The 112853-nt window shown below is 63.1% G+C and carries 98 protein-coding genes and 5 tRNA genes (1 of these 103 running past the window's edge); 65 read left to right on the top strand and 38 right to left on the bottom strand.

All coding sequences use genetic code 11. The features are described from left to right. The first annotated feature begins 5 nt into the window (after positions 1 to 5). The 17 genes from WMW70_RS07770 (at position 6) to WMW70_RS07690 (ending at position 16846) form a co-directional block, all read left to right on the top strand. The gene (locus WMW70_RS07770; RefSeq protein ID WP_341436932.1) at positions 6 to 935 is read left to right on the top strand and encodes a lipid A biosynthesis lauroyl acyltransferase; all 930 of its coding nucleotides are present in this window, start codon (positions 6 to 8) and stop codon (positions 933 to 935) included. 107 nt (positions 936 to 1042) lie between these two features. Next, positions 1043 to 2242, top strand: coding sequence for a patatin-like phospholipase family protein (locus WMW70_RS07765; protein WP_341436931.1), 1200 nt, complete (start codon positions 1043 to 1045; stop codon positions 2240 to 2242). A gap of 522 nt (positions 2243 to 2764) precedes the next feature. Next, positions 2765 to 3985, top strand: coding sequence for an aspartate aminotransferase family protein (locus tag WMW70_RS07760; protein ID WP_341436930.1), 1221 nt, complete (start codon positions 2765 to 2767; stop codon positions 3983 to 3985). Positions 3986 to 4160: 175 nt separating this feature from the next. Further along, positions 4161 to 5177, top strand: a complete 1017-nt coding sequence (gene aruF / locus WMW70_RS07755; protein WP_341436929.1) for an arginine/ornithine succinyltransferase subunit alpha — start codon at positions 4161 to 4163, stop codon at positions 5175 to 5177. A gap of 11 nt (positions 5178 to 5188) precedes the next feature. After that, a complete protein-coding gene (astA, locus tag WMW70_RS07750; protein ID WP_341436928.1) occupies positions 5189 to 6205 on the top strand; it encodes an arginine N-succinyltransferase in 1017 nt (338 codons plus the stop codon). A 94-nt stretch (positions 6206 to 6299) separates the two neighbouring features. Beyond that, positions 6300 to 7763, top strand: a complete 1464-nt coding sequence (astD, locus tag WMW70_RS07745) for a succinylglutamate-semialdehyde dehydrogenase (protein ID WP_341436927.1) — start codon at positions 6300 to 6302, stop codon at positions 7761 to 7763. Then, on the top strand, positions 7760 to 9127 hold the full coding sequence (gene astB, locus WMW70_RS07740; protein ID WP_341436926.1) for an N-succinylarginine dihydrolase: 1368 nt from the start codon (positions 7760 to 7762) through the stop codon (positions 9125 to 9127). The genes astD and astB overlap by 4 nt, the downstream gene beginning before the upstream one ends. A 76-nt stretch (positions 9128 to 9203) precedes the next feature. Then, on the top strand, positions 9204 to 9488 hold the full coding sequence (locus WMW70_RS07735; protein WP_341436925.1) for a topoisomerase II: 285 nt from the start codon (positions 9204 to 9206) through the stop codon (positions 9486 to 9488). Positions 9489 to 9498: 10 nt separating this feature from the next. Further along, complete coding sequence (gene astE / locus WMW70_RS07730; RefSeq protein WP_341436924.1) at positions 9499 to 10509, top strand: succinylglutamate desuccinylase; 1011 nt, start codon at positions 9499 to 9501, stop codon at positions 10507 to 10509. A 175-nt stretch (positions 10510 to 10684) separates the two neighbouring features. Further along, on the top strand, positions 10685 to 11686 hold the full coding sequence (gene ltaE, locus WMW70_RS07725; protein WP_341436923.1) for a low-specificity L-threonine aldolase: 1002 nt from the start codon (positions 10685 to 10687) through the stop codon (positions 11684 to 11686). A 172-nt stretch (positions 11687 to 11858) separates the two neighbouring features. Beyond that, the gene (gene alaS, locus WMW70_RS07720; protein ID WP_341436922.1) at positions 11859 to 14483 is read left to right on the top strand and encodes an alanine--tRNA ligase; all 2625 of its coding nucleotides are present in this window, start codon (positions 11859 to 11861) and stop codon (positions 14481 to 14483) included. Positions 14484 to 14598: 115 nt separating this feature from the next. Then, positions 14599 to 15837: an aspartate kinase gene (locus WMW70_RS07715; RefSeq protein WP_325504707.1), complete on the top strand. Its 1239-nt coding sequence runs from the start codon at positions 14599 to 14601 to the stop codon at positions 15835 to 15837. A 186-nt stretch (positions 15838 to 16023) separates the two neighbouring features. After that, positions 16024 to 16209, top strand: a complete 186-nt coding sequence (csrA, locus tag WMW70_RS07710) for a carbon storage regulator CsrA (protein WP_025165378.1) — start codon at positions 16024 to 16026, stop codon at positions 16207 to 16209. 62 nt (positions 16210 to 16271) lie between these two features. Next, positions 16272 to 16362 (top strand) — tRNA-Ser (locus tag WMW70_RS07705). 109 nt (positions 16363 to 16471) lie between these two features. After that, positions 16472 to 16548, top strand: a tRNA-Arg gene (locus WMW70_RS07700). A 72-nt stretch (positions 16549 to 16620) separates the two neighbouring features. Beyond that, positions 16621 to 16697: transfer RNA gene (locus WMW70_RS07695), tRNA-Arg, on the top strand. Between the two features lie 72 nt (positions 16698 to 16769). Continuing rightward, positions 16770 to 16846, top strand: a tRNA-Arg gene (locus WMW70_RS07690). A gap of 85 nt (positions 16847 to 16931) precedes the next feature. On the opposite strand, the gene WMW70_RS07685 is transcribed toward WMW70_RS07690, so the two are convergent. Next, positions 16932 to 17429: a DUF4124 domain-containing protein gene (locus tag WMW70_RS07685; protein ID WP_341436921.1), complete on the bottom strand. Its 498-nt coding sequence runs from the start codon at positions 17427 to 17429 to the stop codon at positions 16932 to 16934. Between the two features lie 324 nt (positions 17430 to 17753). On the opposite strand from WMW70_RS07685, the gene mgtE reads away from it, so the two are divergent. The 4 genes from mgtE (at position 17754) to WMW70_RS07665 (ending at position 22581) form a co-directional block, all read left to right on the top strand. Beyond that, positions 17754 to 19196 (top strand): magnesium transporter, encoded by a 1443-nt coding sequence (mgtE, locus tag WMW70_RS07680; RefSeq protein ID WP_341436920.1) that lies wholly within the window; start codon positions 17754 to 17756, stop codon positions 19194 to 19196. Positions 19197 to 19373: 177 nt separating this feature from the next. Next, entirely contained in the window at positions 19374 to 19625 is a 252-nt protein-coding gene (locus WMW70_RS07675; RefSeq protein ID WP_341436919.1) for an OadG family transporter subunit, read from the top strand. 25 nt (positions 19626 to 19650) lie between these two features. Continuing rightward, positions 19651 to 21432 (top strand): sodium-extruding oxaloacetate decarboxylase subunit alpha, encoded by a 1782-nt coding sequence (gene oadA, locus WMW70_RS07670; protein ID WP_341436918.1) that lies wholly within the window; start codon positions 19651 to 19653, stop codon positions 21430 to 21432. A 12-nt stretch (positions 21433 to 21444) separates the two neighbouring features. Next, a complete protein-coding gene (locus tag WMW70_RS07665; protein ID WP_341436917.1) occupies positions 21445 to 22581 on the top strand; it encodes a sodium ion-translocating decarboxylase subunit beta in 1137 nt (378 codons plus the stop codon). 232 nt (positions 22582 to 22813) lie between these two features. On the opposite strand, the gene WMW70_RS07660 is transcribed toward WMW70_RS07665, so the two are convergent. After that, positions 22814 to 23131: an Arc family DNA-binding protein gene (locus WMW70_RS07660; RefSeq protein WP_325504695.1), complete on the bottom strand. Its 318-nt coding sequence runs from the start codon at positions 23129 to 23131 to the stop codon at positions 22814 to 22816. A gap of 388 nt (positions 23132 to 23519) precedes the next feature. On the opposite strand from WMW70_RS07660, the gene phnC reads away from it, so the two are divergent. The 14 genes from phnC to WMW70_RS07590 all read left to right on the top strand — a co-directional run bounded on the left by phnC (position 23520) and on the right by WMW70_RS07590 (position 35658). Continuing rightward, positions 23520 to 24356 carry a phosphonate ABC transporter ATP-binding protein gene (gene phnC / locus WMW70_RS07655; protein ID WP_341436916.1) on the top strand — a complete coding sequence of 279 codons (837 nt, stop codon included), beginning with the start codon at positions 23520 to 23522 and terminating at the stop codon, positions 24354 to 24356. Positions 24357 to 24411: 55 nt separating this feature from the next. Then, a complete protein-coding gene (gene phnD, locus WMW70_RS07650; protein WP_341436915.1) occupies positions 24412 to 25416 on the top strand; it encodes a phosphonate ABC transporter substrate-binding protein in 1005 nt (334 codons plus the stop codon). Between the two features lie 66 nt (positions 25417 to 25482). Then, a complete protein-coding gene (gene phnE / locus WMW70_RS07645; RefSeq protein WP_341436914.1) occupies positions 25483 to 26277 on the top strand; it encodes a phosphonate ABC transporter, permease protein PhnE in 795 nt (264 codons plus the stop codon). A gap of 36 nt (positions 26278 to 26313) precedes the next feature. Beyond that, the gene (gene phnF, locus WMW70_RS07640) at positions 26314 to 27018 is read left to right on the top strand and encodes a phosphonate metabolism transcriptional regulator PhnF (RefSeq protein WP_341436913.1); all 705 of its coding nucleotides are present in this window, start codon (positions 26314 to 26316) and stop codon (positions 27016 to 27018) included. 28 nt (positions 27019 to 27046) lie between these two features. Next, the gene (phnG, locus tag WMW70_RS07635) at positions 27047 to 27493 is read left to right on the top strand and encodes a phosphonate C-P lyase system protein PhnG (protein ID WP_445942120.1); all 447 of its coding nucleotides are present in this window, start codon (positions 27047 to 27049) and stop codon (positions 27491 to 27493) included. Beyond that, positions 27493 to 28104: a phosphonate C-P lyase system protein PhnH gene (phnH, locus tag WMW70_RS07630; RefSeq protein WP_341436911.1), complete on the top strand. Its 612-nt coding sequence runs from the start codon at positions 27493 to 27495 to the stop codon at positions 28102 to 28104. Before phnG ends, phnH begins: the two co-directional genes overlap by 1 nt. Further along, positions 28104 to 29195, top strand: coding sequence for a carbon-phosphorus lyase complex subunit PhnI (locus WMW70_RS07625; RefSeq protein WP_341436910.1), 1092 nt, complete (start codon positions 28104 to 28106; stop codon positions 29193 to 29195). Before phnH ends, WMW70_RS07625 begins: the two co-directional genes overlap by 1 nt. Then, the gene (locus tag WMW70_RS07620) at positions 29192 to 30070 is read left to right on the top strand and encodes an alpha-D-ribose 1-methylphosphonate 5-phosphate C-P-lyase PhnJ (protein ID WP_341436909.1); all 879 of its coding nucleotides are present in this window, start codon (positions 29192 to 29194) and stop codon (positions 30068 to 30070) included. Before WMW70_RS07625 ends, WMW70_RS07620 begins: the two co-directional genes overlap by 4 nt. Continuing rightward, positions 30067 to 30876, top strand: a complete 810-nt coding sequence (phnK, locus tag WMW70_RS07615) for a phosphonate C-P lyase system protein PhnK (protein WP_341436908.1) — start codon at positions 30067 to 30069, stop codon at positions 30874 to 30876. Before WMW70_RS07620 ends, phnK begins: the two co-directional genes overlap by 4 nt. A 132-nt stretch (positions 30877 to 31008) precedes the next feature. Next, complete coding sequence (gene phnL / locus WMW70_RS07610) at positions 31009 to 31722, top strand: phosphonate C-P lyase system protein PhnL (protein ID WP_341436907.1); 714 nt, start codon at positions 31009 to 31011, stop codon at positions 31720 to 31722. Next, positions 31712 to 32857 carry an alpha-D-ribose 1-methylphosphonate 5-triphosphate diphosphatase gene (locus tag WMW70_RS07605; RefSeq protein WP_341436906.1) on the top strand — a complete coding sequence of 382 codons (1146 nt, stop codon included), beginning with the start codon at positions 31712 to 31714 and terminating at the stop codon, positions 32855 to 32857. The genes phnL and WMW70_RS07605 overlap by 11 nt, the downstream gene beginning before the upstream one ends. After that, positions 32857 to 33462 carry a phosphonate metabolism protein/1,5-bisphosphokinase (PRPP-forming) PhnN gene (gene phnN / locus WMW70_RS07600; RefSeq protein WP_341436905.1) on the top strand — a complete coding sequence of 202 codons (606 nt, stop codon included), beginning with the start codon at positions 32857 to 32859 and terminating at the stop codon, positions 33460 to 33462. Before WMW70_RS07605 ends, phnN begins: the two co-directional genes overlap by 1 nt. Continuing rightward, positions 33453 to 34202 carry a phosphonate metabolism protein PhnP gene (phnP, locus tag WMW70_RS07595; protein WP_341436904.1) on the top strand — a complete coding sequence of 250 codons (750 nt, stop codon included), beginning with the start codon at positions 33453 to 33455 and terminating at the stop codon, positions 34200 to 34202. Before phnN ends, phnP begins: the two co-directional genes overlap by 10 nt. Before the next feature lie 196 nt (positions 34203 to 34398). Beyond that, positions 34399 to 35658 (top strand): MFS transporter, encoded by a 1260-nt coding sequence (locus tag WMW70_RS07590; RefSeq protein ID WP_341436903.1) that lies wholly within the window; start codon positions 34399 to 34401, stop codon positions 35656 to 35658. A 122-nt stretch (positions 35659 to 35780) separates the two neighbouring features. On the opposite strand, the gene WMW70_RS07585 is transcribed toward WMW70_RS07590, so the two are convergent. Beyond that, positions 35781 to 36248 (bottom strand): Lrp/AsnC family transcriptional regulator, encoded by a 468-nt coding sequence (locus tag WMW70_RS07585; protein ID WP_341436902.1) that lies wholly within the window; start codon positions 36246 to 36248, stop codon positions 35781 to 35783. A gap of 201 nt (positions 36249 to 36449) precedes the next feature. Between WMW70_RS07585 and WMW70_RS07580 the strand changes: the two genes are divergently transcribed. From WMW70_RS07580 to WMW70_RS07570, 3 genes are all read left to right on the top strand, one after another. Further along, positions 36450 to 39917 carry an indolepyruvate ferredoxin oxidoreductase family protein gene (locus WMW70_RS07580; RefSeq protein ID WP_341436901.1) on the top strand — a complete coding sequence of 1156 codons (3468 nt, stop codon included), beginning with the start codon at positions 36450 to 36452 and terminating at the stop codon, positions 39915 to 39917. Between the two features lie 80 nt (positions 39918 to 39997). After that, complete coding sequence (locus tag WMW70_RS07575) at positions 39998 to 41056, top strand: Glu/Leu/Phe/Val dehydrogenase dimerization domain-containing protein (protein ID WP_341436900.1); 1059 nt, start codon at positions 39998 to 40000, stop codon at positions 41054 to 41056. 48 nt (positions 41057 to 41104) lie between these two features. After that, entirely contained in the window at positions 41105 to 42502 is a 1398-nt protein-coding gene (locus WMW70_RS07570) for a sodium-dependent transporter (RefSeq protein ID WP_341436899.1), read from the top strand. Between the two features lie 138 nt (positions 42503 to 42640). On the opposite strand, the gene WMW70_RS07565 is transcribed toward WMW70_RS07570, so the two are convergent. After that, positions 42641 to 43114: a GNAT family N-acetyltransferase gene (locus tag WMW70_RS07565; protein WP_341436898.1), complete on the bottom strand. Its 474-nt coding sequence runs from the start codon at positions 43112 to 43114 to the stop codon at positions 42641 to 42643. A gap of 122 nt (positions 43115 to 43236) precedes the next feature. Here WMW70_RS07565 and WMW70_RS07560 point away from each other — a divergent pair. After that, positions 43237 to 43311: transfer RNA gene (locus WMW70_RS07560), tRNA-Arg, on the top strand. Positions 43312 to 43406: 95 nt separating this feature from the next. Here the strand turns inward: WMW70_RS07560 and sstT are convergent. Then, positions 43407 to 44630, bottom strand: coding sequence for a serine/threonine transporter SstT (sstT, locus tag WMW70_RS07555; RefSeq protein WP_341436897.1), 1224 nt, complete (start codon positions 44628 to 44630; stop codon positions 43407 to 43409). 281 nt (positions 44631 to 44911) lie between these two features. On the opposite strand from sstT, the gene WMW70_RS07550 reads away from it, so the two are divergent. Beyond that, positions 44912 to 45559: a YceH family protein gene (locus WMW70_RS07550; RefSeq protein WP_341436896.1), complete on the top strand. Its 648-nt coding sequence runs from the start codon at positions 44912 to 44914 to the stop codon at positions 45557 to 45559. A 67-nt stretch (positions 45560 to 45626) separates the two neighbouring features. Here the strand turns inward: WMW70_RS07550 and WMW70_RS07545 are convergent, their stop codons facing one another. Next, positions 45627 to 45980 (bottom strand): phage infection protein, encoded by a 354-nt coding sequence (locus WMW70_RS07545; protein WP_341436895.1) that lies wholly within the window; start codon positions 45978 to 45980, stop codon positions 45627 to 45629. 433 nt (positions 45981 to 46413) lie between these two features. On the opposite strand from WMW70_RS07545, the gene WMW70_RS07540 reads away from it, so the two are divergent. The 4 genes from WMW70_RS07540 to WMW70_RS07525 all read left to right on the top strand — a co-directional run bounded on the left by WMW70_RS07540 (position 46414) and on the right by WMW70_RS07525 (position 50365). Further along, positions 46414 to 47655 (top strand): glutamine synthetase family protein, encoded by a 1242-nt coding sequence (locus WMW70_RS07540; RefSeq protein WP_341437049.1) that lies wholly within the window; start codon positions 46414 to 46416, stop codon positions 47653 to 47655. Positions 47656 to 47748: 93 nt separating this feature from the next. Further along, positions 47749 to 49068 carry an MFS transporter gene (locus WMW70_RS07535; protein ID WP_341436894.1) on the top strand — a complete coding sequence of 440 codons (1320 nt, stop codon included), beginning with the start codon at positions 47749 to 47751 and terminating at the stop codon, positions 49066 to 49068. Beyond that, on the top strand, positions 49065 to 49757 hold the full coding sequence (locus WMW70_RS07530; protein WP_341436893.1) for a TIGR04283 family arsenosugar biosynthesis glycosyltransferase: 693 nt from the start codon (positions 49065 to 49067) through the stop codon (positions 49755 to 49757). Before WMW70_RS07535 ends, WMW70_RS07530 begins: the two co-directional genes overlap by 4 nt. Continuing rightward, positions 49754 to 50365, top strand: coding sequence for a TIGR04282 family arsenosugar biosynthesis glycosyltransferase (locus tag WMW70_RS07525; protein WP_341436892.1), 612 nt, complete (start codon positions 49754 to 49756; stop codon positions 50363 to 50365). Before WMW70_RS07530 ends, WMW70_RS07525 begins: the two co-directional genes overlap by 4 nt. 66 nt (positions 50366 to 50431) lie before the next feature. Here WMW70_RS07525 and WMW70_RS07520 read toward each other — a convergent pair whose 3' ends face one another. From WMW70_RS07520 to flgA, 4 genes are all read right to left on the bottom strand, one after another. Continuing rightward, positions 50432 to 51181, bottom strand: a complete 750-nt coding sequence (locus WMW70_RS07520; RefSeq protein WP_341436891.1) for a flagellar brake protein — start codon at positions 51179 to 51181, stop codon at positions 50432 to 50434. Between the two features lie 81 nt (positions 51182 to 51262). Further along, on the bottom strand, positions 51263 to 51730 hold the full coding sequence (locus WMW70_RS07515; RefSeq protein WP_341436890.1) for a flagella synthesis protein FlgN: 468 nt from the start codon (positions 51728 to 51730) through the stop codon (positions 51263 to 51265). An 89-nt stretch (positions 51731 to 51819) separates the two neighbouring features. Next, entirely contained in the window at positions 51820 to 52161 is a 342-nt protein-coding gene (gene flgM, locus WMW70_RS07510) for a flagellar biosynthesis anti-sigma factor FlgM (RefSeq protein WP_341436889.1), read from the bottom strand. A gap of 142 nt (positions 52162 to 52303) precedes the next feature. Then, on the bottom strand, positions 52304 to 53062 hold the full coding sequence (gene flgA / locus WMW70_RS07505; protein ID WP_341436888.1) for a flagellar basal body P-ring formation chaperone FlgA: 759 nt from the start codon (positions 53060 to 53062) through the stop codon (positions 52304 to 52306). A 73-nt stretch (positions 53063 to 53135) separates the two neighbouring features. Between flgA and WMW70_RS07500 the strand changes: the two genes are divergently transcribed. Continuing rightward, on the top strand, positions 53136 to 54068 hold the full coding sequence (locus WMW70_RS07500; RefSeq protein WP_341436887.1) for a chemotaxis protein CheV: 933 nt from the start codon (positions 53136 to 53138) through the stop codon (positions 54066 to 54068). Positions 54069 to 54112: 44 nt separating this feature from the next. Continuing rightward, complete coding sequence (gene cheR, locus WMW70_RS07495; RefSeq protein WP_341437048.1) at positions 54113 to 54940, top strand: protein-glutamate O-methyltransferase CheR; 828 nt, start codon at positions 54113 to 54115, stop codon at positions 54938 to 54940. A gap of 245 nt (positions 54941 to 55185) precedes the next feature. Here cheR and WMW70_RS07490 read toward each other — a convergent pair whose 3' ends face one another. Beyond that, on the bottom strand, positions 55186 to 58266 hold the full coding sequence (locus WMW70_RS07490) for a transglycosylase domain-containing protein (protein ID WP_445942119.1): 3081 nt from the start codon (positions 58264 to 58266) through the stop codon (positions 55186 to 55188). 186 nt (positions 58267 to 58452) lie between these two features. Here WMW70_RS07490 and WMW70_RS07485 point away from each other — a divergent pair, with 186 nt between their 5' ends. Continuing rightward, on the top strand, positions 58453 to 59139 hold the full coding sequence (locus tag WMW70_RS07485; RefSeq protein ID WP_341436885.1) for a class I SAM-dependent methyltransferase: 687 nt from the start codon (positions 58453 to 58455) through the stop codon (positions 59137 to 59139). A 17-nt stretch (positions 59140 to 59156) separates the two neighbouring features. On the opposite strand, the gene WMW70_RS07480 is transcribed toward WMW70_RS07485, so the two are convergent. From WMW70_RS07480 to WMW70_RS07460, 5 genes are all read right to left on the bottom strand, one after another. Next, positions 59157 to 59486 (bottom strand): DHCW motif cupin fold protein, encoded by a 330-nt coding sequence (locus WMW70_RS07480; protein ID WP_341436884.1) that lies wholly within the window; start codon positions 59484 to 59486, stop codon positions 59157 to 59159. A 25-nt stretch (positions 59487 to 59511) separates the two neighbouring features. Then, entirely contained in the window at positions 59512 to 60252 is a 741-nt protein-coding gene (locus tag WMW70_RS07475; protein WP_341436883.1) for a glutathione S-transferase family protein, read from the bottom strand. Between the two features lie 125 nt (positions 60253 to 60377). After that, a complete protein-coding gene (locus WMW70_RS07470) occupies positions 60378 to 63524 on the bottom strand; it encodes an efflux RND transporter permease subunit (protein WP_341436882.1) in 3147 nt (1048 codons plus the stop codon). Position 63525: 1 nt separating this feature from the next. Continuing rightward, the gene (locus WMW70_RS07465; protein WP_341436881.1) at positions 63526 to 64608 is read right to left on the bottom strand and encodes an efflux RND transporter periplasmic adaptor subunit; all 1083 of its coding nucleotides are present in this window, start codon (positions 64606 to 64608) and stop codon (positions 63526 to 63528) included. Between the two features lie 6 nt (positions 64609 to 64614). After that, positions 64615 to 65271, bottom strand: coding sequence for a TetR/AcrR family transcriptional regulator (locus tag WMW70_RS07460; RefSeq protein WP_341436880.1), 657 nt, complete (start codon positions 65269 to 65271; stop codon positions 64615 to 64617). A gap of 240 nt (positions 65272 to 65511) precedes the next feature. Between WMW70_RS07460 and WMW70_RS07455 the strand changes: the two genes are divergently transcribed. From WMW70_RS07455 to WMW70_RS07440, 4 genes are all read left to right on the top strand, one after another. Then, on the top strand, positions 65512 to 65841 hold the full coding sequence (locus tag WMW70_RS07455) for a hypothetical protein (protein WP_341436879.1): 330 nt from the start codon (positions 65512 to 65514) through the stop codon (positions 65839 to 65841). A 92-nt stretch (positions 65842 to 65933) separates the two neighbouring features. After that, entirely contained in the window at positions 65934 to 67184 is a 1251-nt protein-coding gene (locus WMW70_RS07450) for a TolC family protein (protein WP_341436878.1), read from the top strand. Next, positions 67181 to 68731, top strand: coding sequence for an efflux RND transporter periplasmic adaptor subunit (locus WMW70_RS07445; protein ID WP_341436877.1), 1551 nt, complete (start codon positions 67181 to 67183; stop codon positions 68729 to 68731). The genes WMW70_RS07450 and WMW70_RS07445 overlap by 4 nt, the downstream gene beginning before the upstream one ends. Beyond that, positions 68728 to 71922: an efflux RND transporter permease subunit gene (locus WMW70_RS07440; protein WP_341436876.1), complete on the top strand. Its 3195-nt coding sequence runs from the start codon at positions 68728 to 68730 to the stop codon at positions 71920 to 71922. The genes WMW70_RS07445 and WMW70_RS07440 overlap by 4 nt, the downstream gene beginning before the upstream one ends. A 361-nt stretch (positions 71923 to 72283) precedes the next feature. On the opposite strand, the gene WMW70_RS07435 is transcribed toward WMW70_RS07440, so the two are convergent. Both WMW70_RS07435 and WMW70_RS07430 read right to left on the bottom strand, forming a co-directional pair. Beyond that, positions 72284 to 72835 (bottom strand): DUF2231 domain-containing protein, encoded by a 552-nt coding sequence (locus WMW70_RS07435; RefSeq protein ID WP_341436875.1) that lies wholly within the window; start codon positions 72833 to 72835, stop codon positions 72284 to 72286. Next, positions 72832 to 74265, bottom strand: coding sequence for an ethylbenzene dehydrogenase-related protein (locus WMW70_RS07430; RefSeq protein ID WP_341436874.1), 1434 nt, complete (start codon positions 74263 to 74265; stop codon positions 72832 to 72834). The genes WMW70_RS07435 and WMW70_RS07430 overlap by 4 nt, the downstream gene beginning before the upstream one ends. 150 nt (positions 74266 to 74415) lie before the next feature. On the opposite strand from WMW70_RS07430, the gene WMW70_RS07425 reads away from it, so the two are divergent. Then, positions 74416 to 75300: a prenyltransferase gene (locus tag WMW70_RS07425; protein ID WP_341436873.1), complete on the top strand. Its 885-nt coding sequence runs from the start codon at positions 74416 to 74418 to the stop codon at positions 75298 to 75300. A gap of 126 nt (positions 75301 to 75426) precedes the next feature. Here WMW70_RS07425 and WMW70_RS07420 read toward each other — a convergent pair whose 3' ends face one another. From WMW70_RS07420 to metR, 5 genes are all read right to left on the bottom strand, one after another. Beyond that, the gene (locus WMW70_RS07420; protein WP_341436872.1) at positions 75427 to 75792 is read right to left on the bottom strand and encodes a cation transporter; all 366 of its coding nucleotides are present in this window, start codon (positions 75790 to 75792) and stop codon (positions 75427 to 75429) included. A gap of 341 nt (positions 75793 to 76133) precedes the next feature. Then, positions 76134 to 76580, bottom strand: coding sequence for a hypothetical protein (locus WMW70_RS07415; RefSeq protein ID WP_341436871.1), 447 nt, complete (start codon positions 76578 to 76580; stop codon positions 76134 to 76136). 20 nt (positions 76581 to 76600) lie between these two features. Next, positions 76601 to 78883: a heavy metal translocating P-type ATPase gene (locus tag WMW70_RS07410; RefSeq protein WP_341436870.1), complete on the bottom strand. Its 2283-nt coding sequence runs from the start codon at positions 78881 to 78883 to the stop codon at positions 76601 to 76603. Positions 78884 to 79046: 163 nt separating this feature from the next. Then, positions 79047 to 79433 carry a hypothetical protein gene (locus WMW70_RS07405; protein WP_341436869.1) on the bottom strand — a complete coding sequence of 129 codons (387 nt, stop codon included), beginning with the start codon at positions 79431 to 79433 and terminating at the stop codon, positions 79047 to 79049. Between the two features lie 202 nt (positions 79434 to 79635). Further along, entirely contained in the window at positions 79636 to 80553 is a 918-nt protein-coding gene (metR, locus tag WMW70_RS07400; RefSeq protein WP_341436868.1) for a transcriptional regulator MetR, read from the bottom strand. A 194-nt stretch (positions 80554 to 80747) separates the two neighbouring features. Between metR and metE the strand changes: the two genes are divergently transcribed. Further along, positions 80748 to 83054 carry a 5-methyltetrahydropteroyltriglutamate--homocysteine S-methyltransferase gene (gene metE / locus WMW70_RS07395; protein ID WP_341436867.1) on the top strand — a complete coding sequence of 769 codons (2307 nt, stop codon included), beginning with the start codon at positions 80748 to 80750 and terminating at the stop codon, positions 83052 to 83054. Between the two features lie 195 nt (positions 83055 to 83249). After that, positions 83250 to 84269: an alpha/beta fold hydrolase gene (locus tag WMW70_RS07390; RefSeq protein WP_341436866.1), complete on the top strand. Its 1020-nt coding sequence runs from the start codon at positions 83250 to 83252 to the stop codon at positions 84267 to 84269. 821 nt (positions 84270 to 85090) lie between these two features. On the opposite strand, the gene WMW70_RS07385 is transcribed toward WMW70_RS07390, so the two are convergent. From WMW70_RS07385 to WMW70_RS07365, 5 genes are all read right to left on the bottom strand, one after another. Further along, positions 85091 to 87841 (bottom strand): autotransporter family protein, encoded by a 2751-nt coding sequence (locus WMW70_RS07385; RefSeq protein ID WP_341436865.1) that lies wholly within the window; start codon positions 87839 to 87841, stop codon positions 85091 to 85093. A gap of 290 nt (positions 87842 to 88131) precedes the next feature. Further along, positions 88132 to 88638, bottom strand: a complete 507-nt coding sequence (locus WMW70_RS07380) for a DUF1993 domain-containing protein (RefSeq protein ID WP_341436864.1) — start codon at positions 88636 to 88638, stop codon at positions 88132 to 88134. 157 nt (positions 88639 to 88795) lie between these two features. After that, on the bottom strand, positions 88796 to 89266 hold the full coding sequence (locus WMW70_RS07375) for a MaoC family dehydratase (protein WP_325504586.1): 471 nt from the start codon (positions 89264 to 89266) through the stop codon (positions 88796 to 88798). Continuing rightward, complete coding sequence (locus WMW70_RS07370; protein ID WP_341436863.1) at positions 89263 to 90228, bottom strand: alpha/beta hydrolase; 966 nt, start codon at positions 90226 to 90228, stop codon at positions 89263 to 89265. The genes WMW70_RS07375 and WMW70_RS07370 overlap by 4 nt, the downstream gene beginning before the upstream one ends. Positions 90229 to 90432: 204 nt before the next feature. Further along, on the bottom strand, positions 90433 to 91158 hold the full coding sequence (locus WMW70_RS07365) for a substrate-binding periplasmic protein (RefSeq protein ID WP_341436862.1): 726 nt from the start codon (positions 91156 to 91158) through the stop codon (positions 90433 to 90435). Positions 91159 to 91345: 187 nt separating this feature from the next. Between WMW70_RS07365 and fadD2 the strand changes: the two genes are divergently transcribed. Then, entirely contained in the window at positions 91346 to 93034 is a 1689-nt protein-coding gene (gene fadD2, locus WMW70_RS07360) for a long-chain-fatty-acid--CoA ligase FadD2 (protein WP_341436861.1), read from the top strand. 217 nt (positions 93035 to 93251) lie between these two features. After that, positions 93252 to 94940, top strand: coding sequence for a long-chain-fatty-acid--CoA ligase FadD1 (gene fadD1, locus WMW70_RS07355; RefSeq protein WP_341436860.1), 1689 nt, complete (start codon positions 93252 to 93254; stop codon positions 94938 to 94940). Positions 94941 to 95038: 98 nt separating this feature from the next. Here fadD1 and WMW70_RS07350 read toward each other — a convergent pair whose 3' ends face one another. From WMW70_RS07350 to dapE, 3 genes are read right to left on the bottom strand one after another with little or no spacing between them, the layout of a single operon-like run. Then, positions 95039 to 95410: a hypothetical protein gene (locus WMW70_RS07350; protein ID WP_341437047.1), complete on the bottom strand. Its 372-nt coding sequence runs from the start codon at positions 95408 to 95410 to the stop codon at positions 95039 to 95041. Between the two features lie 2 nt (positions 95411 to 95412). Then, on the bottom strand, positions 95413 to 96219 hold the full coding sequence (locus WMW70_RS07345; protein WP_341436859.1) for a putative RNA methyltransferase: 807 nt from the start codon (positions 96217 to 96219) through the stop codon (positions 95413 to 95415). Further along, positions 96216 to 97370, bottom strand: coding sequence for a succinyl-diaminopimelate desuccinylase (gene dapE / locus WMW70_RS07340; RefSeq protein WP_341436858.1), 1155 nt, complete (start codon positions 97368 to 97370; stop codon positions 96216 to 96218). Before dapE ends, WMW70_RS07345 begins: the two co-directional genes overlap by 4 nt. A 200-nt stretch (positions 97371 to 97570) precedes the next feature. On the opposite strand from dapE, the gene tcdA reads away from it, so the two are divergent. Together tcdA and WMW70_RS07330 are read left to right on the top strand one after the other, a co-directional pair. Beyond that, positions 97571 to 98392 (top strand): tRNA cyclic N6-threonylcarbamoyladenosine(37) synthase TcdA, encoded by an 822-nt coding sequence (tcdA, locus tag WMW70_RS07335; protein ID WP_341436857.1) that lies wholly within the window; start codon positions 97571 to 97573, stop codon positions 98390 to 98392. A gap of 131 nt (positions 98393 to 98523) precedes the next feature. Then, a complete protein-coding gene (locus WMW70_RS07330) occupies positions 98524 to 99270 on the top strand; it encodes a substrate-binding periplasmic protein (protein WP_341436856.1) in 747 nt (248 codons plus the stop codon). On the opposite strand, the gene WMW70_RS07325 is transcribed toward WMW70_RS07330, so the two are convergent. From WMW70_RS07325 to map, 7 genes are all read right to left on the bottom strand, one after another. Then, entirely contained in the window at positions 99249 to 99680 is a 432-nt protein-coding gene (locus tag WMW70_RS07325; protein ID WP_341436855.1) for a SufE family protein, read from the bottom strand. The genes WMW70_RS07330 and WMW70_RS07325 overlap by 22 nt on opposite strands. Continuing rightward, positions 99677 to 100882 carry an aminotransferase class V-fold PLP-dependent enzyme gene (locus tag WMW70_RS07320; protein ID WP_341436854.1) on the bottom strand — a complete coding sequence of 402 codons (1206 nt, stop codon included), beginning with the start codon at positions 100880 to 100882 and terminating at the stop codon, positions 99677 to 99679. The genes WMW70_RS07325 and WMW70_RS07320 overlap by 4 nt, the downstream gene beginning before the upstream one ends. A gap of 174 nt (positions 100883 to 101056) precedes the next feature. Then, a complete protein-coding gene (dapD, locus tag WMW70_RS07315) occupies positions 101057 to 102091 on the bottom strand; it encodes a 2,3,4,5-tetrahydropyridine-2,6-dicarboxylate N-succinyltransferase (RefSeq protein WP_341436853.1) in 1035 nt (344 codons plus the stop codon). Between the two features lie 35 nt (positions 102092 to 102126). Next, positions 102127 to 102474, bottom strand: a complete 348-nt coding sequence (locus tag WMW70_RS07310; protein ID WP_341436852.1) for an ArsC family reductase — start codon at positions 102472 to 102474, stop codon at positions 102127 to 102129. Positions 102475 to 102476: 2 nt separating this feature from the next. Further along, positions 102477 to 103673, bottom strand: a complete 1197-nt coding sequence (gene dapC, locus WMW70_RS07305) for a succinyldiaminopimelate transaminase (RefSeq protein WP_341436851.1) — start codon at positions 103671 to 103673, stop codon at positions 102477 to 102479. A gap of 73 nt (positions 103674 to 103746) precedes the next feature. Continuing rightward, positions 103747 to 106449 (bottom strand): [protein-PII] uridylyltransferase, encoded by a 2703-nt coding sequence (locus WMW70_RS07300; RefSeq protein WP_341436850.1) that lies wholly within the window; start codon positions 106447 to 106449, stop codon positions 103747 to 103749. Positions 106450 to 106488: 39 nt separating this feature from the next. Further along, entirely contained in the window at positions 106489 to 107271 is a 783-nt protein-coding gene (map, locus tag WMW70_RS07295; RefSeq protein ID WP_341436849.1) for a type I methionyl aminopeptidase, read from the bottom strand. A 275-nt stretch (positions 107272 to 107546) separates the two neighbouring features. Here map and rpsB point away from each other — a divergent pair, with 275 nt between their 5' ends. From rpsB to ispC, 7 genes are all read left to right on the top strand, one after another. Next, positions 107547 to 108290 carry a 30S ribosomal protein S2 gene (gene rpsB, locus WMW70_RS07290; RefSeq protein WP_275961183.1) on the top strand — a complete coding sequence of 248 codons (744 nt, stop codon included), beginning with the start codon at positions 107547 to 107549 and terminating at the stop codon, positions 108288 to 108290. A 183-nt stretch (positions 108291 to 108473) separates the two neighbouring features. Continuing rightward, positions 108474 to 109343 carry a translation elongation factor Ts gene (gene tsf, locus WMW70_RS07285; RefSeq protein ID WP_341436848.1) on the top strand — a complete coding sequence of 290 codons (870 nt, stop codon included), beginning with the start codon at positions 108474 to 108476 and terminating at the stop codon, positions 109341 to 109343. A gap of 190 nt (positions 109344 to 109533) precedes the next feature. Then, positions 109534 to 110277, top strand: a complete 744-nt coding sequence (gene pyrH / locus WMW70_RS07280) for a UMP kinase (protein ID WP_325504551.1) — start codon at positions 109534 to 109536, stop codon at positions 110275 to 110277. Beyond that, entirely contained in the window at positions 110274 to 110831 is a 558-nt protein-coding gene (gene frr / locus WMW70_RS07275) for a ribosome recycling factor (RefSeq protein WP_325504549.1), read from the top strand. The genes pyrH and frr overlap by 4 nt, the downstream gene beginning before the upstream one ends. Positions 110832 to 110847: 16 nt before the next feature. After that, positions 110848 to 111603 (top strand): polyprenyl diphosphate synthase, encoded by a 756-nt coding sequence (gene uppS, locus WMW70_RS07270; RefSeq protein ID WP_341436847.1) that lies wholly within the window; start codon positions 110848 to 110850, stop codon positions 111601 to 111603. Continuing rightward, positions 111603 to 112418 (top strand): phosphatidate cytidylyltransferase, encoded by an 816-nt coding sequence (locus WMW70_RS07265; RefSeq protein WP_341436846.1) that lies wholly within the window; start codon positions 111603 to 111605, stop codon positions 112416 to 112418. Before uppS ends, WMW70_RS07265 begins: the two co-directional genes overlap by 1 nt. Further along, a protein-coding gene (gene ispC / locus WMW70_RS07260) for a 1-deoxy-D-xylulose-5-phosphate reductoisomerase (RefSeq protein WP_341436845.1) crosses the window boundary here: on the top strand, positions 112415 to 112853 show its 5' end (the start). Its footprint extends 761 nt past the window's final position; the window shows 439 of its 1200 coding nt (coding positions 1-439); the start codon lies at positions 112415 to 112417; the stop codon falls past the right edge of the window. Before WMW70_RS07265 ends, ispC begins: the two co-directional genes overlap by 4 nt.

The raw sequence follows: 112853 nt of genomic DNA, 5'->3' as shown, positions 1-112853 counted from the left end.
TGTTTATGGAACGTCCGGTTTTTCATGCTGCGTTTTTGCATCCGCGTTTCTGGCTGTTATGGCTGGGGCTGGGCCTGCTGTGGTTGATCGCCCAGCTGCCTTATAAGGTGCTGCTGGGGCTGGGGCGTGGCCTGGGGGCGCTGATGTACCGCCTGGCCAGCTCACGGCGCAAGATTGCTGCACGCAACCTGCAGCTGTGTTTTCCGCAGATGCCGGCGGCCGAGCGCAAGGCCCTGCTCAAGGAAAACTTCGCGTCCACCGGCATCACCTTCTTCGAGATGGCCATTGCCTGGTGGTGGCCGGCCGCTCGTCTGGCGCGCCTGGGCACCATCGAAGGGCTGGAGCATCTGCGCCAGGCCGAGGCCGATGGCCAGGGCGTGATCCTGATGGCGCTGCATTTCACCACCCTGGAGATGGGCGGCGGCCTGCTCGGCCTGCAACAGGATATGTATGGCATGTACCGGCCGCACAAGAACCCGCTGTTCGACTATATCCAGCGCCGTGGCCGCGAGCAGCGCCTGCTTGGGGTGATTGGCCGCGACGATGTGCGCGGCATGCTCAAGCTGCTGCGCGCAGGTGGGGTGGTCTGGTATGCCCCGGATCAGGATTACGGCGCGCAGCGCAGCGTGTTTGTGCCGCTGTTCGGCGTGCCGGCGGCCACCGTCACCGCCACCAGCAAGTTCGCCCGCATGGGCCGAGCCCGGGTGATTCCCTTTACCCAGCAGCGCCTGCCCGGCGGCCAGGGCTATCGCCTGACCATTCATCCGCCGCTGGCCGACTTCCCTGGCGAGAGCGAGGAGGCCGACTGCGTGCGGGTCAACCAGTGGATCGAGCAGGCGATCACCGCCTGCCCCGAGCAGTACCTGTGGGCGCACCGCCGCTTCAAGACCCGTCCGCCCGGCGAGAAGAAACTCTACAAGAAGCGGCCGGCCTGAGTTCGTACGCCTGAACCCGGTCCGCCGCGGGCGCGTCGGTCCTGTCCGGTCGCGTTTCTTCCACGCGGAGTCGCTCCTATACTGGCCATAAACCTTCGGAAAAGCCTATGTCGCAGTTCGCCCCTTCCAGCCAGCCGGTGACCGGGCTGATCCTTTCCGGTGGTGGCGCGCGTGCGGCTTATCAGGTGGGGGTGCTGGCGGCCATTGCCGATCTGCTGCCCGATGCGGCGCACAATCCCTTTCCGGTTATCGTCGGCACCTCGGCCGGGGCCATCAATGCGGTGGGCCTGGCCTGCGGGGCGCTGCATTTCACCGAGGCGGTGCGCCGCCTGACGGCTGTCTGGCAGGGTTTTCATACCCATCAGGTGTACCGCAGCGACTGGCCGGGGGTGCTGCACCAGGCCAGTCGTTTTATCGGCCATAGTCTGCTCGGGCTGGGGGGCGATATCCCGGTGGCGCTGCTCGACAGCTCGCCGCTGGCCGAACTGCTGCGCCGCGAACTGGATTTCACCGGAATCGCCGCCGCCGTGCGTCAGCGTCAGCTGCGCGCCGTGGCGGTGACTGCCTTCGGTTATGAAAGTGGTCAGGCGGTGACCTTCTACCAGGGCCGCGCCACCATCGATCCCTGGTTCCGCCACCGCCGGGTCGGCGTGCCAACCCGCCTGGGCCTGGAGCACCTGCTGGCCAGCGCCTCGATCCCGCTGATCTTTCCGCCGGTGAAGATCAACCGCGAATACTTCGGCGATGGGGCGGTACGTCAGCCGGCCCCGATCAGTCCCGCGCTGCACCTGGGGGCGACTCGGGTGCTGGTGGTGGGGGTCAGTGGCAATCCCGCAGAAAATGCCAGCCGCGACGTGCCGCGGCCGCAACATGTGCGCCCACCGAGCCTGGCGCAGATCGGGGGGCATATGCTCAACAGCACCTTTATCGACAGCCTGGAAAGCGATATCGAGCTGCTCGAACGCCTCAACCTGATGAGTCGGCTGATTCCCCCCGAGCTGCATCCCCGCGGCCTGGGCCTCAAGCCTGTAGACGTACTGGTGATTGCGCCGAGCCGGCCGCTGGACGTGATCGCCGCGCGCCATCGCCGCGAGCTGCCCAGGGTTCTGCGCCTGTTCCTGCGCGGGCCGGGGGCGACTCGGGCCAGTGGCGCGGGGGTGCTCAGCTACCTGCTGTTCGAGCCGGGCTACTGCAACGAGCTGATCGAGCTGGGCTATCAGGACGCCATGGCGCAGCAGGGTGAGTTGATCGAATTCCTTAGCCTGAGCAGCCCGCCGGTACCGACCGTGGTGCCGGTACCCGCCTGAAAAATAGCCGGGAGCCAATTTTTAACGTCGCGCAGCGATGGCCCGAAGGGTGGCTCCACGGATGGCAGGCCATAAAAAATGGCTGGGAGTCATTTTTAACGTCGCGCAGCGACGGCCGGAAGGGTGGCTCCACGGATGGCAGGCCATAAAAAATGGCCGGGAGCCAATTTTTAACGTCGCGCAGCGACGGCCCGAAGGGTGGCTCGACGGATGGCAGGCCATAAAAAATGGCCGGGAGTCATTTTTAACGTCGCGCAGCGACGGCCCGAAGGGTGGCCGCCATGGATGGCAGGCCATAAAAATCCTTTTCCGCACCCTGGATAAATCCGCGCCAAGCGGGCCGGCTGCATTTAAACTGCGCCTTCCCGACGCTTTCTGTCGCATATCTGAAAGCGCCGGTTTTCCTCGGGTTGGCGCTATAAGAAGTTGTCGCATGGCGGCAATGCCAAGCCCGGATCAATCCCTACAATCCTTCACATCGCCTGCTAGCCAATGCAGGTGTTCCTTGTCAGGAGAGCCCAGATGTCCGTTCAGCACGACCCGGTGCAACGCGCCGATTTCGACCAGGTGATGGTGCCCAACTATGCCCCCGCCGGCTTTATTCCGGTGCGCGGAGCCGGTTCGCGAGTCTGGGACCAGAGCGGTCGCGAGCTGATCGATTTCGCTGGCGGCATCGCGGTCAACGTCCTGGGTCACTGTCATCCGGCGCTGGTCGGGGCCCTGACCGAGCAGGCCAATCAGCTGTGGCACGTGTCCAACGTGTTTACCAACGAGCCGGCCCTGCGCCTGGCGCACAAGCTGGTCGACGCCACCTTTGCCGAGCGTGCGTTCTTCTGCAACTCGGGAGCGGAAGCCAACGAGGCGGCGTTCAAGCTGGCCCGGCGCGTGGCTTTCGATAAATACGGCGAGGACAAGTACGAGATCATCGCGGCGACCAACAGCTTCCACGGGCGCACCCTGTTTACCGTCAGCGTCGGCGGCCAGCCGAAGTATTCCGATGGTTTCGGGCCGAAGATTCAGGGCATCAGCCACATTCCCTATAACGATATCGAGGCGCTGCGGGCCGCGGTATCGGACAAGACCTGCGCCGTGGTGCTGGAGCCGATTCAGGGCGAAGGCGGCGTGCTGCCGGCGGACCTGGCCTACCTGCAGGCCGCCCGCGAGCTGTGCGACAAGCACAACGCCCTGCTGGTGTTCGACGAGGTGCAGAGCGGCATGGGCCGTAGTGGCTCGCTGTTCGCCTATATGCATTACGGCGTCACCCCGGACATCCTCTCCAGCGCCAAGAGCCTTGGCGGCGGTTTCCCGATTGGCGCGATGCTGACCACCAGTGAGCTGGCCAAGCACCTGGCCGTCGGCACCCACGGCACCACCTACGGCGGCAACCCGCTGGCCTGTGCGGTGGCCGAGGCGGTGATCGACACCATCAACACCCCTGAAGTGCTGGCGGGCGTGAAGGCCAAGCATCAGCGTTTCAAGACCAAGCTGGAGCAGATTGGCCAGCAGTACGGCGTGTTCAGCCAAGTACGCGGCCTCGGCCTGCTGATCGGCGCGGTGCTCAGCGATGCCTGGAAGGGCAAGGCCAAGGCGATTCTCGATGCCGCCGCCCTCGAAGGGTTGATGGTGCTGCAGGCCGGTCCGGACGTGGTGCGTTTCGCCCCGAGCCTGGTGGTGGACGATGCCGATATCGATGAAGGTCTGGCGCGACTCGAACGCGCCGTGGCCAAGCTGACTCAAGCCTGAGTCGCCGGCCTGGGATGACCCGCTGCGGGCCTGCCAGGCCGGACATGCTCGAGCCACGGAGGGCTTGAGTCGAATCCAGGGAAGACTCTCTCTGTGTGTGCTGCGGCCCTGTCCGCAGCGTTTTCCAGGTGGTGCGCAGGTGCCGCCTGGAGCTTTTTTCGAAAGGAGTGACACCATGCTGGTGATGCGCCCCGCGCAAATGGCCGACCTCGCTGAAGTGCAGCGTCTGGCCGCGGATAGCCCGGTTGGTGTGACTTCGCTGCCGGATGATGCCGACCGTCTGCGCGAAAAGATCGCGGCCTCGGAGGCCTCGTTTTCTGCCGAGGTCAGTTTCAATGGCGAAGAGAGCTACTTCTTCGTCCTCGAAGACAGCGAGAGCGGGCGGCTGGTCGGCTGTTCCGGCATCGTCGCCTCGGCCGGCTATTCCGAGCCGTTCTACAGTTTTCGCAACGAAACCTTCGTGCACAACTCCCGCGAGCTGAAGATTCACAACAAGATCCACGTGCTCTCGCTCTGCCACGACCTGACCGGCAACAGCCTGCTGACCAGCTTCTATGTCGACCGGTCGCTGGTGGACACCGCCTGGTCCGAGCTGAATTCGCGCGGTCGTCTGCTGTTTCTGGCCAATCACCCGGAGCGTTTCGCCGATGCCCTGGTGGTGGAAATCGTCGGGCACAGCGATGAGGCCGGCGACTCGCCGTTCTGGGATGCGGTGGGGCGCAACTTCTTCGACATGAACTACACCGAGGCCGAGCGCATCTGTGGTTTGAAGAGCCGCACCTTTCTCGCCGAGCTGATGCCGCATTACCCCATCTATGTGCCGCTGCTGCCGGACGATGCCCAGGAGGCCATGGGTCAGGTGCATCCGCGGGCGCAGATCAGCTTCGACATCCTGATGCGTGAGGGGTTCGAGACCGACCACTACATCGACATCTTCGATGGCGGCCCGACCTTGCATGCGCGCACCTCGGGCATCCGCTCCATCGCCCAGAGCCGTGTGGTGCCGGTGCGCATCGGTGAACCGGTGAAGGGCGGTCGACCCTACCTGGTCAGCAACGGCCAGTTGCAGGATTTTCGCGCCATAGTCGCGGACCTCGACTGGGTGCCGGGCAAGCCGGTGACCCTGAGTTTTGCAGCCGCCGAAGCCTTGGGCGTCGGCGAAGGCGTCAGCGTACGCCTGGTGGCGGTTTAAGGAGTGAGTGCATGATCGTTCGTCCCGTATGTAGCGCCGATCTTCCGGCCTTGCTCGACCTGGCACGCAGCACCGGTGCCGGCCTGACCACCCTGCCGGCCAACGAGGCGCGCCTGGCGCACCGGGTGGCCTGGGCGGAAAAAACCTTTCAGGGCCTAGCCGAACGTGCCGATGCCGACTACCTGTTCGTGCTCGAGAACGATGCCGGCGAAGTGGTCGGCATCTCTGCGGTGGCCGGGGCCGTGGGCCTGCGCGAGCCCTGGTACAACTACCGGGTCGGTCTGACCGTCAGCGCCTCCAAGGAGCTGAATATCCATCGGCAGATTCCCACCCTGTTTATGGCCAACGACCTGACCGGCAACTCCGAGCTGTGTTCGCTGTTCCTGCGTGCCGATCACCGCAGCGGGCTCAACGGCCGTTTGCTGTCCAAGGCGCGCCTGCTGTTTATCGCCGAGTTCCGCGAGCAGTTTGGCGACAAGGTGATCGCCGAGATGCGCGGCATGTCCGACGACAACGGCCGTTCGCCATTCTGGGAAAGTCTCGGCCGGCACTTCTTCAAGATGGAATTCAGCCAGGCCGACTACCTCACCGGCGTCGGCAACAAGGCCTTTATCGCCGAGCTGATGCCCAAGTTTCCGCTCTATACCTGCTTTCTCTCCGAGGATGCACGCAACATCATCGGCCGCGTCCATCCCGACACCGAGCCGGCCCTGGCCATGCTCAAGGGCGAGGGTTTCAGCTACCAGGGCTATGTCGATATCTTCGACGCCGGCCCGGCCATCGAGGCGGAAACCGCGAAGATCCGCGCCGTGCGCGATAGTCAGGCGCTGATCCTGGCCATTGGCACCCCCGGCGATGACGCCACCGCCTACCTGATCCACAACCGCAAGCGCGAAGGCTGCCGCATCACCGCCGCGCCGGCGCGTCTGGCCGCTGGAAGCCTGGTGGTCGATGCGCAGACCGCCAAGCGCCTGCGGCTGTCGGCAGGCGACCAGGTGCGCGCCGTGCCGCTGTCCGCCCGCGGCTGATTCTGAGCCTGGCGCGACCTCGACGCGCGCCTCGCCTGTAGTACCTGCCCGGTGCCTGACCGGGCCCACACCTTGCTGGGAGTGATAAAACAAGATGAGCACTCATTACATCGCCGGTGCCTGGCATGCAGGCCTGGGCGAACCGCTGCAATCGCTGAACCCGGTGAGCCAGGCGGTGATCTGGCACGGCCAGGCTGCCAGCGCCGCGCAGGTCGAGGCCGCCGTGCAGGCCGCCCGCGCCGCCTTCCCGGCCTGGGCCTCGCGTTCGCTGGATGAGCGCATCGCCGTGCTCGAACAGTTTGCCGCCCGCCTGAAAAGCCAGGGCGAGGCACTGGCCCACTGCATCGGCGAGGAAACCGGCAAGCCGCTGTGGGAAACCGCCACCGAAGTCGCCAGCATGGCGGCCAAGATCGCCATCTCCATCCAGAGCTACCGTGAGCGCACCGGCGAGAAGAGCGGCCCCCTGGCCGACGCCACCGCCGTGCTGCGGCACAAGCCCCATGGCGTGGTGGCGGTGTTCGGTCCCTACAACTTCCCCGGGCACCTGCCCAACGGCCATATCGTGCCGGCGCTGCTGGCGGGCAACTGTGTGGTGTTCAAGCCCAGCGAGCTGACCCCGAAAGTCGCCGAGCTGACCGTCAAGTGCTGGATCGACGCCGGTCTGCCGGAGGGTGTGCTCAACCTGGTGCAGGGCGCGCGGGAAACCGGCGTGGCCCTGGCCGCCAATCCAGGTATCGACGGCCTGTTCTTCACCGGCTCGAGCCGCACCGGCAACCTGCTGCATAACCAGTTCGCCGGTCGCCCGGAGAAGATCCTGGCCCTGGAGATGGGCGGCAACAACCCGCTGATCGTCGATCAGGTCGAGGATATCGACGCCGCGGTCTACACCATCGTCCAGTCGGCCTTTATCAGCGCCGGTCAGCGTTGCACCTGCGCCCGTCGCCTGCTGGTGCCTCAGGGCGCGTGGGGCGATGCCCTGCTGGCGCGCCTGGTGCAGGTGGCCGGGCAGATCCGCGTCGGTCGCTTCGATGAACAGCCCGCGCCCTTTATGGGCTCGGTGATTTCCCTGGCCGCGGCCCAGCAGCTGATCCAGGCCCAGGCCCAGCTGCTGGCCCAGGGAGCCAGCGCATTGCTGACGATGACCCAGCCAGAAGCCGATGCGGCCCTGCTTACCCCGGGCATTATCGACGTGAGCGCTATTGCCAATCGCCCCGACGAGGAATTCTTCGGTCCGCTGCTGCAGGTGATTCGCTACGCCGATTTCGCTGAGGCCATCGCCGAGGCCAACAACACCCAGTACGGCCTGGCCGCCGGCCTGCTGTCCGACTCCAGGGCGCGCTATGACGAGTTCTGGCTGCAAAGCCGCGCCGGCATCGTCAACTGGAACAAGCAACTGACCGGTGCCGCCAGCAGCGCGCCGTTCGGTGGCGTGGGGGCCTCCGGCAACCATCGCGCCAGTGCCTATTACGCGGCGGATTACTGCGCCTACCCGGTGGCCTCGCTGGAAGTCGAAAGCCTGAGCCTGCCTGCCACCCTGACTCCCGGAGTAAGCCTGTGAGCCACGCATCCAACGCGACTGCATTTGAAGTGAATTTCGATGGCCTGGTCGGGCCAACGCATAACTACGGCGGGCTGTCCTACGGCAACGTGGCCTCGCAGAGCAACAGCCAGGTGGCGTCCAATCCGAAAGAGGCGGCCAAGCAGGGCCTGGCCAAGATGAAGGCGCTGATGGACATGGGCTTCAAGCAGGGCGTACTGGCCCCGCAGGAGCGCCCCAATGTCGCCGTGCTGCGCAGCCTGGGCTTTACCGGTAGCGACGCCCAGGTGATCCAGAAAGCAGCGAAAGAGGCCATGCCGCTGCTGGTGGCCAGCTGTTCGGCCTCCAGCATGTGGACCGCCAACGCCTGCACCGTCAGCCCCAGCGCCGATACGGCTGATGGCCGCGTGCACTTCACCGCCGCCAACCTCAACTGCAAGTTCCACCGCTCCATCGAACACCCGACCACCAGCCGCGTGCTGAGGGCGATGTTCGCCAGCGAGCAGCACTTCGCCCACCACGCCGCGCTGCCGGCGGTGGCCCAGTTCGGCGACGAGGGGGCAGCCAACCACACGCGCTTCTGCAAGGGCTATGGCGATGCCGGCGTGGAGTTCTTCGTATTCGGTCGTAGCGCCTTCGACAGCCGCTTCCCGCAGCCGGCCCGCTACCCGGCGCGGCAGACCCTGGAGGCTTCGCAGGCGGTGGCCCGTCTGCACGGCCTGAGCGAGGAGGGCGTGGTCTACGCCCAGCAGACGCCGGACGTGATCGACCAGGGCGTATTCCATAACGACGTGATCGCCGTGGGTAACGGCGAGGTGCTGTTCTATCACCAGGACGCCTTCCTCGATACCGACAAGGTGCTGGCCGAACTGAGTGCCAAGCTCGCCCGTCGCGGCGGCAACTTCCAGGCCGTGTGCGTACCGCGCGAAGCGGTCACGGTGGAGGATGCGGTGCGCTCCTACCTGTTCAACAGCCAGCTGCTGAGCCGCGCCGATGGCGGCATGCTGCTGATCGTGCCGGAAGAGTGTCGCAACAACAGCAATGTGTGGAACTACCTGCAGCAACTCACTAGTGGCAGCGGGCCGATCCGCGAGGTCAAGGTCTTCGACCTCAAGCAGAGCATGCAGAACGGCGGCGGCCCGGCCTGCCTGCGCCTGCGCGTGGCGCTCAAGGAGCAGGAGCTGGCGGCGGTCAATCAGGGCGTGATCATGACCCCGACCCTGCACGACAGCCTGAACCTCTGGGTCGACAAGCATTACCGCGATCGCCTGAGCGAAAACGACCTGGCTGATCCACAATTGCTAAACGAATGCCGCACGGCCTTGGACGAACTGACCCAGATCCTTAAACTGGGCGCGGTTTATCCCTTCCAATTAGCTGAGTAGGGTGGATCACGCTTTATCGATCCACCGGTGGATGTGAAAACGCCATCCACCCTACGTCCAAACCTGTGGAGATTTTATGAGCGACGCCCTGCAACTGATCCTCGAAGACACCGACGGCACCCAGCTGGAAACCTCCTGCACGCGCTTTGCCGTGATCTGGCAGGGCCAGGAAATCTGGTTTCAGCAGGTTGGCAACAACCAGCTGATGATCGGTGTGGATGTGGAGGAGGGCGCTAGCGAATACGCCAACCTGCTGCTGCGCCCACTGGCCACCAACCTGGTCAGTCTGGAGCTGGAAATGGAAGCGGCCGAACTCACTGATGACGAGCACGTGCACGGTCCCGACTGCAACCACGACTGAGGTAACTCCTATGCTTGCCCTCGGCAAACTGCTTGAAATGACCCTGGCCGGCCATGAGCCGGCAGCGAAAATTCAGCTGACACCCGAGGGTACGCGCCTGCGCTGGCTGGCCGAGGGCGCATTGGAAGTGACGCCGCCGGTGGCCGGCGACAATGGCCAGGACCTGCTGCTCTCCGCCGGTATCCATGGCAATGAAACCGCCCCCATCGAGTTGCTCGACCGCCTGTTGCGCGCAATTGCCCGCAACGAGTTGAAGCCGCGGGCACGCATTCTCTTTCTGTTCGGCAACCCCGAGGCCATGCGCCGCGGCGAGCGTTATGTCGAACATGACATCAACCGCCTGTTCAACGGCCGCCACGATCAGTACACCGGCCCAGAGGCCCTGCGTGCCTGCGATCTGGAACATCTGGCCGCTACCTTTTTCAGCAAGCCAGAGCGCACCCGCCTGCATTACGACCTGCACACCGCCATTCGCGCGTCGAAGATCGAGCAGTTCGCCCTCTATCCCTATCAGGAAGGCCGGCCGCGCAGCCAGCGTGAATTGGCGCGCCTGAGTGCGGCGGGGATTGAAGCAGTGCTGCTGCACAACAAGAGCTCGATCACCTTCAGTGCCTACACCTATGCGCAGCTGGGGGCCGAGGCCTTCACCCTGGAACTGGGCAAGGCGCGTCCCTTCGGGCAGAACGAACTGGTCAACCTGGATCTACTGGAGCAGCACCTGCAGGCGCTGATCGAAGGGCGCGAGCCCGAGGCCGCCGGCGATTGCCTGGGCGATCTCAAGCTGTTCGCCGTGGCCCGCGAAGTGATCAAGCACAGCGACGCCTTCAAGCTGCACCTGCCGGCTGATATCGAAAATTTCAGCGAATTGCCGGTCGGCTACCTGCTCGCCGAGGACCTGGCCGACACCCGCTGGGTGGTGAATGAGGCCGGTGCACGGATCATCTTCCCCAACCCCAAGGTGAAGAACGGCTTGCGTGCCGGCATTCTGATCGTGCCGGCTGAGAATGTGCCGCTGGCTTGAGCCCGTAGGGTGGATGGCGCTTTATCCATCCACCAATTGATGCACGCCAGGTGGATGATAAAGGCGTCATCCACCCTACGTAGCTGTCCTGCGCTTTATCGCCTGATCTGTACCTTGTTCGCTTATCCGCGGCGCTTTAGCATCGGTCTTTTCGCAATGTGAAGGAAAACCCGCCATGGCCGTTATCGATCTGCGCAGCGACACCGTCACCCAGCCCACTGCGGGCATGCGCGAGGCCATGCTGACCGCCGAACTGGGTGATGACGTGTATGGCGAAGACCCCACGGTCAACCGCCTGGAGCAGCACCTGGCCTTTGAGCTGGGGTTTGCCAGCGCCTTGTTCGTGCCCACCGGCACCATGAGTAACCTGCTCGGGCTGATGGCCCATTGCGCGCGCGGCGACGAATATATTGTCGGCCAGCAGGCCCATACCTATAAATACGAAGGTGGCGGCGCGGCGGTGCTCGGTTCGATCCAGCCGCAACCGATCGAGGGCGAAGCCGATGGCTCGCTGGATTTGAATAAAGTCGAAGCGGCGATCAAACAGGACGACTTCCACTTCGCCCGCACCCGCCTGCTGGCGTTGGAAAACACCATGCAGGGCAAGGTGTTGCCGCTGGACTACCTGGCCGCCGCCCGTGCGCTGACCCTCAAGCATGGCCTGGCCCTGCATCTGGACGGCGCGCGCCTGTACAACGCTGCGGTCAAGCTGAATGTGCCGGCCCGGCAGATTACTCAGCATTTCGATTCGGTCTCGGTGTGCCTGTCCAAGGGCCTTGGCGCGCCGGTGGGCTCGGTGCTGTGCGGCGGCAGCGAGCTGATCGGCAAGGCGCGGCGGCTACGCAAGATGGTCGGCGGCGGTATGCGCCAGGCCGGCGTGCTGGCCGCCGCCGGGCTGTATGCCCTGGAGCATCAGGTGGCGCGCCTGGCCGACGACCACGCCAATGCCGAACGGCTGGCGGCTGGCTTGCACGAGCTGGGTTATCAGGTCGAGCCGGTGCAGACCAATATGGTCTATGTGCAGGTCGGCGAACGCGCCAGTGCCTTGAAAGCCTTCTGCGCCGAACGCGCAATCAAACTGACAGCCGCGCCGCGCATACGCATGGTTACCCATATGGATGTCAGTGCCGAGGATGTCGAGCAGGTGATTCAGGCGTTTGCCGCCTTCCGGCGCTAGGTGAGGCTCCTGCATGTTGTGGGCCAGGCTGCTTGAATAAACCGCGCTACAACGCCCGTGCGCTGCCATAGCTCCCGTCTATCAATAAAGGCACTAGCCCCCGAGCCCAGGCCCGATATAATGCGGCCCTTTGCCGGCTTTGCCGTGGCCGCCTGTTTCCGTGGATGATCCTATGAAAAGCGCAGAAATCCGTGAAGCTTTCCTCAGCTTCTTCGAAGAGAAGGGGCACACCCGTGTCGCTTCCAGCTCCCTGATTCCGGGCAATGACCCGACGCTGCTGTTCACCAACGCCGGGATGAACCAGTTCAAGGACTGCTTCCTCGGCCTGGAAAAGCGCGCCTACACCCGTGCCGCCACCAGCCAGAAATGCGTGCGCGCCGGCGGCAAGCACAACGACCTGGAAAACGTCGGCTACACCGCACGTCACCACACCTTCTTCGAAATGCTGGGTAACTTCAGCTTCGGCGACTATTTCAAGCGCGATGCCATCCACTTCGCCTGGGAGTTTCTTACCGGCGACAACTGGCTGAAGCTGCCCAAGGAAAAGCTCTGGGTTACCGTCTACGCGACGGATGACGAAGCCTACGACATCTGGACCAAGGAAGTCGGTGTGCCGGCCGAGCGGATGATCCGTATTGGCGACAACAAGGGCGCGCCTTACGCCTCCGACAACTTCTGGACCATGGGCGACACAGGCCCGTGCGGCCCCTGCACCGAGATCTTCTTCGATCACGGCGAGCATATCTGGGGTGGTCCGCCCGGCTCGCCAGAAGAAGACGGCGACCGCTATATCGAAATCTGGAACAACGTCTTTATGCAGTTCAATCGGACTGCCGATGGCGTGCTGCACCCGCTGCCGGCACCGAGCGTGGACACAGGTATGGGCCTGGAGCGCATCAGTGCGGTGTTGCAGCACGTCAATTCGAACTATGAGATCGATCTGTTCCAGAGCCTGCTGGACGCCGCGGCCAAGGCCATCGGCTGCGCCAACGAGGCTCAGGCTTCGCTGAAAGTGGTGGCTGACCATATCCGCTCCTGCGGCTTCCTGATCGCCGACGGCGTAACCCCGTCCAATGAAGGCCGTGGCTACGTGCTGCGCCGCATCATCCGCCGCGCCTGCCGTCACGGTAACAAGCTGGGGGCCAAGGGCAGCTTCTTTTATAAGATCGTTGCCGCCCTGGTCGCCGAGATGGGCGAAGCCTTCCCCGAGCTGAAGCAGCAGCAGGCGCATATCGAGCGCGTGCTGAAAACCGAAGAAGAGCAGTTCGCCAAGACCCTCGAGCAGGGTCTGAAGATCCTCGAACAGGATCTGGCCGAGCTTAAAGGCACGGTGATTCCGGGCGACGTGATCTTCAAGTTGTACGACACCTTCGGCTTCCCTATGGACCTCACCGGCGATATCGCCCGTGAGCGCGAGCTGACCCTGGATGAAGAAGGCTTCGAGCGCGAAATGCAGGCCCAGCGCGAGCGCGCCCGTTCCGCCAGTGCCTTCGGCATGGATTACAACGCCCTGGTCAAGGTCGACAGCGACACCGCGTTCCTCGGTTACCAGGGCACCAGCGGCAGCGGCAAGATCATCGCGCTGTTCGCCGCTGGCCAGGCCGTGGACAGCCTGAAAGAAGGCGAGGAGGGCGTTGTGGTTCTCGACCAGACGCCGTTCTACGCCGAATCCGGCGGCCAGGTCGGCGACTGCGGTTTCCTTGAAGGGGCAGGCGTGCGTTTCGATGTGCGCGACACCACCAAGGCTGGCGGTGCCTTCCTGCATCACGGGGTTGTGGCCAAGGGCGGCTTGAGCGTTGGGGCTTCGGTCAAGGCCGAGGTCGACGCCGGTGTGCGTCAGGCCACTGCGCTGAACCATTCGGCCACCCATTTGCTGCACGCCGCGCTGCGCCAGGTAGTGGGTGAGCACGTGACCCAGAAGGGCTCGCTGGTCGACAGCCAGCGTCTGCGCTTCGACTTCAGCCACTTCGAAGCCATCACCCCGGCGCAGCTGAAAGAGCTGGAGACCATCGTCAACCGCGAAGTGCGCGCCAACACTGAAGTTGAAACGCTGGAAACCGATATCGAAACCGCCAAGGCCAAGGGTGCCATGGCGCTGTTCGGTGAGAAGTACGGCGATCAGGTACGCGTACTGAGCATGGGCGGCGACTTCTCCGTCGAGCTGTGCGGCGGCACCCACGTCAAGCGTACCGGCGATATCGGTCTGTTCAAGATCACCAGCGAAGGTGGTGTGGCCGCTGGCGTGCGCCGTATCGAAGCGGTTACCGGTGCTGCGGCTTTCGCCTACCTGAATGGTGCGGAAGAGCAGTTGAAAGAAGCTGCTGCGCTGGTCAAGGGCAGTCGCGACAACCTGCTGGACAAGCTTGCCGGGGTGCTGGAGCGCAACCGTCAGCTGGAAAAGGAGCTGGAGCAGCTCAAGGCCAAGGCCGCCAGCGCGGCAGGCAATGACCTGGCCGGCTCGGCCGTCGAGGTCAAAGGCATCAAGGTGCTCAGTGCGCGTCTCGACGGCCTGGACGGCAAGGCGCTGCTGGCCATGGTCGATCAGTTGAAGAACAAGCTCGGCAGCGCGGTGATCCTGCTCGGCGGTGTGCAGGACGACAAGGTCGTGCTGGTGGCCGGCGTGACTCAGGATCTGACCGCCAAGCTGAAAGCCGGCGAGCTGATGAAGCAGGCGGCTGCGGCGGTCGGCGGCAAGGGCGGCGGTCGTCCGGATATGGCTCAGGGCGGCGGCACCGATGCCGGCGCGCTGGACGGTGCTTTGGCGCTGGCCACGAGCTTCGTCGAACAGGGGCTGTAAGCATCGCGACTGGCCGAGGGGCGCATGGCGAGGTGGCATTACGCCCGGCGGTCCTTGGCAGTCAATCGAGTTGTATGTTTAATGGGCGCCCTTCACGGGCTGAGGCGGCTTTGAAATGGCTTTGATCGTACAGAAATTTGGCGGCACCTCCGTCGGCACTGTTGAACGTATTCAGCAGGTCGCCGCGAAGGTGAAGAAATTCCGCGAAAACGGCGATGACATTGTGGTCGTGGTGTCCGCCATGAGTGGCGAAACCAACCGCCTGATCGAACTGGCCAAGCAGGTCAGCGATGGTCAGCCGGTGCCGCGCGAGCTGGATGTCATGGTGTCCACCGGCGAGCAGGTGACCATTGCCCTGCTGGCCATGGCGCTGATCAAGCTGGATGTGCCAGCGGTGTCCTACACCGGCAATCAGGTGCGCATCCTCACCGACAGTGCGCACAACAAGGCGCGCATCCTGCAGATCGATGACCAGAAGCTGCGTGCCGACCTCAAGGCCGGTCGTGTCGTAGTGGTCGCCGGTTTCCAGGGCGTCGACGAGCACGGCAATATCACCACCCTCGGCCGTGGCGGTTCCGACACCACGGGCGTGGCCCTGGCGGCGGCGCTGAAGGCCGACGAATGCCAGATCTACACCGATGTCGATGGCGTCTACACCACCGACCCGCGTGTGGTGCCCCAGGCTCAGCGTCTGGAAAAGATCACCTTCGAAGAAATGCTGGAAATGGCCAGCCTGGGCTCCAAGGTGCTGCAAATCCGTTCGGTGGAGTTCGCCGGCAAGTACAACGTCCCGCTGCGCGTGTTGCACAGCTTTCAGGAGGGTCCGGGCACCCTCATTACCCTTGATGAAGAGGAATCCATGGAACAGCCGATCATCTCCGGCATCGCCTTCAATCGCGACGAAGCCAAGCTGACTATCCGTGGCGTGCCGGACATCCCGGGCGTGGCGTTCAAGATTCTCGGCCCCGTCAGTGCCGCCAATATCGAAGTGGACATGATCGTGCAGAACGTTTCGCACGATAACACCACCGATTTCACCTTCACCGTGCACCGTAACGACTACAACGCTGCCCTGGCCGTGCTGGAAAATACCGCGCGCGAGCTGGGTGCCCGCGAAGTGATCGGCGACGTGAAAATCGCCAAGGTCTCCATCGTTGGTGTCGGCATGCGCTCCCATGCTGGGGTTGCCAGCCGCATGTTCGAGGCCCTGGCCAAGGAAAACATCAATATCCAGATGATCTCCACCTCGGAGATCAAAGTATCCGTGGTCATCGAAGAGAAATATCTGGAGTTGGCGGTGCGCGCCCTGCACACTGCTTTCGAACTGGATGCCCCGGCCCGTCAGGGCGATTGAGGCATTACCCGAAAGGCGCGGTTCAACCCGCGCCTTTTTGCTTTTTGGTTGGCATGGGTGGAAGCTTTCTTTCTGCCTACACTAGTCAATACTTAGGTTAAGGCTGGGTCTACTGGACGCAGCTGCAACCCTTTTATTTTTTGCAGACTGTTGCTGTCCTGAACTGTTATCCGTAAGGAGAAAGGAATGCTGATTCTGACTCGCCGGGTCGGAGAGACCCTGATGGTGGGTGACGAAGTCACTGTCACCGTGTTGGGCGTTAAAGGTAATCAGGTGCGCATTGGCGTTAACGCGCCGAAGGAGGTTGCCGTGCACCGTGAGGAAATTTACCAGCGCATCCAGAAAGAGAAAGGCGAAGAACCAAGCCACTAATTTTTATCGAAATTTTGGCTTTGCAAACGGGGCAAAGATGAGTATCATGCGCCCCGTGTTGCGGAGAGGTGGCCGAGTGGCCGAAGGCGCTCCCCTGCTAAGGGAGTACATCTCAAAAGGGTGTCGGGGGTTCGAATCCCCCCTTCTCCGCCATTATTTAGTGTTGTAAGGTTTTACCGGTGTGAGAGAGCGGTAGCGGCTGAAAAGCCTATCGCCACGATCACAAACGGTGGTTTAAGGCCTTGCAGTACGCGGGTTACATGCACTCATAGCTCAGCTGGATAGAGTACTCGGCTACGAACCGAGCGGTCGGAGGTTCGAATCCTCCTGAGTGCACCAACTTGGAATGGCTTGCAGCGATGCAAGCCATTTTGTTTCAGCCAGCGGTGATCTGGTTAAAAAGCGCCATCTGCACTCATAGCTCAGCTGGATAGAGTACTCGGCTACGAACCGAGCGGTCGGAGGTTCGAATCCTCCTGAGTGCACCAACTTGGAATGGCTTGCAGCGATGCAGGCCATTTTGTTTCAGCCAGCGGTGATCTGGTTAAAAAGCGCCATCTGCACTCATAGCTCAGCTGGATAGAGTACTCGGCTACGAACCGAGCGGTCGGAGGTTCGAATCCTCCTGAGTGCACCATACAAAAAAGGGCCTGCAGCGATGCAGGCCCTTTTTCTTTGTCTGGCGTTTATCCGTGGTTGCTCAGGTGTCAGGCAGCGCCCTGCTAGCGCTTGCCCTTGACGCAGCCAGCGGCGTCGAAGCTGACCTGGCGGTTATTGCCCTGGTTGTCGCGGTAGAGGTAGCGGGTCTGGCCGTTATGCTGGGTGATCCTGTCGGGCTTGCCCAGGCTGCTTTCCACGTCGCTGCGGCTCATGCCGCTGGTTATCCGCTGGCGGATAATCGCCGTGCGGCGCTCGCTGCTGGTCATTTGGTTGCCGCAGCCATCGTCTCGGCTACCCACCACTGTCACCTCGCGCGTATCCCTTTTTGCTGACTTATGCTTGGTCTTGGCTTTGGCTGGTTTGGCCAGGGGGACGGCCTTGCCCTTGCCTGGCGTCGGGTTGTGGGCTTCCTGGCGGTATTGCACCTGCCCGGCGGTGCAGCCTTGCAGGGTATAGGTGATATGGCCGCTGGCGTCTTCGCAGCGAAATACGCTGGAAGCCAGCAGTGGGGTAGGGCAGAGCAGAATGGCGCAGACAGCTGCGCAGCGCAGTCCATGCATGGGGCGTCCTCCTTGACGTCTACCTGTGCAACCTTAGTCGATGCTTTTGCATCCGCCAGTGGTGCCCTGTCTGCGTGCCGGTGCGTCGCAGTTGCAGAGTTGCAAAAAACATTCAGGTTTGCCTCGCAAGCGTTTGTTCTGGCCCTGCTTTTGTCGCATGCAAGGCGCTGGCGCGGTGTTATCATTTGCCCCGTCAGCCCCGCCGGGGCTTGTGGGACACCACCATGGACTTACCCAGTAGTTACTCTGAATCTCGATTGTGCAATCACGTGTTGACTGATTGACCCCCTTTGGCGTGCGCCGCCGCTGGGGGTGGAGCGCGCCATGACTGAAGTAGAAGCGAAAAAACCGCAGGAAAGCCTGCAGGACCGCCTGGCCCAGGTGGTCGAACTGCTGCATCGGCACAAAGTGGTCGAAGACCTGACCCATCGTCAGGAAGGCCAGCACCAGGATCGGGTGGAGAGCCTGGTGCATCGGCAGAACCTCGCGGAGCTGCAGCGCAGGCTCGACGAGCTGCACTCCGCCGACGTTGCCCATATTCTCGAAGCCTTGCCGCTCAATGATCGTCTGACCGTCTGGCAGCTGGTCAAGGTCGAGCGCGACGGCGATATCCTTCTCGAAGTGTCCGATGCGGTGCGCGAAACCCTGCTCGCCGACATGGACGACCACGAGATTCTCGCCGCCGCCAAGGACATGGATGCCGACGAGCTGGCCGACCTCGCCTCCGAGCTGCCGCGCGATGTCGTGCATGAGCTGATGGAATCCCTCGACGCTCAGCAGCGCGAGCGGGTGCGTTCGGCCTTGTCCTATGAAGAGGACCAGGTCGGCGCGCTGATGGACTTCGAGATGGTCACCATCCGCGAAGATGTCAGCCTGGAAGTGGTGCTGCGCTACCTGCGCCGCCTCAAGGAGCTGCCCGGGCACACCGACAAGCTGTTTGTGGTGGATTACGACGGCGTGCTCAAGGGCGTGCTGCCGGTCAAGCGCCTGCTGGTCAATGACCCGGAGCGCCTGGTCAGCGAGGTCATGGCTACCGATCCGGTGAGTTTTCACCCGGACGAGGACGCCTACGACGCCGCTCAGGCCTTCGAACGTTACGACCTGATCTCCACGCCGGTGGTGGACAAGAACGGCAAGCTGATCGGCCGTTTGACCATTGACGAAATGGTCGACCTGATCCGCGAGGAAAGCGAAAACGAAGTCCTCAATATGGCCGGTCTGCGCGAGGAGGAGGATATCTTCGCCTCGGTGTGGAAATCCCTGCGCAACCGCTGGGCCTGGTTGGCGATCAATTTGGTCACCGCCTTTATGGCCTCGCGGGTGATTGGCCTGTTCGAAGGCTCTATCGAGAAGCTGGTAGCCCTGGCCGCCCTGATGCCAATTGTCGCAGGCATCGGCGGCAATTCGGGCAATCAGACCATCACCATGATCGTGCGCGCCATGGCCCTGGATCAGGTCAGCACCGGCAACACCTCGCGGCTGATTCGCAAGGAGCTGGGGGTGGGTCTGGTCAACGGCGTCGTCTGGGGTGGCGTGATCGGCGTGGTGGCCTATCTGCTCTATGACAGCTGGTCCCTGGGCGTGGTGATGACTGCGGCCATGACCCTCAACCTGCTGCTGGCGGCCATGATGGGCGTGCTGATTCCCATGACGCTGGTGCGTATGGGGCGAGATCCGGCGCTGGGGGCCAGCGTGATGATTACTGCGGTGACCGACAGTGGCGGCTTCTTTATCTTTCTGGGACTGGCCAGTCTGTTTCTGCTCTAGGGGTTCCCAATGGAGTGGATGACGCTTTTTCGTCAGAAAATGTCCCATTAGCCCGTCTTGGATTTGCTTCAAACGCTCGTTTCAAGCTAAGGTTCGCCAGCTTTGTCCGGGGTCCGGCCCCGGGCGCTCCTATCAATAATGAATGCAGCTGAAGTGCTGCTGGCAAAGGGAGCCAAGATGACCCCCAGTGAACTCCTGCTCGAGGGTGTCGAGCTCATGCTTTTCGGCCTGGGCTTCGTATTTCTCTTTCTGGTCCTGCTGGTTCTGGTGATCCGTGTAATGTCACGGTTGATCGAGCTGTTTGCCTCGAAAGCACCCGTACCCGCTGCGCTGCCACCGGTTACCCGGCATGCTGTCGAAGAGCCGAGCGCCGAGCTGTTAGCCGCCATCCAATCCGCTATTAATCAGCACCGCGCTCGTCGCGGTTGAGTCAGGTTCGAAAGGGAGCATCTGTATGACTGCCGTTAAACAAGCACTCGGAATTACCGATGTGGTGCTGCGCGACGCCCACCAGTCGATCCTGGCCACGCGTGTGCGCCTGGAAGACATGTTGCCAATCGCGCCCAAGCTCGATCAGGTCGGCTTCTGGTCGGTCGAGTCCTGGGGTGGCGCGACCTTTGACGCCTGCATTCGCTACCTGGGTGAAGATCCCTGGCATCGTATCCGCGAGCTGAAGAAGGCCATGCCCAACACCCGTCAGCAGATGCTGCTGCGCGGACAGAACCTGCTGGGTTACCGCCACTACGCCGATGACGTGGTGGAAAAATTCGTCGAGCGTGCGGCCTTTAATGGCGTCGATGTGTTCCGCGTATTCGACGCGATGAACGATCCGCGCAACCTGCAGACCGCCCTCAAGGCCGTCAAGCAGCTGGGCAAGCATGCCCAGGGCACCATTTCCTACACCACCAGTCCGGTGCATACCCTGGAAATGTGGGTCGATCTGGCCAAGCAGATCGAAGACATGGGGGCCGACTCGGTGGCCATCAAGGACATGGCTGGCATTCTCAACCCTTACACCGCGTTCGAACTGGTGACGCGCCTGAAGGCGACCCTGTCGATCCCGATCCATATGCAATGCCATGCCACGGCCGGGCTGTCGACTGCGGCCATCGTCAAGGCGGTGGAAGCCGGCATCGACAACGTCGATACCGCGATTTCCTCGCTGTCGATGACCTACGGTCATTCGCCAACCGAGTCCGTGGTGGCCATCTTCCAGGGTTCCGAGCGCGATACCGGTCTGGATCTGCTGCTGCTGGAAGAAATCGCCGCCTACTTCCGTGAAGTACGAAAGAAGTACGCCAAGTTCGAAGGCAACCTCAAGGGTGTCGACTCGCGCATTCTGGTCGCCCAGGTGCCGGGCGGCATGCTGACCAATATGGAAGGCCAGCTGAAAGAGCAGGGTGCCCAGGACAAGTTCGATGAAGTGCTGGCAGAGATCCCGCGGGTACGCGAAGACCTCGGTTTTATCCCGCTGGTGACCCCGACCTCGCAGATCGTTGGCACCCAGGCGGTGATCAACGTGCTGACCGGTGAGCGCTACAAGTCGATCACCAAGGAAACTGCCGGCATCTTGAAGGGTGAATATGGCGCAGCGCCGGCACCGTTCAATAAAGAGCTGCAGGCGCGCGTACTGGATGGCGCTGAAGCCGTTACCTGTCGTCCGGCCGATCTGCTCGAAGCCGAAATGGACAAGCTGACCGCCGAACTCAAGGGCATTGCCAAAGAGAAGGGCATCAAGCTGGCCGCCGATGAAATCGACGACGTGCTGACCTACGCCCTGTTCCCGCAGATCGGTCTGAAGTTCCTGGAAAACCGCGGTAACCCGGAGGCCTTCGAACCGGCTCCGACCGGCAAGGAACAACCTGCCCGCGAAGCCGGCAAGCCTGAGGTCTATACCGTTGAAGTCAACGGCAAGTCCTTTGTCGTGCAGGTCAACGAGGGTGGTGATATCGACGGCATCAAGCCAGTGGGTGGCGCATCCGCGTCGGCCGCAGGCGCTGTTGCGGCCGCGCCAGTGGGCGGCGGCGAGCCTCAGGCTGCGCCGCTGGCCGGCAATATCTTCAAGGTACTGGTGCAGCCGGGCCAGGTCGTCGAGGAAGGTCACCTGCTGATCATCCTCGAGGCGATGAAGATGGAAACCGAGATCCGTGCGTTCAAGGCTGGCACCATCGGTGCGGTCAACGTCAAGGTCGGTGATGCGGTGGCAGTGGGCGACAGCCTGCTGACCATCGGTTAAGGGAGCGCGGTAATGGATAAGCTCCTCAAGCTTTGGCAGAGCACCGGCCTGTACCATGTCGAGCCGGGCCAGCTGTTTATGATGGCGGTGTGCATCCTGCTGATCTATCTGGCGATCAAGAAGGGCTTCGAGCCTCTGCTGCTGTTGCCGATTGGTTTTGGCGGTTTGCTGGCCAACATCCCGGTGGCCAATATGGCCGTGGGTTCGGGCTTTCTGCACATGATCTACGAGGTGGGCCTGCCCACCAGTATCTTCCCGCTGCTGATCTTCCTTGGTGTCGGGGCCATGACCGACTTCGGACCGATGCTGGCCAACCCCAAGACCCTGCTCCTGGGTGCGGCGGCGCAGTTCGGCATCTTCGGCACTTTGCTGGGTGCGCTGGCGTTGACCTCCCTGGGTATCCCGGGTCTGGAGTTCACCCTCAAGGAAGCCGCCTCCATTGCCATTATCGGCGGTGCCGATGGCCCCACCTCGATCTTTGTGACCTCCAAGCTGGCCCCCCATCTGCTCGGTCCGATTGCCGTGGCGGCTTATGCCTATATGGCGCTGGTACCCCTGATTCAGCCGCCGATCATGCGTGCGCTGACCACCAAGGAAGAGCGCGCCATTGTGATGCAGCAACTGCGTCCGGTGGGGCAGACCGAGAAGATCATCTTTCCGATCGTGCTGTGTGTGTTGATCGGTATGCTGCTGCCCGATGCCGCGCCGCTGGTGGGCATGTTCGCCCTTGGCAACCTGCTGCGTGAAAGCGGTGTGGTCGAGCGTCTGGCCGATACCTCGCGCAATGCGCTGATCAACATCGTCACCATCTTCCTCGGCCTGACCGTGGGTTCCAAGCTGTCGGCGGACTCTTTCCTGCAGCTGAAAACCCTGGGTATCCTCACGCTGGGCATGCTGGCGTTCTGCGCCGGTACTGCCGCGGGTGTGCTGATGGCCAAGCTGATGAATATGTTCAGTGATAACAAGGTCAATCCTTTGATCGGCTCGGCCGGCGTCTCTGCGGTGCCGATGGCGGCGCGGGTGTCGAACAAGGTGGGCCTGGAAGCCAATCCGCAGAACTTCCTGTTGATGCACGCCATGGGGCCCAACGTGGCCGGTGTGATCGGCTCGGCGGTGGCGGCCGGGGTGCTGCTCAACTTCGTTGGTTGATAGGGTTGATGTTAAAAAGCCGCCTCACTGAGGCGGTTTTTTTATGTCTCGATTTCAGGAGAGGGGACGGCGCGCGCGGCCAAGCTTGGGGTGTGAATCTATCGGGGTCTATCACCGCTGAATAACAGAGGCTCGCGAAATAGGCATAGGAAAGCCGCCCAGTGGGCGGCTTCGAGCAAATCGCAGATGCACCAAAACCGGCCCCAGCGGCCGGTTTTGGTGCGGCCTGAGATCAGGCTTCTTCGTTGGCCATTTCGACATCGTGAGCAATCAATGCCACCAGGGCATTTTGCTGACGACGCGACAGCTGACGAAAGCGCTGCAGCAGCTCGCGTTCATGCAACGACAGTTCTGGGCTGTCGAGGCGCATATTGAGGTCATCACCGAGAGAGCCTTCCTGAAGCATGCTTTGCTCAAGGCGAGCAATGATCTCCGAGTTCATGCTGCGGTGATGGTTGCGTGCGACATCTGCGATACGCTCGCGCATGCCGTCGGGCAGGCGAACAACGAATTTGTCAGCGGTACGGCTGGAATAGAGTGCTGGTTTCATAGGGCGCGTACATTAAACCGGTTAGTTTAGGAAAGCGATACTGGCGATAAGCTATGGAATAGTCACCGGTTTGACCACTCATAGCACTAACCGTTCCGCCAGAACGCTATTCAACATTATGACCCTATAGTCAGTAGGGCATTAAATTGACGCCAATTGCGTGGCGCAATTGTGGCTGTAGTGCAGGCTTTTTGCCAGCACCGACTATCAGAAATGCGCCTTATTCGGCAAAAAGCAAGGATTTCTGGCTGAGCGCGAGAAAAAATTAAAGCAATGGTCACCTAAGTGTCACGGCCCATTAATCGGCCTGACACAGGATTTGCCTACCTTGGTCTACACCAGCAGGCGGCTTCACGCTGCGGTGTAACCCTTAATAAGGAGGCATTCCATGAGCGCAGTGATCCGGGTCGAGAGCCTGAACAAGACGTTCGGCCGCAAGCAAGCGCTGTTTGATCTGGCGCTGTCCGTTGAACCCGGTGAAATGGTGGCGCTGATCGGAGCCTCGGGTTCCGGCAAGTCGACCTTGCTGCGTCATGTTGCCGGCCTGGCCTGTTGCGATCGCAATGGCGGTGGCAGCATTCAGGTGCTGGGTCGTGAGGTGCAGGCCGCTGGCCGGCTGAATGGCGAAGTCCGTCGCCTGCGCGCCGACATCGGCTACATCTTCCAGCAGTTCAATCTGGTCGGCCGTCTCAGCGTGCTGCAGAACGTGCTGCTCGGCTGCCTGGGGCGCATGCCGCGCTGGCGAGGCAGCTTCGGCCTGTTCAATGCCGAAGAAAAGCAGCGTGCGCTACAGGCATTGGCCCGTGTCGGTCTGGCTGATCTGGCCCAGCAGCGCGCCTCGACGCTTTCCGGTGGCCAGCAGCAGCGTGTGGCGATTGCCCGCGCCCTCTGCCAGCGCGCCAAGGTGATTCTGGCCGACGAGCCGATTGCCTCGCTGGACCCCGAGTCCGCGCGCAAGGTCATGCAGATTCTTGCCGACATCAACCGCGAAGACGGCACCACCGTGGTGGTCACCCTGCATCAAGTTGATTACGCCATGCGCTATTGCCAGCGCGCCGTGGCGTTGAAAGCGGGGCGTATTCATTACGACGGCGCGGCCGCTGAGTTGCATCCCAACTTCCTTAACGATCTCTATGGTGCCGAGCTCCTAATCGAGCCGCAAGCCGAAGAGAAGCCACGCCGTGCGCGCAAGGCAAAAGTCCCGCTGGCTCTGGCCAAGGCCTGAGTTGCTACCTGTTATGCCAATCCCTGTCTGTCCATCTGTACTAGGAGTGCTTTGCATGTTCAAACGTATCAGTCGCGTTCTCGCCGCTTCCACGCTGCTGGCCGGTTCGGTTCTGGGTGTCGCCCAGGCCGCTGAGCAGGAAATCAATTTCGGCATCATCTCCACCGAGTCGTCGCAGAATCTCAAGACCGTGTGGGACCCCTTCCTGGCGGACATGGGCAAGCAGACTGGCTTCAAGATCAACGCCTTCTTCGCGCCTGACTATGCCGGGATCATCCAGGGCATGCGCTTCGACAAGGTCGATGTGGCCTGGTACGGCAACAAATCTGCGATGGAAGCAGTAGACCGCGCCGGTGGTGAAGTTTTCGCCCAGACCGTAGCGTTTGATGGCTCCCAGGGTTACTACAGCCTGATGGTCGCGCATAAGGACAGCCCGATCAATTCGATCGAAGACATGCTGAAAAACGCCAAGACCCTGACTTTCGCCAACGGTGACCCGAACTCCACCTCGGGTTATCTGGTGCCGGGCTATTACGTGTTCGCCCAGAACAATGTCGACGCCAACAAGATCTTCAAGCGCGCGCTCAACGGCAGCCATGAAGTCAACGCCCTGTCGGTGGCCAGCAAGCAGGTCGATGTCGGCACCTTCAACAGCGAAACCATGGCACGTTTGCAGATCACCTCACCGGACAAGGCCGCACAGTTGAAAGTGATCTGGACTTCGCCGCTGATCCCATCCGACCCGATGGTGTGGCGCAAGAACCTGGATGCAGCCACCAAGGCCAAGCTGCGCGAATTCTTTATGACCTACGGTGACAAGCCGGCTGAGCTGAAAGTCCTCGAAGCGTTGCAGTGGGCCAAATTCAAGGCCTCCGATGACGACCAACTGCTGCCGATCCGCCAGCTGGAGCTGTTCAAGCAGCGCAGCGAAGTGGCCAACAACGACAAACTCAAGGCAGACGACAAGGCCGCCAAGCTCAAGGCGCTGGATGCCGAGCTGGCCAAGCTGGAAAAACGCATGGCTGAAATCGCCAAGCAAAGTCCTGCCAGCGCAGGTTAAGCGCTGCTCCCTGCCCGGCACACCCGCCGGGCAGGCTTTTTCTGTCGCTTGCTTCGAGATGTTGTTATGACCACTTTGACCACCACTTCCACCTCCGATCTGACCGCCAAGCGTTCCTGGTCGCAGCTGATCGGCTGGGGGCTGTTCTTCGTTGTGTTGGCCTGGTCCTGGCAGGGCGCGGAGATGAATCCGCTGGCGCTGATCCGCGACTCCAGCAACATGGCGACCTTTGCCGCGGACTTCTTTCCGCCGGATTTCAGCAACTGGGAGCTGTACCTCAAGGAGATGATCGTCACCGTACAGATCGGCCTGTGGGGCACGGTGCTGGCGATCGTTCTGGCTATCCCGCTGGGCATTCTCTGCTCTGAAAACATCGTGCCCTGGTGGGTCTACCAGCCGATCCGTCGGGTGATGGACGCCTGCCGTTCGATCAACGAAATGGTCTTCGCCATGCTCTTCGTGGTGGCCGTCGGCCTGGGGCCGTTCGCCGGGGTGCTGGCGCTGTTTATTGGCACCACTGGGGTGCTGGCCAAGCTCTTTGCCGAGGCGGTCGAGGCTATCGATCCAGGCCCGGTGGAAGGGGTGCGCGCCACCGGAGCCAGCGCGCTGCAGGAGATCATCTATGGGGTGATTCCGCAGGTGCTGCCGCTGTGGATTTCCTACTCACTGTACCGCTTCGAATCCAACGTGCGCTCGGCCACCGTGGTCGGCATGGTTGGGGCGGGCGGTATCGGGGTGATTCTCTGGGAAGCGATTCGCGGCTTCCAGTTCGCCCAGACCTGCGCCCTGCTGATCGTGATCATCCTGGTGGTGAGCGTGCTGGACATCATCTCGCAGCGCCTGCGCAAGCAATTTATCTGACGGAGATCGGGCATCTGCGGATGCCCTTTATTAGCCATGCACTTGTCTAGACAACCCGAGCCGCTGTACCGCGAACTGGCCGCCGTGCTGCGCGATGAGCTGCAGCGCATGAGCCCCGGCGACTACCTACCGGCCGAGGTGCAGCTGGCGGCGCGTTTTGCGGTCAACCGCCACACCTTGCGCCGGGCGGTGGATGAGCTGGTGCTGGAAGGCCGCCTGCTGCGTCAGCAGGGCAAGGGCACGCGGGTGCTGGCCAAGCCGTTGATCTACCCGATGCAGGCCGGCAGCGCCTACAGCGACTCGCTTTCGGCGCTCGGCCATAAGGTCGAGGCGCAATTGCTGGAGAGTCGCCTGCGCCCAGCCGGTTGCGAGGAGCGCGAGTACCTCCAGCTGGCCAGTGGTGCGCAGTTGCTGGAGCTCTGCACCCTGCGCCTGATCGAGGGCCAGCCGGTCAGCCTGATCCGCCACGCCTTCAGCAGCGAACATCGCGAGCTGCTCGCCGACTACCAGGGCGGCTCGCTGCGCCAGTACCTCAGTCAGCGCGGTCTGCCGCTGACCCGCACCTTCAGTTTGATCGGCGCGCGCCTGCCCAGCCGTGACGAGGCCGCACGCTTGTTGATGCCCCGCCACGCGCCGCTGCTCAGCGTACAGACCCTTTCCCGCGATCTGGCCGGACGGCCGGTGGAGCTGTCGTTATCGACCAGCCGCGCCGACCGCTTCCAGTACCAGCTCGCCCTTTGATGGAGGCTTGTTGATGAACCGCAACCTGCTGCACAGCAACCCGCACATCGCCCCCCGTCAACGCTGGATGGGCGTGCTTGCCCGCGCCGGCGGTCAGCTGGCGACCTATGAGTCGGCGTTGAGGGAGGCCGAATACCGCCTGATTCGCGCTCCGGAAATCGGCATGGCCCTGGTGCGCGGGCGCATGGGCGGCACCGGCAGTCCGTTCAACCTCGGCGAGATGAGCGTGACCCGCTGCGTGGTGCGCCTAGCCGATGGCCGCACCGGTTACAGCTATGTGGCTGGCCGCGACAAGCAGCATGCCGAACTGGCCGCTCTGGCCGACGCGCATTTGCAGGGTGCCGAGCAGTCGCATTGGCTGAGCCGACTGATCGAACCCCTGGAGGCAGCGCAACAGGCCCAACAGGCGGCCAAGGCCGCCGAAACCGCAACCACCCAGGTGGAATTCTTCACCCTGGTCAGAGGAGAAGACTGATGAACGCGGCGAATAGCTCGCAATGGCTGCAACCGGCCTTCAACGACCCGGTGCTGGACGCCCAGACCAGCTTCCGCAGCGCCCTCAAAGCGTTGGCCGAGCCAGGTCTCGCGCAACCGCTGAACCGCGCCCTGGCCCTGGAAAACCTCCATCCAGCGACCTATGCCCTGTGCCTGGCGTTTCTCGATGGCGACACGCCGCTGTGGCTGGCACCGCGTTTCGACACCCCGGCGATCCGCGCCAACCTGGCGTTCCACTGCGGTTGCCCGATTATCGCCGAACGCGAGCTGGCGCTGTTTGCCCTGCTCGATGACAGCGAGCTGGGCGATCTGTCGGCCTTCGACAATGGCAGCGAACGCTACCCGGACCAGTCCTGCACCCTGCTGATCCAGCTCGATGCCCTCAGCACTGGCGCAGCCCTGCGCTGGCGCGGGCCGGGGATCAAGGATGTGCGTTGTGTCGAACTGCCGCTGCCGGCGGCGTTCTGGCAGCAGCGCCAGGCGCGCAGTGCCTTTCCCCGTGGCCTGGATGCCTTCTTCGCCGCTGGCGATCAGGTGATCGGTCTGCCGCGCAGCACCCGGGTGCTGGTCAATGCCGAGGAGGCTGCCTGATGTATGTAGCCGTCAAAGGTGGCGAGCGGGCCATCGACAATGCCCATTTGCTGCTGGCCAAAAAGCGCCGTGGCGATACCGCTATCCCTGAACTCAGCGTCGATCAGGTGCGTGAGCAGATGCCGCTGGCCGTGGCGCGGGTTATGAGCGAAGGCTCGCTGTACGACCCACAACTGGCGGCCCTGGCGATCAAGCAGGCAGCCGGCGACCTGATGGAAGCGATCTTCCTGCTGCGCGCCTACCGCACCACGCTGCCGCGCTTCGGTGCCAGCGCCGCGCTGGATACCACGCAGATGCAGCTGACTCGGCGTATCTCGGCCACCTTCAAGGACCTGCCCGGCGGCCAGTTGCTCGGCCCGACTTTCGATTACAGCCATCGCCTGCTGGATTTCGCCTTGCTGGCCGAAGGCGAACAACCGGGGCCGCAGATCGACCCCCAGGCTGAACTGTCGCCGTGCCCACGGGTGCTGGACTTTCTCGCCGAGGAAGGGCTGATGACCCGCGAGGTGGATGACGGTGCGGCGGTGCCGGACATCACCCGCGAGCCGCTGGATTTCCCCGCCAGCCGCGCCCAGCGTCTGCAGGCTCTGGCCCGTGGTGATGAAGGCTTCTTGCTGGCTCTAGGTTATTCGACCCAGCGCGGCTACGGGCGTAACCACCCCTTTGCTGGGGAGATACGCATCGGTGAGGTCGAGGTTTGGCTGGAACCGGAAGAGCTCGGCTTTGCCGTGCCGCTGGGCGATATCGAGGTGACCGAGTGCGAGATGGTCAACCAGTTTGTCGGCGATAGCCCTGAGCAGGCGCAATTTACCCGGGGTTACGGCCTGGCCTTCGGCTATGCCGAGCGCAAGGCCATGGGCATGGCCCTGGTCGACCGCTCGCTGCGCGTGGCCGAGTACGCCGAGGAAGTGCAGGGCCCGGCGCAGCAGGAAGAGTTCGTGCTGATGCACTGCGACAACGTCGAGGCCGCCGGCTTCGTCTCGCACCTGAAATTGCCGCACTACGTCGACTTCCAATCCGAGCTGGAGCTGATCCGCAAACTGCGCAAGCAGGCTAGCGAGCAGCCAGTCGCCGAGGAGCAACGCGCATGAATGCCCAAAGCCAGATCACCCGTGCTCCGGAAGCCGGTTATAACTTTGCCTATCTGGACGAACAAACTAAAAGAATGATCCGCCGTGGTCTGCTCAAGGCCGTGGCGATTCCCGGCTATCAGGTGCCCTTCGGTGGTCGCGAAATGCCGCTGCCCTATGGCTGGGGCACCGGTGGCATGCAGCTTACCGCGGCGATTCTCGGTGCCGAGGATGTGCTCAAGGTGATCGACCAGGGCGCGGATGACACCACTAACGCGGTGTCGATTCGCCGCTTCTTCGCCCGCACCGCCGGGGTCAGAACCACCACCCGGACCCCCGAGGCGACGGTGATCCAGACTCGCCACCGGATTCCGGAAACGCCGCTCAATGGCGATCAGATCATGGTCTATCAGGTGCCGATCCCCGAGCCGCTGCGCTTTATCGAACCGTCGGAAACCGAGACCCGCACCATGCACGCGCTGGAGGATTACGGCGTGATGCACGTGAAGCTGTACGAGGACATCGCCACCTTCGGCCATATCGCCACCAGCTATGCCTACCCGGTGACAGTGGACGAGCGCTATGTGATGGATCCCTCGCCGATCCCCAAATTCGACAACCCCAAGCTGCATATGAGCCCGGCGCTGATGCTGTTCGGTGCTGGCCGCGAGAAGCGCCTGTATGCCGTGCCGCCGTTCACCCACGTGGTCAGTCTGGACTTCGAAGATCACCCCTTCGAGATCCAGCGCTGGGACGAATGCTGCGCCTTCTGCGGCAGCCAGGATTCCTACCTGGACGAGCTGATCGTCGACGACGCCGGGACCAAGCGCTTTGTCTGCTCCGACACCGATTACTGCATGCAACGCCAGGACCTTGAAGAGGAGGGCGAGCAATGAGTGCTGCCGAACAGTTGCACCCGCACAACGACACGACGCAGCCGCTGTTTAGCGTGCGCGACCTGACTCGCCTATACGGCCCGGAAAAGGGCTGCCAGGGCGTGTCGTTCGATCTGTATCCGGGCGAGGTGCTGGGCATTGTCGGCGAGTCCGGGTCGGGCAAATCGACCCTGCTCAGTCTGCTCTCCGGGCGCTGCCCGCCGGATCGCGGCACGGTCAGTTATCGCGATACCGCTGGCCGCTGGGTCGATCTGTACAGCGCCAGCGAGGCGCAGCGCCGCACGCTGCTGCGCACCGAGTGGGGTTTTGTCGAGCAGAACCCGCGTGACGGCCTGCGCATGGGTGTGTCGGCCGGGGCCAATATCGGCGAGCGGCTGATGGCCCAGGGCGTGCGCCATTACGGCGAGCTACGCGCGGCCGGCATCGACTGGCTGCAACAGGTGGAAATCGACCCCCTGCGCATCGACGACCTGCCGCGCACCTTCTCCGGCGGCATGCAGCAGCGCTTGCAGATCGCCCGCAACCTGGTTTCCAGCCCACGGCTGATCTTTATGGACGAACCCACAGGCGGCCTCGATGTGTCGGTGCAGGCGCGCTTGCTCGACTTGCTGCGCGGCCTGGTGCGCGAGCTGGACCTGGCGGTGGTGATCGTCACCCACGACCTGGCGGTGGCGCGGCTGCTGGCGGACCGGTTGATGATGATGCGCCGCTCCCACGTGGTCGAGGCCGGTCTCACCGACCAGATTCTCGATGACCCGCAGCATCCCTATTCGCAGTTGCTGGTGTCGTCGGTGCTGCAACCCTGACGCTGGGTAGGGTGGATGACGCTCTTCTCATCCACCAACGTGCCGCCATCGGTGGATGGATAAAGCGCCATCCACCCTACGAAACGACTCTCGCGCCGGATTCCATCCGTACGCATGAAGCTCGAGGTTTATATGAATACGCTTATCGAGGTCAGCGGCCTCAGCAAGACCTTCACCCTGCATCAGCAGCACGGCGTGGTGCTGAATGTGTTGAGCGGGCTGCATTTCAGCGTGCGCGCCGGCGAGTGCCTGGTGCTGCACGGCCAGTCCGGTGCGGGCAAGTCGACCCTGCTGCGCACCCTGTACGGCAACTACCTGGCCGCTGGCGGCAGCATTCGCGTGTTGCACGACGGCGAATGGGTGGAGCTGGTCGGTGCCGAACCGCGTCAGGTGCTGGCGGTACGTCGGCAGACTCTGGGTTATGTCAGCCAGTTTCTGCGGGTGATTCCCCGGGTCGCCACCCTGGATGTGGTGATGGAGCCGGCCCTGGCCCGTGGCTGGAGCAAGGCCGATGCCGAGGCACGGGCGAAAAGCCTGCTCAGTCGCCTGAATATCCCCCAGGCCCTCTGGCAACTCGCTCCGGGCACCTTCTCCGGCGGCGAGCAGCAGCGGGTGAATATCGCTCGCGGCTTTATGGTCGCCTGGCCGCTGATGCTGCTGGATGAACCCACCGCGTCCCTGGACGACGCCAACCGCCAGGTGGTGCTGGAGCTGATCGAAGAAGCCAAGGCCGCAGGTTCAGCGCTGATCGGCATCTTCCACGACCGCGCCGCCCGTGAGGCGGTGGCCGATCGCTACCTTGATATGAGCGCTGCGGCGCAGCAGGAGTACATCTATGCCGGTTGAACAAATTCTCACCAACGCGCGGATCGTTACCGCCGAGCAGGAGTTTGTCGGTACTGTGGTGCTGCGCGGTGGCCTGATTGCCCAGGTGGAAGAGGGCGTTAGCGGCCTGCCCCAGGCGCAGAACCTCGGCGGTGATTACCTGCTGCCCGGCCTGGTCGAGTTGCACACCGACAACCTGGAAAAATACATGAGCCCACGGCCGGGGGTGGATTGGCCCTCGGCCTCGGCGGTGCTGACCCATGATGCGCAGATCGCCTCGGCCGGCATTACCACGGTGTTCGATGCGCTGGCGATTGGCGACGTGAATCCGCGCGGCAAGCGCATGCAGCAACTGCCGGCGATGCTCGAGGCGATTGCCGAAGCGGCAGCGGCCGGACATATGCGCGCCGATCACCGTCTGCACTTGCGCTGCGAGGTCTGCCACCCCGAGACCCTGGCGGTGTTCCGCGATCTGGTTGAGCACCCGCTGGTGCGACTGGTGTCGGTGATGGACCACGCGCCGGGCCAGCGCCAGTTCGCCAAGGAAGACAAATACCGCGAGTACTACATGGGTAAGTACCACCTCAGCGAAGCGGAGATGGATGCCTTTATCGTGGAGCAGGTGGACAACTCGCGGCAGTACAGCGACCGCCAGCGCCGCAGCATTGTTGCTGATTGTCAGGCCCGCGGTATTTCCGTAGCCAGCCACGACGACGCGACCCTGGCCCATGTGCAGGAGTCGGCCGGTTTCGGCATGTCCATCGCCGAATTCCCCACCACCCTCGAAGCGGCCAAAGCCAGCCACGAGCTGGGCCTGAAGGTGCTGATGGGCGCGCCGAATATCGTTCGTGGCGGCTCCCACTCGGGCAATATCGCCGCCGCTGAACTGGCTCAGCAGGGTGTGCTGGATATCCTCTCCAGCGACTACTACCCGGCCAGCCTGCTGCAGGCCGCTTTGCTGCTGGCCGGACAGGATAACGGCTATGATCTGCCGCGGGCGATTGCCTGCGTCAGTCGCGTGCCGGCCCAGGCGGCTGGGCTGGATGATCGCGGTGAAATCCGCGTCGGCCTGCGGGCCGATCTGGTGCAGGCGCAGGTTCACGGGGGCCAGGCGGTGATCCAGCAGGTCTGGCGACAAGCGAAAAGGGTGTTCTGATGAGTGGCCGGTTGATCTATCTGATGGGGCCTTCGGGCTCGGGCAAGGACAGCCTGCTGAATACCGCGCGCGAGCGCCTGGCCGAACGGGGTTGTGTGATCGCCCGCCGGGTCATCACCCGCTCCGCCGAAGCGGTGGGCGAGGAGGCGATTGCCCTGACGGCCGCCGAATTTGAGGTGCAGGAAGCCGCCGGCGCTTTTGCCCTGAGCTGGCGCGCCAACGGCCTGGCCTATGGCATTCCGCGGCAGATCGACGACTGGCTGGCGGCGGGGCAGGACGTCCTGGTCAATGGTTCGCGCGGGCACCTGGCCCAGGCGCGGCAGCGTTATCCCGAGCTGCTGGCAATCCTGTTGCAGGTGGATGAGGCCGCCCTGCGTCAGCGCCTGCAGGCCCGCGGGCGGGAAAGCGCCGAGCAGATCGAGGCGCGCCTGGCGCGTAGTCGCAGCTTTGTTGTGGGAGGCGCTTTAGCGGCGACAGTCGCGGCTGAAGCCCCTCCCACGGCAGCACCAACTGAGAACCCCCTTGTTCTCAACAACTCCGGCCCGCTCGACCAGGCTGTCACCCAGCTGCTGCAACTGCTTAGCGATGCCCGCGCATGCGTCTGACCCTACTCGGCACCGGCGATGCGCGCCAGGTACCGGTTTACAACTGCAGTTGCGCGGCCTGCGCCAGCGCCCGGGTGACTCCTGCGCGCCGGCGTGGGCCCTGTTGCGCCTTGATCGAGTGCGGTACCCAGCGCTGGCTGATCGACTCGGGCCTGACCGATCTGTGCGAGCGCTTCCCGCCCCATAGCCTCAGCGGCATTCTGCAAACCCATTACCACGCCGACCACGCTCAGGGCTTGCTGCACCTGCGCTGGGGCCAGGGGCTGATTATTCCGGTGCATGGCCCAGATGATCCGGAAGGCCTGGCCGATTTGTACAAGCACCCCGGCATTCTCGATTTCAGCCAACCGTTTACCGCTTTCGAGCGGCGGCAGCTGGGTGAGTTGAGCGTCACGGCGCTGCCGCTCAATCACTCCAAGCTGACTTTTGGCTACTTGCTGGAGGGCGGCGGCAGACGTATCGGCTACCTCACCGACACCCTCGGCGTACCGGCCGCCAGCGCCGAGGTGCTGTGCCAGCAGCCGCTGGATCTGCTGGTGCTGGATTGCTCCACCGCCCCGCAGCCCATCGCGCCGCGCAACCACAACGACCTGACCCGCGCGCTGGAAGTGGCCCTGCAGCTGCAGCCCAGTGAAACCGTGTTGACCCATATCGGCCACAGCTTCGACGCCTGGCTGCTGGAACACCCCGATGCCTTGCCTGCGGGGGTTAGCCTGGCCTTTGATGGGCGAGTGTTATGAGCAGGCTGTCAGCGTTCGTAGGGTGGGTTAGCCGCCTACCGAGCTTGCCAGGCGTCACGCGAGTTGGGGCGCGGCGTAACCCACCATTGGCGCAACTCGTTCGATTGCTTGGTGGGTTACGCGCCGCGCTGTTATCGCTGCTGGCTTTTCGAGCGGTGTCCTGCGGCGCTAACCCAGCCTACGAGTTGGTGGTGTTATGAGCGCCCGTCGTGTGACGCTGCTGCTGTGCGGCGCGGAAACCCTGGGCATGGCGGGTTTTGCCCTGTTCGCCGCCTTGCTGCCGGACTTTCAGGCACTGTGGGGGCTGACTAATACCCAGGCGGGCTGGATCGGTGGCGGGTTCTTTCTCGGCTATATGGTTGCGGTGCCGATCCTTACCGGGCTCACCGACAAATACGATGCGCGGTCGATCTACCTGGCCGCGATGCTGCTGACGGCCGTGGCCAATGCCGGCTTTGTCTTCGCCGATGGCTTTTGGTCGGCTCTGGCCTGGCGAGTGCTGGCGGGCGTTGGTTTGGCCGGCACCTACATGCCGGGGCTCAAGGCGCTGTCCGAACGGATTGAGGGGCCGGCGCAGTCGCGTGCGGTGGCGTTTTATACAGCGAGCTTCGGTCTGGGCACGGCGCTGTCGTTTATTCTCGCCGGCGAGCTGGCCAAGTTCGGCGGCTGGCAGTTGCCGACTCTGCTCAGCGGCGTCTGCGCCTTGCTGGCCTGGGCCATGGTCTATTGGGGTTTGCAGCCCAAGGCGGTGGCGGCGCATGTTCCGCGCAAATGGCTGGACCTGGCTCCGTTGAAAAACCGCGCAGTGGCGGCCTACTGCCTGGCTTATGCGGTGCATAACCTTGAGCTGTTTGCGTTGCGCGCCTGGGTGGTGGCCTTTGTGGTGTTTTCCGGGCACTTACAGGGCAGCGATCCCTGGCTGTCCGGCACCTGGGTGGCGATGCTGGTGACCCTGATCGGCATGCCTGCGAGCATCTTCGGTAATGAGCTGGCACTGCGTTTCGGTCGGCAGCGCTGGTTGATCGCGGTGATGCTCAGCTCAACATCTCTGGCGCTGTTTATCGGTCTGAGCGCGGCTTTGCCGTTCTGGCTGATGCTGCTGATGGTGCTGCTTTACAGCATCACGGTCACTGCCGATTCGTCATCCCTGACTGCCGGCCTGATCGCCGTGGCCCCGGCCAGCCCACCGCGGCGCGGCCATGGCGCTGTATTCCTGTACCGGCTTCAGTGGTGCCTTTCTCGGCCCGCTGCTGTTTGGCGTCAGCCTGGATCTATTGGGCGACAAGAGCCTGCTCGGCTGGTGGGCGGCCTTTGCCCTGATGGGCCTGCTACTGCTGCTAGGGCCGCTGGCGTTGTGGTGGGCGGGTATGGCCGAGGGTCTGGTGCGCACGGCGCACCCTACGGAGCGGAGGCTGTCTTAATTCTGCGTAGGGTGCGCTGCGTGCACCGAGGGTGAGGAGACGCTGCTGCGCACGACCTAGGCGGCCCCGCATACCCTGCGGGCCAGTCCGCAGCCCGGATGCAATCCGGGGAGTCGTGCCACCCATGCCCCGGATTAAATCCGGGCTACAAAATCACTTAATCCAGCGGCAACTCGGTGGTGCGTTTGACCTCGCTCATGGCGATATGCGAATGCGCTTCCTGTACATGAGGCCGCTGCAGCAGGTGGTCGCGCAGAAAGCGCTCGTAGCCGGCGATGTCCTTGGCCACCACCTTGAGCAGGTAGTCCGAGCCGCCGGCCATGGTGTAGCACTCCAGCACCTCGGGGTAGCCGACCACTGCCTGTTCGAATTCTTCCAGATTCTTGCGGCCATGGGCCGACAGCTTGATATCGACGAACACGGTCATGCCCAGGCCCAGCAACTGGGGGTTGAGCAGGGCGACCTTGCGCTCGATCAGGCCTTCCTCCTGCATGCGGTTAATCCGCCGCCAGCAGGGTGATTGTGACAATTCCACCTTCTCGGCGATCTCGGCGGCGGAGAGGTCGGCGTCGTGCTGCAGCAGGCGAAGAATCTTGCGGTCGATGGGGCTGAGTTTTTCCTGCATGAATGTTTCCAGTTTTTTGTTCTTGTTGGATTGATCATGCGCAGTATCTGCAAAACGGCCCGCAAATAGAAATAATTTCTCAGTACCGCTCAGTCATATTTTTAGCCAGTCGTTGCGCCCGGTGATCCCGGGCGCAACAGAACCCGGTTGGCACTCACCGTTGCCCGCCTTGCTCTCCATAAAAATAAAAGGAGCGACCGCATGTCTCTGGCCGAGATCCGCCTGGATGACAAGTACCGCCTTGCCACGGGTCACCTGTACCTCACCGGCACCCAGGCGCTGACCCGCCTGCCCATGCTGCAGAAGCAACGCGACGCCGCCCATGGCCTGAATACCGCGTGCTTTATTTCCGGCTACCGGGGCTCGCCCCTGGGCAACCTCGACAAGAGCCTGTGGGACGCCAAGCAGTACCTCAAGGACAACCACATCCATTTCCAGCCGGGGGTCAACGAAGAGTTGGCCGCCACCTCGGTGTGGGGCAGCCAGCAGACCAGCCTGTTCCCTGGCGCACGCTACGACGGTGTGTTCGCCATGTGGTACGGCAAGGGCCCGGGCGTGGACCGCTGCGGCGATGTGTTCAAACACGGCAACTCGGCCGGCGTTTCCGAGCATGGCGGCGTGCTGCTGCTGGCCGGTGACGACCATGGCTGCAAGTCCTCGAGCATCGCCAACCAGAGCGAGCATGCCTTTATCGCCGCCTCGATCCCGGTACTCAACCCGGCCAACGTCCAGGAAATCCTCGACTACGGCATCATCGGTTGGGAGCTGTCGCGCTACAGCGGTTGCTGGGTGGCGCTGAAGACCATTGCCGAGAACGTCGATTCTTCCGCCGTGGTGGATGTTGATCCGCTGCGTATGCAGGTGAAAATTCCCGAGGATTTCCAACTGCCGGAAGATGGCGTGTATATCCGCTGGCCGGACCCACCCCTGGCCCAGGAAGCGCGCCTCAACACCTACAAGATCTACGCCGCTCGCGCCTTCGCTCGGGCCAACAACCTCAACCAGATCAAGCTCGATTCGCCCAACCCGCGCCTGGGCATTATCACCACCGGCAAGTCCTACCTCGACGTGCGTCAGGCCCTGGATGACCTCGGCCTGGATGAGGCGCTGTGCGCCCAGGTGGGCCTGCGCGTGCTCAAGGTCGGCATGAGTTGGCCGCTGGAACCGGTGTCGGTGCATGAATTCGCCGAGGGCCTGGACGAGATTCTGGTGGTCGAGGAAAAGCGCAGCATTATCGAAGACCAGCTCACCGGTCAGCTCTACAACTGGCCCGTGGGCAAGCGCCCGGTGGTGGTTGGCGAGTTCGACGAAGCCGGCCATTCGCTGCTGCCGAACCTGTCCGAACTGACCCCGGCGATGATCGCCCGCGCCATCGCCAAGCGCCTCGCGCCGATCTACAGCAGCGCGCAGATCGAAGAGCGGCTGGCCTTTCTCGCCGCCAAGGAAGCGTCCCTGGCCGCGCCCAAGCACCATACCGTGCGCACCCCGCATTTCTGCTCCGGCTGCCCGCACAACACCTCGACCAAACTGCCGGAAGGCAGCCGCGCCCAGGGCGGTATCGGTTGCCACTACATGACCCAGTGGATGGACCGTAACACCGACACCTTTACCCAGATGGGCGGCGAGGGTGCGACCTGGATCGGCCAGGCCCCCTTTACCGACACCCCGCACATCTTCCAGAACCTCGGCGACGGCACCTACTTCCATTCCGGCCAGCTGGCCCTGCGCGCAGCCGTGGCCGCCGGGGTGAACATCACCTACAAGATCCTCTACAACGACGCCGTGGCCATGACCGGCGGCCAGCCCATCGACGGCGAGTTGCGCGTCGATCAACTGAGCCAGCAGGTGTATGCCGAAGGGGTGAAACGCATCGCCCTGGTCAGCGACGAGCCGGAGAAATACCCGACCCGTGACACCTTCGCGCCCATCGTCACCTTCCACCATCGCAATGATCTGGACGCGGTGCAGCGTGAGCTGCGCGAGTTCCAGGGCTGCTCGGTGATCATCTATGACCAGACCTGCGCCACCGAGAAGCGCCGTCGGCGCAAGCGCGGCAAGTTGGTCGACCCGCAAAAGCGCGCCTTTATCAACCCGGCAGTGTGCGAGGGTTGTGGCGATTGCAGCGTTAAGTCCAACTGCCTGTCAGTGCTGCCGTTGGAAACCGAACTGGGGCGCAAGCGCGAGATCGACCAGAACTCCTGCAACAAGGATTTCAGCTGCGTTGAAGGCTTCTGCCCCAGCTTTGTCACCGTGCACAGCGGCAGCCTGCGCAAGCCGGAAGCCGTGGGTTTGAGCGCGCTGTTTATTGCCTTGCCGGAGCCCAAGCAGCCGACTCTGGAGCGGCCGTGGAATATCCTCTTGCCAGGTGTCGGCGGCAGCGGCGTCACCACTGTCGGCGCACTGCTTGGCATGGCCGCGCATATCGAGGGCAAGGGCTGTAGCGTGCTCGATCAGGCCGGCCTGGCGCAGAAGTTCGGCCCGGTGATCACCCATATCCGCGTTGCCGCCAAACAGGACGACATCTTTGCCGTACGCATCGCCGCCGGCGAAACCGACCTGCTGCTGGGCTGCGATCTGGTGGTCTCGGCCAGTGAAGAGGCCCTGGCCAAGCTGAATGACAAGATCGCCCATGCGGTGGTCAACAGCCATGAGGCGGCCACCGCCGAATTCACCCGCAACCCGGATGCCCAGGTGCCCGGCGCGGCCATGCGCGAGGCGCTGATCGAAGCGGTGGGGGCGAGCAAGACCCACTTTGTCGATGCCAGCCGCCTGGCCACCCGCCTGCTCGGTGACAGCATTGCCACCAACCTGTTTATGCTCGGTTTCGCTTACCAGAAGGGCCTGGTGCCGGTATCCGCCGAGGCCATCAACAAGGCCATCGAGCTTAACGGCGTGGCCGTGCAGCTCAATCAGCAGGCATTCCTCTGGGGCCGTCGCGCCGCCCATGATGCGGTCGCCGTGGAGCGTCTGGCCAAGCCGGAAGTGATCGAAGCCGCCCATTGCCAGACCCTGGATGAAATAGTCGCCGACCGCGTTGTACGCCTGACCGCCTACCAGAACGCCGCCTACGCCGAGCGCTACCGCGAGCAAGTGGCGCGGGTGCAACAGGTCGACAAGAGCGCCGACCAAGCCCTGAGCAAGGCCGTGGCGCGTTACTACTTCAAGCTCCTGGCCTACAAGGACGAGTACGAAGTGGCGCGGCTTTACAGCGACGGCAGCTTTATCCGTCAGCTGGAAGCGCAGTTCAGCGGCGATTACCGTCTGGAATTCCATCTGGCACCCAGCTGGTTGAGCAAGCCGGATGCCAGCACCGGCGAGCCGCGCAAGCGTCAGTTCGGTGCCTGGATGCTCAAGGCCTTCGGCGTGCTGGCCAAGCTCAAGTTCCTGCGCGGCACGCCCCTGGACCTGTTCGGCTACAGCGCCGAGCGCAAGCTGGAGTTGGAGCTGATCGACGACTATGAGCAGGACCTGGACTACCTGCTCAAGGAACTCAACGCCGACAACTACCGCACGGCGTTGGCCCTGGCCGAGCTGCCGGAGCAGATCCGCGGCTATGGCCACGTCAAGGAACGCAGCCTGGCCAAGGTGCGCGAGCAGAGCAGCCAGCTCAAGGCGCGCATGTTGGTCAGCGAAATCCAAGCGGTGCAGCTGTTCGAACCGGCCGCTTAACCCCCCTGACACTTTATAACCTTCACCCTCTCCCTTAACCGGGAGAGGGCGACCTCTTACAACAAAAAAACGAGGCTCCCATGTCCGTGTTTTCCCATATCGATTTCGACCACCATGAGCAGGTGGTCTACGGCCACGACCAGGCCAGCGGCCTGAAGGCGATTATCGCCATTCACAACAGCAATCTCGGCCCGGCCCTCGGCGGTTGCCGCATGTGGCCCTACGCCAATGACGATGAAGCGCTACGCGATGTGCTGCGCCTGTCGCGCGGCATGAGTTACAAGTCGGCCCTCGCCCGGCTGCCGCTGGGTGGCGGCAAGGCGGTGATCATGGGTGACCCGCATACCGGCAAGAGCACCGCGCTGTTCCAAGCCATGGGTGACTTCGTCGACAGCCTGGGCGGCCGCTATATCACCGCGGCGGATTCGGGCACCGGGGTGGCCGAGATGCAGATCATGGCCGAGCGCACCCGCCATGTGGCCGGGGCTGGACAGCGCGAAGGCTTCGAGGGTGGCGTGCGCAATGGCGACCCTTCGCCTTCCACGGCCTACGGGGTATTTATCGGCATCCAGGCGGCGGTCAAACACCGTCTGGGCCGTGACGACCTGCGCGGCCTGAAAGTGGCGATCCAGGGCGTGGGCCAGGTGGGCTTCAGCCTGGCGCGGCACCTCAAGGAGGCCGGGGCCGAGCTGTGGGTCACCGATATAGTCCCGGCCAATGTACGCCGCGCGGTGGAGCAGCTGGGTGCAACCGCCGTGACCCAGCAGGAGATATTCGCCCTGGAGGTGGATGTATTCGCGCCGTGCGCCATGGGCGGCATCATCAACCTGCAAACCCTGGAAGTCCTGCGCGCGCCGATTATCGCCGGGGCCGCCAATAACCAGCTGGCCGATGCCAGCCTGGCGGAAACCCTGCGTCGCAACGAGTGCCTGTACGCGCCGGATTACGCGATCAACGCCGGCGGCATTATCGATGTCTGCTACGAGCGCACCGGTGGCAGCGCTGCGCAGCTCAAGGCGCATATCGAAGGCATAGGCGACACCCTGCAGCAGATCTTCCAGCGCGCCGCGGCCGACGGCTGCAGCACCACCCAGATCGCCGACCGCCTGGCCCTGGAACGCCTCAACGGCGGTGAGTGACGCGCACCAGCCGATGTCAGCCATTACAACAACAAGAGGGCATGATCGATGAGTCAAGACAGTATCGCCGTCGCCAGTAGCGTCGACGGCAACAGCAGTTCAGAGGGGCGCGGCCTATGGTCGTCGCGCTGGGTATTCTTTCTCGCCGCCACCGGCTCGGCGGTGGGGCTGGGCAATATCTGGAAGTTTCCCTATATCACCGGGGAGAACGGTGGCGGTGCCTTCGTGCTGGTCTACCTGGCCTGCATCCTGGTGATCGGCATTCCGTTGCTGATGGCCGAGGTGATGATCGGGCGACGGGGCCGGGCCAACCCGGAAGGGGCTTTTGCGCTATTGGCCAAGGTCGCCGGCGCGAGCCGGCACTGGCGCTGGCTGGGGACCGTGGCGGTGCTGACCGGCTTTCTGATCCTGAGTTTCTATGCGGTGGTGGCCGGTTGGGCCCTGGACTATGCGCCGGCGGCGCTCAGCGGTGGCTTTGCCGGCCTGGATGGCGAGAGCAGCGGCGCGTTGTTCGGCGCGCTGCTGGCGGACCCCTGGAAGCTGGCCGGTTACGGCTCCCTGGTACTGGCCTTGACCCTGGGCATTGTGGGCCTGGGTGTGCGCGAAGGCCTGGAGCGTTCGTTGCGCTTTCTGATGCCTGGACTGTTCGTCCTGTTGCTGATTCTGGTGGGCTATGCCGCCACCACCGGGCATTTTATGCAGGCCGTGCATTTTCTCTTCGACGCCGACTTCAGCAAACTCGGCGGCCAGGGCGTGCTGGTGGCCCTGGGGCATGCCTTCTTCACCCTGAGCCTGGCCAGCGGCGCGATGATGGTCTACGGCTCCTACCTGCCCGCCGGCACCTCGATTGCCCGCACCTCGCTGCTGGTGGCCCTGGCCGATACGCTGGTGGCGTTGCTGGCGGGGTTGGCGATCTTTCCGCTGGTGTTCGCCAACGGCCTGGAGCCAGGGGCCGGGCCAGGGCTGATCTTCGTCACTCTACCGATCGCCTTCGGCCAGATGCCCCTGGGTCAGCTGGTCGGCGGGCTGTTCTTTATCATGCTGGCCATCGCCGCCCTGACTTCGGCGATCTCCCTCAGCGAACCGACCATCGCCTGGCTGTCGGAGAAGTTCGGCATCAGTCGTTTCAAGGCGGTGCTACTGAGCGGCGTGGCGCTGTGGCTGCTGAGCCTGGGCACGGTGTTTTCCTTCAATGCCTGGAGTGAGATCACCCTGTTCGGCAAGACCTTCTTTGACAGCCTGGACTACCTGACCACCAACCTGATGATGCCCCTGGGCGGGCTGGGTACCGTGCTGTTTACCGGCTGGGCGCTAAGCCGCAAGACCGTGCAGGAGGCCCTGGGTATCGAACAGCCGCAGTTGTTCGGCCTCTGGTGGCAGCTGCTGCGCTGGCTGACGCCGCTGGGCATTCTGATTGTGTTCCTGCACACCCTTGGCTTGTTCTAAAGAGGCAACTGTTCGGTGGAAAACCCCGTGCGGTTTTCCACGGGGTGGCCATCCAACCTGCGTCTGGCCAGAGTGCAGGGCCGTAGGCGCGGCTGGTTCTTGTAGGGTGGATAACGCGAAGCTTATCCATCCGCGCATTCACTCCAGTCTCAGTGCCAGGCTGATGCCATGCAGCTGAAAGCCCTGTTGTTCATAGAAACGATGGGCGGCCTCGCGGCTCTGGTTGCTGGACAGCGCCAGCTTGTAGCAACCCCAGCTGCGCGCGCGTTCCACGGCTTTGCCCAGCAGCGCCTGGCCGATGCCCAGGCCGCGGGCGTCGGCATCCACTACCACATCCTCGAGGATCGCCGAACGGGCGAAGTTGTGCGCCAGGTGTTCGATCAGGTTGACCGTGCAGGTGCCCAGCAGTTTGCCATTGCGCTCGGCGACCAGTACCGCGCGGCTGGCCGGCAGCTCGGCCAGGCGCAGGGCCAGCAGCTTGGCGTCGGCACGCGGTTCTTGTGGGGCCAGTTGCTGCAGCAGCGCGCTCAGGGCGGCGGCGTCGTTGACGCTGGCGGCGCGCAGACTGAGGGTAGAGAAAGGCGAGTCTGGCGAGGGCTTGAGCGGTTTCATGGCAATCTCCGTGCATATCCAGCAGAAGTATGGCCAAGGCTTGATGGCAGCGGCATGACAAAAGCGTGCAGGCTCGCTAAGATGCGGCCCGGCCGGTGGCTTGTACAAACGGCCCGGAACAGGTCCCCTTAGTTCAACGGATAGAACAAGCCCCTCCTAAGGGCTAGATGCTGGTTCGATTCCAGCAGGGGACGCCAAATCTGAAAAATTGCCGGGAGCAATTTTTTACGTCGCACAGCGACCATAAGAAGGCTTACGCATTGCGTAAGCCTTTTTTCGTTGCGGTGGCCTGTCAGGCCTGGCGCTGCTCTTCGCTGATGCAGGCTGCGGCGGTAAACAGCACGTCGGTGGAGGAGTTCAGCGCGGTTTCCGTCGAATCCTGAACGATGCCGATGATAAAACCGACCGCCACCACCTGCATGGCCACCTCGCTCGGGATGCCGAACAGGCTGCAGGCCAGCGGAATCAGCAGCAGCGAGCCACCGGCCACGCCCGAGGCCCCGCAGGCGCTGATGGAGGCCAGCAGGCTGAGCAGCAGGGCAGTGGGCAGGTCCACGGCGATACCCAGGGTATGCACCGCGGCCAGGGTCAGCACGCTGATGGTGATGGCGGCCCCGGCCATATTGATCGTGGCCCCCAGGGGGATCGACACCGAATAGGTTTCCTCATGCAGGCCCAGGCGCTGGCACAGCTGCAGGTTGACCGGGATATTGGCCGCCGAGCTGCGGGTGAAGAAGGCGGTCAGGCCGCTTTCGCGCAGGCAGGTGAAGACCAGCGGGTAGGGGTTGCGGCGCAGTTTGAAGAAGACGATGGCCGGGTTGACCACCAGGGCGACGAACAGCATGCAGCCGACCAGTACCAGCAGCAGGTGCAGGTAGTCGAGCAGCGCCGCCATGCCAGATTCGGCCAGGGTTGCCGCCACCAGGCCGAAAATCCCCAGGGGAGCCAGGCGGATCACCAGCTTGACGATGGCGGTGACCCCGGTGGAGAGGTCGGCAAGCATCAGCTTGCTGCTCGGGCTGGCATGGCGGAATGCCAGGCCGAGGCCGATGGCCCAGGCCAGGATGCCGATAAAGTTGCCTTTGAGCAGCGCATTGACCGGGTTGTCTACCACATTGAGCAGCAGCGTCTGCAGCACCTCGCTGATACCGCCGGGGGGTGTCAGGTCGGCGCTGTTGCTGACCAGGGTCAGGCTCGAGGGGAAGACGAAACTGGCGCTGACGGCAATCAGGGCGGCGCTGAAGGTGCCGAACAGGTAGAGCAGTAGAATCGGCCGGATATGGGTTTGCTGGTCACGTTGGTGGTTGGCGATCGAGGCGGTGACCAGGATAAACACCAGCACTGGAGCCACGGCTTTCAGGGCTGAAACGAACACAGTGCCGAGGAAACTGACACGGCTGGCCGCTTCGGGCCAGAACAGGACCAGGGCGATGCCGGCGAGCAGGCCGATAAAAATCTGTAGCACCAGGCTGGTGCGGTTGAATATCTGCAAGAGCGGGCGTTGGGCAGCAGTCATGGCATGCATCTCAATAATGTGCGGGTGAGCCGGCAATCTCTTGTGTGGCGTCGCGGGTACGCCTGGATGCGTTGGCTGCGTGGCAGTGAATCAGGCCTTTGCCGGGGCGAAGGCCGCGCGGCAAAAAATAGCGCGCGACTTTAGCACAGTGTTTTGTCCCCGGACGTTATGCGCCGAACCTGATGGCCCGGTGGTCGATTTCGGCCGTTGCGGCGGGTGGCGATATCAAGCCGTCGCCAGGCAGGCTAGGCTAGCGCCATATCCGTGTGAGTGAGGTGGTCATGTCCAGCGAAAGCGTTAATGAATCAGGCAGTGTGCCCCTGACAGCAGTTGAAGCCAGAACCCTGGGTTGCCTGATCGAAAAACAGGCCACCACCCCGGAGGCCTATCCCCTGACCCTCAATGCCCTGGTGTTGGCGTGCAACCAGAAAACCAGTCGCGAACCAGTGCTGAACCTGAGCCCCGGTCAGGTCGGCCAGGCCCTGCGCAGCCTCGAAGGCCGCGGCTTGGCGCGGCTGGTGATGGGCAGCCGCGCCGATCGCTGGGAGCATCGCGCCGACAAGGGCCTGGAGTTGATTGCAGCTCAGCAGATATTGATCGGCCTGCTGCTGCTGCGGGGGCCGCAGACGGTCAATGAGTTGCTGACACGCAGCAGTCGCATGCATGACTTCGAGGACGCCGAGCAGGTGCAGCACAATCTCGAGCGCCTGATCAGCCGCGGCCTGGTTTGCCAGTTACCGCGCCAGGCGGGGCAGCGTGAAGAGCGCTATATGCATGTGCTGGGTGATCCGGCGGATCTGCAGGCGGCCATCGAGGCCCGGGCGAGTGAGCCGGCGCGGGCCGGCAGCAGTGCCCTCTACGAGAGCCGTCTGGACGCCCTGGAGGCCCGGCTGGCTGCCCTTGAGGAACGTCTGGCGCAGCTGGAGTAGGCCTCCTGATACGCCAAAGGTGCCCGTTTGGGGCACCTTTGCTGGGGGTGTAGCTGCAGTCAGGGGGTTAGCCAATGCGCTGCCCTGGGGTGCGCTCGGCACCGCCTTCGGCGAGACGATTAGGGCTTACCCGGTCAGCGCCGTCTGCGGCGACGCGCAGGCGCTGTTGCAGACGCTCGGCTCCACCTTCGGCGAGACGGTTGGGACCTACCCGGTCGGCCCCGTCTTCGGCGACGCGCAGGCGCTGTTGCAGGCGCTCGGCACCGCCTTCGGCTAGCGGAGTGCTGCCAAAACCGATAACCGTTTTAACGCTGCTGTCCTGGGCTTCGCCAAGCAGAGGTTGTGGGTTGCCTTGTGGCAGGGCGAATGCACCGGCGGACAGGCTGGTCAGGAACAGTGCGGTGATCATTTGCTTTTTCATGTTCAGGCTCCTCGTGAGGGCGGTAAGTGACTACGGAGCCCATATTACTGATGAAAAATTGATGAAGAAGTCGAGCCTGGGCATGGTAATAATCGATGCGCTTGATAGTGGGCTTTTGCCTCTCTAGAGCGGGTGTTTCGTCCTGGTTGTCCGGCTGTTTTGGGCGGTTGCAGGAGCGTTTGTTATTGGGTCTTTATTATCTATTTATTAGATTGATTGATTGGGGCCTGGAGTGGAGTCCTGGCTTTGCTTGAAATACTGAACGGCCGCTGCGTATTTTGTACGCCTCGCCGTTCGCATACGGCTCTTGCGCATATAAGGACAACAGCAGATGAACGCCCTCAACCGCACCGTCATGGCCGAATTACTGCGGGGTATCGATGAAATCGAATGCGTGACCCCCGATCTCAATGGCGTGCCGCGCGGCAAGGTGATGACGGCCGAGGGTTTTCTCGAGGGGCGGCGTCTGCAGCTGGCGCGCGGCGTGCTGCTGCAATGCATCATGGGTGGTTATCCGGCACCGCGTTTCTATGGCAGCGACGACGGCGATCTGGCCCTGAATGCTGCGCCGGGGCAGGTTTACCGACTGCCCTGGAGTGACACGCCGCGGGCCCTGGCGATCTGCGATGCCGATGAACTGGACGGACGCAGCTCTGGCTTGTCCACCCGGGGGCTGCTCAAGCGCGTACTGGCCCGCTATGCCGAACATGGCTGGCAGGCGGTGGTGGCGACCGAGCTGGAGTTCTTCGTCTGCGCCCCCAACCCTGATCCGCGCCAGCCATTTCAGCCGCCGCTGGGCCTGGATGGCCGCCGCGAAGAGGGCGCAGCGGCTTTTAGCGTCAGTTCCAATAATGGCCTGCGGCCGTTCTTCAATGAGGTTTACGCCTGCATGGCAGCCCTGGGCCTGCCGCGCGATACCTTTATGCACGAGATGGGCGTCAGCCAGTTCGAAATCAACCTGTTGCACGGCGACCCGCTGCTGCTGGCCGATCAGACCTTTCTGTTCAAGCACCTGCTCAAAGAGGTCGGTCTCAAACATGGTCTGAATGTGCTGTGCATGGCCAAGCCCCTGGCGCATACGGCGGGTAGCTCCATGCATCTTCACCAGAGTGTGGTGGAGCAGGGCAGTGGGCAGAATATCTTCAGTGCCGCCGATGGCCAGGCGACGCCGGCCTTCTATCACTTTATCGGTGGCCAGCAGGCAGCCCTGGCGGAATTCACCCTGTTGTTCGCGCCCCACGTGAATTCCTATCAGCGTCTGTGTCAGCCCTTTGCCTCGCCGAACAATGCCTGTTGGTCCGAGGACAATCGCGCCGCCGGCCTGCGGATACCGGCCAGTGCGCCCGTGGCGCGGCGGGTGGAGAACCGCCTGCCGGGGGCCGATGCCAACCCCTATCTGGCCCTGGCCGCCAGCCTGGCGGCAGGCCTGCATGGCATTGAGCGACAGCTGCAGCCCAGTGCGCCGATCCAGGGGGAGTTCGAAGTGCCGGATGAATTGACGCTACCCTGTACCATGCATGCCGCCATCGAGCGTCTGAAGCGCAGTCAGTTGGCGCGGGAGCTGTTCGGCGAGGAGTTTGTCGCCGGCTATCTGGCCAGCAAGACCCTGGAGCTTGCGAGCTTTCAGGATGAGATCACGCCCTGGGAGCGCCGGGTGCTGGCTGCCCAGGTATAGGCCGATGGCACGCCGGCTGAGCTATCGATCGCCTGCCATGTTCTACCGTCGGATATGTTTTCGGCGGCCCTTAACGGAGCCAAATACCGCCCTATGAGTCTGATTTTTAAGTCGTTCAGTTCGTTGTATTTCGCCAGTCTGTTGATGCTGCTCGGCTCGGGCCTGCTCAGTACCTACCTGGGCCTGCGCCTGTCGCAAACCGCCGACGGCTTGTGGGTGGGGGCCTTGATGACGGCGAACTACCTGGGCTTGGTACTGGGCGGCAAGTTTGGGCATCGGTTGATCGCGCGGGTGGGGCATATTCGCGCCTATGTGGCCTGTGCCGGGGTGGTCACGGCAGCGGTGCTTGTTCATGGTCTGAGTGATTGGCTGCCGGCCTGGCTGTTGCTGCGGATGCTGGTCGGCCTGTGCATGATGTGCCAGTACATGGTGATCGAGAGCTGGCTTAACGAGCAGGCTGATATCAACCAGCGCGGCCAGGTGTTCGCCGGTTATATGGCGGCCTCCTACCTGGGCCTGATTCTGGGGCAGTTGGTGCTGGTGGTGCATCCTGCGCTGGGCCTGGAGCTGCTGATGCTGGTGGCCCTGTGTTTTGCCCTGTGTCTGGTGCCCGTGGCCCTGACCCACAAGCTGCACCCGGCCCCCCTGCATCCGGCTCCGCTGGAGTTGCGCTTCTTTATTTCGCGGGTGCCGCTGTCGCTGACCACCATTGCCGTATCCGGCCTGCTGATCGGTGCCTTCTATGGCCTGGCCCCGCTCTATGGCACGCGCATGGGGCTGTCCACCGAACAGGTCGGTCTGTTTATGGGGTGCAGCATCCTCGCCGGGTTGCTGGTGCAGTGGCCGCTGGGCTGGCTGTCGGACCGGCAGGATCGCGTCCAGTTGATCCGCGGCTGTGCGGCCTTGCTGGTGCTGGCTGCCTTGCCGCTGGCGCTGCTGGCGGAGGCGACGCTGGCGCTGCTGTTTGCTGTGGGTTTTCTGGTTTGCGCCTTGCAGTTCAGCCTCTACCCCCTGGCGGTGGCCCTGGCCAATGACCATGTCGAGGGCGAGCGGCGGGTATCGCTGACGGCCATGCTATTGGTGACCTTTGGCGTGGGAGCCAGTATCGGCCCGTTGCTGGCAGGTGTACTGATGCGTTATCTCGGGGCCAATATGCTCTACGCCTTCGTCTGTGTCTGCGCGATGATCCTGGTGATCCGCGTGCGGCCGGAGCGGGTCACCCATCTGCATCAGGTCGAGGATGCGCCGCTGCACCATATTCCGATGCCTGACAGCACGACCAGCTCGCCCCTGACTGCGGCGCTTGATCCGCGGGTCGATGAACAGGTGGTGCACGAACAGATGCACGATAGCGAACCGCCGGCGGAGGATGAGCCTGTGGCCCAGGATGGTGAGTCCGAGACGCGGCCATGAGCCTGCTGCTGAGCGTGATCATTCCGGCCCGTAACGAGGCCCTGGCCTTGCCCCTGCTGCTGGCCGATCTGGCGGCCTTGCGCGAGGCTGGAGCCGAGCTGCTGCTGGTCGATGGCGGCAGCAGCGACGGCAGCCTTGAGCTGGCCGCCGGGCATGTCGACCAGTCGCTCAGTTGTACCGCCGGGCGGGCGCGGCAGATGAATGCCGGGGCAGCCGCGGCGGTCGGTGATTACCTGTGGTTTGTGCATGCCGATACCCGGGTCAGCCCCGAGGCCATTCGGCGCTTGCTCGATGTACTGATCGAGCGCCCGCTATGGGGGCGTTTCGATGTGCGTCTGTCCGCGCGTGGTTCGATGTTCAGGTTGATCGGCAGCATGATCAGCCTGCGTTCGCGCCTGACCGGCATCGCCTCGGGCGACCAGGGAATCTTTGTCGACCGGGCGACCTTCGAGGCGCTCGGCGGCTATGCCGATATTCCCCTGATGGAAGACCTGGAGCTCTGCCGCCGGCTCAAGCGCTTGGCCTGGCCGTGCTGCTTGCGCCCAGCCCTGATCACCTCAAGTCGGCGCTGGGAGCAGCAGGGAATTTGGCGTACCTTGTTGCTTATGTGGCGTTTGCGCCTGGCTTACTACTGCGGGGTCAGCCCGGAGAAGCTGGCGCGCCAGTATCAACGAGGGGCACCACCATGAGTCTGTCGATTTCCCTGCACATGCTGGCGCGCGCGCCCGTACCTGGGCGGGTGAAGACGCGTCTGATCCCGGCGCTGGGCAGGGAAGGGGCGTGCGATCTGCAGCGGCTGCTGCTGGAGCGCGCCCTGCAACTGCCCGGGGAGGGCTTCAGCGAGCGCTTTCTGTGGCTTGACGATGAGGCGGATAAGCACCTGCAGGTCTTGGCTGAGAAGTTGGGCTGGACCCTGGTCGAGCAGCCCGCCGGAGATCTCGGTGAGCGCATGCGGCGCATCGCCACCCTAGGGCTCGCGGGAAGCGACGGGGTGATCCTTATCGGCAATGACTGCCCTGCGCTGGATGGCGATTACCTGGGCAGTGCCTGCGCGGCCCTGCAGAACCAGTCGGTGGTCATCGGTCCGGCAGAGGATGGCGGCTATGTGCTGCTGGGGTTGCGCCGCATCACCTCATCGCTGTTCAGCGAAATGCCCTGGGGCACGGAGCAGGTGCTGTCGATGACTCAGGAGCGCTTGTTGCAATTGGACTGGAGCCATCACCTGCTGCCGACCCTGTGGGACGTCGACCGTCCCGAAGATCTGCCGCGCCTGGCGGCGCTGGGCATCAAGATCTAGCAGGCGTTGCCTCGGGTGGTGGGGGGGGCTTTCCTGCAGTCGGACAGCGTTAAATCCGGCAGACGCCTAGAACAACCCATCGCTTTCGAAGCGCCTTGCCTCGCGTTGCAGCTGGTAGACAAAGCGTTCGACCTGGCGCTGTTCGAGCCCGCTCATGCGATGGAAGCGTGCGCCAATAAAGGTGATATCGAGCTTTTCTTCATACTGGGCGTGGCGTAGCTCCAGGGCCATGGTCATGGCACCAAAGGGAAACTGCAGGGTAAAGCGCTCGTAGACCTGGCCGCTCTGCAGGCTGCTGGTGACATTACCGGGTATGCGCACTTTGCAGCCGGTTGCGGAAATATCCAGCAGTTGTCCGGCCAGGGCAGTGCGCAGCTTGCCGCCGGCCAGTTCGACCTTGATCAGTTCGGTCTGCTTGAGCGGTGCTCTGAAGGCGCTGCGCCGCTGGTGGTAGAGCACCTCGCTAGGCAGCGGGCTGAGATAGCAGCGGGCCCCTTCATGCTCGGTGATACGCACATCCTGTTCGCACTCCCAGGCCACGCGCACGCCTTCGTGGAAGGCTTCGATGCGAAATGCCTCACCGCTGAGCAGAAAGCGTTCGCCATCGCGTGGAATCATTTCATCCAGAATCACAAACTGCTTGTCGCGATCGACCTCGATCACATAGCTCTGGAAGCGTTGGTTGCGTTCGTGAAAGGTGATGATCAGTGGGTCGTGGTTCTGTTGCAGTAGGCGCAGGTTGGCAACTATTTCCACGGGTGCCTTGAGCACCTTGGGTGGTTGCGGGCCCTCTTCCTGATTAAAAGGATTGGACACGGTCCGTGACTCTCCGAGCAAAAGCTTGAGCACCAGCATACTGTCAATTTGGCAGCATGTCCTTGTGCTTTGTTATAGGTATCAGGCCTGGCTTAGAGGGCGCTGTTGGCCAATTCTAGACGCAGCGCCGCGGCTGTCATAGAGGCTGGGGGTTTCGTTGCCGCGCAGGATGCCCAGCATGCTGCTGGTTGACGCCTGGTTGGCGCGGATCAGGCGGCCATTGCGCAGGTTGGCCTGCTGGCAGCGCTCGAGCAGATCGCTTAGCCGGTCGCCGCGCTCGAGGAGCAGCGCGCCCTGGCTGGATTGTGCGGCCAGCGCCTGCAGGCCGACGCGGTCGGCGCTGAGGTGGGCGTCAAGCAGCAGCTGGCTGCGGGTGCGGCCGTGCTCTTCGAGGAGGCTGAGCAGCGGTTGCTTTTCCGTCAGCAGGGTCTGCAGGCGCGGTAGATCGCGCTCGCCGAGGGCCTGGAATTCGTGATCGATCAATTCAAGTAAACGTTCGGCGGTGCCGATATCGTCGGTGAACAGCTCAAGCAGGGTGATGTCGTGCATGGCGGGCTCTTGGGGGTAGCGGATCACACGAGGCACCAGGGCCGTCGATGATCAGGCGGGCGACCATTACCCCCAGCGCAGCCCTGGGGCTAACGCTGGGATTCGAAATTCAGCAGCTTGCTGGCCACACGCTGGCTGTCGACCTGATAACTGCCGTCGGCAATGGCCTGCTTAAGCTGGGCGACGCGCTCATTGTCGACAGTCGGCTGGTCGCGCAGCTTCTCGCTGATCTTCTGCAGCTGCTGTGCTTCGCGGCTGAGCTGCACCGATTCACCGCTTTTGCTGGCCTGAGCCTGCTCGGCGGGTGCGGGTACGTTGGTGTTCTGCTTGGCCGTGATGGCTTCACTCTGTCCACCAGACTGGGCACTGCCGGCACGCCCCGAATTGGCGGGGGTGGTGGCATTATTGGGCCGGTTAAAGTCGATGACCATGGTGCAAAACCTCGAACAGTGTTTGGACGCTTGCCTTGCTTATCGGCGCTCGCCAATAAAACTTTAGGAAAAATCCGCGTCAGGCATGAGTCTAAAACACCTTGTGGAAAATCGTTAGGCCTAGTCTAAACAAGAATCATGCCTACATGGCCACTTCAACCTGTCCGGGCCCTGTGACCCGGGCCTTGACCACTCGTTTTGAGCGCTGGTTGCGCACACTGATCTGTTTACCCAGAGCCCCGTCCGACAGGGCTTCACCGGGCATGCGCACGCTGATACCGCCGCTGTGGGCGCTGATCACTACCTGGTCGCCCTTGCGGATAACCTCGGCCTGCTCAACGTGCACGGGGGCCAACACCTGATCGGGCAGCAAGGCTCGCGTCAATTTTTTGCCAATAGCCTGCTGCAAACTGGTCAGATAGCCCTGGTTGAGCAGGCCGACATCGCGCTCGGCCAGGCCGACGTCCATTTCCGTCACGACATTGTCGCGCTTGAGCGGGCGGTTGGCGGTGACGACTTCGCGGTACAGGCGCACCTGTCCGGGGACGAATACCGTCCAGGGCGAACTGCCATCGCAGCGCACCCGCAGGGTCACGCGACCTATGGGCTGGGCCGGGCTTTCCAGGCTGGTGCTCAGGTCCTGATCGCACAGCGGCAGGCGCAGCCGCGGGTCGAGCCGGTTAATCTGGATCTCGTGGCGGCCGGCTATGTTGCTACGCTGAAGATAATCGCCCACTTCCTGCTCAAGAAAGGTCTCGCTTGCGCCGATAAGGTCATCGGTACGCATGGCCTCCGCCGAAACCAGGGGGCCATAGCCGAGCGCCAGCAAAGCAGGTAAAACTGCCAGCCAGTGGCGGCAGTCTGCCAGTAAGTGTCGGATAGTTGTCGTTTCTGTGTTCATATGCGTTTGGTAGCAAGGCGCGTGCCGCCTGCTACGCTGACAAAAACCTGTTACTCAAATAAGGAGTTTGGGTATGGCCGGTGTGATGGATTCGGTTAACCAGCGAACTCAGTTGGTTGGGCAGAATCGTTTGGAACTGTTGCTGTTTCGTCTTAATGGCAATCAGTTGTACGGGATCAATGTGTTCAAGGTGAAAGAGGTGCTGCAGTGCCCGAAACTCACCATCATGCCCAAATCCAGCCCGGTGGTTCGCGGTGTGGCCAATATCCGTGGCGGCACCATTCCCATCCTCGACCTGTCCATGGCCACTGGTAGCGCTCCGCTGGAGAACATCGGCAGCAGTTTCGTGATCATCACCGAGTACAACACCAAGGTTCAGGGCTTTCTGGTGCAGTCGGTCGAACGCATCGTCAACATGAACTGGGAGGCGATTCATCCGCCACCCAAGGGCACGGGGCGCGATCACTACCTGACGGCGGTGACCCAGCTGGACGACAAGATGGTCGAGATCATTGATGTCGAGAAGGTGCTCGCCGAAGTTGCGCCTACTTCCGAAGTGATCTCCGAGGGCGTGCTCGATGCGCGGACCCAGGCCCGTGCAGTCAACAAGCGGGTGCTGACCTGCGACGATTCCTCGGTGGCGCGCAAGCAGGTGACCCGCTGTCTGGAAACGGTGGGTGTGGAGGTGGTGGCACTCAACGATGGCCGCCAGGCGCTGGATTATCTGAAGGCCATGGTCGAGGAGGGGCGCAAGCCGGAAGAGGAATTCCTGATGCTGATTTCCGACATCGAGATGCCCGAGATGGACGGCTATACCCTGACCGCGGAGATCCGCGCCGATCCACGCATGCAAAAGCTGCACATCATCCTGCATACTTCGCTTTCCGGTGTGTTCAACCAGGCCATGGTTAAGAAGGTTGGCGCAGATGACTTTCTCGCCAAGTTCCGCCCTGACGATCTGGCGGCGCGGGTGGTTGAACGCATCAATCTTACGGCAGGGGACTGAGGGCTTTGTCCTCAGTGAACAACATGATCGTCGAGGCCTCGCGAGTGTCTACAGGTAATTTGGATTTCGAGCAGTTCCGGATTTTTCTGGAAAAAGCCTGTGGCATCCTGCTGGGTACCAACAAGCAGTATCTGGTTTCCAGCCGGCTCAACAAGCTGATGGAACAGAACAGCATCAAGACTCTCGGGGAGCTGGTGCAACGCATGCAAACCCAGCCGCGCAGCGGGCTGCGCGAGCAGGTGGTGGATGCCATGACCACCAACGAAACCCTGTGGTTTCGCGATACCTATCCTTTCGAGGTGCTGAAGAACCGGGTGCTGCCGGAGATGATCAAGGCCAGCCCTGGCCAGCGCATTCGTATCTGGTCCGCCGCCTGCTCCTCGGGGCAGGAGCCCTATTCGCTGTCGATGAGCATCGATGAGTTCGAGAAAACCAATATCGGTCAACTCAAGGCCGGCGTGCAGATTGTCGCCACCGACCTGTCGCCGACCATGCTGGCCAACTGCAAGTCCGGCGAATACGACAGCCTGGCAATGGGCCGTGGCCTGTCCCAGGAACGCCTGCAACGCTACTTCGACCCCAAGGGCCCGGGCCGCTGGGTGATCAAACCGGCGATTCGCAGCCGCATAGAATTCCGCCCGCTCAACCTGCTCGACAGCTATGCCAGTCTCGGCAAGTTCGATGTGGTGTTCTGCCGCAACGTGCTGATCTATTTCTCGGCCGAGGTGAAGAAGGACATCCTTACGCGCATCCATGCGATGTTGAAACCGGGTGGTTATTTGTTTCTCGGGGCTTCCGAAGCCCTGAACGGTTTGCCCAGCCACTACCAGATGGTGCAGTGCAGCCCAGGGATCATCTACAAGGCGAAATAAGCCGCAGGCGATGCAGCTAAACGGGAGGCCATTGGCCTCCCGTTTTTTATGGTTATGTCCTACTTCAGTGTTGCCAATAATGCTGAAGGGGGCTGCGTAGACCCTAGGAGTGGCGGGCACGCCGAGCCCTTGGCAGCGATGTTTTTCTATTGGCTTCGATTCGCGGGCAAGCGCGCACCTACAAGGTTCGGTTGTCTCGACAACAGCTAACGACGACATAGCCTTTTTATTGTCGCCGCCGCTTTTTACTTCCAGCTTGCCTGTACCGCTGGCAGGGGCTCCAGGCAGCGGCTGTTCTGGCCAGGCTCCAGATAGGGCATAAGAATCGGGGCCATGCCCTTGAGGACCTGTACCGGCAGCGCCGAGGTGAAACGGAAGTTTTCCGCCGCGCGCCCGGGGACGAAGGCGGTGAGGGTGCCGTAATGGCGCGGCCCCAGGTAGAAGACAAAGGTTGCCGTGCGGTTCATGGCTCGGGAGCTGAGTACCCGGCCACCGGCCCCGACGGTTTCGATACGGTTGTCGCCGGTGCCGGTTTTGCCGCCGACCTTCAGCATCTGCCCATCGGCCAGTTTGAAGCTGCCCTGCAGGCGACGTGCGGTACCGTTTTCGACCACTTCGGCGAGGGCGTTGCGCAAGGCGGCGGCCACCTCGGAGGCCATGACCCGGGTGCCAGCCACCCGATTGCGCCCGACCAGGGTGTCGTAGGGCGTGTCGGCGGCAAAGTGCAGGCTGTCGATACGCGCGCTGGGCTGGCGAATGCCGTCGTTCTGGATGATCCCCATCAGCTCGGCCAGGGCCGCCGGGCGGTCGCCGGAGCTACCGATGGCGGTGGCGAGGGAAGGCACCAGATGGGCGAAGGGATAGCCCAGGTTTTGCCAGCGCCGATGAATATCGAGGAAGGCTTCGACCTCCAGCATGATGCGGATGCGGCTGTCGCGGGCGCTCTTGTGGCGGCTGCGGAACAGCCAGCCGTAGACTTCCTGGCGTTCGTCCTGGCTGGCCTGCACCGCGTCGCTGAAGGTGGCCTGGGGGTTCTCGATCAGGTAGCCGAGCAGCCACAACTCCAGCGGGTGGACCCGAGCGATATAGCTCTGATCCGGCAGGTCGTAAGCCCCGGGGCCATAGGCCCGGTACAGTTCGCCAATGCGCGCGTCGCTGAGCGCGGCCTGGGGCAGGTAGGTGCGCAGGAATGCGGCAAAGGTGATTTGGTCGGCCTGGGGTGACAGGTAGCGATGCACGGCGGCCAGGCGCGCCGGGGTGTGTCGCAGGCCGTTGAGGAAGGTTTCCAGGCGCAGTTGCTCGGGTTGCCCCTGATACTTGCGCCAGAAGCGCAGCAGGAAGGTCTTGCCTTCACGGTCGGCGAAGTCCCGCAGATAGGCCTGGCGCCGGGGATCCTTGTCATCCTTGAGTAGCTCGGCACTGTTTTCCGGGCCCTGGTAGGTGCTGTAGCGCACCAGGTCGCGCATCAGGCGAATAAACGGCAGGTTGAGGGACTCGCGCAGGGCTTCGCGCATGGTGGCAATGCGGTGGTCGTCCTCGCGGCGGAAGTTGGCAAAGGTATGGATGCCGCCGCCGGTGAAGAAGCGTTCCGCGGGGCTGGCCGAATACGTGCGCTCCAGGGCCGCTTCGAGCATCGCCGGCAGGCTGGCCCCGGGATTGCGCAGCAGGTAGTCGACGGCCCAGCGGGTGAGGTTGTCCTGGCCGTTGACTGTACGCAGTTCGCTGGCGCTGTGTGCGGCATAGCGCTGGTGCAGTTCGGCGGTGATTTCCAGGTAGGTGGCTAGCACCCTGAGTTTGGCGGTGGAGCCCAGCTCCAGTTTGCTGCCTTCATTGATGTCGAAGGGCTGGTCGGTGCTGTCGGTCTGTACCCGCACCTGGCTGCCGGTGGCCGTGCGTTCGAACAGGTTGAAGCTGTAGCGTACTTCGGCGGTTTTTTCCGGCGACAGCAGACGCTCGCCGAACAGGCCGATCTGCCCGGCAAACTCCGGGTCGGCCAGCTGCTGCAGATACTGGCTGGCGGCCTGCTGCAGTTCGTCGTGGAGGGTGCTGGTGACGCTCAGGTCGAGGCGGTCGAGGTCGTACAGCGGCATATTGAGCATGGCTGAGAGGCGTGAGCGCGAGACGCTGATGCCCTTGTTGCCGTCCACGGTCTGCAGGTTGGGTTCCAGCACCCAGTCGCGATAACCGAGGGGCTGGTTCAGGGCTGCATCGCGCAACGGCTGATCGATCAGGCCACCGTTGGCCAGCAGGCGGATATGGCTGTCGGTCAGTTCGGCCAGGTCATGGCGGCCCTGGGCCAGGTAATAGGAAGGTCGGCGCTGGGCAATCATCAGCGCCAGCACCTGACGCAGGGCCAGGCCGCGCTCTGCCACGCTGGCTTCCGGCGAGCGGGTTGGGTCGAGCAGGTGGTTGACCCGGGCGAAGTCCGCGCCGAACCAGATGCGCAGGCCATCGGCCAGGCCATGCACCTCGCCATGCCCCGGTGCCGCCGACAGCGGTACGCTGTTGAGGTAGTCGCGGACGATGTTTTCTCGCGCGGCCAGGGTCTGCGGGCCGCTCTGATAGGCACGTATGCTGGCGGAAACCATCTGCCGGAGTTTTTCCGTGGCCGAGAGGGTCAGGCCATCGGGCGAGTGACGGTATTTCTCCAGTTGGGTGGCCAGGGTACTGCCGCCTGCGGATTGATCCTGCATGTCGAGCATTTTGCCGACCTGGGAGGCTGCCGCCATGATAAAGCGCGGCCAGTCCACGGCCGGGTTGGCCTGGGGCCGCTCGGGGTCGAGCAGATGACGGTTTTCGATAAACAGCAGGCTGCCGGCGACCAGTGGCGGGATGGCGCTGAAGCTCGGGTAGCGCTGCTGGGGGTAGCGGAATTCGTAGAAGGGTGTGCCGCGGCAATCGCTGATGCGCAGGCCGGCCTGGATCTTTTCCGGGTATGGGATAAAGAAGCCGCGCCGGGCATAGTCGAGAAGCGCCGGCGAGAACTGTGCCTGCTGCTGCACGCTGAAACCGCGCTGTTCGAGGCGTTCGAGCATCAGCGGGATATAGGTGTAGCCCAGGCGCTTATCGAAGGGGCCTTCCTTGGGGTAGCTGATCGCCGGGCTGGGGCCGGGCCTGACCCGGTAACTCAGGGATTGCGCATAGCGGCTAAGCTCTTGTGCCTGCAGGCGTGAACTGTGCATTTCATAGGCGAGCAGCAGGGCCGCGATGATCAGCAGCAACAGCAGTGACAGCCCGAAGGCGACTTTCACTTTGCTGCGGCGCTTGCCAGCCTTGGGTGGCGTGCTGGGCAGTTGGGTGATCTGAGGTTGCCAGGATGTACCCATAATCATCTTGCCCTTGTACTCATCCATAGGTGTAGGGTGCCGGATTACGCTGTTGGGCATAAGCGCCGGACTCTCGCTTAACACCACTGTCAGTCAGTCTAGCGGTTGGGCGGGTGCTCTGGCGGGGAGTATTTGTCAGGCTCGGATTTATTTGCAGGGCCTGGGGCCCATACCCGAGGTGGATCCATGCAGCGCGATCATCGTGAGCAACTCAGCCTCAGCTGGCAGGCCAATGCCGATGCCTGGACCGCGGCGGTGCGTGAACGGCGCATCGAAAGCCGCCATCTGGTAACCGATGCGGCGATTGTCCAGGCCATTCTGGCCCTGGCCCCAACCCGGGTGCTCGACCTCGGCTGCGGTGAGGGCTGGCTGTGCCGCGGCCTGGCCGAACATGGTATCGAGGCGGTCGGCGTGGATGCCAGTGCGCCGCTGATCGCCGTCGCCCGCCAGGCCGGCTGCCCGCGTGCGCAGTACCGCGTCTGCGGCTATGCCGAGCTGGAAAGTCAGGCGGCGCAACTGGGCTGCTTCGACCTGCTGGTGTGCAACTTCGCCCTGCTCGAAGACCCCCTGGCTCCGACCCTGAGTGCCCTGCACGGCCTGCTGGCTGCGGGCGGCCATCTGCTGGTCCAGACCCTGCACCCCTGGCGGGCCTGCAACGACGCCAGCTACCGCGACGGCTGGCGGGTGGAGAGTTTTGCCGGTTTCGGCGAGGGCTTTGCCGAACCCATGCCCTGGTTCTTCCGTACCCTGGAGTCCTGGCTGGCCCTGTTTACTGAAACCGGCTGGCGTTTGCAGTGGTTGCAGGAGCCCCTGCACCCGGAAAGCGAGCAGCCGGTGTCGTTGCTGATGCTGCTGAGCTCCGAGCGCAACTGAACCGCCTGTTCGAAAACTCAGTCGACGATAAACAGCCGCGCCCCGTTGACAGTGGATGAGCGGTGCGTTTCGGCCTGATCGGCAACCTGATAGCTCATGCCCGCCGTCATTACAAAGCGCCGGCCATCCTCCAGTTCGGTATGCAGTTCGCCTTCCAGGCACAGCAGGATGTGGCCCTTCTGGCACCAGTGATCGGCCAGGTAGCCGGCGCTGTACTCGACCATCCGCACGCGGATGCTGCCAAATACCTGGGTGCGCCAGTAGGCCATGCCGGTCTCTCCGGCATGTTCGCTGCGCTCAATCTGGCTCCAGTCGGTAACGCCGAATGGGATATCGCTGATGTTCATCGGGTGAATCCTTTAGTCAAACCGCTCAGCTGCGACGCTGACGGTCTTCGGCATAGCGGCGCATGACCCATTGGCCGGCCGGGTGGGCGTGCAGCTCATCGAGGAAGGCCTGGGTCTTGGCATCGTGCCCGGCAATGCCTTCCCATGGTGTTCCCGCGGGGGTGAACAGCGGTGCGAATAGGGCAGCGGCGCTGATGTCGGCCAGGGTCAGTTGCTCACCGACCAGATAGCGTGATGGATCGCCGTGGATGCGCGACTCGATCAGCGCCAGGCCTTCGAGCAATTCGGCCTGGGATTTCGCCACCCGCGGAGGCGTAACGCCATACAGCCGTTGTACCCCGTTGATCAGCACTGGCTTCATCAGGTCGCGCAGGCCCAGCAGTGGGCGGTAGACCTTGAGCATGGCGTGCATGACCGAATCCCACTGCTTGATCTGGCCGTATAGCCAGCGGCGTACATGCACACCCATGTGGTCGAAATGCGCTTCCAGCTCCAGTACCTCGGCCCGTTGCGCGGCATCGGCAGGCAGCAGCGGGCGCTCGGGGTAGCGTTGTTCCAGGTACAGGGCAATTTCGGTGGAATCGCCGATCGTCTTGTCGCCGTCCTTGAGGATCGGCAGGGTGACGATATTGGCCAAACGCTTGCTTTTCAGCCGATGCAGGCCGGGGAAGAGGTTGTCCACCTGAAAATCGAGGCCCTTGTGATCCAGGTGCCAGCGGGTTTTTTCGCAGTAGTGGGAAATCGGGAACTGATAAAGCGTGCGCATGGTGGGCCCTCGACAATGGTGCGCCGAGTGTACGGGCTGTGGTGCCGACTACCCAGTCGCAATTGGTAGTTCACGCTTTCGTTGGGGAGCCGTTGCCCAGGCCATCGTTGACCTGGGCGAACAGCTTATGGCGTGCGTTGCAGTTCGACCTTGCCGGTGGCATTGGCCAGCAGATGCTCCGGCAGGTCAAGCAGGTCGTCGTCGAAGGTTTCCAGCGGCGGCGCGCGACGTTCGAAACGCGAGCCGAGCACCAGCAGGCAGGGGGTCAGCAGCAGGGTCAGCACGGTGGCGAAGCTCAGGCCGCCGGCGATGGCGCTGGACAGCTGGGTCCACCACTGGGTCGACGGCGCGCCAAAACCCAGGCTCGGGGTCAGCAGGTCGACGTTGACACTGAGCACCATGGGCATCAGGCCGAGAATGGTGGTCACCGCGGTGAGCAGCACCGGGCGCAGGCGCAGGCTGCCGGTTTCCAGGGCCGCTGCGTGGGGTTCCAGACCCTGGCGGCGCAGCTGGTTGTAGGTGTCGATCAGGATGATGTTGTTGTTCACCACGATGCCGGCCAGGGCGATCAGGCCCATGCCGACCATGACGATGCCGAACGACTGGCCATTGACCAGCAGGCCCACCAGCACCCCGGCGGTGGACAAAACGATGGCCGATAGCACCAGCAGGGCCTGATAGATGCTGTTGAACTGAGTCACCAGGATGATAAACATCAGGAAGATCGCCACGCCGAAGGCGGTCATCAGGAAGGTGGCCGCCTCGCGCTGGTCGGCGTCCTCGCCGGCGAAAGTCACCCGCACATCGCCGGGTACCTCGCCCATGGCCTCGCGCAGGGCCTGCAGGCGTTCGTCCAGGCGTGCGCCCTCGGCCATGTCGGCCTGCAGGGTGATGGTGCGGGTACCGTCGACCCGGCGCAGGGTGCCGACCTTGGGGGCCTGCTGCAGCGAGACGAAGTTGCTCAGGGGGATCTGCCCGGCTGGAGTGTTCAGGGTCAGGCGGCCGAGCTGGTCGAGGGAGCGCCAGTTGCCCGGCAGGCGCACGCGGATGTCCACCTCGTCGGTGGCGTCTTCCGGCCGGTAGGTGGCCAGCTTCAGGCCGTTGGTGATCATCTGCACCGCGTTGCCCACGCTCAACACGTCCGCACCGAAACGCGCGGCGGCCTCGCGGTCGACCTTGATCCGCCATTCGATGCCGGGTAAGGCGCGGTCGTCCTCGATGTCCTTGAAACCGCCCAGGCGTTGCATATTTGCACGCACCTGCTCGACCCACTGATCGGCCTTGGCCGGGTCCAGGGCGCTGATCTGCAACTTGACCGGTTTGCCGCCGCTGGGGCCCTGTTTCTGTTCGCGGAACTCCAGCACGATGCCGGGAATGTCCGCCGTGCGCTCGCTCATATCGGCGAGAATGCGGCTGGCCGGACGTCGTTCATGCCATTCGACGAACTGGAATTGCAGGGTGCCGATCACATCCGCCCCCAGTTGACCGTCTGGCTGAGCCAGGGAACGGGCATACAGGGCCTTGACCTCGCTCATGCCGAGCAGGCGCTTTTCCACCTGTTGCAGCAGGCTGTCCTTTTCCAGCACCGACAGGTCGCCGCGGGCGCGCAGCCAGATCTGCGCATTTTCCGGTTCGACCTCGGGGAAGAACTCCACGCCATGGTTGAAGCGGCCGTAGGCGGTGTAGATCAGGGCGATCAGCGCCAGCATGGCGAGCAGGGTCAGGCCCGGGTGCTTGAGCAGGCGGCCGAGCAGGCGGCGGTAGGCCAGGGCACTGCGGCTGGCATGCTCGGGCTTGGCTGCAGGCTGGCCGCCGGTTACCGCGCCGAGCACCGGTAGAAACACCAGGGCCATGGCCAGGGAGGCGAGCAGGCAGAGGATTACCGTGGCCGGCAGGTATTTCATGAACTGGCCGACCACGCCGGGCCAGAACAGCAGCGGCAGAAACACCACCAGGGTGGTGGCGGTGGAGGCAATTACCGGCCAGGCCATCCGCGTGGCGGCATTGGCCCAGGCCTGGCGCGGGTTCTGCCCCTGGTGCAGGTAGCGGTCGGCCAGCTCGGAAACCACGATGGCCCCGTCCACCAGCATGCCGGCGACCAGAATCAGGCTGAACAGCACGACGATATTGAGGGTGAAGCCGAGCATCCAGATCAGCAGAATGCCGGTCAGAAAGGCTCCGGGAATGGTCAGGCCGACCAGCAGCGCCGAGCGCATGCCCATGCTCGCCACCACCAGAATCAGCACCAGCACGATGGCGGTCATCACGTTGTTGAGCAGGTCGCCAAGCATGCCCTTGACCTCCTGCGACTGGTCCATGATGTAGCTGACCTGCAGGCCTTCGGGCAGCAACGGCTGGGCCTGCGCCATCAGCGCCTTGACCTGCTCGATGGTGGCGATGATGTTCGCCCCGCTGCGCTTGGCCACTTCCAGGACGATGGCCGGCTGGCCGTTGATCCGCGCGTAGCCGGTGGGGTCCTTGAAGGTGCGGTGGATGGTGGCGACGTCGCCAAAGGTCACCACGCTGTCGCCGACCACCTTGATCGGCATGCTCAGCACGTCTTCGAGGTTTTCGATTACCCCGGGCACTTTCAGGCTCATGCGCCCGGCACCGGTGTCCAGGCTGCCGGCGGCGACCAGGCGGTTGTTGCGGCTGACCAGATTGAACAGCTCGTTGTAGTCGATGCCGTAGCTGTCCAGTACCTGCGGGTCGACGACGATTTCCAGCAGATCCTCGCGGTCGCCGCCGATCTCCACCGAGAGCACCTCGGCGATGCCTTCGATGTTGTCCTTCAGTCGCCGCGCCACATACACCAGTTGCTGTTCGTCGATGGGGCCGGACAGGCCGATCGACAGCACCGGGAACAGCGCCACGTTGACCTCGTTGACCGTGGGTTCTTCGGCTTCCTCGGGCAGTTTGCTGCGGGCGGTGTCGACCTTCTCGCGCACATCGATCAGGGCCAGTTTGGCATCGAAGCCGGCGTCAAACTCCAGGGTCACCGAGGCATGGCCTTCGCTGGCCATGGCGCGCATTTCCTTGACCCCTTCGAGGCTGCGCAACTCCTGCTCCAGCGGGCGCACCAGCAGGCGCTCGGCGTCCTCCGGGCTGATGCCTTCCAGGGCCACCGAAACGTAGATGATCGGGATGGCCACATCCGGGTTGGCTTCCTTGGGGATGACCAGATAGGCCCCCAGGCCGCCGACCACAAGAAACAGCAGCAGAAGCAGGCTGGTGCGGCTGCGATCCAGCGCCGCGGCGATCAGGCCGTGCATTTCAGCTTTCCCCTTTGGCGAGCTGGCTGATCACCTGCTGGCCCGGCTCGACAAAGCCCTGGCCGAGGGTGATCAGCGCCACCTTCGGCGGCAGGCCGCTGACCCAGGCCCCCTGATTGTCGACGCTGATCAGCGTGACCGGGGTGAACTCGACCTGTTGCTGCGCATTGACCCACTTGACCCCGTGGCGGCCGGCCTGATCCAGGCTCAGCAGGGCAGGCGACACACGATGGGCCAGGGTTTCGCCTGTGGCGATATGCAAGGTGGCGCTGGCCCCGGCCAGGCGCAGGGCCTGCGGATTGTCGACCTTGACCTCGATACGGAAGCTGCGCGAGCCGGGGTCTGCGGCGGCGGCGATAAAATGCAGCTCACCGTCCATCTCGCGGCCGTCGAGCAGCTCGATGCGTACCGTCTGGCGCAGCTTGAGCTGGATCACCTCCTGCTGGGCGATCTGCGCGCTGACCTTGAGCTGGCTGATATCCACCAGGGTCAGCAGGCTCTGCCCGGGCTGGACGAAGTCGCCGAGCTCGACCAGGCGCTGGTCGTAGATGCCGGCGAAGGGGGCAGTGATTCGGGTGTTGTCCAGCTGGATACGGGCCATGTCCAGTTCGGCGCGGGCCTTGGCCAGCTCGCTCTGCAGGCGGATCAGTTCGTTGGCCGAGACCAGGTTGCGTTCGCGCAGGCGTGCGGCACCTGTGGCATCAGCCTGGCGCTGCCGCACATCGGCTTCACCCCTGGCCACCTGGGCCGGGCGGTTGTCCGTGGACAGGCTCAGCAGCAATTGACCGGCCTTGACCGGGCTGCCCTTGTCCTGATCCAGGCGCGCCACGCTGGCGCTGATCTGCGAACGCAACTCGACCCGCCGCCAGGCCTCGATCTGCCCCTGCACCACATGCTGGCGCTGCATCGGTTGCGCTTCCAGCCACTGCACTTCGACTTTCGCCAGGCCCTGCTCGACAGCCGGTTGATCGGCGCTGGCGACCTGCTGGGCCTTGAACAGCGAGCCGCTGAGCAACCACAGCAGCAACAGCAGACTGATGGCGACGGCGATCAACCAGGGGCGTTTGGACAACTGACTGAACATGGGCGCTTACTCGTGGCGGCGTGGTGGGGCGAGCAGATCGGCGGCCTGGGTACGCAGGCCGGCAATAATGAAATCGGTGACGCGGGCGAAGTATTCATCCAGAGCGATGGGTTCGGCCCAGTGGGCGAAACCACCGGAGGCGATACGCGCCATCACCCCGTTGACGCAGGCCTCCACGCCCCACAGCAGGTTCTGGCAGTCGGCCTGATCGAGAACGTGGCTGCCCAGGGTTTGATTGAGTATCTCGGCGAAGAAGCGTTGATAGTCGCGCTCCAGCTCGAGGAACTGCTGGCGCGAGGCTGGATCCAGGCGCTCCTGGAACTCCGGGCGGTCGCAGTGCTGGCACAGCTGGGCCTGGATCGGGTTGCTCAGCATCTGCTCGAAGGCGCGCAGGAGCACCTGGCGCATGGCCTGCTGCGGCGCGCTGGCGGTTTGCAGGGCGCGCAGCTCGGCCAGGTCGGCGCGGGAGCGATCCAGCGTCAGGCGTGCATAGAGCGCCTCCTTGCTGGGGAAGTGCTTGTACACCGTGCCCTTGCCGATGGCAGCGGCGATCGCCACCTCGGCGATGGTCACCCGGTCCCAGGGCCGTGCGCCGAACAGCTGGCGCGCGGCAGCGAGAATGGCGTGTTCTCGTTGTTCGAAGAGTTGATCCTGATAGCGCATGGTGGCCCGATTGCAGAGTTGTGACCGGTGGTCATGCTATGACTGATGGTCACGCCGAACAAGCGAGGAGTTGTAACAGGGCATGCGCCGGGCCATATGCCGTGCTGGGTTTGCCGGGCGAGCGGGGTGAATACACAGGCGGCAGCCGCGAGCAGTTGTTGCCCTGAAGCCGTTTCGACACGACCTGGTCCTTGACCCCGGTCAATTGCTCCTGACCCGGCACGGGGCTAGACTGCCGGCATGAACGCCTTCCCTCGCTTGTGTCTGGTCGTGCTCCTGGCCCTGGTTCTGCCCTTGCAGAGTCTGGCGGGCGTGCTGCTGGTCGCCGAGCCCTGCCCGATGAGCCAGGACACGCCGCAGGCGAGCGATTGCTGCGACGATGCGGCGATGCAGGCCAGCGGCCAGCTGTGCGCGGATATGAGCAAATGCCCCAGCGCCGGCCTGCCCCTGGCCGCTGGCTATCGATTGAAACTCAAGCTGCTGTCGGCCGCCGTCAACGCCCCGTTGTACCGCCAGACCGAACCCCTGTCCCACCCCACGCTTGCCCCCTGGCGTCCCCCCCGCGCCTGATTCCCGTCCCGTTTCGAACCCCATCGTGCAGCCCAGGCGGCTCGATGGTCGTTGCGCGCCCATAGCGCGCGATATCGACAGGAATCACCCGTATGTACTCTTGGTTTTCCTTCCCCGGTCGCTTGGCGGTCGGCGTGTTGGCCGCGGCCTTGTTCAGTCTGCCGGTCGCGGCCCTGACCCTCGACGAAGCCTTGCGCCAGGCCGAACGCGAGGCCCCCTCACTGGCCGCGCAAGCCGCGCAAGTCGACTCCCTGCGCAATTCGGCCATCCCCGCCGGCGCGCTGCCCGATCCCAAGCTGTTGCTGGGCTTACAGAATGTGCCGATCGAGGGCGATAACCGTGGTCGTTTCGACCGCGAGCCGATGACCATGCAGATGGTCGGGGTCATGCAGGAGGTGCCCAATCGCGCCAAACGCCGCGCCCGGGTCGAGGCCGCCGAGGCCGGGGTGCTCAGTGCCGCCGCCCAGGAGCGGGTCGAGCGCCTGCGAGTCCGCCGGCAAACCGCGCTGGCCTGGATTGCGGCGCGCGCCGTGGAGGAGAAGCTGAGTCTGTTCAAAGACCTCTACGGCGAAAACGATCTGCTGGCTAAAGCCGTGCGCGCCAGCATCGCCGGTGGCCGTGGTCAGGCCGCTGACAGCGTCGCGCCCAAGCAGGAGGCGGCGCTGCTCGCCGAAGCCGAGGACCAGCTGCTGCAAAGCCGCGCGCAACAGCGTGCGGCCCTGCGTCGCTGGATTGGTCCGCGTGCCGCCGAGCCCCTGTTCGGCCGCTTGCCGCACTGGCCGGTGGATGCCGAGCACTATCGGCACAACCTGCAACGCCATCCGGAACTTACTCTGTTCGATCCCATGACCGAGGCGGCGCAAGCCGAAGTGCGCCAGGCCGTGGCGGACAAGCAATCCGACTGGAGCTGGCAGCTGGCCTACCAGAAGCGCGACCGGGCTTTCGGCGACATGGTCTCGCTGCAATTGAGCTTCGACCTGCCGCTGTTTCCGGGCTCGCGGCAGAACCCCAGAATCGCCGCCAAGCAGGCCTCGCTCAGCCAGCTGCACGCTGAACGCGCAGCGGCCGAGCGCGAACATGCCCAGCAATTGGCCGACGACCTGGCCGAGTACCAGCGTTTCGAGCGCGCGCTCCGCCGCAGCCAGGAACTCTTGCTGCCGCTGGCCGAGGAAAAGGTCGCCTTGACCCTGGCCGGCTACAGATCTGGCACCAATGAACTGGCCAGCGTGATCGCCGCCCGTCGCGAGCTGATCGAGGCGCGCCTGAAACACATCGACTTCGAACAAGCGCGCGCGCTGAGCAGCGCCCGCCTGCATTTCGCTTATGAAGAGGTGAGCCAATGAGTGCTCGACGAGTAAAAAACATGCTGTTGGCCACGCTGGTGCTGGGTATAGGCGCTGCGGGGGGCTACTGGTTCGCCCAGCAGTCGATGAGCCCCGGGCCTGAGGCCGCTCACGCGCAAACGCAGGCCAGTACGGCAGACGAGCGCAAGGTGCTGTATTGGTACGACCCCATGGTGCCGCAGCAGAAGTTCGACCAGCCGGGCAAGTCGCCCTTTATGGACATGCAGCTGGTGCCGCGCTATGCCGACGAGGGTGGCGACAGCGCCGCCGTCAGCATCGATGCGAGCGTTACCCAGAACCTCGGCATGCGCCTGGCCCCGGTGACCCGCGGGGCGCTGGCCAATAGCCTGGAAGCGACCGGCAACCTGACCTTCAACAGCCGCGATATCGCCGTGGTGCAGGCGCGTACGGGCGGTTTCGTCGAGCGCGTATACGCCCGCGCGCCCGAGGACCTGCTCGAAGCCGGCGCGCCCCTGGCCGACCTGCTGGTACCCGCCTGGGTCAGTGCCCAGGAGGACTACCTGGCCCTGCGTGATGCTGGCGATCCCGGCCTGCTGGCCGCGGCACGGCAACGCCTGCGTCTGGCCGGGATGCCGGCGGCGCTGATCGCCCGGTTCGAGCGCAGCGGCAAGGTACAAGCGCTGTGGACGGTGACCAGTCCGATCGCCGGGGTGCTGCAACAACTCAATGTGCGCGAGGGCATGAACCTGATGGCGGGCGAGACCCTGGCCACCATCAACGGCCTACGCAGCGTCTGGCTGGACGTGGCGGTGCCCGAGGCCGAAGCCCTGGGCCTGCGCAAAGGTCAGGTGGTCGAGGCGCGCTTGCCGGCGTTTCCCGGTGAAGTGCTCGACGGCAGCATCGAGGCCATTCTGCCCCAGGCCAACCTGGACAGCCGCACCCTGCGCGTACGGGTCGTGCTGGACAACCCCGATGGTCGACTGCGCCCGGGCCTGACCGCCCAGGTACGCCTGGTTCGTCCGGCCGAACGCGATGCGCTGTTCGTACCCAGCGAGGCGGTGATTCGTAGCGGTCGTCGCGCCCTGGTGATGCTTGCCGCAGGCGAAGGGCGCTACCGCCCGGTGGAAGTCCGCCTGGGCCAGGAGGCGGCGGGCAACACGCAGATTCTCGAAGGGCTGGAGGAGGGCCAGCAGGTGGTCGCCTCCGGGCAGTTCCTGCTCGATTCCGAGGCCAGCCTGCGCGGCATCCTGGCCCAGGAGCTGGGTGCGCCGGCGGCGGAGGTCACACTGCAGCCAGCCCTGCATGAAGCCGAAGGGCAGATCGATGCCATCGAAGACGATGGCGTGATGCTCACCCATGGCCCGTTCAAGACCCTGGGCATGCCGGGCATGAGCATGCTGTTCCCGGTCGCCGATGCGGCGTTGCTGGAAGGCTTCAAACCCGGCGACCGAGTGCGGGTCGGGGTGCGCGCCGACGACGAGGGGATGCAGATCGAACGCATCGAGCATCTGGCACCCACGCCCCAGGAAACTAGGCCCCAGGAAAATAGTGGCGGCCACGATGGCCATCAGGAGGCGCAGCCATGATCGCCGCGCTGATTCGCTGGTCGGTGGCCAACCGTTTCCTGGTGCTGCTGGCGACCCTGTTCGCCACCGCCTGGGGCATCTGGTCGCTGCAGAACACGCCGATCGATGCGCTGCCGGACCTGTCCGATGTGCAGGTGATTATCCGCACCCCCTATCCGGGCCAGGCACCGCAGATCGTCGAGAACCAGGTGACCTATCCGCTGACCACCACCATGCTCTCGGTGCCGGGGGCGAAGACCGTGCGCGGCTACTCGTTCTTCGGCGACAGCTTTGTCTATGTCCTGTTCGAGGACGACACCGACCTCTACTGGGCGCGCTCGCGGGTGCTGGAATACCTCAGCCAGATCCAGAGTCGCCTGCCGGCCAGCGCCAAACCGTCGCTGGGACCCGACGCCACCGGGGTCGGCTGGATCTACCAGTACGCCCTGGTCGACCGCACCGGTAAGCATGACCTGGCGCAGCTGCGCGCGCTGCAGGACTGGTTCCTCAAGTTCGAGCTGAAGACCCTGGCCAACGTCGCCGAGGTGGCGACCATCGGCGGCATGGTCAAGCAATACCAGGTGCAACTCGACCCGATCAAGCTGGCCAGCCTGGGCATCACCCAGGCCGAGGTGACGGCGGCCATCGGCCGGGCCAATCAGGAAACCGGTGGCGCGGTGCTGGAGCTGGCGGAAACCGAGTTCATGGTGCGCGCCTCGGGCTATCTGCAAAGCCTCAACGACTTTCGCGCCATCCCGCTGCGCCTGGATGCCGGCGGCGTGCCGGTAACCCTGGGCGAGGTCGCGCATATTCAGCTGGGGCCGGAGATGCGCCGCGGCATCGCCGAACTCGATGGCGAGGGCGAGGTGGTTGGTGGCGTGGTGATCCTGCGCAGCGGCAAGAACGCGCGCAGCACCATCGATGCGGTCAAGGCCAAGCTCGAGACGCTGCAAGGCAGCCTGCCGGACGGGGTGGAGATCGTCACCACCTACGACCGCAGCCAGTTGATCGACCGCGCGGTGCGCAACCTGGGCGAGAAGCTGGTGGAGGAATTCATCGTGGTCGCGCTGGTCTGCGCGGCCTTCCTCTGGCACCTGCGTTCCTCGCTGGTGGCCATCGTCTCCCTGCCGGTCGGGGTGCTGATCGCCTTTGCCGTGATGCAGCAGCAGGGCATCAACGCCAACATCATGTCTCTCGGCGGCATCGCCATTGCCATCGGTGCGATGGTCGATGCGGCGGTGGTGATGATCGAGAACGCGCACAAGAAAATCGAGGCCTGGCACCAGAAGCATCCCGGCGAAGAACTCAAGGGCGAAACCCATTGGCGGGTGATCACCGACGCGGCGGTGGAAGTCGGCCCGGCGCTGTTCTTCTGCTTGCTGATCATCACCCTGTCGTTTATTCCGGTGTTCACCCTGCAGGCTCAGGAAGGTAGGCTGTTCGGCCCGCTGGCCTTCACCAAAACCTATGCCATGGCCGCTGCCGCGGGGCTGTCGGTGACCCTGGTGCCGGTGCTGATGGGCTACTGGATTCGCGGGCGGATTCCCGATGAGGCGCGCAACCCATTGAACCGCGGGTTGATCCGCGTCTACCAACCGGCGCTGGATGCGGTACTGGCTTGGCCCAAGACCACCTTGGCGGTGGCGGCGCTGGTGTTTTTCAGCACCCTGTGGCCGCTGTCGCAGCTGGGCGGCGAGTTCCTGCCGCCGCTGGACGAGGGCGATCTGCTCTATATGCCTTCGGCTCTGCCGGGCTTGTCGGCGCAGAAGGCCGCGCAGTTGCTGCAGCAGACCGACCGGATGATCAAGAGCGTGCCAGAAGTCGCCCATGTGTTTGGCAAGGCCGGCCGCGCCGAAACCGCCACCGACCCGGCACCGCTGGAGATGTTCGAGACCACCATCCAGTTCAAGCCGCGCGAGCAGTGGCGCGCCGGCATGACCGCGGACAAGCTGGTGGAGGAGCTGGACCGGGTGGTGCAGGTGCCAGGGCTGACCAATATCTGGATTCCGCCGATCCGCAACCGTATCGACATGCTCGCCACCGGGATCAAGAGCCCGATCGGGGTCAAGGTCGCCGGTGCCGACCTGGCACAGATCGATGCGACCACCCAGGCGATCGAGAAGGTTGCCAAAGAGGTGCCCGGGGTGAGTTCGGCGCTGGCCGAGCGGCTGACCGGCGGGCGCTATATCGATGTCGATATCGACCGGGTGGCGGCGGCGCGTTACGGCCTGAATATCGCCGATGTACAGGCGATCGTCTCCAGCGCCATCGGCGGTGAGAACGTCGGCGAGACCATCGAAGGGCTGGCGCGTTTCCCCATCAGCGTGCGTTACCCGCGCGAATGGCGCGACTCGCTGGGCGGGCTCGAACAGTTGCCGATCTACACCCCCCAGGGCAGCCAGATCACCCTGGGCACGGTGGCGACAATCAAGGTCAGCGACGGCCCGCCGATGCTCAAAAGCGAGAATGCGCGGCCCTCCGGTTGGGTCTACGTGGATGTGCGCGGCCGCGACCTGGCCTCGGTGGTGGCCGATCTGCGCAGGTCGATCAATGCCCAGGTGCAGTTGCAGCCCGGCATCAGCCTGAGCTACTCGGGGCAGTTCGAGTTTCTCGAACGGGCCAATGCGCGGCTCAAGCTGGTGGTGCCGGCCACGCTGCTGATCATCTTTGTGCTGCTCTACCTGTGCTTCGGCCGCTTCAGTGAAGCGCTGTTGATCATGGCCACGCTGCCATTCGCCCTGACCGGCGGGGTCTGGTTCCTCTACCTGCTCGGCTATCACCTGTCGGTGGCCACCGGGGTCGGGTTTATCGCCCTGGCCGGGGTGGCGGCGGAGTTCGGCGTGATCATGCTGCTCTACCTGAAGAACGCCTGGGCCGAACGCGAAGACGCTGGCGAGCGCAGCGAACAGGCGCTGGTCGCGGCGATCCGTGAAGGCGCGGTGCAGCGGGTACGGCCCAAGGCCATGACCGTGGCGGTGATCATCGCCGGCCTGCTGCCGATCCTGCTCGGCGGCGGTACCGGCAGCGAGGTGATGAGCCGCATCGCCGCGCCCATGGTCGGCGGTATGCTCAGCGCGCCGTTGCTGTCGCTGTTCGTGTTGCCGGCGGCCTACAGATTGATGCGTCGCCGCAAACTGCAGCCCCGGGGCATGGGTGCCGAGGCTGAATCCGCTCGGTTAGAGGGGGCGGTAACAGCGCCAGGGTCCGAGTAGCCTGCAAGACCCGGTCAAGTGGGCGGACGCCCGTTGGCCTGTCGGGATGAGAAGGCAGACTCCATTGTCCCTGCTGATCCGCGGGGGCAGTGACCCGCCGATCTTTGGCGGCAGCGCCATCCTGTTGCCGAGTCGGCTCTGCCGCGACATTGCGGCCCGGCCGGCGGGCCTGCCGATCATCGCCCTGGCCGTGCTGGCGGTGGCGCAGATGCACCGCTGGCACCATCAGCGCGACGTCGAGGACGCTCAGGTGAGTGTCGGCGAGTTCCTGCTGATCTTGGGCAGTTGCTGCGCCCTGTTCGCCAAGTGCAGCAGACTGTTCCCGCGTCGCCCGATGTCTGATGCCGGCCTGGGCCGCCGATCAGCTGCTGCGTCGACGGCCCATCACCCCCGCAAGCGCGCAGCCCAGGCCCAGCAGTGCCAGGATCAGCAGCACCCAGGTGGGCAGGTAGAAGGTGTTGTAGAGCTTCCAGCCCAGTGCCGCGAGCAGTTGCGAGAGCGCAGTGGGCGCGCCGGCCAGGTGGCCGCCCAGGGTGCCGGTGATGGCGAACAGTCCGCCGCCGAGCAGGGCGAGAAAGACCAGCGTCCAGCCTTGCTTGCCATTGAAGGCGGTCTTGCCCGCGCGCCACAGCAGCACGGTCAGCATGCTCCAGACTGCCAGTGCCCAGAACGCCATGAGGATATGGTTGCGCACCATCGGGCTGTATAGGTTGGCCTGCCAGGGCCAGACCAGAAAACCGCTGACGATGGCTACCAGGGCCCCGAGCAGGCTCAGCAGCAGCAGGGGGAGCAGGCTGACCTGGGCGATTTGCGCGGCTCGGCCGCGGCCCAGAACCGCCAGTACAACCAGCAGGGTGGCCAGGGCCCAGAAGGCAATGGGGAAATGCACGAGCATATGGTGCATGCCGGTCATGGGCGTTCTCCTGGGTTGCGGGTCGAGAAGGCAGGCCACAGCCCGATCAACGTACCTAACAGCAGCCACAGGCCGGCAAGCAGGGTCAGCCGCCACTGGCGGATGATGGCATCATTGAATTCCATTTCCACGCCATAGTGGGCGAGTTGTTCTTCGCTATGGCGGGGGCGCACCGGTTTGCCTTCGGCTATATCGAGGCTGCCGGCATGGGCGCGGCTGTTCAGCAACGGCCAGTTCACCTGGCCGGGGTAGAACAGGGTGGTTTCGAACCAGCTTTGCGACCAGGGCGGTTGCTCGCCGGTGAAGGCCGTGGCCTGGAGATCGGCCGTGCGGCCCAGGCCCAGGCTGTGGGGGAGCGAGACATAATGCCAGCGGCTGCCGCTGGCACTGCGGTGCACGGCAAAGCCGATATCGTAACGACCCTGGTCGAGGAACATCTTGTCTTCCAGCGGCTGGCCGGTATCGCGCTCGCGCACCAGGGTCACGTCCCAGTAACCCTCGATCCAGCGCGCCTGGCCATGTACGCGGATATCGCCGCGCGAGCCACTGCCTTCGCGCAGCAGGTTGCGCGGTATAACGTCGCCGTTCTGCCAGTCATGCTTGGGGTCGAAGGGCACGGCGAAGGATTCGGCCAGGTAGTAGATGCCATCGAAGTCGATCCGCTCGGCCTGCACCTCTTCCCAGCGCAGGGCATGGCTGGGACGGATTTCGCGGGCGAACATCCATAGCGGCTGCTTGGCTTCGCCATCCCAGTTGCTGGTGTAGGGACCGCGGCCGCCATCGGAGAGGCGGTGCTCGGCGACTAGCTGGTCATCAGACAGGCCGAGGGCATTGGAGCGTCCGGCGCGCCAGTGCCAGAGATCGAGGAAGTAACCCGCCTTGCGCTGATCCTGCAGGGCGGCGGCATCCACCACGCTGCGCCAGTCGGCGCTCTCATGGCGGCTGGCCGGCAGGTACTTGCGTACTTCCGATTCACCCAGGGTCTGGCCCAGATGCGGGTTGGCGGCGACCTCGGCCGGTTTGGCCTCATCGCTGAAGAAGCGGGCATTGGCACCGGCCGTGATATAGCCGCCGTAGCGGCCGAATTCGGGCACGCTGCCGTCGTCCACCAGCATGGTCACGCGATCCTCGTAGGTTCCGTCGGGATCGGGGCCCACGCCCGAGGCTCCATGGCGAACCCACTCACCGTCGGCAAAACGCAGCATGTCGTGGTAGACATGAGCCCGTTCGGCCGGCCAGCGGTAGCGGAAGAAGATGTGCTGTGGGTTGTACGCCACCTGAACCTGCAAAGGCATGGTCAGCTGTTCGGGGATATGGAGGTTGCGCGCGGGGTCGTTATGCACCACCCCGGTGCCCTGGGTCAGCCACGCCAGGCCCATGGCCAGGGTCAGGCTCGCGAGAACAGCTCGAATCCGCCAAGAGTGCATCATATTCATTGCCCTTCGGCATGCTTGTTCGCTGAGTGTGGTCGGGTAAAGCGGATTACGCTAATGACCTGGGGCGATGGACGAGGCGGAACATTATGCAACCCTGAGTCGCTCGTTCGCCCAGTACCCTACCGAGGACAGCTGATGTCGGGTATGACCCTGCTCAGAGCCACCCGCCCCAAATTTCTCCTGCTGGCACTGTTGTGCGCGGCCCTGGGTATTGTCTTGACCGGGCGGCAGTTGCCGGACATGCAAGGGGCTCAGTTGACGCTGGTGGTGCTAGGCAGCGTGCTGGCCCATGCGGCGGTCAACCTGCTCAATGAATATCAGGATTTTCGCTCCGGGCTGGATCTGCTCACCCAGCGCACCCCATTCTCCGGCGGCAGCGGCGCGCTGCCGGAAAATCCTGAGGCGGCACCGCGGGTGCTGGTCGCGTTCCTGGTCTCGATAGCGCTGGTGGTGCTGATCGGCCTGTATTTCCTCTGGTTACGCGGCCTGCCGATAGTAGTGCTCGGTGCAGCCGGGCTGCTGCTGGTGATCGGTTATACGCGCTGGATTACCCGCTCGCCCTGGTTGTGCCTGCTCGCACCCGGCCTGGGTTTTGGGCCGATCATGATCCTGGGCACGCAGCTGGCCCTGGGTGGCCGCTCGGATACGGCCACGGTTGTGGTCGCGCTGGTGGTGATGCTTCTGGTCAGTGAGCTGCTTCTGATCAATCAGATTCCGGACATTGATGCCGACCGTAGAGTGGGACGCCGGCATCTGCCAATAGTGCTGGGCGAGCGAAAGGCGGCGTGGATAGTGGCGATTTTACTGCTGGCTGCTTACCTGCTGCTGGGTAGTGCGCTCTGGCTGGGCTTACTGCCCATGGCCAGCGGGCTGGCCTGGCTGACCTTCCCCGCCGCGCTCTGGGTCAGCAGGTGCTTGCCCCAGGTGCTCGACAGGCCAGAGCAGCTGTCCCAGGTATTGGGGATTAATGTGGCCACCCTTTTGGCTACGCTGGCGCTGCTGGGTTTGGGGCTGTGGCTTGGCGAGTGAATGCTGCCCGTAACGCATAGGTTTCGAGCTCGGCGCTATTAAAGGCGATCAGCCTTCGCGCCTAGACAGCGGGGCAGCCCTGGATAAACCCGTGGACACCCCTTTCGCACGCGCCGAGCATATAAGTTATCGGTTGTGCCCCGAGCCTGGTGGCGACTTATGGCAGCTCCATGGTTCACGAGAGGCATTGTCTTTCAGGTTCTGATCGACAAAGCGGTAGTGATCTTCCCTGAAGCGCGTCCACCAGTCATGACTGACCTCGATGGCGTACTTTGTTAGGACCTCCTCAATGCAGTCCAGGCAGATTCGGGTCGCATCATAGGCCAAGTCGAGACGTCCCTTGCTGTCATCGAAGGAGACGCTGGCGAGGCCATAGAGCTTGTCGATCTCGGCGATTGCCGCATCCAGTTTTTCTCGCTCCGTGGGTTCGAGCTTCAGGTGACGGGTTACCAGGTTGGCGCTGGATACGCCCAGCCGGTTTGCTTCTTTCACGGCGATTTTCCTTCTGTCGGCACAACGGGAAAACAATGGGAAGCAGTCGACTAGCAGGTCGTTGAAAACGTAGGCGAGGCAGGCAAGACAAGGCAAAAACAGGCGAGGAAGCGGCTGGGGTCGCACGCGACTTTACGTGCTGTAAATGAGCATTCCGAGCCTGTTTTTAACGCTGTATTGCCAACGCAGGTAGTTTCTCAACTGCCTGCTAGTAGGCCCCTTGGCTGGTCAACAGATCCCGCCAGATTGGGCGGCGACCCGGCCCATCGCTTGGTTACGGGGCCGCCCGGTCAACTCCTCCAATAGCTGGTGGATACCCTCCGCAGATTACGCAGCCCGGCTCACTGGCCGTTCGGCATGGCCTCCATCATCTGTTCCATCATTTGCATCATTTGCATCATGTTCTGATGCATTTCCCCCAAGCACTGCTGTTGCATGGGCGCATCCTTAGCCATTGGGCATTGGCTCTGTTGCATGCGCTGGTTCATCATGCCCATCTGCGAGCGCATGGCCTGACGGTGTTCACTGCGAATTTTCTGACGCTCCTGGGGATTGGTGGTGTTGTGCATCTTGTCCATCATTTCCTGCATCTGGGACATGTCCATCATGCCCATGCCAGGCCCCATCCCTTGACCCATCCCTTGGCCCATGCCCTGACCCATGGGCATGTTTTGCTGGTTTTGCGCCAGCTGTTCTGTGTGGTGAGCATCCTCGGCGAAAGCCGGGGCACTCAGCATTGCGCCGGCGAGGGCGAGGGCGGTCAGGGTTTTGTAGGTGAATGTGCTCATGGTGTTTCTCCTGCTTGGTTTTAATGAGTGTTGCGGATAGCGCTCAAGGGAGCTCTCTTGAGCAATAGGGAATTGGCGATCACCGACAGCGAACTGGCGGTCATGGCAATCACGCCGATCATGGGGTGGAGCAGGCCGACGGCGGCGATGGGAATGGCGGCGACGTTGTAGGCCGAGGCCCAGATCAGGTTCTCGACGATCTTGCGGAAGGTCAGGCGCGACAGCTGGGCGGCCTCCACCAGGCCGCCCAGGCGGCCACCGATCAGGATCACGTCGGCGGCTTCCATGGCCACGTCGGCACCGCTGCCGATGGCGATGCCGACATTGGCCTGTTTCAGCGCCGGTGCGTCGTTGATACCGTCGCCGACCATGGCCACCCACTGGCCGTATTCGGCCTGCAACTGGCGAATCACCTCGACCTTGCCGCTGGGAAGGACACCCGCGTGTACGCTGTCGATGCCCACTTGCGCGGCGATGTGGGCGGCGGCGCGCGGGTTGTCGCCGGTCAGCATCACGGTATGGATGCCCAGGGCCCGCAGTTCGGTAATGGCTGCCTGGGCGTCCTCCTTGAGGCTGTCGGCCACCGCCACCACGCCAATCAGTTGCTCGCCACTGGCGACGTAGAGCGCGGTCTTGCCCTGGTTCTCCAGGGTTTCCAGCTGGCTGGCCAGGGTTGCTGTGTCCACCTGGCATTCCTGCATCCAGCGCGCATTGCCGACGCGGATCAATTGACCGTCCACCTGGCCCTGCACGCCCAGGCCGTTGAGCGCCTGGAATTCGCTAAGGCCCCCCAGTTCCAGCCCGAGTTCCTTGATGCGTTCAACCATGGCCTGGGCAATTGGGTGCTCGGAGCCGTATTCCACGCTGGTGGCCAGGCGCAGCAGCTCCTGCTCGTCGATATCGGCGCTGGGCAGGCAATCGGTGACCACCGGTTTGCCCAGGGTCAGGGTGCCGGTCTTGTCGAGCACCATTACCTTGATGTCCTTGAACATCTGAATGGCGGTGCCCGAGCGGTAGAGAATGCCGTGCTCGGCACCGCGGCCGGCACCCACCATCAGCGCGGTTGGGGTGGCCAGGCCGAGGGCGCAGGGGCAGGCGATCACCAGCACCGCGACTGCCGACAGCAGCCCCACCAGGGGCGACGACAGCTCCGGGTTGACCCAAGGCAACCAGGTTGCGCCCCACACCAGAATGCCGCGCAGCGACTCGCCCCAGAGCAGCCAGACCACCAGGCTGGCCAGGCTGACAAGCAGCACCACGGGGACGAAACGCCCGGTCATGCGGTCGGCGAACTCCTGGATTGGCACCTTGGAGCTTTGCGCGTGCTCGACCAGGTCGATCACCTGGGCGAGGAACGTGTCCTGGCCGACCTTGGTGGCGCGCACGGTCAGCAGGCCTTCCTTGTTCAGGGTCGCGCCGATCACCGCATCGCCCGGGCCTTTCTCCTTCGGCAGCGATTCGCCGGTGGCCAGGGACTCGTCGATATGGCTGTTACCCTCGACCACTTCGCCGTCGCTGGGCACCTTCTCGCCGGGGCGCACCAGCATCAGGTCGCCGACCGTCACGGCCTCGATCGGCACCTGCACCTCGACACCATCACGCAGCAGCACCGCGCTCTTGGCTCCCAGCTCCAGCATCTTGCGGATGGCCTGGGAGGCGCGGCCCTTGGCACGGGCCTCCAAGTAGCGGCCGATCAGGTGGAAGGTGGTGATGGTGGCGGCCATCTCGACGAAGGAGGTCATGGGGTAGACGAACCCCACCAGGCCGATAAAGTAGGGCGGCAGGCTGCCCAGGCTGATCAGTACATCCATATTGGCGGTGCGGTTGCGCAGCGCTTTCCAGGCCGATACATGGGTGCTGGCACCGGCGATAAACACCGGGATGGCGGCGAGCACCACCACTATTGCCAGGTAGCCGGGCACCGCTACACCGGCCATGGGCAAGGCCATCAGCAGCATGATCAGGGTCGTGGGTACGCCGGCTATCCACATGCGCCGCCAGGCGTCGCGCAGGTACTGCTCTTCCTCTTCGGCCCCTGTGGGTTCGCCTGCAGTACTGGCCAGCACCGCCTTGGCAACCTGATAGCCGGCTTGCTCCACGGCCTGCTTGAGCGCGGCAAGGCTGGTCTGCTCGGCATCGAATTCGATGCGCACCTTGTGGCTGGCGATGCTGGTGCTCAGTTCAGTGATACCCGGCAGGCGCTTGAGCGACTGGCTGACCAGGCCGGCGCAATGGTCGCTGCCCATGCCGGGCACTATCAATATCGCAGTCTGGCGACTGCCGATCGATTCGATCGCATTCATGGCCTGGGCTCCTGTTGAGCAGGCTTAGTGGCGGCATGGGCGCGATGCGGGTCATGGGACATGTTGGCGCTCTCCAAAAAACCGAGGGGCGCAGCGCTAGGCGCGGCGTGGGGTCAGCGCTGCGCGGCTGCGCGGCTGCGGGGTTTAGCGGGGGAGAGGGGTACTATTCGTTATAGCGATGCAGCTGCTTGCGAATGGGCGCGGGTAGGCCTGGGCTGAATAAGGGGATGAGCTGCACGCTGCCGATACGCCGCTGCAGATCGCTGAGCAGGCCCAGGCGGCCGGCCAGGGCGAGCAGGGCGGTCAATGCCAGGAGCGTCAGTAGTTGCTGGTTGAGCGGCGCGTTCTGTACGGCGCTGCAGCTATCTGTTGTGTCGTGATCCTGGCTGGCATGCTCGTGGCCGCTGTAGATGGCGACCTCGGCGGTGTCGTGGGTGTCGGCGCTGGCAACCTGAATATGGGCAAAGGAGCAGGCGATAAGCAACACACACCAGAGCGCCAGCAGATTTCTGCTGAATGCTCTATAGCGGCTGTGCATCGCCTGGATCATGGGAGAGGTTTCCGCGTCTACTAGGTATCGTTTCAATTAGAGCTTAGTTGCGCTCAGATGCAATTGATCCAAGTCATGGGTCTATCGAGCGATTTTAGCGCTGGCGCGCCGGTACGGAATGCCTGGCGCAGGGGGCACCTTGCGCACCGGGGTGACCGCGATCTTTGCTCGGGACATAGACCAAATGCGCGGCGGCGGCCATCTAGCGCGCCACGCTGACCCCTTCCAGATTGGCGAAGGAGGTGTCCTTGGCGGTGAGCAGAAAGTCGCGCATAAAGGGCGCATCCAACATATCGGTACGGATGCCAGCGTACAGGGTGGCGAACAGGCCCTTGTCGCCCAGGCGCTTGGCCGTGACGTAGCCGCGCGAGCTGTATTCGTGCAGCGCCCAGTTGGGCAGGCCGCAGACGCCGCGGCCGCTGGCCACCAGCTGCATCATCATTACCGTCAGCTCCGAGGTGCGCACTTGTGCCGGTTCGACATCCGCCGGTTCGAGAAAGCGGGTAAAGATATCCAGGCGGTCGCGTTCCACCGGATAGGTGATCAGTGTCTCGTTCTCCAGGTCCTCGGGTTGGATAAACGACTTGCTGGCTAGCGGGTGCTGGTTGGCCACGGCGAGCATGGCCTCGTAGGTAAACAGCGGCACATAGGTGATACCGGCCAGTTCCAGCGGGTCGCTGGTTACGACCAGGTCCAGATCGCCACGAGCCAGGGCCGGCAGCGGGGCGAAGGAGAAGCCCGAGGCCAGGTCCAGCTCTACCTCCGGCCAGGCGTCGCGGAACTGGTCGATGGTCGGCATCAGCCACTGGAAGCAGCTGTGGCACTCGATGGCCATATGCAGCCTGCCGGCAGTGCCACCGGCCAGGCGCGCCAGATCGCGCTCGGCACCACGCAGCAGCGGCAATACTGCATCGCTCAGTTGCAGCAGGCGCAGGCCTGCGCTGGTAAAGCGCACCGGCTTGGTCTTGCGTACAAACAGCTGCATGCCTAAGCGTTCTTCCAGTTCCTTGAACTGGTGCGACAGCGCTGACTGGGTCAGGTGCAGACGCTCGGCGGCGTCCACCAGGCTTTCGCTTTCGCGCAGGGCGTGCAGGGTTTTCAGGTGGCGTAGTTCGAGCATGGCGGGCCTCGGGGGTAGGGTGGATGACGCTTCACCCATCCACCATTGAGGTGTCTGTTCAAGTGGTGGATGAAAACAACGTCATCCACCCTACATGAGTAAAACTATAGATCAAGGCGAATATGTTGAGTTTGTCTCACGATGCAGGGTTGTTGAGAATGGCCCCATCTTGTTGATCTATGGAGCGTTACGACATGGCCCTGGCCCATTCCCTTGGTTTCCCCCGTATTGGTGGCGACCGCGAATTGAAAAAAGCCCTGGAGGCCCACTGGAAGGGCGAACTGGACGAAGCCGGCCTGCGCGCCGTCGGCCGCGAGTTGCGCGCCACCCACTGGCAGCTGCAGAAGGACGCCGGCATCGAGTTGCTGCCGGTCGGTGACTTTGCCTGGTACGACCAGGTGCTGAGCCACTCGCTGACCCTCGGCGTAATCCCTGAGCGCTTCCGCCCGGCAGACGGCAAACCGACCCTGGATACCCTGTTTGGCATGGCGCGCGGTGCCGTTGGAAACAAGAGCAGCCAGAACGCCTGTTGCGGTGGTGCCCACGCCCAAGAGATGACCAAGTGGTTTGATACCAACTACCACTACCTGGTGCCGGAATTCACCGCCGATCAGCAGTTCCAGCTGAGCTGGGAGCAATTGTTTGACGAGGTAGAGGAAGCCCAGGCCCTGGGCCACAAGGTCAAGCCGGTGCTGATCGGCCCGCTGACCTATCTGTGGCTGGGCAAGGCCAAGGGCAGCGATTTTGACCGGCTTGAACTGCTGGAGCGCCTGCTGCCGGTCTACGGCGAAATCCTCCAGCGCCTGGCCGCTCAGGGCGTGGAATGGGTGCAGATCGACGAGCCGATTCTGGTGCTGGATTTGCCGCAAGACTGGAAAAATGCCTTCGAGCGGGCCTACAACCTGTTGCAGCGCGAGCCGGGCAAGAAGCTGATCGCCACCTATTTTGCTGGCCTTGAGGACAACCTCAGTCTGGCCGCCAGCCTGCCGGTAGATGGTCTGCATATCGACCTGGTGCGTGCCCCCGAGCAGTTCCCGACCATCCTCGACCGCCTGCCGGCCTACAAGGTGCTGTCGTTGGGTGTGGTCAACGGCCGTAACGTCTGGCGCACTGATCTGCAGCAGACCCTGGCCATCCTGCAACATGCCCAGGAACGGCTGGGCGAGCGCCTGTGGGTGGCCCCGAGCTGCTCGCTGCTGCACAGTCCGGTGGATCTGAACCGTGAAGACAAGCTGGATAGCGAGCTGAAAAGCTGGCTGGCCTTCGCCGTGCAGAAGTGCGAGGAAGTCGCGCTGCTGACCACGGCCCTGAATGAGCCGCACAACGTCCAGGTGCAGGCCGCGCTGGCGCAAAGCCACGCCGTGCAGGCCGCTCGCGCGCAGTCGCCACGTATCCACAAACCGCTAGTGCAGGCGCGTCTGGCGGCCATTAGCGCCGTCGACAGCCAGCGCCAGTCGCCGTTTGCCACGCGCATCGAACAGCAACGTTCACGTCTGCAGTTGCCGACATTTCCGACCACCACCATCGGTTCGTTCCCGCAGACCGCCTCGATTCGGCTGGCGCGCCAGTCGTTCAAGGCCGGCAAACTGTCGCTGGGTGACTACACCGAGGCCATGCACAGCGAGATTCGCCATGCCGTCGAGGTGCAGGAAAACCTCGGCCTGGATGTGTTGGTGCATGGCGAAGCCGAGCGCAATGACATGGTCGAGTATTTTGCCGAGCAACTGGACGGCTACGTCTTTACTCGCTTCGGCTGGGTGCAGAGCTATGGCTCGCGCTGCGTCAAACCGGCGCTGATCTATGGCGACCTGAGCCGGCCCAAGGCCATGACGGTGGAGTGGATCAAGTACGCCCAGAGTCTCACCCGCAAGGTGATGAAGGGCATGCTGACGGGCCCGGTGACCATGCTGATGTGGTCTTTCCCGCGCGAAGACATTTCACGCGAGCAGCAGGCGCGCCAGCTGGCCCTGGCCATCCGCGACGAGGTGCAGGATCTGGAAGCGGCCGGAATCAAGATCGTGCAGATCGACGAAGCGGCGTTCCGCGAGGGCTTGCCGCTGCGTCGGGCCGGGTGGCAGGGCTATCTGGACTGGGCCACCGAGGCCTTCCGCCTGTGCGCCTCGGGTGTGCGCGACGAAACCCAGATCCACACCCATATGTGCTACAGCGAGTTCAACGACGTGATCGAGTCCATCGCCGCCATGGACGCCGATGTGATCACCATCGAAACCTCGCGCTCGGACATGGAGCTGCTTGAGGCGTTCGAGGCCTTCGCCTATCCCAACGATATCGGCCCCGGAGTCTACGACATCCACTCGCCGCGGGTGCCGGACAGCAGCGAAATGGTCAAGTTGCTGCGCAAGGCGGCCCAGCGCATTCCCTTTGAGCGCCTGTGGGTCAACCCGGACTGCGGCCTGAAGACCCGCGCCTGGCCCGAGACCGAAGCGGCGCTGGTCAATATGATCGCCGCCGCCCGCCAGCTGCGTAGCGAGCTGGCCTGATCGGCATAAAGCCCCTTTCGCGGTCCTGATCGGCTGTGGGCGGGGCTTTCCCGCAGCGCTTTGAGCGGTTTCCCTTGTGGCGACAAGGGAGACCGCTCGTCCCTATTCATCAAACTGTCACGCTTGTGTGGCAGCGCGCTCGAGCGAATGTCAGCAAACTCGCGTCTCAATGGGGTTCTGCGTTCTGGTGTTTGCATGCGTGTTCTTATTTTCCTGGTTGCACTGCTGTGCGGCCTGCCTTCCTTTGCAGCGAATCGTTGCGATCTTCAGCAGCCAACCCGGCAGGTTGCGCTGGGCGAGGTGAGCCTGGCCTACCAGGCCATCGGTCGCGAGCGCGACCCGGCGCTGCTGCTGGTCATGGGCCTGGGCGGCCAGTTGATCCACTGGCCGGATGAGGTGGTGGCGCGTCTGTGCCAGCAGGGCTTTCGGGTGATCCGCTTCGATAATCGCGATGTCGGCCTGAGCAGCTGGAACCAGGCCGCGCCATCGATCAACCTGACTTATGAGGCGCTGCGTTATCGCCTCGGGTTGTCGGTTGCCGCTCCCTACAGCCTGCGGGATATGGCCGGGGATGCCCTGGGCCTGATGGATGGCCTGGGCATCCGGCGTTTCCATGTGCTGGGCGCGAGCATGGGCGGGATGATTGCCCAGCACCTGGCCGACATGGCCCCGGAGCGGGTGCAGAGCCTGACCCTGATCATGACCAGCTCCGGGGCCCAGGGCCTGCCGGCTCCCAGCGCGTCCCTGCTGGCGCTGCTGGCCAAGCGCGAGGCGTCCAATCGCGCGCTGGCCCTGGAACAGCAGGCAGACTTGCTGGCGGCCCTGGGCAGCCCGGCGGTGAGCGACGACCGCGAACTGTTGCTGGAGCAGGCCCAGATCGCCTACGACCGGGCCTTCAACCCGGAGGGCGTGCAGCGGCAATTGCTGGCGATTCTGGCCGAGGCGAGCCGGGTCGAACTGCTCAATGGCCTGAGCGTACCGACCCTGGTGGTGCACGGCACCGCCGACCCGCTGCTGCCGGTGATGCACGGCGTGCATGTGGCGGCGCATATCAAGGGCAGCGAACTGAAGTTGATCCCGGGCCTTGCCCACCGCTTTCAGGAGGCGTTCAAGGAGCCCCTGCTGGCGGCGGTACTGCCGCACCTGAGGGCTCATCAATTGGACGGCTCTCAACTGGCACATTTGCCCGCTGCTGAACGCTCATACATGCAATAGGTTGGTCACGCCAATGTTGCCAGTGTTCGAGCCAGCCGACAGAGTGCTCAACACCAACAAGTCGTTGCAATTCCAGGCAGCTGGCTGAGCCCAATCGGGCCGCGTACTCGTCTAGCAGACTGGCCGGTACCACTCGGTCTTCGCTTCCGCTCAGGTGGCGTTGGGGTAGTTCCCGTAGGCGATCGGCAAAATCCAGCGGCTCCAGTGAGCCGTACAGAGGATCCAATCCGAGTAGTTCTGCCCAGCGCCGGGGGCTCAGGTTGCCGGCCAGTGTCTGCACCTGGGCGATATCGTTACGCCGGGCGGCCAGTAGTAGGGCTAGGGTGCCACCGCCCGAGTAACCGATAAGTTCGAAGTCGCGGTTTTTATAGCGCTGTCTGAGTTGGTCCAAGGCTTGCTCCAGGCTGTCGAGCACTTCGTTGGAGAAGCGTGCGTCGGTCCAATAGCGCGGCGCGCAGGCAGGTGAATCCAGGTACTGGCAGGGGCGGGCCAGGTAGATGCTGGGTTGCGGATCTGCCATGGCCAGCCGCGCCAGCAATGGCTCGTGCGGCGTTGGGTCCAGGCTGGGTTGGCGTGATGTGATCCAGGCTCGGCCGTCACCCTCCAGATAGACCCGAAGCCGAGTGGATGGCTGCGATTGATTCGGCAGGGCAACCAGCAAATCGAACCGGCTTGTGTGCAGGGTGACCAGTTGATGGTTTTGCTGACGAGCCAGCTCTTCCAGCCGAGCACTGGGAGAGGCGCAGCCAGCCAGGACTGCGGCTGAGCCAAGCAGGAAAAGAAAGGCCCGCATAAGCGGGCCTGGCGGTGGGCAGGTCATATCAGAAATCGTAGCGAACCTTGGCTTGCACTGTATCAGCGGAGTAGTCCGCCTTGGTCAGGTAATCGTAGCTGACGCCCAGGCTGACCGCGCCGAGACGATAGGTCAGGCCTAGGCTGGTTTCGTAACTGTCGCGCGCAGGTTTCGCACCGTGGGTGACGAAGGGCGTACCAGCGACCACGAAGGCGCTGGTACTACTGGACTGATCGGCGATGAAATCGTGGTAGGCCATCAGCTTGGCTTCCGGTTCCAGATTGCCCTGGCCGATGGCAAAGTTGCCAGCCAGGCGCACGCCGGCACCCAGCTCGGCGATTTCGGCGCGTTGTGAGCCAACTGCTAGCGCGGCGGATGAGCCTTTCTCGCGGTAGCTGTCGATCCGCACATTGCTATAACGAGCAGCTACACGTGGCTCGAGCAGCACACCCTGGCCGAGATCGAAGCCATAACCCCCGAGCAAGTTGAGGCCCCACAGCGAACTATCGTAATCACCTTTGGCACGAGTGCCGGCGATATAGCGCTTGCTCTGGTTGTCGTTCAGGCCATAGCTCAGGCTAGCGTCGGCGAACCAGGCATCCTGTTCGTAGCCGCTGTAGAGGGTCAGGGTGTGACCTTCGATATCGGTCTTGTTACCGCTCTGGCTGCGTACGTCACTAGTCAGATAGCTGTATGCCAAGCCCAGGGTGGTTTGTGCGTTCAACTTGCCGTCGGCACCTATGGCAATGCCCTGGCTGTCGGCGTCATAGCCGGGAATACTGTTACGGCTGCCCTGATCGGCATCGCTGTCCAGCACCTGCAGCCAAACACCGGTCTGACTCAACCCGTCGCCGGATGACAGGCCACGGCGTAGGCTGGCGCTGCGGTTTTGCAGGGTGTTGCCGAGCAGATTGTGGTTGCTGGCGACGACTTGGCTGACAGCGCCGTTGACTTCGGGTGCGAGTTGTTGGGCTAGGCGTACCAACTCAGCATCATTGCTACCGATGACGCTCTGAAACAGCGGATCGGTATCGCTCAGGTTGCCCAGGGTTTCGCCATAGAAGCGGGTGAAGGCCGGCAGTACATAAGCTGGAGCGCCATTTTCGCGCAGGTAGTCGCTGACTTGTTTTGCCGACAGGCCTTTAACCACCGCAGTGACCTGGTTGTCGGTGACTTCGAAACTTTCAATTTGTAGCAGATCGGACAGGCTGGTGACTTGCAGGCTCATACCGAAAGGTGTGCCTTGGTCTTCGATGCTGTTGGCTGAGATCAGCACATATTCACGCAGAGGCAAACCACGGAAATCTTCCGAGGCCGGCTTCAGGCGGATATGGCTTTGGCCGAATAAACCAAACGTTGCACTGCCACTGACGTCAAAAATTGCCCTGCTTGGATCTGTCTGGTTATGCAGGGTTAGGTCAAGAGTGCTATTGGCCAGGTTTAAATTGCCGTCAAGACGGGTGTGCGGCTGAGTCAACTCCAGTGCTGATGCCCATAGGTCAGTGCTCTGGATCAGTTGGCCATTGAACAGCGCATTGCCCGAGGCATAAATGCTTCGCAGCCCCAGCAGATTGCCCCGAATCTCGCCCCCAGTGAAGGCCAACAAAACATTGCCATCGCCTTTGATGGCCGCGTCTCCACCTGATATTAATCCTGACCACATATCGACCTGAAGCCAGGAGCTAAAACCGCCGTAATTGGCTGGGGATGGCGCTGTTTCAATGGCAATACCTTCGGCCTGTAGTGTGCCGGTATTAATGACCCAGAGGCCTTCAGATGATGCAGGGGCGTCTGGGTAGTCGCTGTTGAGGGCGATGGCTCGGCTGCCAACGCCTTGCGAGGATATTTGCCCCTCGTTGATCAGTATGGATAGGTTACTTGGATGGTCTATATAGACACCGACGCTTTCACGACCAGTAGTTTGGATAAATCCACGGTTTTGAAGCGATATTGGAGAAAGAGATAGCTTGCCCTGAGCAATTGAAATGGCGCGGTTGTAATCTCCGGAGGCGCTAATCACGCCTGTCTCTGTATTGCTAATTGCCGAGACAACGCTGTCATCCTCAAGCGCGATGGCAACGCTGGATTCGCCGCTGACTTCAATGTTGCCGCTGTTTTGCAGATACTCCTGAATCCAAGATTCAGACAGCCGGATTCCCTTGGCTGCCGTGCCGTTAACTCGAATGCTCCCACTATTATTCAGGCTATCCGTCAAACCGCTGTTTGACTCGAGACTGATTCCGGATGACCCAGCACCATTGGCGCTAATGTTTCCGGTGTTGTTCATACCTCCACCGAAAATAATAGCTAGATTGCTGAGCCTAATACCGGCGGAGTTGGTTCCGTCGCTGGTGATATTTCCCGAGTTATTCAAGTCGCCGAAGAGTATGGCTGCCGCGTTGCCAAGAAAAATCCCGCTAGAACTGTCTCCGTTTGCAGTGATCTGCCCTTCATTAGTCAGATCGCCTGCTATTGCATCCAGCCCCCATAAGTAGCCAAAGGTGACTGAGCCGCTCAGGGATAACGTTTTCGTTTCTTCGCCGAAGGAATTTAGATTGGCTTGGTTGGTGATGCTCGGAAAGAAGTGGAAAAACCATGAGTTCACATCTACCGCGTATCCCGCTCCAGATGCCTGACCGGTAATAGTCAGAGGAGCCAGGTATTCGTTGGAGTAGAGTGTGGCCTGTGACCCAGTCAGATCAAGGGTGTCTGCCAGCAACTGCTGATGGCTGGCAATCGCCAGGGCAAGAAGGGTCTTACGCAAATATGGGCGGGCCACGGTCTACTCCTTCAGTCGGCCTTTAGGGGGCATAAGACGCTTTCAGGCGACCGAGAAGATGGTTGCCAGCTTCCTTGCTGAGCGCATCTTAATGGCTAATAGGCATCATGCAACTGTTAAATCAGCAGGCGAGATGGTGGCGCGGGGTAACAATCGCAGGACTGCTTGTAGAAGGGGGCGAAGCACCCTGTATGCGCAGTCGCACAGGCACCGAGGGGTGGTTAGCCCCCTCAGTTTGTCGGGGTACGTCATTACCGTGGTTGAATCAGGCTTGGCGCAATCCAGGGCTCTCAGCGGGTGCCGAGGAAGTCGCGCTTGCCGATGGCCACGCCGTTATGGCGCAGGATGGCGTAGGCGGTGGTGAGGTGGAAGTAGAAGTTCGGCAGCACGTGGTCGAGCAGGAAGGCCTGGCCCTGGAAGTGGGTTTCCTTGTCGCGGCGCTTGAGGGTGACGGTGCGTGCTTCGCTGCCGTCGATCTGCGCCGCATTCAGGCTGGCGAGGAAGGCCAGGGTCTTGGCGATGCGTGTCTGCAGTTCGGCGAAGCTGGTTTCGTCGTCGGCCTGGCTCGGTGCTTCCACTTCGGCCAGCAGCGCCGCGCCGGCTTTGGCACCGTCACAGGCGATCTGCACCTGGCGGATTAGCGGGAACATATCGGGTGCCAGGCGGGCGTTGAGAAATACGCTCTGCTCGATCTTCTTGTCTTCGGCATGGGCCGCGGCGATGCCGAGGATGGTCGAAAGGTTGTTGAGCTGGCGGGTAAACACCGGGATGGATGCTTGGTACATGGACAGGGACATAAAAATCTCCAGATGCGCCGAAACGGATTGCCCGGGCGCGGTTACTTAGTAGGGGAGTGCACCGCCGCAGCCGGCGACGGTGACTTGGGCTAACAAGCTTAGAAGCTGTTGACGATCTTGCCGCAGGAGCAACGCGCAGCAGATCCGAGGCAAGTTCTTAGCCGATGGTGATGGGTGGCAGCTGAGTCAGTTCGACGGTCTGTGCCTTGCGCGGGGCGAGGATTTCCGCTTCGCCGTCTACCACCAGTTCATCGTTCTGGTTGAACACCCGGGTGGCCACGCGTACGCGGAATTTCGGCAGTTTCTCCAGGATTTCCAGGCGCACGGTCAGGGTATCGCCGAGTTTCACCGGCAGGGTGAAGCGCATGCTCTGGCCGAGGTAGATGGTGCCCGGGCCTGGCAGCTCGCAGGCCACTGCGGCGCTGATCAGGGCACCGCTGAACATGCCGTGGGCGATGCGTTCCTTGAACATGGTGGTGGCGGCGTATTCGGCGTCCAGGTGCACCGGGTTGTGGTCACCGGATACTTCGGCAAACAGCTGGATATCGCGCTCTTCGACCTTCTTGCTGTAGCTGGCGGTCTGGCCGACTTCGAGGGCGTCGTAGGGGGTGTTGCTGCTCTGGCTCATGAATGACTCTCTTGGCTCGGTTGGTGACAAGGGCGCGGCTGGCCGAGGGCCTGCTGCAACCAGTCGATGATGTAGGCGGTGACCTCGTCGCGGTTGCTCTCGTTGAGCACCTCGTGACGGGCATCCGGGTAGAGCTGCAATTGCACATGGGGGTTGCCGGCGGCGCGCAGGGCTTCGGCCAGATCGGCCAGGCGCTTGCCGTCGCTGACCGGGTCACAGGCTCCGCCGATCACCAGCAGGGGCAGGCTGCTGTCGATCTGCGCCAGGTTGTCCCGCGGGGTGATCTGTTGCAGGCCGGCGAACAGGTCGACCCATAATTGATTGACGCAGCGAAAGCCGCAGAGCGGGTCGTTCACGTACTTGTCGACTTCGGCCGGGTCGCGGCTGAGCCAGTCGAAGTCGGTGCGGTTGGGCTTGAAGCGTTTGTTGAACGAGCCGAAGGTGGCGAATTCGAGCAGGCCGCTGCGCCCGCTGGGGCCCTGCCGCCAGCGCTCGAAGCGGGCCAGCAGTTCGGCGATACGGTACAGCGCCATGGGCTGGTAGTTGGAGCCGGAGAGAATCGCGCCTTGCAGGCTGCAACTGTGCTGCATCAGGTAGGCCTGGCCGATATAGCTGCCCATGCTGTGGCCGAGCAGGAAGATCGGCGTGTGCGGATGCTGCTGGCGGATATGGTGATTGAGCCGGGCCAGGTCGCCCACCACCAGGTTCCAGCCGTCCTGTTCGGCGTACTGGCCGAGCAGGCCGTGTTCGGCGGTTTTGCCATGGCCGCGCTGGTCATGGGCATAGACCTCGAAACCCGCCGCCACCAGGGCCTCGGCAAAGCGCCCGTAACGGCCGCTGTGCTCGGCCATGCCATGGGCCACCATCAGCACGGCTCTGGGCGGCTGGGCGGCGGCGTACCAGCGGTTGACATAAATCGGCGCTGCATCTGTGCTGGTCAGCCAGAATGTCTCGTGGAGCATGGCGAATCCCTTAACAGGCCGTTGCTGCCGCCTGTGTTGCCGTTACCGCGTTAAAAATGGCCTGGTATGCGCCGGGCATGCCGGGTATTGCGCCATTTTTGCCTTGTCTCGCCTGCCGCGCCCAGGTCTTTCGACGGTCTGTGTAGCACTGCAAGTGCCGCGCATTGTGCACCGCGCGCGGCCTGCCGCAAAGCCTGGCGCGCGTCAGTTGTTGTGCCGGCGCAGTATGCGTGTGTACTCGCCGCTGGCATGCAGCTCACGCAGGCCCTGCTCGTAGATCCTGATCCAGTCGGGCTCGCCCGGGCGGCTGGGGGTGAAGCCCACCAGCAGTGGAATCCGCTCCAGCAGCGTGCCTTGCCACACCAGCTGCCCCCGCAGTTTCGGGTCCCGGGCTACCAGATGTTCGCCGACCCGACGCTCCAGCAGTATCTGATCAAAGCGTCCGGCCTGCAGTTTGCGCAGGTTGCTGAGGTCGTCCACCGCCTCTTCCAGAATCATCCCGGCTCCGAGTATGCGCTGGGGGTAGCCGTAGCCGCGGACTATGCCCAGGGTTTTCCCGCGCAGTTGCTCCAGGTGGTCGATGTTCAGCGGGTAGTCGCGCCGTACGAACAGGCCCAGTTCGCTGTAGAACAGCGGCCGGGAGGCAATCAGGCGCTCCTCTTGGACTTCCCTGGGCCACAACGCCAGGGCTCCCTGGTAGTGGCCTCGGCGCAGGGCGGCGCGCACCCGGGCCCAGGGCAGGAAATCGATCTGCGCCGCATAACCCTGCACGGCAAAGGCGCGGCGGGTCAGTTCGACTATGCTGCCACCGTTGCGCAGATGTTCGGAGCTGTAGGGTGGGTATTCCAGGGTGGCCAGGCGCAATGGCTGCGCATGGCTCAGGTTGCCGCACAGCAACAGGCACAGGGCTACAAACAGAATAATCGGCATGGCGGCTCGGCTGGGGCCTGTGCTGGAAGGTAATGGGCGAGGGGCCCGGATAGCGCTCAGGGTGAGCGGCTAGATTCAGCTCGTCAATGACGCGCTCTGACTATTTGCCCGCCTGAGCTTAGCTGTTACTTTCCAGGCAACTCCGCTGCGCGGATAGGATCATTTCAGGGCAAGAGGATAAAAATAAATGCAGCCTGATTTCTGGAGCGACAAACGCCCGGCCGGCGTACCCAACGATATTGATCTGGGGGCCTACAAGTCGGTGATCGAGGTGTTCGAGCGCTCGTGCAAGAAGTTCGCCGACCGGCCGGCCTTCAGCAATCTGGGGGTGACCCTGACCTACGCCGAGCTGGACCGCCATTCCGCAGCCTTTGCCGCCTATCTGCAGAAGCACACCGACCTGCAGCCCGGCGAGCGCATCGCCGTGCAGATGCCCAACGTGCTGCAGTATCCGATTGCCGTGTTCGGGGCCCTGCGCGCCGGGCTGATCGTGGTCAACACCAATCCGCTGTACACCGCCCGCGAGATGCGCCACCAGTTCAAGGACGCCGGGGTACGCGCGCTGGTCTACCTGAACATGTTCGGCAAGCTGGTGCAGGATGTGCTGCCGGATACCGAGATCGACTACCTGATCGAAGCCAGGATGGGTGACCTGCTGCCGAGCCTCAAGGGCTGGCTGGTCAATACCGTGGTGAAGAAGGTCAAGAAGATGGTGCCCGAGTACCAGCTGCCACAGGCGGTGGCCTTCAAGGACGTGCTCAAGCAGGGCCATGGCCATGGCCTCAAGCCGGTCAAGGTCGGTCAGGACGATGTCGCTGTGCTGCAGTACACCGGCGGCACCACCGGGGTTGCCAAGGGCGCGATGCTGACCCACGGCAACCTGGTGGCCAATATGCTCCAGGTCGATGCCTGCCTGTCGCAGCTGGGGCCGGACGGCAGCCCGCTGATGAAACAGGGCCAGGAGATCATGATTGCGCCGCTGCCGCTCTACCATATCTATGCCTTCACCGCGAACTGCATGTGCATGATGGTCAACGGTAACCACAACATCCTGATCACCAACCCACGGGATATCCCGGGCTTCGTCAAGGAACTGGGCAAGTGGCAGTTCTCCGCGCTGCTGGGGCTCAACACGCTGTTCGTCGCCCTGATGGACAACCCGGATTTCAAGAACCTGGATTTCTCCAAGCTCAAGGTCACCAACTCTGGCGGCACCGCCCTGGTCAAGGCCACGGCCGAGCGTTGGCAGGCCATGACCGGCTGCACCGTAGTGGAAGGCTATGGCCTGACCGAAACCTCGCCGGTGGCCAGCACCAATCCCTATGGCGATCAGGCTCGCCTGGGTACCGTGGGTATTCCGGTGCCGGGTACGGCGTTCAAGGTGATCGACGACGACGGTAACGAGATGGCGCTGGGCGAGCGCGGCGAGCTGTGCATCAAGGGCCCGCAGGTGATGAAGGGCTACTGGAACCGCGAAGAGGCCACCGCTGAGGTGCTGGACACCGCGGGCTGGTTCAAGACCGGCGATGTGGCGGTGATCGACCCGGACGGTTTCGTGCGTATTGTCGACCGCAAGAAGGACATGATCATCGTCTCTGGCTTCAACGTGTACCCCAACGAGATCGAGGATGTGGTCATGGGCCATCCGCAGGTGGCCAGCTGCGCCGCCATCGGCGTGCCGGACGAGAGATCCGGTGAGGCGGTCAAGTTGTTCGTGGTGGCTCGTGAGGGCGGGGTAACCGCGGAGGAGCTGAAGGCATACTGCAAAGAGAACTTCACCGGTTACAAGGTTCCCAAGCATATCGTTTTCCGCGATGCGCTGCCGATGACCCCAGTGGGCAAGATCCTCCGTCGCGAGCTGCGCGATATCGCCTAGGGCCCGCCGTTTGGCAGTAGGTCGAGAAAATGACCGGATCAATTGATCCGGTTTTTTTGTGACCATGCAGCCTGTCTCTGGTACTGGTCGCTCCCTGGCAAAGCTGCTACCCTCGGGCGGCTTTTTGCCCCATGGAGTGGGTTAGAGCGGGCAAACATACAATAAACAGCCGCCTGTATGCGGCGAAGATCAAGCTGTTGCTGAGGAGTGGGCTTCCATGACCGAGAATTTTTGGAAGGATAAGTATCCTGCGGGGATCGCTTCCGAAATCAATCCTGACCAGTACCCGAATATTCAGGTGGTACTGAAAGAGTCCTGCCAGCGCTTCGCCGACAAGCCAGCCTTCAGCAATATGGGCAAGACCATTACCTATGGTGAGCTGTATGAGTTGTCTGGCACCTTCGCCGCCTACCTGCAGCAACACACCGATCTGCAACCCGGCGACCGTATCGCCGTGCAACTGCCCAACGTTCTGCAGTACCCGGTGGTGGTGTTCGGTGCCCTGCGCGCCGGCCTGATCGTGGTCAACACCAACCCGCTGTACACCGCGCGGGAAATGGAACACCAGTTCAATGATTCCGGGGCCAAGGCCCTGGTCAGCCTGGCCAATATGGCCCATCTGGCCGAACAGGTCCTGCCGAAAACCGGCATCAAGACGGTCATCATCACCGAAGTCGGCGACATGCTTTCGCCGCTCAAGCGCCTGCTGGTCAACAGCGTGGTCAAGCACGTGAAGAAGATGGTGCCGGCCTACAACCTGCCGCAGTCCATCAAGCTTACTGCCGCCCTGGCCAAGGGCCGTGGCCTGGCGGTCAAGGACGCCGCGCCGCGCAGCGGTGATATTGCCGTGCTGCAATACACCGGCGGCACCACCGGGGTGGCCAAGGGCGCGATGCTGACCCACCGCAACCTGATCGCCAACATGCTCCAGGTCAAGGCGCTGATGGGCGCGGAAATGAGCGAGGGCAGCGAAGTGCTGATCGCGCCGCTGCCGCTGTACCATATCTACGCCTTCACCTTTCATTGCATGGCGATGATGCTGATTGGCGGGCACAACGTGCTGATCACCAACCCGCGCGATCTGCCGGCGATGACCAAGGACCTGGCCAAGTACAAGTTCACCGGTTTTGTCGGCCTCAACACCCTGTTCGTTGCCCTGTGCAACAACGAGGACTTCCGCAAGCTGGACTTCTCCACCCTGAAGGCCACCTTCTCCGGCGGCATGGCGCTGCAACTGGCGACCGCCGAGCGTTGGAAGCAGGTGACCGGTTGCTCGATCTGCGAAGGCTTCGGCATGACCGAAACCAGCCCGGTGGCCTCGGTCAACCCGTTCAGCAATATCCAGATCGGCACCATCGGCATTCCGGTGCCGTCGACCCTGTGCAAGGTGATCGACGACGACGGCGTCGAGCAGCCGCTGGGTTCGATTGGCGAGCTGTGCGTCAAGGGCCCGCAGGTGATGAAGGGCTACTGGCAGCGCCAGGAAGCCACCGACGAAATCCTCGACGCCGAAGGCTGGTTGAAAACCGGCGATATCGCGGTGATCCAGGAAGACGGTTACATGCGCATCGTCGACCGCAAGAAGGACATGATTCTGGTGTCCGGCTTCAACGTCTACCCCAACGAACTGGAAGACGTGCTGGCTACCCTGCCGGGCGTGCTGCAGTGCGCGGCCATCGGTGTGCCGGACGAGAAGTCGGGCGAAGCGATCAAGATCTTCGTGGTGGTCAAGCCAGGTGAAACCCTGACCAAAGAGCAGGTCATGGAGCATATGCGCGCCAATGTCACCGGCTACAAGGTGCCCAAGGCCGTCGAGTTCCGCGACGTGCTGCCGACCACCAACGTCGGCAAGATCCTGCGCCGCGAACTGCGTGACGAAGAGCTGAAGAAACTGGGCAAGAAGTAAACACCCGGTTAAACAAAACCCCGCCTAGGCGGGGTTTTGTTGTTTTGAGGGATAGACCGCGGTTTCTGGTGCGCGCGGCGCACCCTACGGGACAGTTGTTAACCCGTACGCCAGGTGATTTCCTCTACCCCATCGGCGCTGATGCGCATCCAGCGGTCGGCCTGTTCGTCGCTTTCTTCTTCCTGCCAGCCGCCGGGTGCGCAGCGTACTTCGACATTCAGCGCGGCGAAGGCGGCCTGGGCGCATTCAAGGTCGTCGGCCCAGGGCGTGGCGTCGCTTTCCAGGTACAGGCTGTGCCATTTGCCCACGGCCTTGGGCAGCCAGGTCACGGGTACTTCACCGGCCAGGCATTTGTAGGTCTGGCCCTTCTGCTGCCAGGGCGTGCAGCTGCCCAGGGCCTGGCTCAGCCATTCGCCGATGGCAGTGTGGTCGGCGTCTTTCAGGTAGATCTCGATATCCGGTTGGCGCATGGTCATAGTCTCTCGATCCAGTCGTAGCGGATGGCAACGGTCACTTCGCAGGGTTCTGCTATCATCGCCGCGCGCTTCTCGGCGCTGGCGCGCCAGCCGTGCGGGGTCATGGCCAGCAGGTCGGCGCGGGCCTGGCTGCTGTCCAGTTGCAGGTTGAAACTCAGGGTTTCGCTATGGGCCAGGCGCATGCCCTCGGGGATCAGTTCCAGGTGCTTCTGATCATCGTAGTCGCGCACCTCGTCATAGAGTTTCTGGCGCAGCTGCATCAGGTGCTCGCGGGTCGGGCCCATGCGCAGCAGGCCGCCACCGGGGGCGAGCAGGCGCTTGGCCTCCTGCCAATCCAGCGGGCTGAATACGCTGGCGAGCAGTTGGCAGCTGGCGTCCGCCAGGGGTATCCGGGCCATGCTTGCCACCAGCCAGCTCAGCTGGGGCGCACGCTTGCAGGCCCGCTTGACCGCTTCGCGGGAAATATCCAGGGCATAGCCGTCCGCCTGGGGCAGGGCATCGGCGAGCTGCGCGGTGTAATAGCCTTCGCCACAGCCGATATCCAGCCAGCGCGCCGGCTGGTAGCCGGCCGCCAGTTTGGCCAGGCGTGCCGCCAGCGGTGCGTAATGGCCGCCATCGAGAAAGCGTCGGCGCGCTTCGACCATGGCGGCGTTGTCGCCGGGGTCGCGGCTGTTCTTGTGCTGCACCGGCAGCAGGTTCAGGTAACCCTGGCGTGCGCGGTCGAAGCGATGGCCGGCCGGGCAGACCACGCTGTTGTCGACGGCGCTTAGCGCTCCCTGGCAGATGGGGCAGGTGAGGCTCATGCGAGGAGTTTGACCAGGGTCTGGTAATAGATTTCGGTCAGCACATCCAGGTCGCTGGCCAGTACCCGCTCGTTGATCTGGTGAATGGTGGCGTTGACCGGACCGAGCTCCACCACCTGGGTGCCGAGGGTGGCGATAAAGCGCCCGTCGGAGGTGCCGCCGCTGGTCGAGGGCTGGGTGTCGCGGCCGGTGACCGTCTTGATGCTGGCGGCCACCGCGTCGAGCAGGGCCCCGGGCTCGGTGAGGAAGGGCAGGCCGGACAGCGCCCATTCCAGGTGATAGTCCAGGCCGTGTTTGTCAAGAATGGCTTCGACGCGCTTCTGCAGGCCTTCGACCGTGGACTCGGTGGAGAAGCGGAAGTTGAATACCGTCTTCAGCTCGCCGGGGATGACGTTGGTCGCCCCGGTGCCGGCGTTGAGGTTGGAAATCTGGAAGCTGGTCGGTGGGAAGAAGGCATTGCCATCATCCCAGTGTTCGGCAGCCAGTTCGGCCAGCGCCGGGGCGGCCAGATGAATGGGGTTCTTGGCCAGGTGCGGGTAGGCCACATGGCCCTGCACGCCGCGCACGCTGAGGGTGCAACCGAGGGAGCCGCGGCGGCCATTCTTCACCACGTCGCCGACCAGGCTGGTGCTCGAGGGTTCGCCGACGATGCACCAGTCCAGACGTTCGCGCCGCGCGCCCAGGCGTTCGATCACGGCCTTGGTGCCGTGATGGGCCGGACCTTCTTCGTCGCTGGTGATCAGGAAGGCGATACGGCCCTTGTGGTTCGGATATTCGGCGACAAAGCGCTCGACGGCGATGATCATCGACGCCAGGCTGCCTTTCATGTCCGCCGCGCCACGGCCGCAGAGCATGCCGTCTTCATCGATCAGGGCGTCGAACGGCTGGTGCTGCCAGGCCTGCAGCGGGCCGGTGGGGACCACGTCGGTGTGCCCGGCGAAGCACAGCACCGGGCCTTCGTCGCTGCCGTGGCTGGCCCAGAAATTGTCCACTTCCTCGATCCGCATCGGTTCGATCGCGAAACCGCAGGCGGCCAGGCGGCGCGTCATCAGCTCCTGACAGCCTTCGTCGAGGGGCGTGACGGAGGGGCGACGAATCAGCTCGCAGGCAAGCTCCAGGGTCGGGGAGAGGGTCGGGGCGATGGCGGTCATTGCGGCTCCAAGGCGGCATCATGCGGAAAGGTCGCCATCTTAAAGCAAAATGGCCGCAATGGGCCGCCGCCAGGCTGTTTCGCCGGGTGCAGGCCCCGCCATTGGTCTGCTGGCCATGGGCCAGGCAAGACAGTGCTTGGGTCGTGGCCTGCGGCTTCCTATAATGCGCCGCCTCGGGTGCGGGGTAGCGAGGAGAGAAGATGCCTGTGGATGAACAACGCTTTGCGGGGATCGCCCGCCTGTATGGCCGCGAAGGTGCCGAGCGGCTGGCGGCTGCGCATGTGGCGGTGGTGGGCATCGGCGGCGTCGGCTCCTGGGCGGCCGAGGCACTGGCACGCTCCGGGGTGGGCGAGATCTCCCTGTTCGACCTGGACGATGTGTGCGTCAGCAACAGCAACCGCCAGCTGCATGCACTGGACAGCACGGTCGGCCAACCCAAGGTCGAGGTGATGGCCGCGCGCATCCGCGGCATCAACCCGGCCTGCGTGGTGCATGCGGTGGCGGATTTCGTCACCCGCGAGACCATGGCCGAGTACATCACTGAGCAACTGGATGCGGTGATCGACTGCATCGACAGCGTCAACGCCAAGGCCGCGCTGATTTCCTGGTGCAAGCGGCGCAAGATTCAGGTGATCACCACCGGCGGTGCGGGCGGGCAGATCGACCCGACGCAGATTCAGGTTGGCGATCTGAACAAGACCTGGAATGACCCGCTGGCATCCAAGGTGCGCTCGACCCTGCGCCGCGACTATGGCTTCTCGCGTACGCCTGGGCGCAATTACAGCGTGCCCTGCGTGTACTCCAGCGAGCAGCTGCGCTACCCCAAGCCTGATGGCACGGTGTGCCAGTACAAGGGTTTTGTCGGTGAAGGGGTCAAGCTCGACTGTGCCGGCGGTTTCGGTGCGGTGATGATGGTGACGGCGACCTTTGGCATGGTCGCGGCCGCGCGTATTGTCGATAAACTGGTGGCCGGTACGCGGCGGCCGGCAGAGCGGCAGCCCGCACATGATAATGTTGGCTAAGATTTAAACAGTGACCGCTTGCGGTCGATGTTCAGCAGGGATGTGCTGGTGATTCTCTTTTGAGGTGTGCTGTGTTTTCCCTGCTGCGTCATGTGTTACGTCATATCCCGCGCTCTGTACTGCTGTTTGCAGTGCTTTCTGCTTGCCTCAGTGCCCATGCCCAACCGGTAGTACGGGTTGGCACCGGTGACTGGGTGCCCTATGTCGACCAGCGCAGCGAAGATGGTGGTGCCCTGTCGCGGCTGGTGCGCGATATCTTCGAGGCGGCGGGTTATCAGGTCGAATTCGTCTACTACCCCTGGGACCGCAACCTGCTGATGCTCGAGCAAGGCAGTCTGGATGCGGTGATGCCATATATCTGCAACAAAGCCCGTCAGCGTGTCAGTACCTGCAGCGATGCGGTGGTGAAGGGCGAAGTGGTGCTGTTCCAGCGCAAGGACCGAACGCTCGATTGGCAGCATGTGGAAGACCTCAAGTCTTTCCGGATCGCCACCACCCTGGGTTATTCCTATGGTCCGCAATTCGATGCGGCGCTACAGGCCGGGCAGTTGCAGGTGCAGCAGAGCGGCAAGGAAGACACCGGCTTTCGCCTGCTGGAGCTGGGGCGTGTGGATTTTCATCCGCAGGATCGGGCCGTGGGCTATGCCATGCTACGGCGACTGTTTACTCCCGAAGCGCGGGCGGCCATCACCCATCATCCGCGGCTTTTGAATACTGAACCGCTGCACCTGCTATTTCGCAAGAACGATGCTCGCGCCGATCAGTTGCGTGAGGTATTCAACGCCGGCCTGCGCCGCCTGGCCGAGAGCGGTGAGCTGGAGCGTCTGCAGCAGGCCCTGTATTCCGGCAACGCCGATCAGTGGTCGATCGCGCCCTGATCGGCGGCATCCAGCAACTGCTGCATGCGCGTCAGCACGGCCTGCAGGCCGTTGCTGCGTGAGGGTGACAGCTGTCGCGCCAGGCCGAGCTGGGCAAACCAGTCCGGCAGATCCAGCTGCGCCAGTTCGGCCTGTGCCAGGCCATTGACCCGCGCCAGCAGCAGCGCGAGCAGGCCACGCAACAGCCGGGCATCACTGCTGGCGCGAAATTGCCAGTGTGCGCCGTCGCGTTCGGCCAGCAGCCACACCTGACTTTCACAACCCTGTACCCGGTTGGCTTCGCAGCGTTCGGCGTCGCTGAGGGGGGCGAGCCGTTCGCCCCATTGCATCAGCAGGCGCGCGCGCTGTTCCCAGCCGGGGCATTGAGCGAAGGCCGCGAGTGCCTGCTCGGCACTGGCTGGCAGGCTCATTGCAGCAGCTCCAGAGCCTGATCCAGGGCGGCGAAGAAGCGCCGCAGGTCCGCCGAGTCGTTATACAGCCCCAGGGATACGCGAATCGCTCCGCTCAGGCCTAGGCCATGCAACAGCGGCATGGCGCAGTGATGACCGGCGCGCACGGCGATGCCCTGTTCGCTCAGCAGGTGGGCGAGGTCGGCGTGGTGTACGCCCTCGACTACAAAGCTGGCCAGGGCGACGTTGGGCGTACCAAGCAGGCGCATGCCCTGGCGCTGCTGCAGGCCGGCCTGCAGCTCGGCATGCAGGGCGGCCTCGTGGGCGCTGACGGCGCTGGCGTCGAGGTTGTTCAGGTAATCCAGGCTGGCCCCGAGGGCAATTACCGAGGCAATCGGCGGCGTGCCGGCCTCGAAGCCCAGTGGTGCGGCGCGAAAGCTGGCGCTGGCATAGTCGGTGTGCAGCAGCATCTCGCCGCCGAACTGCCAATGCGCCAGCTGCTCCAGGGCCTGTGGGCGGCCATAGAGCAGGCCGACGCCGTCCGGGCCATAGAGCTTGTGGCTGGAGCAGATATAGAAGTCGCAGCCCAGAGCCTGCACATCATGGCGGCCATGCACCACGCCCTGAGTGCCGTCGACCACCGTCAGCGCGCCTTGCGCCTTTGCCAGGGCCAGCAGCGGTTGCAGCGGCTGCCAACAGCCGAGCACGTTGGACAGCTGGCTGACCGCCAACAGGCGGGTACGCGAGCTGATCAGCTGCCCGGCGTGGGTGAGGTCGATCAGGCCATGGCTGTCCAGCGGCAGTACCACCAGCTTGAGCTGACGGCGCAGCGCCAGTTGTTGCCAGGGCAACAGGTTGGCGTGGTGCTCCAGGGCACTGATGACGATCTCGTCGCCAGGCTGCAGGCGCTGCTCCAGGCCGTAGGCCAGCAGGTTGAAGGCCTCGGTGGCGCTGCGGGTAAAGACGATCTGCTCTGCGCCAGGCGCATTCAGCCACTGCGCGACCTTCTCGCGTGTTGCTTCGAAGGCACGGGTGGCGCGTTCGCCGGGCAGGTGCTGGGCACGATGCACATTGGCTGCGCCGCCGGTGTAATAGCCGAGCAGGGCATCGAGCATGGCCCGGGGCTTTTGCGCGGTGGCGGCGCTGTCCAGATAGGTCTGGCCTTCTGCCTCAAGGGCCAGAATGCCGGGGAAATCAGCGCGCCAGGGGGAGTGGGTAGGCATGGGCAGGCAATCGAGACCGTAGGATGGGTTAAGCGCAGCGATACCCATAATGAGCGTGATGGGTATCGCGATGCTCAACCCATCCTACAAGAGCACGTAGGCTGCGATATGCGTACCAGAGAGCGTGAAACGCTCGGTGCGCACGGCGCACCCTACGGTCGGGTATCCCTGAGATCAGTTATGCGCGTGCAGGGCTTCGTTCAATTCGATAGCCGACTTGTGGGTCTTGCACTCCACCGCGCCGGTTTGCGAGTTGCGGCGGAACAGCAGGTCGGGCTGGCCCGCCAGTTCGCGGGCCTTGAGCACCTTGACCAGCTGGTTGTCGGCATCCAGCAGCGCCACCTTGGTGCCGGCGGTGATATACAGGCCGGATTCCACGGTGTTGCGGTCGCCCAGGGGGATGCCGATACCGGCGTTGGCCCCGATCAGGCAGCCTTCGCCGACGGAAATAACGATATTGCCGCCGCCGGACAGGGTGCCCATGGTCGAGCAGCCGCCGCCCAGGTCAGAGCCCTTGCCGACGAATACGCCAGCGGAGACACGGCCTTCGATCATGCCTGGGCCTGCGGTGCCGGCGTTGAAGTTGACGAAACCTTCGTGCATCACGGTGGTGCCTTCACCCACATAGGCACCCAGGCGGATGCGCGCGCTGTCGGCGATACGCACACCGCTCGGCACCACGTAGTCGGTCATTTTCGGGAACTTGTCGACCGAGAAGACTTCCAGCAGGTCGCCCTTCAGGCGCGCTTCCAGCTGACGCTCAGCCAGCTCGCCGAGGTCGACCGCGCCCTGGCTGGTCCAGGCCACGTTGGGCAGCAGCGGGAAGATGCCGGTGAGGTTCAGGCCGTGGGGCTTGACCAGGCGGTGCGACAGCAGGTGCAGCTTGAGGTAGGCCTCAGGTGTGCTGGTCAGTGCGGTGTCGTCGGCGAGCAGGGTGACCACCAGCGGCTTCTGGCTTTCGGCCAGGCGGGTGAGCAGGGCGGACTGGGCGGCATCGACATTTTTCAGCGCTTCGGCCAGATCGCCGGCCTGGCTGTTATTGATGGCGATGGCCTGGTTGCCACCCTGGTAGCTGACTTTTTCCAGCACCTTGGCGACCAGCTCGCTGCTCGGGTTGAGCAGGGGCTGGGCGTAGAAGACTTCCAGCCAGTTGTTCTGACGGTTCTGAGTGCCGACGCCGAAGGCCAGGCTGAAGAGGGTCGTGGTCATGTTGCTTTCCTTAACGCGAATTCAATGGGGGTTGTTCAGGCCAGCTCGGCGGCATAGCGCTCGGGCTTGAAACCAACCAGGGTCTTGTTGCCGAGATCCAGCACTGGGCGCTTGATCATCGACGGCTGGGCGAGCATCAGCTCGATCGCCTTGTTCTGGTCGAGGTCGGCTTTTTGCGCCTCATCCAGCTTGCGGAAGGTGGTGCCTGCACGGTTGAGAATGATTTCCCAGCCATGTTCGTTGCACCACCTTTCCAGATTCTCACGGTCGATGCCCACGGTTTTGTAATCATGAAAGACGTAGCTTACCCCGTGCTCGTCGAGCCAGGTGCGGGCTTTTTTCATGGTGTCGCAGGCTTTTATTCCAAACAGGGTTTTGCTCATGCTTAGAGGCCCTTCACAAAGTCGCGGATACGTTCGGCTGCGGCCACGCATTCGGCCAGCGGCGCGACCAGGGCCATGCGCACACGGCCGGCACCGGGGTTCTCGCCATTCACGCTACGCGACAGGTAGGAGCCGGGCACCACGGTGACATGCTCGCGGACAAACAGCTCGCGGGTAAATGTTTCATCGTCTATCGGCGTTCTGGCCCACAGGTAGAAACCGCCATCCGGGCGCTGCACATCCAGCACGCCATCAAGAATCGCCAGCACCGCATCGAATTTCTCGCGATACAGGTCGCGGTTGGCTTTGACGTGGGCTTCGTCGTTCCAGGCGGCGACGCTGGCCAGCTGGGTTTGCACCGGCATGGCGCAGCCGTGGTAGGTACGGTACAGCAGGAAGGATTTCAGAATGGCGGCGTCGCCGGCGACGAAACCCGAGCGCAGGCCCGGCAGGTTGGAACGCTTGGACAGGCTGTGGAACACCACGCAGCGTTTGAAATCATGCCGCTCTAGCTCGGCGCAGGCCGTCAGCAGGCCTGCCGGCGGGTTGGCCTCATCGAAATACAGCTCGCTGTAGCACTCGTCGGCGGCGATCACGAAGTCGAATTTATCGGCCAGGGCGATCAGCTTCTTCAGCGTCGGCAACGGGATCAGCGCGCCAGTCGGATTGCCGGGCGAGCAGAGAAAGAGGATCTGACAGCGCTGCCAGACGTCATCGCTGACCGCGTCAAAATCCGGGTTGAAGCCATGTTGTTCCAGGCAAGGCAGGTAATGCGGCTGTGCGCCGGCGAGCAGGGCTGCACCTTCGTAGATCTGATAGAACGGGTTGGGGCTGACCACCAGGCCGTCGACGTCACGTTGCACCACTGCCTGGGTAAAGGCGAACAGCGCTTCACGGGTGCCATTGACCGGCAGCACGTGGCGCGCCGGGTCGAGCACTCCGGTCGGCAGGCCGAAGCGGCGGGCGCACCAGTTGGCAATCGCCTCGCGCAGCGCCGGGATGCCCAGGGTGGTCGGGTATACCGCAAGCTGGTCGAGGTTGGCGGCCAGGGCTTCGGCGACGAAGGCCGGCGAACGGTGCTTGGGTTCGCCAATCGACAGGGCGATGGGCGACTTGTCCGCCGCCGGCTGCACGCCACCGAGCAGGGCGCGAAGCTTTTCGAAGGGGTAGGGCTGTAACTGCTGCAGGGCGTTATTCATGCTGGGTTCCTGGATACTGCGCGCGGCTGCCGGTGGTGGCCGGCCTGCCGCTTGTCGCGTCAAGCGGCGGTGATCAGAAGGTAATGGGCTGGTTTTCGCTTTTCTTGCCGGGGTCATCCGACAGCTGCAGCACTATGGCTTCCTGCAGGCGGGTACAGAGCTCCGGGTCGGACAACGGCTGGTTGTGGGCATCGGTGACGAAGAACACGTCTTCCACCCGCTCGCCCAGGGTGGCGATCTTGGCGTTCTGCAGCGACAGGTCGAAGTCGAGGAAAATACGACCGATCCGTGCCAGCAGGCCGGGGCGATCCGGGGCGGTCAGTTCGAGGATGGTCACCGGGCGTTGGGCGTCGTTGTGGATGGTCACCTGAGGCGCGAAGGCAAAATGCTTGAGCTGACGGGCGACCCGACGCTGGATGATAGTTGGGTAGTCGTCGGGGTTCTTCAAAGCGTCGACCAGGCCCTGGCGGATCTGCTTGATTCGCGCCGGGTTGTTGCCGATCGAGCTGCCGTCCGCTTCCAGCACGATATAGGTGTCGAGGGTGAACTGGCTGGTGGAGGTCAGAATCCGCGCGTCGTGAATGTTCAGGTTGAGCTGGGCCATGGCCGCTACTGTCACGGCGAAGAAGTCGTGCTGGTCCGGGGCGTAGATGAATATCTGGGTACCGCCCTCGAACTCGCGCTGGGTGGTTTCCTTGATCAGCACCAGCGGCTCGCCGTCTTCCGGGTGCTGGAGGATGGCGTCGCAGTGCCAGGCCACATCCTCGGCGCTGTGGCGCAGGAAGTAGTCGTCGCCCAGCTGCGACCAGAGCTGCTCGGCATCGTCCGGGTCGATGCCGCTGCGTACCAGGATGTCCAGGGCGCTGTTCTGGGTCAGGCGAATCTGCTCTTCCCGGTCCAGCGGGTTCTCCAGGCCGCGGCGCAGGGCGCGCTTGGTCTCGGTATACAGCTGACGCATCAGGCTGGCACGCCAGGAGTTCCACAGGCTGGGGTTGGTGGCGTTGATATCGGCCACGGTCAGCACGTAGAGGTAATCCAGGCGAGTCTGATCGCCAACCAGGCGGGCGAAATCGAAGATCACCTGGGGGTCGGACAAGTCCTTGCGCTGCGCCGTGGTGGACATCATCAGGTGATGCTGGACCAGCCAGACGATCAGCTTGGAGTCCCAGTTGGGCAACTGATGGCGGGCGCAGAAGGCTTCGGCATCCACCGCGCCGAGTTCCGAGTGGTCGCCGCCACGACCCTTGCCGATATCGTGGTAGAGCCCGGCCAGGTAGATCAGCTCGGGCTTGGGCAGGGTCTCCATCAGTTCGCTGGCCAGGGGGAATTTCTCCGCCAGTTCGGGCCACTTGAACTTGCGCAGGTGCTTGATCAGGTTGAGGGTGTGGGCATCGACCGTATAGATGTGGAACAGGTCGTGCTGCATCTGCCCGACGATATGGCCGAACTCCGGCAGGTAGCGGCCGAGGATGCCATAGCGGTTCATCCGCCGCAGGTTGCGGTGAATGCCCTGGGGGCTCTTGAACAGCTCGATAAACAGGCTGGTATTGCGAATATCGCGGCGAAAGTCGTCGTCGATCAGGTGCCGGTGCTCGCGCAGCAGGCGGATGCTATCGGCGCACACGCCCTTGATCTCCGGGTGCTGGGCCATCAGCACGAAGACTTCCATGATGGCGAACGGGGTGCGCTTGAATACGTTCGGGTGGGTCACTTCGATATAGCCGTCACGCAGCTGGAAGCGGCTGTTGAGCTGGCTGGCCGGGCCGACTTCGCCGGCGCGCAGGATCTGCTCTTCGAAGTGCTGGTTGACCAGGTCGCTGAGTTCGGCGATGGCCATGACCACGCGGTAGTACTTCTGCATAAAGCGTTCGATGGCGCGCTTGGGGTCGCTGTCCTCGAAGCCAAGCAGGGCCGCGACCCGGCTCTGATGGTCGAACAGCAGGCGGTCTTCGGCGCGGCCGGCAAGCATATGCAGGGCGTAGCGCACCTTCCAGAGAAACTCCTGGCTGGCGGCGAGCAGGGCGTATTCGCTTTCCAGAAGAAAGCTCTGGTTGACCATGGCGTGCAGGTTGAGGGTGCCGGAGTGGCGGCGGGCAATCCAGAGAATGGTCTGGATGTCGCGCAGGCCGCCTGGCGAGCCTTTGACGTTGGGCTCCAGGTTGTATTCGGTGTCGTTGTATTTGCCGTGGCGGGCGCGCTGTTCTTCGTGCTTGGCCAGGTAGAAATGCTTGCTCGGCCACATCTGCTCGGTGCTGGTGACCGCCTGCATGCGCTGGCGCAGGCGCTCGGGGCCGGCGATGGTGCGGCTTTCCATCAGGTTGGTGACCACCGTCAGGTCGGCGCGGGCTTCCTCGGCGCATTCGTCCACCGAACGCACGCTTTGCCCCACTTCCAGGCCGATGTCCCAGAGCAGGGTGAGGAAGCGCTCGATCGGCTCGCGGAAGGTTTCGTGGTCGTTGCTGTCCAGCAGGATCAGCAGGTCGATATCCGAGTAAGGGTGCAGTTCGCCGCGGCCGTAACCGCCCACCGCCAGCAGGGCGATATCAGCATCCGCGCTCCAGGACAGGCGATCCCAGGCTTCGCGCAGGATCTGGTCGACGAACCAGGCGCGATCCTCGACCAGGCGGCGCACGTCGCGACCGGCCCTGAAGCGTGCATTGAGGGCATCGTGGGCACGACGAATGGCCTTCTTGAATGCGGCGATGGGGCTGGCTTTGAGCGCCAGCTCCGCCTGGAACTGGCCACGGTCGAACAGTTCGGGATCTACCTGCGGCATGCAACAGCCTTCCTTCTATAAAGCAGACGCGGCGAGGGCTCAGGCCGAGGTGCGGGCGATGGTGTCATCACTGCGCAGGGTAAAGATCTCGTAACCGTCGGCGGTCACCAGAATGGTGTGCTCCCACTGGGCGGAGAGCTTGCGGTCCTTGGTGATGGCGGTCCAGCCGTCACCCAGGGTGCGGGTTTCCGCGCGGCCCTGGTTGATCATCGGCTCGATGGTGAAGGTCATGCCTTCCTTGAGCTCCATGCCGGTGCCGGCGCGGCCGTAGTGCAGCACTTGCGGCTCTTCATGGAACACCGCGCCAATGCCATGGCCGCAGTATTCGCGCACCACGGAGAAGCCATTCTTTTCGGCGTGCTTCTGGATCACCTCGCCGATATCGCCCAGGCGTGTGCCCGGCTTGACCAGCTCGATGCCTTTATACATGCACTCCTGGGTGATCTTGGCCAGGCGCTCAGCCCACTCGGGGACCTTGCCGACCATAAACATCTTGCTGGTATCGCCGTGGTAGCCGTCCTTGATCACGGTGATGTCGATATTGATCACATCGCCTTCTTTCAGCGGCTTGTCATTGGGGATGCCGTGACAGACCACATGGTTGACCGAGGTGCAGATCGACTTGGGGAAGCCTTTATAGTTGAGCGGCGCGGGAATGGCCTGCTGTACGTTGACTATATAGTCGTGGCAGATGCGGTCGAGTTCTTCGGTGGTGACGCCGGGTTTGACGTGCTCGCCGATCATTTCCAGAACCTCGGCAGCCAGGCGACCGGCTACGCGCATTTTCTCGATTTCGGCGGGCGTTTTGATGGTGACGGTCATATGCGGCTCTCGAGCGCGAACAGAAAGGGCGTTATCTTAACAGCTTCAAGGCGCAAGCCATAAGCCGCAAGCAGGGTGGGGCAGCAACTTGACGCTTGAAGCCTGTAGCTTGCTGCGGCCCTTTATGGTATAAAACGCGCCGCTTTACGGGCTACAGGCCCGAAAGCTTAAACCCACACACGTATCGACACGGTTTCCTGGGTGCCTTGCGACGAGTTCGCACGGTTGGAAGCTGGGATACGTGGAGGCCTAACCCGACTTATCAAGGAACTATCATGTCCCAAGTCAACATGCGCGATATGCTGAAGGCCGGTGTGCACTTCGGCCACCAGACCCGTTACTGGAACCCGAAAATGGGCAAGTACATTTTCGGCGCGCGCAACAAGATCCACATCATCAACCTTGAAAAAACCCTGCCGATGTTCAACGAAGCGCTGTCCTTCGTTGAAAAACTGGCTTCGGGCAAAAACAAGATTCTGTTCGTGGGCACCAAGCGTTCCGCTGGCAAGATCGTTGCTGAAGAAGCAGCACGTTGCGGTTCGCCGTACGTCGATCATCGCTGGTTGGGCGGCATGCTGACCAACTACAAAACCATCCGCGCCTCGATCAAGCGTCTGCGTGATCTGGAAGTTCAGTCCCAGGACGGTACTTTCACCAAGCTGACCAAGAAAGAAGCCCTGATGCGCACCCGTGATCTGGAAAAACTGGATCGCAGCCTGGGTGGTATCAAGGACATGGGCGGTCTGCCGGACGCTCTGTTCGTGATCGACGTTGACCACGAGCGCATTGCTATCACCGAAGCCAACAAGCTGGGTATCCCAGTTATCGGCATCGTCGATACCAACAGCAGCCCGGAAGGCGTTGACTACATCATCCCAGGTAACGATGACGCCATCCGCGCCATCCAGCTGTACATGGGTGCAATGGCTGACTCGGTAATCCGTGGTCGCACCAACGCTAACGGCGGCACCGACGAATTCGTCGAGCAAGCCCCGGCTGCAGAAGCTGCTGAAGGCTAAGTAAAACGCGTATAGCGTTTGCTTAGTTCGCAAAAAGGGGGCTTGGCCCCCTTTTTGCCACCTTGAAAACCATCGCCGACGTGCAGTTGCAATTGTTTCTAGTCATTGTCGGCAATGCGTTACGAATTGAGCGCCCGTTTTTGGCGGGTGGAATGGTTAACAACCTATCCAGAGGATTTTGAAATGGCAGAAATTACTGCAGCGTTGGTTAAAGAACTGCGTGAGCGTACTGGCGAAGGCATGATGGATTGCAAGAAGGCCTTGACCAAGGCTGGCGGCGACATCGAAAAAGCCATCGACGACATGCGTGCTTCCGGCGCGATCAAAGCTGCCAAGAAAGCCGGCAACGTGGCTGCCGAAGGTGCCATCGCGGTCAAGGTCGCCGAAGACGGCAAGTCGGCCGTGATCCTCGAAGTCAACTCGCAGACCGACTTCCTGGCTCTGCAGGACGATTTCAAGAACTTCGTGACCAGCAGCATCGAAAAAGCCTTCGCTGAAAAACTGACCGACGCAGCTCCGCTGATCGCCGCTCAGGAAGCTGCCCGTGAAGCCCTGGTTGCCAAAGTCGGCGAGAACGTCAACATCCGTCGTCTGGCGCGTGTTGAAGGTGACGTGGTCAATGCCTACCTGCACGGCAACAAGATCGGTGTTGTGGTTGTCCTGAAAGGTGGCGACGCCGATCTGGCCAAGGACATCGCCATGCACGTTGCTGCCAGCAACCCTGAATTCCTGCTGCCTTCGGAAGTTTCCGCTGACGCCATCGAACGCGAAAAAGCCGTGTTCATGAGCCTCAACGAAGACAAGATCAAGGGTAAGCCGGCCGAAATCGTCGAGAAGATGGTTGGCGGTCGTATCCAGAAGTTCCTGGCTGAAGCCAGCCTGGTTGAGCAAGCCTTCGTCAAGGATCCGGAAATCAAGGTCGGTGCGCTGGCCAAGAAAGCCGGTGCTGAAATCGTTTCCTTCACCCGCTTCCAGGTCGGCGAAGGCATCGAGAAACCGGTCGACAACTTCGCTGAAGAAGTTGCTGCCCAGCTGGCTGCCAGCAAGCAGTAAGACGGCTACCGCTGTCGCCCCGAAGAGGCTGCCCGCTAACGCGCGCGGCCTCTTTGTCAAATTAGGGGGATGGCAGGCTGTAAGGGGTGGATTGGGCTTTTGCACCAACCGCTCAGGGCGCTGTCGAAGCGCTCGATAATGGCGGCCCGCGGGGTCGCACAGATTTCTAACGCCGCAGGAGAGACTGGTAATGGCTCAGCAGGTGAGTGGTCGTCAACCGCGCTATAAGCGCATTCTGCTCAAACTTAGCGGCGAAGCCCTGATGGGGTCGGAAGACTTCGGTATCGACCCCAAGGTGCTCGATCGCATGGCACTGGAAGTCGGCCAGTTGGTCGGTATCGGCGTGCAGGTCGGCCTGGTGATCGGCGGTGGTAACCTGTTCCGTGGTGCGGCCCTGAGTGCTGCTGGCATGGACCGGGTAACTGGCGACCATATGGGCATGCTGGCCACCGTGATGAACGCCCTGGCCATGCGCGACGCGCTGGAACGTTCGAATATTCCGGCCATCGTCATGTCGGCGATTTCCATGGTCGGGGTGACCGACCACTACGACCGGCGCAAGGCGCTGCGTCATCTGAAGACCGGTGAGGTGGTGATTTTCGCCGCTGGCACTGGCAACCCGTTCTTCACCACCGATTCGGCTGCCTGCCTGCGCGCCATCGAGATTGATGCCGACGTAGTGCTCAAGGCAACCAAGGTGGACGGTGTGTACACTGCCGATCCGTTCAAGGATCCGCACGCCGAGAAGTTCGACCGTCTGACCTACGATGAAGTGCTTGACCGCAAGCTGGGCGTCATGGACCTGACGGCAATCTGTCTGTGCCGCGACCATAATATGCCGCTGCGGGTTTTCAATATGAACAAGCCCGGTGCCCTGCTGAATGTTGTAGTGGGTGGTGCCGAAGGCACTCTGATTGAGGAAAACAAAGAATGATCAACGCGATCAAGCAAGACGCCCAAGTGCGTATGCAGAAGAGCCTGGAGTCGCTGCTCCATGCATTCAGTCGTATCCGTACCGGTCAGGCGCACCCGAGCATCCTCGGTGGCGTGATGGTGCCTTACTACGGTTCGGATACCCCGCTGAATCAGGTGGCCAACGTCACCGTCAAGGATTCGCGCACCCTGCAGGTCGTGGCCTTCGAGCGCAATATGCTGGCGGCCGTCGACAAGGCCATCCAGAGCTCCGGTCTGGGCTTCAACCCGACCAACCTGGGCGAGCTGCTGCTGATCTCCATGCCGGCCCTGACCGAGGAAACCCGCAAGGGCTTCACCAAGCAGGCCCGTGATGCCGCCGAAGATGGTCGTGTCGCCGTGCGCAATATTCGTCGCGATGCCTTGAGCCAGTTGAAAGACCTGGTCAAGGAAAAGGAAATCAGCGAAGACGAAGAGCGTCGCGCCGCCGACGAGATCCAGAAGTTGACCGACAAGTTCGTGGCCGAGATCGAAGTGGCTGTTAAGCAGAAAGAAGCGGATCTGATGGCCGTTTAACGGCCAGGGTATCGTCATGGACAAGACCAAAGACGGTAACCAGGTCGCTGTGCCGCGGCATGTGGCGATCATCATGGACGGCAATAATCGCTGGGCCAAGAAGCGTCTGCTGCCCGGTGTTGCCGGCCATAAAGCCGGTGTCGATGCGGTGCGTGCGGTTATCGAGGTGTGTGCCGAGGCCGGGGTCGAGGTATTGACCCTGTTCGCCTTCTCCAGTGAAAACTGGCAGCGCCCGGCCGAGGAAGTCAGTGCGTTGATGGAGCTGTTTCTCGGTGCGCTGCGTCGTGAGGCCAAGCGCCTCAACGACAATGACATCAGTCTGCGCATTATCGGCGACCGCTCGCGTTTTCATCCCGAGTTGCAAGCGGCCATGCGTGAAGCCGAGGCGCAGACCGCCGGCGACAAGCGCTTTGTCCTGCAGGTGGCGGCAAATTACGGCGGCCAATGGGATATCGCCCAGGCCGCCCAGCGGCTGGCGCGGGAAGTGCAGGGCGGCCATCTGCGGCCCGAAGATATCACCCCCGGGCTGCTGCAGAGCTGCCTGGTAACCGGCGATTTGCCCTTGCCGGACCTGTGCATTCGCACCGGTGGCGAGCATCGCATCAGCAACTTCCTGCTCTGGCAGCTGGCTTACACCGAGCTGTATTTCTCCGACCTGTTCTGGCCGGATTTCAAACACGAAGCCATGCGTAAAGCCCTGGCTAATTTTGCTAGCCGTCAGCGTCGCTTTGGTAAGACCAGCGAGCAGCTGGCTGCCGAGGCGCGTAGTTAATGCTCAAGCAACGAATTATCACGGCGCTGGTGCTGTTGCCTTTCGCGTTGGGCGGCTTCTTTCTGCTCGACGGTGGGCTGTTCGCCCTGTTTATCGGTGCGGTAGTCAGCCTGGGGGCCTGGGAATGGGCGCGTCTGGCCGGCTTTACTGCTCAGGTGCAGCGCGTGGCTTACGCCGCGTTGGTGGCGGTGTTGTTATTCGCTCTGTACCTGTTGCCGGCGTTGGCTCCATGGGTGCTGTCGCTTGGGGTTCTCTGGTGGGCGCTGGCGACCTTGCTGGTGCTCGGCTATCCGGCCAGCAGTCGTTACTGGGCGCAGGTTCCGGTCCGGTTGCTGATTGGTTTGCTGATTCTGCTGCCGGCCTGGCAGGGCCTGGTGCTGTTCAAGCAGTGGCCCGAGGCGAACTGGCTGATCCTGGCGGTGATGGTGCTGGTGTGGGGTGCGGATATCGGTGCCTATTTCTCCGGTCGGCGTTTTGGCAAGCGCAAACTGGCCCCGCGAGTCAGTCCCGGCAAGAGCTGGGAAGGGGTGTTTGGCGGCTTGCTGGCTACTCTGCTGATTTGCCTGCTGGTGGGCCTCTACCGCGGCTGGTCGACCCTCGACCTGTTCCTGGCCCTGGCCGGCACTGCCGTGGTGGTGCTGGTCTCGGTGGTCGGTGACCTGACCGAAAGCATGTTCAAGCGTCAGTCCGGGGTGAAGGACAGCAGCAATCTGCTGCCGGGTCACGGCGGCGTACTGGATCGTATCGACAGCCTGACTGCGGCCATCCCGCTATTTGCCGCGCTGCTCTGGCTGGCCGGCTGGGGCGCTCTGTGAGTCCTTTGCAGCAGGTCACCGTGCTCGGGGCAACCGGTTCCATCGGTCTGAGCACCCTGGATGTGATCGCCCGCCATCCCGAGCGCTACCAGATCTTTGCCCTTTCCGGCTTTAGCCGTCTGGCCGAGCTGGAGGCCCTGTGTCTGCTCTACCGCCCACGCTTTGCCGTGGTGCCTGAGGCTGCTGCTGCGCATCAGCTGCAGGTGGATCTGCGCGCCGCAGGTCTGACCACTGAGGTGCTGCATGGCCCCGCGGGGTTGTGCCAGATCGCCGCGCATCCCGAGGTGGATACGGTGATGGCGGCGATTGTCGGTGCGGCTGGCCTGCCGCCGACACTGGCGGCGGTGGAGGCGGGCAAGAAGGTCCTGCTGGCCAATAAAGAAGCCCTGGTGATGTCCGGTGCGTTGTTTATGCAGGCGGTCAAGCGCAGCGGTG

The organism is Pseudomonas sp. XK-1 (genome assembly GCF_038069885.1).
GTDB lineage: Bacteria > Pseudomonadota > Gammaproteobacteria > Pseudomonadales > Pseudomonadaceae > Aquipseudomonas.
This window is presented reverse-complemented; position numbering and strand designations above follow the sequence as displayed.

Bases quoted from the DNA above. Each gene is read 5' to 3' on its own strand.
- WMW70_RS07525 (WP_341436892.1), top strand. From the start codon at position 49,754: ATGAGTCTGTCGATTTCCCTGCACATGCTGGCGCGCGCGCCCGTACCT.
- WMW70_RS07435 (WP_341436875.1), bottom strand. From the start codon at position 72,835: ATGACCGGCATGCACCATATGCTCGTGCATTTCCCCATTGCCTTCTGG.
- WMW70_RS07605 (WP_341436906.1), top strand. From the start codon at position 31,712: ATGCCGGTTGAACAAATTCTCACCAACGCGCGGATCGTTACCGCCGAG.
- WMW70_RS07685 (WP_341436921.1), bottom strand. From the start codon at position 17,429: ATGCATGGACTGCGCTGCGCAGCTGTCTGCGCCATTCTGCTCTGCCCT.
- WMW70_RS07325 (WP_341436855.1), bottom strand. From the start codon at position 99,680: ATGAGCCTGCCAGCCAGTGCCGAGCAGGCACTCGCGGCCTTCGCTCAA.
- WMW70_RS07535 (WP_341436894.1), top strand. From the start codon at position 47,749: ATGAGTCTGATTTTTAAGTCGTTCAGTTCGTTGTATTTCGCCAGTCTG.
- WMW70_RS07480 (WP_341436884.1), bottom strand. From the start codon at position 59,486: ATGAACATCAGCGATATCCCATTCGGCGTTACCGACTGGAGCCAGATT.
- WMW70_RS07440 (WP_341436876.1), top strand. From the start codon at position 68,728: ATGATCGCCGCGCTGATTCGCTGGTCGGTGGCCAACCGTTTCCTGGTG.
- metR (WP_341436868.1), bottom strand. From the start codon at position 80,553: ATGCTCGAACTACGCCACCTGAAAACCCTGCACGCCCTGCGCGAAAGC.
- WMW70_RS07550 (WP_341436896.1), top strand. From the start codon at position 44,912: ATGTCCAGCGAAAGCGTTAATGAATCAGGCAGTGTGCCCCTGACAGCA.
- WMW70_RS07625 (WP_341436910.1), top strand. From the start codon at position 28,104: ATGTATGTAGCCGTCAAAGGTGGCGAGCGGGCCATCGACAATGCCCAT.
- uppS (WP_341436847.1), top strand. From the start codon at position 110,848: ATGGACAAGACCAAAGACGGTAACCAGGTCGCTGTGCCGCGGCATGTG.
- oadA (WP_341436918.1), top strand. From the start codon at position 19,651: ATGACTGCCGTTAAACAAGCACTCGGAATTACCGATGTGGTGCTGCGC.
- WMW70_RS07565 (WP_341436898.1), bottom strand. From the start codon at position 43,114: ATGAAACCGCTCAAGCCCTCGCCAGACTCGCCTTTCTCTACCCTCAGT.
- phnH (WP_341436911.1), top strand. From the start codon at position 27,493: ATGAACGCGGCGAATAGCTCGCAATGGCTGCAACCGGCCTTCAACGAC.
- WMW70_RS07365 (WP_341436862.1), bottom strand. From the start codon at position 91,158: ATGCCGATTATTCTGTTTGTAGCCCTGTGCCTGTTGCTGTGCGGCAAC.
- WMW70_RS07415 (WP_341436871.1), bottom strand. From the start codon at position 76,580: ATGAGCACATTCACCTACAAAACCCTGACCGCCCTCGCCCTCGCCGGC.
- WMW70_RS07585 (WP_341436902.1), bottom strand. From the start codon at position 36,248: ATGCAGGAAAAACTCAGCCCCATCGACCGCAAGATTCTTCGCCTGCTG.
- astD (WP_341436927.1), top strand. From the start codon at position 6,300: ATGAGCACTCATTACATCGCCGGTGCCTGGCATGCAGGCCTGGGCGAA.
- rpsB (WP_275961183.1), top strand. From the start codon at position 107,547: ATGTCCCAAGTCAACATGCGCGATATGCTGAAGGCCGGTGTGCACTTC.
- WMW70_RS07455 (WP_341436879.1), top strand. From the start codon at position 65,512: ATGAACGCCTTCCCTCGCTTGTGTCTGGTCGTGCTCCTGGCCCTGGTT.
- frr (WP_325504549.1), top strand. From the start codon at position 110,274: ATGATCAACGCGATCAAGCAAGACGCCCAAGTGCGTATGCAGAAGAGC.
- WMW70_RS07770 (WP_341436932.1), top strand. From the start codon at position 6: ATGGAACGTCCGGTTTTTCATGCTGCGTTTTTGCATCCGCGTTTCTGG.
- WMW70_RS07475 (WP_341436883.1), bottom strand. From the start codon at position 60,252: ATGCGCACGCTTTATCAGTTCCCGATTTCCCACTACTGCGAAAAAACC.
- WMW70_RS07390 (WP_341436866.1), top strand. From the start codon at position 83,250: ATGCGTGTTCTTATTTTCCTGGTTGCACTGCTGTGCGGCCTGCCTTCC.
- fadD2 (WP_341436861.1), top strand. From the start codon at position 91,346: ATGCAGCCTGATTTCTGGAGCGACAAACGCCCGGCCGGCGTACCCAAC.
- WMW70_RS07765 (WP_341436931.1), top strand. From the start codon at position 1,043: ATGTCGCAGTTCGCCCCTTCCAGCCAGCCGGTGACCGGGCTGATCCTT.
- WMW70_RS07450 (WP_341436878.1), top strand. From the start codon at position 65,934: ATGTACTCTTGGTTTTCCTTCCCCGGTCGCTTGGCGGTCGGCGTGTTG.
- WMW70_RS07500 (WP_341436887.1), top strand. From the start codon at position 53,136: ATGGCCGGTGTGATGGATTCGGTTAACCAGCGAACTCAGTTGGTTGGG.
- WMW70_RS07350 (WP_341437047.1), bottom strand. From the start codon at position 95,410: ATGCGCCAACCGGATATCGAGATCTACCTGAAAGACGCCGACCACACT.
- WMW70_RS07310 (WP_341436852.1), bottom strand. From the start codon at position 102,474: ATGAGCAAAACCCTGTTTGGAATAAAAGCCTGCGACACCATGAAAAAA.
- WMW70_RS07485 (WP_341436885.1), top strand. From the start codon at position 58,453: ATGCAGCGCGATCATCGTGAGCAACTCAGCCTCAGCTGGCAGGCCAAT.
- phnN (WP_341436905.1), top strand. From the start codon at position 32,857: ATGAGTGGCCGGTTGATCTATCTGATGGGGCCTTCGGGCTCGGGCAAG.
- phnK (WP_341436908.1), top strand. From the start codon at position 30,067: ATGAGTGCTGCCGAACAGTTGCACCCGCACAACGACACGACGCAGCCG.
- phnD (WP_341436915.1), top strand. From the start codon at position 24,412: ATGTTCAAACGTATCAGTCGCGTTCTCGCCGCTTCCACGCTGCTGGCC.
- WMW70_RS07545 (WP_341436895.1), bottom strand. From the start codon at position 45,980: ATGAAAAAGCAAATGATCACCGCACTGTTCCTGACCAGCCTGTCCGCC.
- WMW70_RS07715 (WP_325504707.1), top strand. From the start codon at position 14,599: ATGGCTTTGATCGTACAGAAATTTGGCGGCACCTCCGTCGGCACTGTT.
- WMW70_RS07345 (WP_341436859.1), bottom strand. From the start codon at position 96,219: ATGAGCCTCACCTGCCCCATCTGCCAGGGAGCGCTAAGCGCCGTCGAC.
- WMW70_RS07410 (WP_341436870.1), bottom strand. From the start codon at position 78,883: ATGAATGCGATCGAATCGATCGGCAGTCGCCAGACTGCGATATTGATA.
- WMW70_RS07445 (WP_341436877.1), top strand. From the start codon at position 67,181: ATGAGTGCTCGACGAGTAAAAAACATGCTGTTGGCCACGCTGGTGCTG.
- dapE (WP_341436858.1), bottom strand. From the start codon at position 97,370: ATGACCGCCATCGCCCCGACCCTCTCCCCGACCCTGGAGCTTGCCTGC.
- WMW70_RS07425 (WP_341436873.1), top strand. From the start codon at position 74,416: ATGACCCTGCTCAGAGCCACCCGCCCCAAATTTCTCCTGCTGGCACTG.
- WMW70_RS07320 (WP_341436854.1), bottom strand. From the start codon at position 100,882: ATGCCTACCCACTCCCCCTGGCGCGCTGATTTCCCCGGCATTCTGGCC.
- WMW70_RS07760 (WP_341436930.1), top strand. From the start codon at position 2,765: ATGTCCGTTCAGCACGACCCGGTGCAACGCGCCGATTTCGACCAGGTG.
- WMW70_RS07665 (WP_341436917.1), top strand. From the start codon at position 21,445: ATGGATAAGCTCCTCAAGCTTTGGCAGAGCACCGGCCTGTACCATGTC.
- map (WP_341436849.1), bottom strand. From the start codon at position 107,271: ATGACCGTCACCATCAAAACGCCCGCCGAAATCGAGAAAATGCGCGTA.
- WMW70_RS07515 (WP_341436890.1), bottom strand. From the start codon at position 51,730: ATGCACGACATCACCCTGCTTGAGCTGTTCACCGACGATATCGGCACC.
- WMW70_RS07265 (WP_341436846.1), top strand. From the start codon at position 111,603: ATGCTCAAGCAACGAATTATCACGGCGCTGGTGCTGTTGCCTTTCGCG.
- phnP (WP_341436904.1), top strand. From the start codon at position 33,453: ATGCGTCTGACCCTACTCGGCACCGGCGATGCGCGCCAGGTACCGGTT.
- ltaE (WP_341436923.1), top strand. From the start codon at position 10,685: ATGGCCGTTATCGATCTGCGCAGCGACACCGTCACCCAGCCCACTGCG.
- WMW70_RS07620 (WP_341436909.1), top strand. From the start codon at position 29,192: ATGAATGCCCAAAGCCAGATCACCCGTGCTCCGGAAGCCGGTTATAAC.
- WMW70_RS07490 (WP_445942119.1), bottom strand. From the start codon at position 58,266: ATGGGTACATCCTGGCAACCTCAGATCACCCAACTGCCCAGCACGCCA.
- WMW70_RS07380 (WP_341436864.1), bottom strand. From the start codon at position 88,638: ATGTCCCTGTCCATGTACCAAGCATCCATCCCGGTGTTTACCCGCCAG.
- WMW70_RS07300 (WP_341436850.1), bottom strand. From the start codon at position 106,449: ATGCCGCAGGTAGATCCCGAACTGTTCGACCGTGGCCAGTTCCAGGCG.
- WMW70_RS07370 (WP_341436863.1), bottom strand. From the start codon at position 90,228: ATGCTCCACGAGACATTCTGGCTGACCAGCACAGATGCAGCGCCGATT.
- flgM (WP_341436889.1), bottom strand. From the start codon at position 52,161: ATGGTCATCGACTTTAACCGGCCCAATAATGCCACCACCCCCGCCAAT.
- astA (WP_341436928.1), top strand. From the start codon at position 5,189: ATGATCGTTCGTCCCGTATGTAGCGCCGATCTTCCGGCCTTGCTCGAC.
- metE (WP_341436867.1), top strand. From the start codon at position 80,748: ATGGCCCTGGCCCATTCCCTTGGTTTCCCCCGTATTGGTGGCGACCGC.
- aruF (WP_341436929.1), top strand. From the start codon at position 4,161: ATGCTGGTGATGCGCCCCGCGCAAATGGCCGACCTCGCTGAAGTGCAG.
- astE (WP_341436924.1), top strand. From the start codon at position 9,499: ATGCTTGCCCTCGGCAAACTGCTTGAAATGACCCTGGCCGGCCATGAG.
- tcdA (WP_341436857.1), top strand. From the start codon at position 97,571: ATGCCTGTGGATGAACAACGCTTTGCGGGGATCGCCCGCCTGTATGGC.
- WMW70_RS07465 (WP_341436881.1), bottom strand. From the start codon at position 64,608: ATGTTCAGTCAGTTGTCCAAACGCCCCTGGTTGATCGCCGTCGCCATC.
- WMW70_RS07660 (WP_325504695.1), bottom strand. From the start codon at position 23,131: ATGAAACCAGCACTCTATTCCAGCCGTACCGCTGACAAATTCGTTGTT.
- phnE (WP_341436914.1), top strand. From the start codon at position 25,483: ATGACCACTTTGACCACCACTTCCACCTCCGATCTGACCGCCAAGCGT.
- WMW70_RS07530 (WP_341436893.1), top strand. From the start codon at position 49,065: ATGAGCCTGCTGCTGAGCGTGATCATTCCGGCCCGTAACGAGGCCCTG.
- WMW70_RS07430 (WP_341436874.1), bottom strand. From the start codon at position 74,265: ATGATGCACTCTTGGCGGATTCGAGCTGTTCTCGCGAGCCTGACCCTG.
- mgtE (WP_341436920.1), top strand. From the start codon at position 17,754: ATGACTGAAGTAGAAGCGAAAAAACCGCAGGAAAGCCTGCAGGACCGC.
- phnL (WP_341436907.1), top strand. From the start codon at position 31,009: ATGAATACGCTTATCGAGGTCAGCGGCCTCAGCAAGACCTTCACCCTG.
- WMW70_RS07735 (WP_341436925.1), top strand. From the start codon at position 9,204: ATGAGCGACGCCCTGCAACTGATCCTCGAAGACACCGACGGCACCCAG.
- WMW70_RS07470 (WP_341436882.1), bottom strand. From the start codon at position 63,524: ATGCACGGCCTGATCGCCGCGGCGCTGGATCGCAGCCGCACCAGCCTG.
- WMW70_RS07375 (WP_325504586.1), bottom strand. From the start codon at position 89,266: ATGAGCCAGAGCAGCAACACCCCCTACGACGCCCTCGAAGTCGGCCAG.
- dapC (WP_341436851.1), bottom strand. From the start codon at position 103,673: ATGAATAACGCCCTGCAGCAGTTACAGCCCTACCCCTTCGAAAAGCTT.
- WMW70_RS07590 (WP_341436903.1), top strand. From the start codon at position 34,399: ATGAGCGCCCGTCGTGTGACGCTGCTGCTGTGCGGCGCGGAAACCCTG.
- WMW70_RS07580 (WP_341436901.1), top strand. From the start codon at position 36,450: ATGTCTCTGGCCGAGATCCGCCTGGATGACAAGTACCGCCTTGCCACG.
- flgA (WP_341436888.1), bottom strand. From the start codon at position 53,062: ATGAACACAGAAACGACAACTATCCGACACTTACTGGCAGACTGCCGC.
- pyrH (WP_325504551.1), top strand. From the start codon at position 109,534: ATGGCTCAGCAGGTGAGTGGTCGTCAACCGCGCTATAAGCGCATTCTG.
- WMW70_RS07570 (WP_341436899.1), top strand. From the start codon at position 41,105: ATGAGTCAAGACAGTATCGCCGTCGCCAGTAGCGTCGACGGCAACAGC.
- tsf (WP_341436848.1), top strand. From the start codon at position 108,474: ATGGCAGAAATTACTGCAGCGTTGGTTAAAGAACTGCGTGAGCGTACT.
- WMW70_RS07540 (WP_341437049.1), top strand. From the start codon at position 46,414: ATGACGGCCGAGGGTTTTCTCGAGGGGCGGCGTCTGCAGCTGGCGCGC.
- dapD (WP_341436853.1), bottom strand. From the start codon at position 102,091: ATGACCACGACCCTCTTCAGCCTGGCCTTCGGCGTCGGCACTCAGAAC.
- csrA (WP_025165378.1), top strand. From the start codon at position 16,024: ATGCTGATTCTGACTCGCCGGGTCGGAGAGACCCTGATGGTGGGTGAC.
- phnF (WP_341436913.1), top strand. From the start codon at position 26,314: ATGCACTTGTCTAGACAACCCGAGCCGCTGTACCGCGAACTGGCCGCC.
- phnC (WP_341436916.1), top strand. From the start codon at position 23,520: ATGAGCGCAGTGATCCGGGTCGAGAGCCTGAACAAGACGTTCGGCCGC.
- WMW70_RS07405 (WP_341436869.1), bottom strand. From the start codon at position 79,433: ATGATCCAGGCGATGCACAGCCGCTATAGAGCATTCAGCAGAAATCTG.
- fadD1 (WP_341436860.1), top strand. From the start codon at position 93,252: ATGACCGAGAATTTTTGGAAGGATAAGTATCCTGCGGGGATCGCTTCC.
- WMW70_RS07575 (WP_341436900.1), top strand. From the start codon at position 39,998: ATGTCCGTGTTTTCCCATATCGATTTCGACCACCATGAGCAGGTGGTC.
- alaS (WP_341436922.1), top strand. From the start codon at position 11,859: ATGAAAAGCGCAGAAATCCGTGAAGCTTTCCTCAGCTTCTTCGAAGAG.
- sstT (WP_341436897.1), bottom strand. From the start codon at position 44,630: ATGACTGCTGCCCAACGCCCGCTCTTGCAGATATTCAACCGCACCAGC.
- WMW70_RS07460 (WP_341436880.1), bottom strand. From the start codon at position 65,271: ATGCGCTATCAGGATCAACTCTTCGAACAACGAGAACACGCCATTCTC.
- WMW70_RS07675 (WP_341436919.1), top strand. From the start codon at position 19,374: ATGACCCCCAGTGAACTCCTGCTCGAGGGTGTCGAGCTCATGCTTTTC.